General features: G+C 71.4%; 105 protein-coding genes, 3 tRNA genes and 3 pseudogenes (1 of these 111 only partly in view). 57 read left to right on the forward strand and 54 right to left on the reverse strand.

From position 1 onward, the window contains the following. Window positions 1-700, forward strand: a 700-nt coding sequence (locus tag ACFFIA_RS00415; RefSeq protein WP_377243491.1) for a transposase, incomplete at its 5' end; no start/stop codon positions are given. 234 nt (window positions 701-934) lie between these two features. Here the strand turns inward: ACFFIA_RS00415 and ACFFIA_RS00420 are convergent. The 3 genes from ACFFIA_RS00420 to ACFFIA_RS00430 form a co-directional block, all read right to left on the reverse strand. Further along, on the reverse strand, window positions 935-1,066 hold the full coding sequence (locus ACFFIA_RS00420; protein ID WP_377243493.1) for a hypothetical protein: 132 nt from the start codon (window positions 1,064-1,066) through the stop codon (window positions 935-937). Beyond that, window positions 1,063-1,434: a YciI family protein gene (locus ACFFIA_RS00425; RefSeq protein WP_377243495.1), complete on the reverse strand. Its 372-nt coding sequence runs from the start codon at window positions 1,432-1,434 to the stop codon at window positions 1,063-1,065. Before ACFFIA_RS00425 ends, ACFFIA_RS00420 begins: the two co-directional genes overlap by 4 nt. A gap of 71 nt (window positions 1,435-1,505) precedes the next feature. Further along, on the reverse strand, window positions 1,506-3,254 hold the full coding sequence (locus tag ACFFIA_RS00430; RefSeq protein ID WP_377243498.1) for a chromosome partitioning protein: 1,749 nt from the start codon (window positions 3,252-3,254) through the stop codon (window positions 1,506-1,508). Here ACFFIA_RS00430 and ACFFIA_RS00435 point away from each other — a divergent pair. Further along, entirely contained in the window at window positions 3,152-3,406 is a 255-nt protein-coding gene (locus ACFFIA_RS00435; protein WP_377243500.1) for a pentapeptide repeat-containing protein, read from the forward strand. The genes ACFFIA_RS00430 and ACFFIA_RS00435 overlap by 103 nt on opposite strands. On the opposite strand, the pseudogene ACFFIA_RS00440 reads toward ACFFIA_RS00435, so the two are convergent. After that, a pseudogene (locus tag ACFFIA_RS00440) lies at window positions 3,307-3,987 on the reverse strand (hypothetical protein); the annotation flags it as partial. The gene ACFFIA_RS00435 and the pseudogene ACFFIA_RS00440 overlap by 100 nt on opposite strands. A 456-nt stretch (window positions 3,988-4,443) precedes the next feature. After that, window positions 4,444-5,286 carry a diacylglycerol kinase family protein gene (locus ACFFIA_RS00445; RefSeq protein WP_377243831.1) on the reverse strand — a complete coding sequence of 281 codons (843 nt, stop codon included), beginning with the start codon at window positions 5,284-5,286 and terminating at the stop codon, window positions 4,444-4,446. A 129-nt stretch (window positions 5,287-5,415) separates the two neighbouring features. Between ACFFIA_RS00445 and ACFFIA_RS00450 the strand changes: the two genes are divergently transcribed. From ACFFIA_RS00450 to ACFFIA_RS00460, 3 genes are all read left to right on the forward strand, one after another. Beyond that, entirely contained in the window at window positions 5,416-6,702 is a 1,287-nt protein-coding gene (locus ACFFIA_RS00450; protein WP_377243503.1) for an adenylosuccinate synthase, read from the forward strand. 67 nt (window positions 6,703-6,769) lie between these two features. Next, a complete protein-coding gene (gene purD, locus ACFFIA_RS00455; RefSeq protein WP_377243506.1) occupies window positions 6,770-8,017 on the forward strand; it encodes a phosphoribosylamine--glycine ligase in 1,248 nt (415 codons plus the stop codon). A 52-nt stretch (window positions 8,018-8,069) separates the two neighbouring features. Next, on the forward strand, window positions 8,070-8,669 hold the full coding sequence (locus tag ACFFIA_RS00460; protein ID WP_377243509.1) for a hypothetical protein: 600 nt from the start codon (window positions 8,070-8,072) through the stop codon (window positions 8,667-8,669). Here the strand turns inward: ACFFIA_RS00460 and ACFFIA_RS00465 are convergent. Genes ACFFIA_RS00465 through ACFFIA_RS00475 form a run of 3 tightly spaced genes read right to left on the reverse strand, consistent with a single transcriptional unit; the run spans window position 8,656 to window position 11,877 of the window. Next, window positions 8,656-10,212 carry an AMP-binding protein gene (locus ACFFIA_RS00465; protein ID WP_377243512.1) on the reverse strand — a complete coding sequence of 519 codons (1,557 nt, stop codon included), beginning with the start codon at window positions 10,210-10,212 and terminating at the stop codon, window positions 8,656-8,658. The genes ACFFIA_RS00460 and ACFFIA_RS00465 overlap by 14 nt on opposite strands. Continuing rightward, window positions 10,209-11,423 (reverse strand): acyl-CoA dehydrogenase family protein, encoded by a 1,215-nt coding sequence (locus ACFFIA_RS00470; RefSeq protein WP_377243516.1) that lies wholly within the window; start codon window positions 11,421-11,423, stop codon window positions 10,209-10,211. The genes ACFFIA_RS00465 and ACFFIA_RS00470 overlap by 4 nt, the downstream gene beginning before the upstream one ends. A gap of 1 nt (window position 11,424) precedes the next feature. Next, a complete protein-coding gene (locus ACFFIA_RS00475) occupies window positions 11,425-11,877 on the reverse strand; it encodes an SCP2 sterol-binding domain-containing protein (protein WP_377243519.1) in 453 nt (150 codons plus the stop codon). 60 nt (window positions 11,878-11,937) lie between these two features. Here ACFFIA_RS00475 and ACFFIA_RS00480 point away from each other — a divergent pair, with 60 nt between their 5' ends. Beyond that, window positions 11,938-12,600 (forward strand): TetR/AcrR family transcriptional regulator, encoded by a 663-nt coding sequence (locus tag ACFFIA_RS00480; protein WP_377243522.1) that lies wholly within the window; start codon window positions 11,938-11,940, stop codon window positions 12,598-12,600. Here ACFFIA_RS00480 and ACFFIA_RS00485 read toward each other — a convergent pair. Together ACFFIA_RS00485 and ACFFIA_RS00490 are read right to left on the reverse strand one after the other, a co-directional pair. After that, entirely contained in the window at window positions 12,590-13,471 is an 882-nt protein-coding gene (locus tag ACFFIA_RS00485) for a MaoC/PaaZ C-terminal domain-containing protein (RefSeq protein WP_377243834.1), read from the reverse strand. The genes ACFFIA_RS00480 and ACFFIA_RS00485 overlap by 11 nt on opposite strands. Then, window positions 13,471-14,796 carry a 3-oxoacyl-ACP reductase gene (locus ACFFIA_RS00490; protein WP_377243525.1) on the reverse strand — a complete coding sequence of 442 codons (1,326 nt, stop codon included), beginning with the start codon at window positions 14,794-14,796 and terminating at the stop codon, window positions 13,471-13,473. Before ACFFIA_RS00490 ends, ACFFIA_RS00485 begins: the two co-directional genes overlap by 1 nt. A 107-nt stretch (window positions 14,797-14,903) precedes the next feature. Here ACFFIA_RS00490 and ACFFIA_RS00495 point away from each other — a divergent pair, with 107 nt between their 5' ends. Both ACFFIA_RS00495 and purB read left to right on the forward strand, forming a co-directional pair. Then, the gene (locus tag ACFFIA_RS00495; protein WP_377243837.1) at window positions 14,904-16,196 is read left to right on the forward strand and encodes an acetyl-CoA C-acetyltransferase; all 1,293 of its coding nucleotides are present in this window, start codon (window positions 14,904-14,906) and stop codon (window positions 16,194-16,196) included. A gap of 17 nt (window positions 16,197-16,213) precedes the next feature. Then, window positions 16,214-17,632, forward strand: coding sequence for an adenylosuccinate lyase (gene purB, locus ACFFIA_RS00500; RefSeq protein WP_377243528.1), 1,419 nt, complete (start codon window positions 16,214-16,216; stop codon window positions 17,630-17,632). 48 nt (window positions 17,633-17,680) lie between these two features. On the opposite strand, the gene ACFFIA_RS00505 is transcribed toward purB, so the two are convergent. Then, a complete protein-coding gene (locus ACFFIA_RS00505; protein WP_377243531.1) occupies window positions 17,681-18,142 on the reverse strand; it encodes a hypothetical protein in 462 nt (153 codons plus the stop codon). Window positions 18,143-18,220: 78 nt separating this feature from the next. Here ACFFIA_RS00505 and ACFFIA_RS00510 point away from each other — a divergent pair, with 78 nt between their 5' ends. Continuing rightward, the gene (locus ACFFIA_RS00510; RefSeq protein WP_377243534.1) at window positions 18,221-18,565 is read left to right on the forward strand and encodes a winged helix-turn-helix transcriptional regulator; all 345 of its coding nucleotides are present in this window, start codon (window positions 18,221-18,223) and stop codon (window positions 18,563-18,565) included. 110 nt (window positions 18,566-18,675) lie between these two features. Here the strand turns inward: ACFFIA_RS00510 and ACFFIA_RS00515 are convergent. Then, window positions 18,676-18,978 (reverse strand): annotated as a pseudogene (locus ACFFIA_RS00515) (heavy metal-binding domain-containing protein); the annotation flags it as partial. A gap of 119 nt (window positions 18,979-19,097) precedes the next feature. Beyond that, the gene (locus ACFFIA_RS00520) at window positions 19,098-19,778 is read right to left on the reverse strand and encodes a S1 family peptidase (protein ID WP_377243537.1); all 681 of its coding nucleotides are present in this window, start codon (window positions 19,776-19,778) and stop codon (window positions 19,098-19,100) included. 229 nt (window positions 19,779-20,007) lie between these two features. Between ACFFIA_RS00520 and ACFFIA_RS00525 the strand changes: the two genes are divergently transcribed. The 5 genes from ACFFIA_RS00525 (at window position 20,008) to ACFFIA_RS00545 (ending at window position 24,548) form a co-directional block, all read left to right on the forward strand. After that, window positions 20,008-20,301: a TMEM165/GDT1 family protein gene (locus ACFFIA_RS00525; protein WP_377243540.1), complete on the forward strand. Its 294-nt coding sequence runs from the start codon at window positions 20,008-20,010 to the stop codon at window positions 20,299-20,301. 156 nt (window positions 20,302-20,457) lie between these two features. After that, window positions 20,458-20,733 (forward strand): phosphoribosylformylglycinamidine synthase subunit PurS, encoded by a 276-nt coding sequence (gene purS / locus ACFFIA_RS00530; RefSeq protein ID WP_377243543.1) that lies wholly within the window; start codon window positions 20,458-20,460, stop codon window positions 20,731-20,733. Next, window positions 20,730-21,428, forward strand: a complete 699-nt coding sequence (gene purQ / locus ACFFIA_RS00535; RefSeq protein ID WP_377243546.1) for a phosphoribosylformylglycinamidine synthase subunit PurQ — start codon at window positions 20,730-20,732, stop codon at window positions 21,426-21,428. The genes purS and purQ overlap by 4 nt, the downstream gene beginning before the upstream one ends. Next, window positions 21,425-23,800, forward strand: a complete 2,376-nt coding sequence (gene purL / locus ACFFIA_RS00540; protein ID WP_377243549.1) for a phosphoribosylformylglycinamidine synthase subunit PurL — start codon at window positions 21,425-21,427, stop codon at window positions 23,798-23,800. The genes purQ and purL overlap by 4 nt, the downstream gene beginning before the upstream one ends. Next, complete coding sequence (locus ACFFIA_RS00545; protein ID WP_377243552.1) at window positions 23,793-24,548, forward strand: 2-phosphosulfolactate phosphatase; 756 nt, start codon at window positions 23,793-23,795, stop codon at window positions 24,546-24,548. The genes purL and ACFFIA_RS00545 overlap by 8 nt, the downstream gene beginning before the upstream one ends. A gap of 275 nt (window positions 24,549-24,823) precedes the next feature. Here the strand turns inward: ACFFIA_RS00545 and ACFFIA_RS00550 are convergent, their stop codons facing one another. Continuing rightward, window positions 24,824-27,136 (reverse strand): carboxypeptidase regulatory-like domain-containing protein, encoded by a 2,313-nt coding sequence (locus tag ACFFIA_RS00550; protein WP_377243555.1) that lies wholly within the window; start codon window positions 27,134-27,136, stop codon window positions 24,824-24,826. A gap of 184 nt (window positions 27,137-27,320) precedes the next feature. On the opposite strand from ACFFIA_RS00550, the gene ACFFIA_RS00555 reads away from it, so the two are divergent. From ACFFIA_RS00555 to amcA, 5 genes are all read left to right on the forward strand, one after another. Further along, window positions 27,321-27,674 carry a sterol carrier family protein gene (locus ACFFIA_RS00555; RefSeq protein ID WP_377243558.1) on the forward strand — a complete coding sequence of 118 codons (354 nt, stop codon included), beginning with the start codon at window positions 27,321-27,323 and terminating at the stop codon, window positions 27,672-27,674. Window positions 27,675-27,796: 122 nt separating this feature from the next. Further along, a complete protein-coding gene (purF, locus tag ACFFIA_RS00560; protein WP_377243561.1) occupies window positions 27,797-29,377 on the forward strand; it encodes an amidophosphoribosyltransferase in 1,581 nt (526 codons plus the stop codon). A 71-nt stretch (window positions 29,378-29,448) separates the two neighbouring features. After that, window positions 29,449-30,600, forward strand: coding sequence for a phosphoribosylformylglycinamidine cyclo-ligase (purM, locus tag ACFFIA_RS00565; RefSeq protein WP_377243564.1), 1,152 nt, complete (start codon window positions 29,449-29,451; stop codon window positions 30,598-30,600). Between the two features lie 125 nt (window positions 30,601-30,725). Further along, on the forward strand, window positions 30,726-31,832 hold the full coding sequence (gene amcB / locus ACFFIA_RS00570; RefSeq protein WP_377243840.1) for a cyclophane-forming radical SAM peptide maturase AmcB: 1,107 nt from the start codon (window positions 30,726-30,728) through the stop codon (window positions 31,830-31,832). Continuing rightward, the gene (gene amcA, locus ACFFIA_RS00575; protein WP_377243567.1) at window positions 31,801-32,040 is read left to right on the forward strand and encodes a multiple cyclophane-containing RiPP AmcA; all 240 of its coding nucleotides are present in this window, start codon (window positions 31,801-31,803) and stop codon (window positions 32,038-32,040) included. Before amcB ends, amcA begins: the two co-directional genes overlap by 32 nt. A 147-nt stretch (window positions 32,041-32,187) precedes the next feature. On the opposite strand, the gene ACFFIA_RS00580 is transcribed toward amcA, so the two are convergent. Beyond that, on the reverse strand, window positions 32,188-32,400 hold the full coding sequence (locus tag ACFFIA_RS00580; protein WP_377243570.1) for a DUF3073 domain-containing protein: 213 nt from the start codon (window positions 32,398-32,400) through the stop codon (window positions 32,188-32,190). Window positions 32,401-32,691: 291 nt separating this feature from the next. Next, the gene (locus ACFFIA_RS00585) at window positions 32,692-33,774 is read right to left on the reverse strand and encodes a Glu/Leu/Phe/Val family dehydrogenase (protein ID WP_377243572.1); all 1,083 of its coding nucleotides are present in this window, start codon (window positions 33,772-33,774) and stop codon (window positions 32,692-32,694) included. A gap of 217 nt (window positions 33,775-33,991) precedes the next feature. On the opposite strand from ACFFIA_RS00585, the gene ACFFIA_RS00590 reads away from it, so the two are divergent. After that, window positions 33,992-34,831: a DUF8083 family protein gene (locus tag ACFFIA_RS00590; protein ID WP_345069769.1), complete on the forward strand. Its 840-nt coding sequence runs from the start codon at window positions 33,992-33,994 to the stop codon at window positions 34,829-34,831. Window positions 34,832-35,088: 257 nt separating this feature from the next. Beyond that, window positions 35,089-35,298 (forward strand): BldC family transcriptional regulator, encoded by a 210-nt coding sequence (locus ACFFIA_RS00595; RefSeq protein WP_007073996.1) that lies wholly within the window; start codon window positions 35,089-35,091, stop codon window positions 35,296-35,298. Window positions 35,299-35,450: 152 nt separating this feature from the next. Here ACFFIA_RS00595 and ACFFIA_RS00600 read toward each other — a convergent pair whose 3' ends face one another. From ACFFIA_RS00600 to ACFFIA_RS00615, 4 genes are read right to left on the reverse strand one after another with little or no spacing between them, the layout of a single operon-like run. Further along, on the reverse strand, window positions 35,451-36,137 hold the full coding sequence (locus ACFFIA_RS00600; protein ID WP_377243584.1) for an ABC transporter ATP-binding protein: 687 nt from the start codon (window positions 36,135-36,137) through the stop codon (window positions 35,451-35,453). After that, entirely contained in the window at window positions 36,134-37,087 is a 954-nt protein-coding gene (locus ACFFIA_RS00605; protein WP_377243587.1) for an ABC transporter ATP-binding protein, read from the reverse strand. Before ACFFIA_RS00605 ends, ACFFIA_RS00600 begins: the two co-directional genes overlap by 4 nt. A 58-nt stretch (window positions 37,088-37,145) precedes the next feature. Further along, window positions 37,146-39,773 carry an ABC transporter permease gene (locus ACFFIA_RS00610; protein ID WP_377243590.1) on the reverse strand — a complete coding sequence of 876 codons (2,628 nt, stop codon included), beginning with the start codon at window positions 39,771-39,773 and terminating at the stop codon, window positions 37,146-37,148. Then, window positions 39,770-42,943, reverse strand: a complete 3,174-nt coding sequence (locus tag ACFFIA_RS00615) for an FtsX-like permease family protein (RefSeq protein ID WP_377243593.1) — start codon at window positions 42,941-42,943, stop codon at window positions 39,770-39,772. Before ACFFIA_RS00615 ends, ACFFIA_RS00610 begins: the two co-directional genes overlap by 4 nt. A 160-nt stretch (window positions 42,944-43,103) precedes the next feature. Here ACFFIA_RS00615 and ACFFIA_RS00620 point away from each other — a divergent pair, with 160 nt between their 5' ends. After that, complete coding sequence (locus ACFFIA_RS00620; protein ID WP_377243596.1) at window positions 43,104-43,661, forward strand: hypothetical protein; 558 nt, start codon at window positions 43,104-43,106, stop codon at window positions 43,659-43,661. Next, entirely contained in the window at window positions 43,658-44,989 is a 1,332-nt protein-coding gene (locus ACFFIA_RS00625) for a PrsW family intramembrane metalloprotease (protein WP_377243599.1), read from the forward strand. The genes ACFFIA_RS00620 and ACFFIA_RS00625 overlap by 4 nt, the downstream gene beginning before the upstream one ends. Before the next feature lie 57 nt (window positions 44,990-45,046). Here the strand turns inward: ACFFIA_RS00625 and ACFFIA_RS00630 are convergent, their stop codons facing one another. From ACFFIA_RS00630 to ACFFIA_RS00640, 3 genes are all read right to left on the reverse strand, one after another. Further along, a complete protein-coding gene (locus tag ACFFIA_RS00630) occupies window positions 45,047-45,295 on the reverse strand; it encodes a hypothetical protein (protein ID WP_377243601.1) in 249 nt (82 codons plus the stop codon). Between the two features lie 107 nt (window positions 45,296-45,402). Beyond that, window positions 45,403-46,023, reverse strand: coding sequence for a hypothetical protein (locus ACFFIA_RS00635; protein WP_377243604.1), 621 nt, complete (start codon window positions 46,021-46,023; stop codon window positions 45,403-45,405). Between the two features lie 259 nt (window positions 46,024-46,282). Continuing rightward, the gene (locus ACFFIA_RS00640) at window positions 46,283-47,623 is read right to left on the reverse strand and encodes an ABC transporter substrate-binding protein (protein WP_377243607.1); all 1,341 of its coding nucleotides are present in this window, start codon (window positions 47,621-47,623) and stop codon (window positions 46,283-46,285) included. Window positions 47,624-47,743: 120 nt separating this feature from the next. Between ACFFIA_RS00640 and ACFFIA_RS00645 the strand changes: the two genes are divergently transcribed. Both ACFFIA_RS00645 and ACFFIA_RS00650 read left to right on the forward strand, forming a co-directional pair. Then, a complete protein-coding gene (locus ACFFIA_RS00645; RefSeq protein ID WP_377243610.1) occupies window positions 47,744-48,160 on the forward strand; it encodes a PaaI family thioesterase in 417 nt (138 codons plus the stop codon). 69 nt (window positions 48,161-48,229) lie between these two features. Next, a complete protein-coding gene (locus ACFFIA_RS00650; RefSeq protein WP_377243613.1) occupies window positions 48,230-48,619 on the forward strand; it encodes a hypothetical protein in 390 nt (129 codons plus the stop codon). Window positions 48,620-48,644: 25 nt separating this feature from the next. Here the strand turns inward: ACFFIA_RS00650 and ACFFIA_RS00655 are convergent, their stop codons facing one another. Next, window positions 48,645-49,421, reverse strand: a complete 777-nt coding sequence (locus ACFFIA_RS00655; RefSeq protein ID WP_377243616.1) for an alpha/beta fold hydrolase — start codon at window positions 49,419-49,421, stop codon at window positions 48,645-48,647. Window positions 49,422-49,489: 68 nt separating this feature from the next. On the opposite strand from ACFFIA_RS00655, the gene ACFFIA_RS00660 reads away from it, so the two are divergent. Together ACFFIA_RS00660 and ACFFIA_RS00665 are read left to right on the forward strand one after the other, a co-directional pair. Next, window positions 49,490-49,852, forward strand: a complete 363-nt coding sequence (locus ACFFIA_RS00660) for a YciI family protein (RefSeq protein ID WP_377243619.1) — start codon at window positions 49,490-49,492, stop codon at window positions 49,850-49,852. Next, window positions 49,849-51,069, forward strand: a complete 1,221-nt coding sequence (locus tag ACFFIA_RS00665) for an RNA polymerase sigma factor (RefSeq protein WP_377243622.1) — start codon at window positions 49,849-49,851, stop codon at window positions 51,067-51,069. Before ACFFIA_RS00660 ends, ACFFIA_RS00665 begins: the two co-directional genes overlap by 4 nt. A gap of 77 nt (window positions 51,070-51,146) precedes the next feature. Here ACFFIA_RS00665 and ACFFIA_RS00670 read toward each other — a convergent pair. The 6 genes from ACFFIA_RS00670 to crtI all read right to left on the reverse strand — a co-directional run bounded on the left by ACFFIA_RS00670 (window position 51,147) and on the right by crtI (window position 54,464). Further along, window positions 51,147-51,220, reverse strand: a tRNA-Phe gene (locus tag ACFFIA_RS00670). 15 nt (window positions 51,221-51,235) lie between these two features. After that, window positions 51,236-51,309, reverse strand: a tRNA-Asp gene (locus ACFFIA_RS00675). A 24-nt stretch (window positions 51,310-51,333) separates the two neighbouring features. Continuing rightward, window positions 51,334-51,406 (reverse strand) — tRNA-Glu (locus ACFFIA_RS00680). Window positions 51,407-51,556: 150 nt separating this feature from the next. After that, window positions 51,557-52,387 (reverse strand): polysaccharide deacetylase family protein, encoded by an 831-nt coding sequence (locus tag ACFFIA_RS00685; protein ID WP_377243625.1) that lies wholly within the window; start codon window positions 52,385-52,387, stop codon window positions 51,557-51,559. Window positions 52,388-52,431: 44 nt separating this feature from the next. Further along, window positions 52,432-52,983 (reverse strand): isopentenyl-diphosphate Delta-isomerase, encoded by a 552-nt coding sequence (gene idi / locus ACFFIA_RS00690; protein WP_377243628.1) that lies wholly within the window; start codon window positions 52,981-52,983, stop codon window positions 52,432-52,434. Then, window positions 52,980-54,464 carry a phytoene desaturase family protein gene (crtI, locus tag ACFFIA_RS00695; protein ID WP_377243631.1) on the reverse strand — a complete coding sequence of 495 codons (1,485 nt, stop codon included), beginning with the start codon at window positions 54,462-54,464 and terminating at the stop codon, window positions 52,980-52,982. The genes idi and crtI overlap by 4 nt, the downstream gene beginning before the upstream one ends. Window positions 54,465-54,554: 90 nt before the next feature. On the opposite strand from crtI, the gene ACFFIA_RS00700 reads away from it, so the two are divergent. From ACFFIA_RS00700 to ACFFIA_RS00720, 5 genes are all read left to right on the forward strand, one after another. After that, complete coding sequence (locus tag ACFFIA_RS00700) at window positions 54,555-55,913, forward strand: dihydrolipoyl dehydrogenase family protein (protein WP_377243634.1); 1,359 nt, start codon at window positions 54,555-54,557, stop codon at window positions 55,911-55,913. Window positions 55,914-55,976: 63 nt separating this feature from the next. Beyond that, window positions 55,977-56,981 (forward strand): LacI family DNA-binding transcriptional regulator, encoded by a 1,005-nt coding sequence (locus tag ACFFIA_RS00705; RefSeq protein WP_377243637.1) that lies wholly within the window; start codon window positions 55,977-55,979, stop codon window positions 56,979-56,981. Between the two features lie 94 nt (window positions 56,982-57,075). Further along, window positions 57,076-57,471, forward strand: coding sequence for a DUF3459 domain-containing protein (locus tag ACFFIA_RS00710; RefSeq protein WP_377243639.1), 396 nt, complete (start codon window positions 57,076-57,078; stop codon window positions 57,469-57,471). Window positions 57,472-57,882: 411 nt separating this feature from the next. Continuing rightward, window positions 57,883-58,611, forward strand: a complete 729-nt coding sequence (locus ACFFIA_RS00715) for a phosphatase PAP2 family protein (protein ID WP_377243642.1) — start codon at window positions 57,883-57,885, stop codon at window positions 58,609-58,611. A gap of 361 nt (window positions 58,612-58,972) precedes the next feature. Continuing rightward, complete coding sequence (locus ACFFIA_RS00720; RefSeq protein ID WP_377243645.1) at window positions 58,973-59,413, forward strand: DUF1707 domain-containing protein; 441 nt, start codon at window positions 58,973-58,975, stop codon at window positions 59,411-59,413. Window positions 59,414-59,470: 57 nt separating this feature from the next. Here the strand turns inward: ACFFIA_RS00720 and ACFFIA_RS00725 are convergent, their stop codons facing one another. From ACFFIA_RS00725 to ACFFIA_RS00780, 12 genes are all read right to left on the reverse strand, one after another. After that, complete coding sequence (locus tag ACFFIA_RS00725) at window positions 59,471-60,586, reverse strand: LysM peptidoglycan-binding domain-containing protein (RefSeq protein WP_377243648.1); 1,116 nt, start codon at window positions 60,584-60,586, stop codon at window positions 59,471-59,473. A gap of 22 nt (window positions 60,587-60,608) precedes the next feature. Then, window positions 60,609-61,040, reverse strand: coding sequence for a pilus assembly protein TadG-related protein (locus ACFFIA_RS00730; protein ID WP_377243651.1), 432 nt, complete (start codon window positions 61,038-61,040; stop codon window positions 60,609-60,611). Further along, window positions 61,037-61,459 carry a TadE/TadG family type IV pilus assembly protein gene (locus tag ACFFIA_RS00735; RefSeq protein WP_377243654.1) on the reverse strand — a complete coding sequence of 141 codons (423 nt, stop codon included), beginning with the start codon at window positions 61,457-61,459 and terminating at the stop codon, window positions 61,037-61,039. Before ACFFIA_RS00735 ends, ACFFIA_RS00730 begins: the two co-directional genes overlap by 4 nt. Then, window positions 61,456-61,905: a TadE/TadG family type IV pilus assembly protein gene (locus ACFFIA_RS00740; RefSeq protein WP_377243657.1), complete on the reverse strand. Its 450-nt coding sequence runs from the start codon at window positions 61,903-61,905 to the stop codon at window positions 61,456-61,458. The genes ACFFIA_RS00735 and ACFFIA_RS00740 overlap by 4 nt, the downstream gene beginning before the upstream one ends. Window positions 61,906-61,909: 4 nt before the next feature. After that, the gene (locus tag ACFFIA_RS00745) at window positions 61,910-62,092 is read right to left on the reverse strand and encodes a hypothetical protein (protein WP_377243660.1); all 183 of its coding nucleotides are present in this window, start codon (window positions 62,090-62,092) and stop codon (window positions 61,910-61,912) included. A 28-nt stretch (window positions 62,093-62,120) separates the two neighbouring features. Continuing rightward, entirely contained in the window at window positions 62,121-62,984 is an 864-nt protein-coding gene (locus ACFFIA_RS00750) for a type II secretion system F family protein (RefSeq protein WP_377243662.1), read from the reverse strand. Further along, on the reverse strand, window positions 62,984-63,928 hold the full coding sequence (locus ACFFIA_RS00755) for a type II secretion system F family protein (protein ID WP_377243843.1): 945 nt from the start codon (window positions 63,926-63,928) through the stop codon (window positions 62,984-62,986). Before ACFFIA_RS00755 ends, ACFFIA_RS00750 begins: the two co-directional genes overlap by 1 nt. Beyond that, complete coding sequence (locus ACFFIA_RS00760; protein WP_377243665.1) at window positions 63,886-65,451, reverse strand: TadA family conjugal transfer-associated ATPase; 1,566 nt, start codon at window positions 65,449-65,451, stop codon at window positions 63,886-63,888. Before ACFFIA_RS00760 ends, ACFFIA_RS00755 begins: the two co-directional genes overlap by 43 nt. Further along, window positions 65,441-66,244 carry a CpaE/TadZ family protein gene (locus tag ACFFIA_RS00765; RefSeq protein WP_377243668.1) on the reverse strand — a complete coding sequence of 268 codons (804 nt, stop codon included), beginning with the start codon at window positions 66,242-66,244 and terminating at the stop codon, window positions 65,441-65,443. Before ACFFIA_RS00765 ends, ACFFIA_RS00760 begins: the two co-directional genes overlap by 11 nt. A gap of 2 nt (window positions 66,245-66,246) precedes the next feature. Next, a complete protein-coding gene (locus ACFFIA_RS00770; RefSeq protein WP_377243671.1) occupies window positions 66,247-66,933 on the reverse strand; it encodes an SAF domain-containing protein in 687 nt (228 codons plus the stop codon). A 67-nt stretch (window positions 66,934-67,000) separates the two neighbouring features. After that, entirely contained in the window at window positions 67,001-67,903 is a 903-nt protein-coding gene (locus ACFFIA_RS00775; RefSeq protein WP_377243674.1) for a hypothetical protein, read from the reverse strand. Then, on the reverse strand, window positions 67,897-68,442 hold the full coding sequence (locus ACFFIA_RS00780) for a hypothetical protein (protein WP_377243677.1): 546 nt from the start codon (window positions 68,440-68,442) through the stop codon (window positions 67,897-67,899). The genes ACFFIA_RS00775 and ACFFIA_RS00780 overlap by 7 nt, the downstream gene beginning before the upstream one ends. Window positions 68,443-68,807: 365 nt before the next feature. Here ACFFIA_RS00780 and ACFFIA_RS00785 point away from each other — a divergent pair, with 365 nt between their 5' ends. From ACFFIA_RS00785 to ACFFIA_RS00835, 11 genes are all read left to right on the forward strand, one after another. Next, complete coding sequence (locus ACFFIA_RS00785) at window positions 68,808-69,539, forward strand: prepilin peptidase (RefSeq protein WP_377243680.1); 732 nt, start codon at window positions 68,808-68,810, stop codon at window positions 69,537-69,539. Window positions 69,540-69,623: 84 nt separating this feature from the next. Then, window positions 69,624-71,138: a deoxyguanosinetriphosphate triphosphohydrolase family protein gene (locus tag ACFFIA_RS00790; protein WP_377243683.1), complete on the forward strand. Its 1,515-nt coding sequence runs from the start codon at window positions 69,624-69,626 to the stop codon at window positions 71,136-71,138. Between the two features lie 210 nt (window positions 71,139-71,348). Continuing rightward, window positions 71,349-72,545: a helix-turn-helix domain-containing protein gene (locus ACFFIA_RS00795; protein WP_377243686.1), complete on the forward strand. Its 1,197-nt coding sequence runs from the start codon at window positions 71,349-71,351 to the stop codon at window positions 72,543-72,545. 118 nt (window positions 72,546-72,663) lie between these two features. Further along, window positions 72,664-72,891 carry a flavin reductase gene (locus tag ACFFIA_RS00800; RefSeq protein WP_377243689.1) on the forward strand — a complete coding sequence of 76 codons (228 nt, stop codon included), beginning with the start codon at window positions 72,664-72,666 and terminating at the stop codon, window positions 72,889-72,891. A gap of 49 nt (window positions 72,892-72,940) precedes the next feature. Further along, window positions 72,941-73,912: an ABC transporter ATP-binding protein gene (locus ACFFIA_RS00805; RefSeq protein WP_446686951.1), complete on the forward strand. Its 972-nt coding sequence runs from the start codon at window positions 72,941-72,943 to the stop codon at window positions 73,910-73,912. Window positions 73,913-73,980: 68 nt separating this feature from the next. Further along, the gene (locus tag ACFFIA_RS00810) at window positions 73,981-74,823 is read left to right on the forward strand and encodes an ABC transporter permease (protein ID WP_377243849.1); all 843 of its coding nucleotides are present in this window, start codon (window positions 73,981-73,983) and stop codon (window positions 74,821-74,823) included. Between the two features lie 12 nt (window positions 74,824-74,835). Continuing rightward, window positions 74,836-75,090, forward strand: a complete 255-nt coding sequence (locus tag ACFFIA_RS00815) for a helix-turn-helix transcriptional regulator (protein ID WP_377243692.1) — start codon at window positions 74,836-74,838, stop codon at window positions 75,088-75,090. A gap of 173 nt (window positions 75,091-75,263) precedes the next feature. Next, window positions 75,264-77,615 (forward strand): Tex family protein, encoded by a 2,352-nt coding sequence (locus tag ACFFIA_RS00820; protein ID WP_377243695.1) that lies wholly within the window; start codon window positions 75,264-75,266, stop codon window positions 77,613-77,615. Between the two features lie 149 nt (window positions 77,616-77,764). Further along, a complete protein-coding gene (locus ACFFIA_RS00825; protein ID WP_377243698.1) occupies window positions 77,765-78,319 on the forward strand; it encodes a sigma-70 family RNA polymerase sigma factor in 555 nt (184 codons plus the stop codon). A 104-nt stretch (window positions 78,320-78,423) separates the two neighbouring features. Continuing rightward, window positions 78,424-79,068, forward strand: a complete 645-nt coding sequence (locus ACFFIA_RS00830; protein ID WP_377243701.1) for an adenylate kinase family protein — start codon at window positions 78,424-78,426, stop codon at window positions 79,066-79,068. Next, entirely contained in the window at window positions 79,068-80,090 is a 1,023-nt protein-coding gene (locus ACFFIA_RS00835; RefSeq protein ID WP_377243704.1) for a zinc-dependent alcohol dehydrogenase, read from the forward strand. Before ACFFIA_RS00830 ends, ACFFIA_RS00835 begins: the two co-directional genes overlap by 1 nt. Here the strand turns inward: ACFFIA_RS00835 and ACFFIA_RS00840 are convergent. After that, window positions 80,035-82,629 (reverse strand): hypothetical protein, encoded by a 2,595-nt coding sequence (locus ACFFIA_RS00840; protein WP_377243706.1) that lies wholly within the window; start codon window positions 82,627-82,629, stop codon window positions 80,035-80,037. The genes ACFFIA_RS00835 and ACFFIA_RS00840 overlap by 56 nt on opposite strands. 18 nt (window positions 82,630-82,647) lie before the next feature. Between ACFFIA_RS00840 and ACFFIA_RS00845 the strand changes: the two genes are divergently transcribed. From ACFFIA_RS00845 to ACFFIA_RS00855, 3 genes are read left to right on the forward strand one after another with little or no spacing between them, the layout of a single operon-like run. Continuing rightward, a complete protein-coding gene (locus tag ACFFIA_RS00845) occupies window positions 82,648-83,115 on the forward strand; it encodes an aminoacyl-tRNA deacylase (protein WP_377243709.1) in 468 nt (155 codons plus the stop codon). Window positions 83,116-83,168: 53 nt separating this feature from the next. Next, window positions 83,169-83,492: a DMT family transporter gene (locus tag ACFFIA_RS00850; RefSeq protein WP_377243712.1), complete on the forward strand. Its 324-nt coding sequence runs from the start codon at window positions 83,169-83,171 to the stop codon at window positions 83,490-83,492. Next, a complete protein-coding gene (locus ACFFIA_RS00855) occupies window positions 83,489-84,022 on the forward strand; it encodes a TetR/AcrR family transcriptional regulator (protein ID WP_377243715.1) in 534 nt (177 codons plus the stop codon). Before ACFFIA_RS00850 ends, ACFFIA_RS00855 begins: the two co-directional genes overlap by 4 nt. A 24-nt stretch (window positions 84,023-84,046) precedes the next feature. Here ACFFIA_RS00855 and fgd read toward each other — a convergent pair whose 3' ends face one another. After that, window positions 84,047-85,051: a glucose-6-phosphate dehydrogenase (coenzyme-F420) gene (gene fgd, locus ACFFIA_RS00860; protein WP_377243718.1), complete on the reverse strand. Its 1,005-nt coding sequence runs from the start codon at window positions 85,049-85,051 to the stop codon at window positions 84,047-84,049. A 140-nt stretch (window positions 85,052-85,191) separates the two neighbouring features. On the opposite strand from fgd, the gene ACFFIA_RS00865 reads away from it, so the two are divergent. From ACFFIA_RS00865 to ACFFIA_RS00875, 3 genes are read left to right on the forward strand one after another with little or no spacing between them, the layout of a single operon-like run. Further along, on the forward strand, window positions 85,192-85,719 hold the full coding sequence (locus ACFFIA_RS00865; RefSeq protein WP_377243721.1) for a PadR family transcriptional regulator: 528 nt from the start codon (window positions 85,192-85,194) through the stop codon (window positions 85,717-85,719). After that, window positions 85,716-86,429: an ABC transporter ATP-binding protein gene (locus ACFFIA_RS00870; RefSeq protein ID WP_377243724.1), complete on the forward strand. Its 714-nt coding sequence runs from the start codon at window positions 85,716-85,718 to the stop codon at window positions 86,427-86,429. The genes ACFFIA_RS00865 and ACFFIA_RS00870 overlap by 4 nt, the downstream gene beginning before the upstream one ends. Next, window positions 86,426-88,645 (forward strand): FtsX-like permease family protein, encoded by a 2,220-nt coding sequence (locus ACFFIA_RS00875; protein ID WP_377243727.1) that lies wholly within the window; start codon window positions 86,426-86,428, stop codon window positions 88,643-88,645. The genes ACFFIA_RS00870 and ACFFIA_RS00875 overlap by 4 nt, the downstream gene beginning before the upstream one ends. On the opposite strand, the gene ACFFIA_RS00880 is transcribed toward ACFFIA_RS00875, so the two are convergent. From ACFFIA_RS00880 to gadC, 4 genes are all read right to left on the reverse strand, one after another. Then, window positions 88,614-88,868 (reverse strand): hypothetical protein, encoded by a 255-nt coding sequence (locus ACFFIA_RS00880; protein ID WP_377243730.1) that lies wholly within the window; start codon window positions 88,866-88,868, stop codon window positions 88,614-88,616. The two genes, ACFFIA_RS00875 and ACFFIA_RS00880, sit on opposite strands and share 32 nt — an antisense overlap. A 79-nt stretch (window positions 88,869-88,947) precedes the next feature. Beyond that, on the reverse strand, window positions 88,948-90,300 hold the full coding sequence (locus ACFFIA_RS00885; protein ID WP_377243733.1) for a dipeptidase: 1,353 nt from the start codon (window positions 90,298-90,300) through the stop codon (window positions 88,948-88,950). A gap of 4 nt (window positions 90,301-90,304) precedes the next feature. Next, a complete protein-coding gene (locus ACFFIA_RS00890; RefSeq protein WP_377243736.1) occupies window positions 90,305-90,769 on the reverse strand; it encodes a hypothetical protein in 465 nt (154 codons plus the stop codon). A 13-nt stretch (window positions 90,770-90,782) separates the two neighbouring features. Beyond that, entirely contained in the window at window positions 90,783-92,282 is a 1,500-nt protein-coding gene (gene gadC / locus ACFFIA_RS00895; RefSeq protein ID WP_377243739.1) for a glutamate/gamma-aminobutyrate antiporter GadC, read from the reverse strand. Between the two features lie 98 nt (window positions 92,283-92,380). Here gadC and ACFFIA_RS00900 point away from each other — a divergent pair, with 98 nt between their 5' ends. Further along, on the forward strand, window positions 92,381-93,940 hold the full coding sequence (locus ACFFIA_RS00900; protein ID WP_377243742.1) for an MFS transporter: 1,560 nt from the start codon (window positions 92,381-92,383) through the stop codon (window positions 93,938-93,940). Between the two features lie 14 nt (window positions 93,941-93,954). Here ACFFIA_RS00900 and ACFFIA_RS00905 read toward each other — a convergent pair whose 3' ends face one another. Further along, window positions 93,955-94,176, reverse strand: a complete 222-nt coding sequence (locus ACFFIA_RS00905; RefSeq protein WP_377243855.1) for a hypothetical protein — start codon at window positions 94,174-94,176, stop codon at window positions 93,955-93,957. Between ACFFIA_RS00905 and ACFFIA_RS00910 the strand changes: the two are divergent. Next, a pseudogene (locus ACFFIA_RS00910) lies at window positions 94,136-94,466 on the forward strand (galactose-binding domain-containing protein). The gene ACFFIA_RS00905 and the pseudogene ACFFIA_RS00910 overlap by 41 nt on opposite strands. 16 nt (window positions 94,467-94,482) lie before the next feature. Further along, on the forward strand, window positions 94,483-94,902 hold the full coding sequence (locus tag ACFFIA_RS00915; protein ID WP_377243745.1) for a protein-tyrosine phosphatase family protein: 420 nt from the start codon (window positions 94,483-94,485) through the stop codon (window positions 94,900-94,902). A 12-nt stretch (window positions 94,903-94,914) separates the two neighbouring features. Here ACFFIA_RS00915 and ACFFIA_RS00920 read toward each other — a convergent pair whose 3' ends face one another. After that, window positions 94,915-95,526: a TetR/AcrR family transcriptional regulator gene (locus ACFFIA_RS00920; RefSeq protein ID WP_377243748.1), complete on the reverse strand. Its 612-nt coding sequence runs from the start codon at window positions 95,524-95,526 to the stop codon at window positions 94,915-94,917. A gap of 272 nt (window positions 95,527-95,798) precedes the next feature. Between ACFFIA_RS00920 and ACFFIA_RS00925 the strand changes: the two genes are divergently transcribed. Beyond that, a complete protein-coding gene (locus ACFFIA_RS00925; protein ID WP_377243751.1) occupies window positions 95,799-100,118 on the forward strand; it encodes a galactose-binding domain-containing protein in 4,320 nt (1,439 codons plus the stop codon). Here ACFFIA_RS00925 and ACFFIA_RS00930 read toward each other — a convergent pair. Then, window positions 100,115-100,957 carry a hypothetical protein gene (locus ACFFIA_RS00930; protein ID WP_377243754.1) on the reverse strand — a complete coding sequence of 281 codons (843 nt, stop codon included), beginning with the start codon at window positions 100,955-100,957 and terminating at the stop codon, window positions 100,115-100,117. The two genes, ACFFIA_RS00925 and ACFFIA_RS00930, sit on opposite strands and share 4 nt — an antisense overlap. 4 nt (window positions 100,958-100,961) lie before the next feature. Continuing rightward, complete coding sequence (locus ACFFIA_RS00935; RefSeq protein ID WP_377243757.1) at window positions 100,962-101,564, reverse strand: RNA polymerase sigma factor; 603 nt, start codon at window positions 101,562-101,564, stop codon at window positions 100,962-100,964. Between the two features lie 848 nt (window positions 101,565-102,412). Between ACFFIA_RS00935 and ACFFIA_RS00940 the strand changes: the two genes are divergently transcribed. Then, complete coding sequence (locus ACFFIA_RS00940; RefSeq protein WP_377243852.1) at window positions 102,413-103,726, forward strand: MFS transporter; 1,314 nt, start codon at window positions 102,413-102,415, stop codon at window positions 103,724-103,726. Between the two features lie 96 nt (window positions 103,727-103,822). Here ACFFIA_RS00940 and ACFFIA_RS00945 read toward each other — a convergent pair whose 3' ends face one another. Continuing rightward, window positions 103,823-104,758 carry an aldo/keto reductase gene (locus ACFFIA_RS00945; protein WP_377243760.1) on the reverse strand — a complete coding sequence of 312 codons (936 nt, stop codon included), beginning with the start codon at window positions 104,756-104,758 and terminating at the stop codon, window positions 103,823-103,825. 174 nt (window positions 104,759-104,932) lie between these two features. Here ACFFIA_RS00945 and ACFFIA_RS00950 point away from each other — a divergent pair, with 174 nt between their 5' ends. The 3 genes from ACFFIA_RS00950 (at window position 104,933) to ACFFIA_RS00960 (ending at window position 110,406) form a co-directional block, all read left to right on the forward strand. Further along, on the forward strand, window positions 104,933-105,937 hold the full coding sequence (locus tag ACFFIA_RS00950; protein WP_377243763.1) for an NAD(P)-dependent alcohol dehydrogenase: 1,005 nt from the start codon (window positions 104,933-104,935) through the stop codon (window positions 105,935-105,937). Between the two features lie 212 nt (window positions 105,938-106,149). Continuing rightward, on the forward strand, window positions 106,150-108,066 hold the full coding sequence (locus ACFFIA_RS00955; RefSeq protein WP_377243766.1) for a pectate lyase-like domain-containing protein: 1,917 nt from the start codon (window positions 106,150-106,152) through the stop codon (window positions 108,064-108,066). A 300-nt stretch (window positions 108,067-108,366) separates the two neighbouring features. Next, window positions 108,367-110,406: a glycosyl hydrolase family 28-related protein gene (locus ACFFIA_RS00960; RefSeq protein ID WP_377243769.1), complete on the forward strand. Its 2,040-nt coding sequence runs from the start codon at window positions 108,367-108,369 to the stop codon at window positions 110,404-110,406. A 66-nt stretch (window positions 110,407-110,472) separates the two neighbouring features. Here ACFFIA_RS00960 and ACFFIA_RS00965 read toward each other — a convergent pair whose 3' ends face one another. Next, window positions 110,473-111,918, reverse strand: partial view of a CotH kinase family protein gene (locus ACFFIA_RS00965; protein WP_377243772.1) — the 3' portion only. Its footprint extends 618 nt past the window's final position; the window shows 1,446 of its 2,064 coding nt (coding positions 619-2,064); its start codon lies beyond the right edge, outside the window; it ends in the stop codon at window positions 110,473-110,475.

Below are 111,918 nucleotides of genomic sequence, written 5' to 3' on the forward strand. Positions count from 1 at the left end.
GATCGCCGGGGAACGCGACCCGAAGACCCTCGCTCAACTGGCCCGCACACGCATGCGTACCAAACTGCCCCAACTGCAAGAGGCTTTCGTCGGCCGCTTCAGCGAGCACCACGCGTTCCTGCTGGCCCGGATGCTCGCCCAGATCGACGCCATCAACGCCGATATCACCACGGTCGAGCAGCGCATCGCGGAGCTGGTCGCCCCTTTCGCCGCGGCGGTGACCCGCCTGGATGAAATCCCCGGCGTCGCTACCACCGCCGCCCACGCCATCCTCGCCGAGATCGGGGTGGACATGACCCGATTCCCCACCCCCGGCCACCTGGCCTCCTGGGTCAAGTTCGCCCCCGGCGTCAAACAATCCGCTGGCAAGAACAAAGGCAACGGCGCCACCGGGCACGGCAACCCATACCTGGCCCGCACCCTGGGCGAAGCCGCCGTCGGCGCGTCAAAAACCAGCACCTTCCTCGGCGAGCGCTACCGCCGCATCGCCAGACGCCGGGGCAAAAAGAAAGCCGTCGTCGCCATCGGCCGATCCATCCTGACCATCATCTGGCACCTACTCAACGACGAGCAAGCCAGGTTCATCGACCTCGGACCCGACCACCACGACACCCGTACCGGCACCCAACACGCCATCCGCAACCACATCCGCAGCCTAAACGCCCTCGGCTACCAGGTCACCCTCCAACCCGCCACATAACCACACCAGCAACCCTCGACCCGGCTCCGCTGCGCTACACCGGGACGCTGCCGCACGCCCAGTAACGCTCATTTTCGGATTAGCGCGGTCCACTGACCCTTGCCGGCTTCGCCGGCCCGGCTGACCAGCGGCCGAAGGCCGCCGGTCAGCCGGTGAACGTTGGTGGCCACCGCACCAGTCCGCCTGGGCGTTGGCGGCCCTAGCCCGAGGGTTGGCCGGCACGCCCTCGACCGGTCACTGTGTGGCAGCCGCGAGCAACGCCTCCCGCACGGCGGCTTCGCAGGTCTCGAAGCCGCCGTGGCGCCGCACGAGCGCGGCGAGCACCTGCGGTGCGTGCTCCCGCAGCAGCGCCTCGACGCTGCTCACATGTCCGGGCCGTTCATCGAGAGGATCGGGCGCACCTCGACCAGGCCGAGATCGGCCTCCGGCACCTGGCCGGCGATCTCCATCGCCCGGTCGTAGCTCTCGCAGTCGACCAGGTAGAAGCCGGCCAGTTGCTCCTTGGCCTCCGGGAACGGCCCGTCGGTGGCGAGCGACTGCCCCTCCGCGGCCGGTACGCGCCGCCCCTGCGAGGGATCGGCCAGCGCCTCGGAGACGACCAGCTCGCCGGAGGCGGCGAGGCTCTCGTTCAGTGCGGCGTACGCCTGCCAGCCCTCCGCTCGTTCGGCGTCGGAGAAGCTCTCCCAGATCTCCCGCGACTTCGGGTTGTGCCAAATCATGATCAGGTACTTCATGCCTGCCTCCAGGTCTCGACGCCTTACTACCCCATAGGTCGAGACCGGCGGGAGGTTTTCGACATGGGCCGTCAGAGACCCTCGGAGACCGCCGCGGCCACCTTGAGCCAGGCGTCGAGCGTGGCGTTGGAGAGCTGGCCGTACTGAAGGGGCTCGCCGGTGTCGACTTGCCGGTCGTACGGCACGAGCAGCACCGCCCGCGTGCGCGCCTCGAAGTGCCGCTGGATCGGCGGCAGGTCGATTTCCTTGGACCGGGACGGCATCGACACGACGGTGACCGCCTGCCGCACCAGCCGAGTGCGCCCGCTCTGTTCGAGGTGGTCGAGCATGCGGGCGGCAGTCTCGGCCGAGTCGTTACGGGCCGACATGGTGAGCACGAGCTGGTCAGTGGCGTCGATGGCAGCCTGCCAGTTCTGCGCGCGTACGTTGTTGCCGGTGTCCACAAAGATCAACTTGTAGAACCGGCTCACCACCTCACGGATCTCCCCGAACGCGTGCGCCGTCAGCATCTCGCCCGCCGTCGCCGACTCGTCCGACGCGAGTACGTCGAACATGCCCTCGCCCTGCGACCGCACGTACTGCGACAGGTCACCGACCCGCCCGTGCGCCCCCTGGAAGCTGGAGAGGTCGCGGAGCATGTCGCGCACCGTACGGCTGTGGAAATCCTGCTGCGCCCGCATGCCGAGCGTGCCCTGGGTCTCGTTGTTGTCCCAGGCCAGCACGTAGCCGCCCCGCTTCTGCCCGAACGTCATCGCCAGCAGCAGCACCGCCACGGTCTTGCCGGCACCGCCCTTGGGGTTGACCACGGTCACCTGGCGCAGCCCGCCGAAGTTGCGCCGCACCTTCTCGACGTCCTGCCGGAACTCCTGCTCGTGGCGGCCCGGGGCCAGCCTGACCAGGCCCAGCGTGGTCTTGTTGACGGCCGCGCGCACGCCGGTGCGGGCCACCGGGTCGGGCGGCCGGACCGCGCGGCGCCGCGCGAACTCCTCCGCCGTCGGCACGCCCGCCTCCGCCGCGCGCGGGGGTTGCTCCTGGTACGGCATCTGCGGCGGACTGGCGACGGGCGGCGGCTGGCCGATGCCGGGCTGGGTCGCCGGCTCGCCCTGGCCCGGCCCGAAGGCGCCCCAGCCCTGCGCCGGCTGGCCGTTGTACCCTTGCTCGCCCGCATAGCCCGGCTGGCTGTAGCCCTGCTGGTCGGCGTAGCCCGGCTGACCGTTGTAGCCCTGCTGAGCGGCGTGGCTGTGTGTTGCGGCGTGCGCGTGGTGTGGTCCTGGCTGGCCGTGGTGCGGTGCTGGCTGGCCGTGAGCTGATGGCTGGCCTTGCGGCGCCGGCTGCTCGTGCTGCGGTGCCGCGAGATGGCCGTTGCCATCGGGACCGCCGGCGTGGGCGTGCTGTGCGTGTGGCGCGTAGCCAGGATGCGTGGCGCCGTGCTCGTTGCCCGCGTGCTGGCCCGGCGCGTAGCCCGGATGCCCGCCGGCGTGCTGGCTGCCCACGGCTCCGTGACCAGGCTGTCCGTGGTCGGTCGGCGGGGCGGCACCGTGCGCGGCGTGGCCCGGCGGGGTAGCCCACGGCGAGCCCGGCGGATGGTGCAGCGGCGCCGCGCCGGCCCAGGGGTCGGCGGGCGGCTGCAGAGACTGGTTGCCGACCGGCGAACCCCACACGCCCGGCCCGCCCTGCTGCGCGCCGTGTGCCACCGCGCCCTGCGCCGCGTTGCCGAATGCCACGGCGCCGTTGGGCGTCCCGGCGGCTGCGTTGCCCCCGGGCTGGTTGGCGGCGGGCGCCTGACCCGCGTATCCGGCCTCCGCCGTCGCCCAGGGCACAGGCTGACCTGAGACAGGCTGACCTGAGACAGGCTGACCTGAAATCGGCTGACCTGAGACGGGCTGACCTGAGACAGGCTGCCCTGAGATTGGTTGGGCTGAGACGGGCTGGCCGTAGGCAGGCTGCCCAGACACGGGCTGGCCGTAGGTAGATTGCGCCGGCGACCCGCCCTGGCCGTATGCGTCCGGAGCCGGCGCACCGTAGGCCCCTGGCGGCACCGAGGCCGGCGGCACGTAGCCCCCAGGCGGCGCGGATGCCATCGGCGGCGCCGAGGTCGCGGCCGGCGGCGCGGCGGCCACCGGCGGCCCAGAATGCGCGGGCGGCGCGGAGGTTGCCGGCGGGGCAGAGAACGGCGGCGCGGATGTCGGTGGGCCGGGCATCGGCGGGGCCGACGCGGGCGCCGCCGAGATGTGCGGCGGAGCTGAGGTGGCCGGTGACGCTGGCGAGACCGGTGAGAGCGGTGGGACTGGTGAGGCCGGAGGGGCCGAAGACGCTGGGGGGATCGGCGGGGCGTACTCGGCGGGCGGCGAAGACGTCACCGGCGGCGCCGAGGTCGGTGGCAGCGAGGGCAGTGGGATGCCGCCGGAGTGGCCCGACGCGACCGGAATCCCAGCCGGCGGCGTGGTGGCGATCGGCGGCCCGTTGTGCACCGGCGTAGGCGGCTCGGCGTGCGGGGAGGCGCCCGCCAGATGCCACACGCCTGGCGGAAGGTTGTCGCTGCCGTCGACCCATCCCTGCGGCTCGCCCGCTGCGGCGGAAGGCTGTCCACCGACCGCTGGCGCGCGCGAGTCGGCCGTGCCGAAGCCGGGGCCGACACCTGAGGCGGCCCCGTCGTAGCGGGGGCCGCTGGAGCCGGGGCCGCCGCCCGGGTGCGGCCCGCCGAAGGCAGGGCCTCCCGGTCCGGGCTGCTGGGCGCCGTCAAAGCCGGGCTGGCCAGCGCCAGGATGCCCGCCGCCGTCGGTGGCAGCGCTGCCCCAACCGGGCGCGCCGGCCGGTGGGAAGGGCTCGGCTACCGGCTGCGGAGGTGGCGCGACCGGCGCGGGCGCGAGGTCTTCCTCCGGCGTGTAGTCGGGCGTGGGCCACAGCGGCTTGACGCCGCGGTTGGGGCCAACTGGCACCTGACGCGACTTCGGCCGATCCTCGTCCACCGTGCAACCTCCTCTCCCATCCGGCAGCCTCGCACAGGAGTCAGCGGACGTACACCGCCCAGGCGCCCGGCTCGATCCACCACGAACGCTTGTGGCTCAGGGTGCCGCGGACGCCGTCGTCGACGTACTCGATCTCGGACTCACGGGGCGTGATGGCGACGGCGCGGCCGCGCGCGCGGCGGACCTCGATCCGCATGCGGGGGCGGCGCAGCAGGCGCTGGGCGACCACCGGGACCGCGACGGCGACCTCGACCACGCCGTCGGCCGGGTCGGGGGTGGTGAGCAGCGGCAGCCCGTCGAGGCGCGCGTAACCGCCGCCGTTGCCGACCGCACAGGCCAGGATGGGGTCAGCGCCATCGCTCAGCACCGCGTCGTCGACCTCCACGCGCCCGTGCCACAAGACCTCCCCGACGTCGGGCGAGGACCCGACCAGCGCACCGTCCAGCGTGACCGAGCCACCATCGTTGCGGAGCAGGTCAAGGCGGCGCACCTTGTCGCCAAGCACCGCCTTGGCCACCTCGGCCGGGTCGCGCGGGAGGTCGAGCTGGGACGCGAGGTCGTCGGCGGTGGGGTCGAGCGGGAGCAGGCCGATCGGCGGCAGGTCGGGCACGGTGCGGTTGGCGGGCAGGTCAGCGGGGCGCTTGCTGGGCGCGGGGGCGGCCCGGCGGACCATGCGACGGATGACCGCGCGCAACTGCCCGTCGGTGGCGCTCGCGACCACCAGTCGGCGGCCGTCGAGGGTTGCGTCGATGTCGGCGTCGGACTCGGCCGTGACCGTCTCCACGGTCGCGCCGGCGGCCGTCAGTGCGTCGGCGCAGGCGAGCACCGGCACGCGCGGTGCGCCACAGCCGCCGCCGAGCGTGAGCAACACCACGTCGTACACCGGCGGTGACCCCCTGCTGATCTCCATGGCCAGCGCTGAGCTGGACGAAACTTCTTGTTAGCCTGACACCTCGGGCTCGCCACGCGGTCGCCACACTGGCACCCGAGCCCCCAGTAAGGCGGGAAAGAGATGCCAGCGATCGTGCTCATCGGCGCTCAGTGGGGCGACGAGGGCAAGGGCAAGGTTACCGACCTGCTGGGTGAGCGGGTCCACTACGTCGTCCGTTACTCGGGCGGCAACAATGCGGGCCACACGGTGATCACGCCAGACGGCCAGAAGTACGCCCTGCACCTCATGCCGTCGGGCGCGCTCTCGCCCAGCGCGATGATCGTCATCGGCAACGGTGTGGTGGTCGACCCCAAGGTGCTGATCGGCGAGATCGACGGGCTCGCCGAGCGGGGGGTCGACGTGTCGCGCCTCCGCATCTCTGGCGACGCCCACCTGATCATGCCGCACCACCGCGCGCTCGACCGCGTGGTGGAGCGCTACCTCGGGTCGTCGCGAATCGGCACTACCGGCCGTGGCATCGGCCCGGCGTACGGCGACAAGGTCGCCCGCATGGGCATCCGCCTCCAGGATCTCCTCGACCCCGGCATCCTCCGCAAAAAATTGGAGCTTGTGCTGCGGGAGAAAAACCAGATCCTCTTCAAGGTGTACAACCGCAAGGCGCTCGACACCTCCGCGGTGGTGGATGAGTACCTCGCGTACGCGGAGCGGCTCCGGCCGTACATCGCGGAGACCCGCACGATCCTGTGGGACGCGCTCGACCGTGGCGACACGATCCTGCTTGAGGGTGCCCAGGCCACGATGCTCGACATGGACCACGGCACGTACCCCTTCGTGACCTCGTCCAACCCCTCGGCCGGCGGGGCGTGCGTGGGAGCCGGCATCCCGCCGACCGCCATCTCGAAGGTGATCGGGGTCAGCAAGGCGTACACGACGCGGGTCGGCTCCGGCCCCTTCCCGACCGAGCTTTTCGACGAAAACGGGGCACACCTCCGCAAGATCGGCGCTGAGTACGGCACGACGACCGGCCGTGAGCGCCGCTGCGGCTGGTTCGACGCGGTGGTGGCCCGGTACGCGACCCGCCTCAACGGCATCACCGACCTGGTGGTCACCAAGCTCGACGTGATGACCGGGCTGGAGAAGGTGCCGATCTGCGTGGCGTACGAGATCGACGGCGAGCGGGTCGACACGATGCCGATGACGCAGACCGCGTTCCATCACGCCAAGCCGATCTACGAGGAGCACGACGGCTGGTGGGAGGACATCACCAAGGCGCGCACGTTCAGCGACCTGCCGGCCAACGCCCGCGCGTACGTGGAGCGCATCGAGGAGCTGGTCGGCACGCGGGTCTCCATCATCGGTGTCGGCCCGGGCCGTGAGGAGAACGTGGTCCGCCACGAACTCCTCTAACCCGAGCATTTCGTCCGGATTGTCGCTGCTTGGACCATGATCAACCGGCGGGGCTAGGATCCGACGCGTGCGCGTACTACTCATCGGCGGCGGAGGGCGGGAGCATGCGCTCGCCGTCGGGCTCGCCAAGGATCCGGCCGTCGACCAGCTGATCGCGGCGCCTGGTAACCCGGGGATCGCCGACCTCGCGGAGATCCACACCGTCGCGGTGACCGACCCCGGGGCCGTCGCGGCGCTCGCCGTCGAGGTCGGCGCCGACCTGGTGGTCGTCGGGCCGGAGGCGCCGCTCGTCGCGGGCGTCGCCGATGCCGTGCGCGCCAAGGGGATCGCGTGCTTCGGGCCGTCCCAGGAGGCGGCGCAGCTCGAGGGCTCGAAGGCGTTCGCCAAAGACGTCATGGCGGCGGCCGCCGTGCCCACCGCGCGGGCGTTCACCTGCGAGACGCGGGCCGAGGCCGAGCGGGCGCTCGACGAGTTCGGCGCGCCGTACGTGGTGAAGAACGACGGCCTCGCCGCCGGCAAGGGCGTCGTGGTCACCGACGACCGCGAGGTGGCGCTCGCCCACGCGGAGGCGTGTGGGCGAGTGGTGATCGAGGAGTACCTCGACGGTCCCGAGGTCTCGCTCTTCGTGGTGACCGACGGCGAGGCGGCGGTGCCGCTGATGCCCGCGCAGGACTTCAAGCGGGTCGGCGACGGCGACAGCGGCCCCAACACCGGCGGCATGGGCGCGTACGCGCCGCTCGACTGGGCGCCCGCCGGCCTGGTCGACGAGGTCATGGGCGCGGTCGCCCACCCCACGCTCGCCGAGATGCGCCGCCGCGGCACGCCGTTCGCGGGGCTGCTCTACATCGGGCTGGCGCTGACCAAGGCGGGGCCGCGGGTGATCGAGTTCAACGCGCGCTTCGGCGACCCGGAGACGCAGGTGGTGCTCGCGCTGCTGGAGACGCCGCTCGCCGGGCTGCTGCACGCCGCCGCGACCGGCGCGCTCGCCGAGCACGCCCCACTGCGGTGGCAGCCGGGCGCGGCGGTCACCGTGGTGGTGGCCTCGCAGGGGTATCCGGCGTCGGCCCGTACCGGCGATGTCATCACCGGCGCCGATCGCGCCGGGATCATCCACGCCGGCACCGCCCGCCGGGCCACCGACGGTGCGCTCGTCTCCGCGGGCGGCCGTGTCCTCTGTGGTACGGCGACCGGCCCCGACCTGTCCGCCGCCCGTGCGGCCGCCTACGCGCTGGTCGACGGCGTGACCCTGGATGGCGCACACCACCGCTCCGACATCGCGCTCGCGGCGGTGGAGGGACGGGTCCAGCGCCCTTAACGGCACGAACACGGGATTACCACAACGCCACCGAGAACTTACCGTCTGTGTCATGAAGAACCGGACGGCAATGCTCGTGCTCGCGGGCGCTGTGGTGTTCGCCAGCTCGATCGGCGCGGTCGCTGGCTGCCTCTCCTTCGATCGTGGCGGGGAACGCGGTGGTGGTGGCTACGGTGCCGGCAGCACGCCGTCACCTGACAGCACCGCCGGGCTCGGCACGGCCGAGGCCACGCCCGAGGCGACGCCCAGCCCCACCGCGACGCGCGAGACGCCCAGGCACACGCAGACCACCAAGACGACGACCACGACCCGCCCGCCGGCGGAGGACAGCGGCCCGCGGATCGCCTGGTTCCGCGTCAAGCAGAAGCCTCAGTGTCCACAGGGGACCACCGAGTACCCGGTCGAGGGCGTACCGGTGATCGTGGAGTGGAAGGTGACCGGCGCCGACAACGTCACGATCTCCGTGGACGGGCCGGGCGTCTACGGCACGTTCCCGGCCGAGGGCTCGCAGGAGTTCGCCTTCTCGTGCGGTGGCGCGGCGCCGGGCGAGACCGTGCGCCACACGTACCTGCTCAAGACCGTCGGCGGCGGGCCGGTGAAGTCGAAGCAGATCAGCGCCACGGCCGAGGCCCACGAGATCAGCGAGGTCTAGGCAGGTCGCGTACGACCACTTTGCCGGTGGCGTTGCGCGGCAGGTACGGCACGAAGTACACGTCTCGCGGTATGCAGTAACGGGCCCGGTAGCGGCGCACGTACTCGCGTACCGCGTCGGCGTCGAGCGTCTCGCCCCAGTGCAGCGCGAGGTAGGCGGCGAGGCGCTGGCCGTACTCGGGATCCGGCACGCCGATCACCGCGACCTCGCGCACCTGAGGCAGGTCGGCGAGCAGGTGCTCCACTTCGGACGGAAAGACGTTTTCGCCGCCCGAGATGATCATGTCGTCTTCCCGGCCGACGACGAAGACCAGCCCCTCCCGGTCGACGCAGCCGAGGTCGCCGGTGGCGATCAGGCCGTCGTGCGTCTCCTTGTCGACGCCCGAGGTGTACCCCTCGAAGAGCATCTCGTTGCCCACGAAGATCCGTCCCACCTGTCCGGGCGGGACGGGCTGGCCGCTCGGGCCGAGGATCGCCAGCCGCGTGGCGTGTGGCGGCCGGCCGGCGGTCTGCGGGGCGGTACGCAGGTCACGCGGCGTGGCGATGGAGGCCCACGAGACCTCGGTCGAGCCGTACAGGTTGTAGAGCACGTCGCCGTAGGCGTCCATGAAGCGCGTGGCCAGCCCGCCGGGGAGCGCCGAGCCGCTCACCGCCACGACCCGCAGCGGGTTGGACGCCGGCGGCGCCACCTCCAGCAATCGCTGGAGCATCACCGGTACGGCGAAGAGTCCCCGTACCCGATGCTGTGCGGCCAGGGCGACGCAGCCGGCGGCCTCGAAGCGGCGCTGGAGCACGACGGTGGCCCGGAGTGCGAACGACACCTGGAGCGCCGCGTATCCCCAGGTGTGGAAGAGCGGCGCCGCGATCATGATGCGGTCTCGGGCGCGCAGCGGGATGCGATGGATGATCGATACCAGCGGGCCGAAGCCACTCGGCGTGCGGCGGCGGGCGCCCTTGGGCGTGCCGGTGGTGCCCGAGGTCAGCACGATCGTGCGGCCAGCTCGCTCGGGCGGGCGCAGCTCGCCGGGAGGCGCGGTGGCGACCAGTTCCGCCGCCCGCTCCTCGGTGATCCGCTCCACTGTGGCCGGTAGCGCGAACGCCTTTTCGGCGAACTCGGTGTCGTGGACCAGGACTCGCAGCCCTTGCTCCTCGGCCACAGTGGCGACCTGCGCCGGGGAGAGCCCTGTGTTGATCAGCACGGTGTCGGCGCCGAGCAGTGTGCCCGCCACCATCGCCTCGACCATGCCGGCGTGGTTGCGGCCGAGCAGGCCGATGCGGTCGCCGGCGCCTACGCCGGTGGTGCCGCGCAGCGTCCGGGCCAGCCGCTCGGCGTTGCCCAGCAGTTGGCCGTACGTCACCTCGCCGCGCCGCTCGTCGATCACCGCGGTGCGCTCCGGGTCGCGGGCGGCCGCCTGGCGCAGCTCGCCGGAGAGGCTGAAGCCCCACCGGCGCAACGCGTTGATCTGCGCGGCTATCCGCACCGGCGACCCGGGCGTGAGCAACCCTCGTCGGGTCAGGGTGGCCACGACGAAGGGGGTGATCATCGAATCTGGGTCCCGGAGATGGCGCGCGAGATGACCAGTCGCTGGATCTCGGACGTGCCCTCGAAGATGGTGTAGATCTTGGCGTCCCGGTACCACCGCTCGACGGGGTGCTCGCGCAGGTAGCCGGCGCCGCCGAGCAGCTGCACCGCCTTCTCGGTGACGGCGACCGCGACCTCGCCGGCCTTGAGCTTGGACATCGAGCCCTCGCCCGCCTCGAACACGCGGTTGTTGCGCCCCATCCAGGCGGCCCGCCACACGAGCAGCCGGGCGGCGTCGATCTCCATCTTCATGTCGGCGAGCGCGAACGCCACCGCCTGGTTTTGCACGATCGGGCGGCCGAACTGCACGCGGCCACGGGCGTACTCCAGCGCGTACTCGTACGCGGCGCGGGCCACGCCGATCGCCTGCGCGCCCACTGTCGGGCGGCTCAGCTCGAACGTGCGCATCGCCGCCTGCCCGGCCGCCCGCTGCCCGGAACGCGCCCGGTCGAGCCGCTCCAGCAGCGCCTCCCGCCCGCCGAGGAGGCACCGCCCCGGCACGCGTACGTCGTCGAGGAACACGTCGGCGGTGTGCGACGCGCGCAGCCCCAGCTTCTTGAGCTTGCCGGGCGAGGTGAGCCCGGCCGTGCCCGGCGGTACGACGAACGCCGCGTGCCCGCGCGAGCCGAGCTCCGGGTCGACCACGGCGGTCACCACGTGGATGGCCGCGATCCCGCCGTTGGTGGCGTACGCCTTCTGCCCGTTGAGGACCCACTCGTCGGTGGCCTCGTCGTATACCGCGCGAGTGCGGATCGCGCCCACGTCGGAGCCGGCCTCCGGCTCGGTGTTGCAGAACGCGGCCACCGCCGGCTCGTCGACGGTGCCGAAGCAGGGCGGGACCCACTCGACCATCTGGTCCGGCGTGCCCGAGCCGTAGATCGCGGCGACCGCGAGCGAGGTGCCGAGGAGTGCGAGGCCGATGCCCGCGTCGCCCCAGAACAGCTCCTCGTTGGCGATGGGCAGCGAGAGGCCGGTGGGGTCGGACCAGCAGTTGGCGAGGAACTCGAAGCCGTACAGCCCGATCTTGGCGGCCTCCTGGATCAGAGGCCAGGGCGTCTCCTCGCGCGCGTCCCACTCGGCGGCGGCTGGGCGCACGACCTCTCCGGCGAAGCCGTGCACCCAGTCGCGCAGGTCCCGCTGTTCCTCGTTGAGGTCAAGCGAGAACTCGGGCATGTCAGGCCTTGGGGATGTCGAACAGGTTGGCGATGTTGGCCGCGAGGCCGAGGTCGCCCTTTGCCTTCAGCTTGCCCGTCATGAACATCATCACCGGGTTGCCGGACCCGGAGACCACCTTGAGGAACTCGACCGGCCCCATCGTGAGGCTCAGCTTCGGGTCGCGCTCGGGCGACGGCGAGAGAGTGCAGACGCCGTTTTCGATGACGACCTCGTAGCTGTCCACGCTGCCGTCGGGTCCGCCGGTGATGTTCCAGTGGATGGCCGCGTTGGTCGCGCCGGCCCGGTCTGGACGGAAGAGCGTGGGCATGCGGGCGAACACCTCGTCAAGGACCTTCTTGCGCAGGTCGCTCGCCATCACCTCTTTGATCTGCGCGTCCGACGCGGACTTCACGATCTGGGCGAACTGCTTCGGGTCGACACTGGAGAAGTCAGACAGGTCGAAGTCGGTCATCGGTCGTTGCCTCCGGCTGAGTAGTAACTTACTCGTGCGTAACCCTACGCACGAGTAGGTATGCTGGCAAGGGTGACCGCGGTTCCAGACACCCCCACATTCAAACGACTACCGAGGGCGGTACGTGAGCAGCAAATGCTCGACTCCGCCGTGCGGGTTTTCTCCCGGCGAGGTTTCCACGCCGCGAGCATGGACGAGATCGCCGAAGACGCCGGCATCTCCAAGCCGATGGTGTACGCGTACCTCGGCACCAAGGAGGAGCTTTTCGTCGCCTGTCTGGAGCGCGAGGGCAACCGCCTGATGGAGGCGATCGCGGCCGAGGTGGTCGGCGCCGACACTCCGGATCAGCAGCTCTGGCGGGGGTTGCGGGCGTTCTTCGGCTTCGTCGGCGCGCACCGGGACGGTTGGGCGGTGCTCTACCGGCAGGCGCGCGGGCAGCAGCCGTTCGCGAGCGCGTCGGCGGAGATGCGCGAGCGGATGGTCGAGGTGGTCGCCGTGATGCTGGGGCGGGCGCTCGCCGCCGAGGGGCGCGAGGTCCGCGACATCGATCTGGAGGTCACGGCGCATGCGCTGGTCGGCGCCTCGGAGTCGCTTGCCGACTGGCTTGCCGACCATCCCGAGGCCGACCCGGAGAAGACCGCTACCCGGATGATGAACATCGTCTGGATGGGCGCCGCCCAGCTCCTGCGCGGCGAGACCTGGACGGCTCCGGTCACGCCGTGATCGTGCCGTCCAGGTGTGGCTTGCCCGATTTGGCACTGTGCAAGGCGAACGTCCACTCCGGAGCCGCGGCCGCGGCGACCCCAGCGGCCCCGCGGACCTCAGTGGCCTCAATGGCCTCGGCGACCTCAGCGGTCCCTGCGGCCCCGGTGGCGGAGAAGGCCACTGTGGACGGTAGGAGCACGGGCAGCTTGAACGAGACGTCCACTGTGTACGCCTCTGGCAGCCGCCCCTCCAGCGCGGCCAGGCAGCGCGCCTTGCTCCACATGCCGTGCGCGATCGGGCGGGCGAAGCCGAAGAGCCGCGCGCCGAGCCGCGAGGTGTGGATGGGGTTGTGGTCGCCGGATACGCGCGCGTAGTCGGTGCCGACCCGGGGCGTCAGGCGCCAGCGGGCCGACGCGGGCGGCGGCTCGGCCCGGTCGCCCCTGGCCCCGCCGGACGACCCTGTGCCCTCGCGGCGCAGGTACGTCGAGACGTCCCGCCACACCACCTCGCCGTCGACCATGGCTGTCGACACGACGTCGAGCTGCCGCCCGCGCGCGTGCTCGCGCAGGTCGGCCGCGTGTACCGCCAGGTCGAGCGGCTCGCCGGCGTCGATCGGGCGGCGCAGCTCGATGCGGTTGGCCACGTGTACCAGCCCGATCACGGGAAACGGGAAGTCGCGCCCCGACATCAGCCGGAACGCCAGCGGGAACGCGAGGACGTGCGGATAGGTCGCCGGCAGCCGGTCGGTGAGGCGGAAGCCGCAGACCCGGTTGTAGTCGGCCAGGTGGGCGCGATCGATCCGCACGCCCTGCCGCTGCGACATCGTGTCGGGCAGCCGGTCGGGCCGGGCGAAGCCGGGCACCAGGCCGATCGCGGCGCGCGCGTACATCACGCCCCCAGGAGGCTCTGGCCGCAGACGCGGACGACGTTTCCGGTGATGCCACCGGAGGCGGGGGAGGCGAACCAGCCGATGGTCTCCGCCACGTCGATCGGGAGGCCCCCCTGCGACATGCTGTTCATGCGGCGGCCCGCCTCGCGGAGCATCATCGGCATCTTGGCGGTCATGCGGGTCTCGATGAAGCCGGGCGCCACCGCGTTGATGGTGATGCCCCGCTCGGCGAGCACCGGCGCCATCGACCGCACCAGGCCGATCACGCCGGCCTTGCTGGTCGCGTAGTTGGTCTGGCCGCGGTTGCCGGCGATGCCCGCGATCGAGGCCACGCCGATCAGGCGCCCGCCGTCGGGGATCAGACCGCGATCGAGGAGTATCTCGTTGATCCGCTCCTGGCTGGAGAGGTTGACGTCGAGCACCGAGTCCCACCGGTCGGCGTCCATGCGGGCGATCGTCTTGTCGCGCGTGATGCCGGCGTTGTGCACCACGATGTCGACCCGCCCGTGCCGCCCGCCGATGTGGTCGGCCAGCCGGTCGGGCGCGCCGGCGGTGGTGAGGTCGAGCTGATAGGCCGTACCCCGGATGTCGTTGGCCACCGCGGCGAGTGCGTCGCCGGCGGCGGGCACGTCCAGGGCGATGACCTGCGCGCCGTCGCGGGCCAGCACGCGGGCGATGGCCGCGCCGATGCCCCGGGCCGCGCCGGTGACCAGCGCGATCTTGCCGTCGAGCGGACGCTCCCAGTCGGCCGGCGGATTGACCGCGGCCGCCGGGCCGATGCGGATGACCTGGCCGGAGACGTACGCCGAGCGACCGGAGAGCAGGAAGCGGACCGTCGACTCGATCGCGCTCTCCGCGCCGGGGGTCACGTAGACGAGCTGGGCGGTCGTGCCCCGGCCGAACTCCTTGCCGATGCTGCGGGTCAGCCCTTCGAGCGCCCGCTGGGCGGTGGCCTCGCGCGGCGAATCGCACGCCTCCGGCGGGGTGCCGAGCACGATCACGCGGCCGGAGGAGGTGAGCGAACGGGCGTGTGGATGGAAGAAGTCGTACAGCGCGCGGAGGCCGGTGGAGTCGGTGACGCCGCTCGCGTCGAAGATCAGCGCGCTGTATCGCTCGCCCCCGTCGCCGATCCCGGCGGCCTTGAGGATCTCGCGCACCGGCTCGTGCAGGCGCCCGCCGGGCGCCGAGTCGAGCAGCACGGGACCGGGGACCAGGGGGTCGCCGAGGTGGTAGCGGCGCAGGCGGGGCGGGGCGGGCAGGCCGAGGCGCTTGACGACCGCCCGGCCCGGGCCAGAGTTTGCGAAGCTCGCGTAGCGGTCACTCATGGCCGTGCTCGCTTCGCTGCGCGCGGCCACGAGGATCCAATCGCACTCTGCCCGATGATTCGCTCGCTTCGCTCGGTCATACGAGTATCCTACTGACGAGTAAGGTTATCTGGGAGGGGAAGTCCGTGCGGAGAGTCGCGATCCTCGGTGGCAACCGGATCCCGTTCGCCCGGTCCAACAGCAGGTATGCCACCGCGTCCAACCAGGACATGCTCACCGCCGCGCTCGACGGCCTGGTCGCCCGCCACGGGCTGGCCGGCCAGCGCCTGGGCGAGGTGGCGGCCGGCGCGGTGCTGAAGCACTCGCGCGACTTCAACTTGACCCGCGAGGTGGTGCTCGGCTCCCGGCTCGATCCGCACACGCCGGCGTACGACGTGCAGCAGGCGTGCGGCACCGGGCTGGAGGCGGCCATTCTCGTCGCCAACAAGATCGCCCTCGGCCAGATCGAGGCGGGCATCGCCGGTGGCGTCGACACCACATCGGACGCGCCGCTCCAGCTCAACGAAGACATGCGCCGGGCGCTCCTCCGGATCAACTCGGCCCGGTCGCTCGGTGGGCGGCTGCGGGCGGCGACCGGGCTGCGCCCGCTCCAGCCCTTCCGGCCCGACGTCCCGCGCAACGCCGAGCCGCGCACCGGGCTCTCGATGGGCGAGCACGCGGCGGTCACCGCACTGGAGTGGGGCATCACGCGCGAAGACCAGGACGGGCTCGCGCTGGAGTCGCACCAGCGGCTGGCGGCGGCGTACGAACGCGGCTTCTTCGACGACCTGCTCACGCCGTACCTGGGGCTGAGCCGCGACCAAAACCTGCGGCCGGACACCTCGCTGGAGAAGCTGGCCTCGCTCAAGCCGGCGTTCCGCGCGCCGGGCGGCGAGCCGACGATGACCGCGGGCAACTCCTCGCCGCTCACCGACGGCGCGGCGCTGGTGCTGCTCGCCTCGGAGGAGTGGGCCTCGGCGCACAGCCTGCCGGTGCGGGCCTGGTTCGTCGACGCGGAGACGGCGGCGGTCGACTTCGTACACGGCGGGGAAGGGCTGCTCATGGCCCCGGCGTACGCGGTGCCGAGGCTGCTCGCCCGGCGTGGGCTCACGCTGCGAGACTTCGACTTCTACGAGATCCACGAGGCGTTCGCGTCGCAGGTGCTCGCCACGCTTGCGGCCTGGGAGTCGCCCGAGTTCTGCAAGGAGAAGCTGGGCCTGGACGCCCCGCTCGGCTCGATCGACCGGTCCAAGCTCAACGTCAACGGTTCGTCGCTGGCGGCGGGTCACCCCTTCGCCGCGACCGGCGGCCGGATCGTCGCGACGCTCGCCAAGCTGCTCGAGGAGAAGGGCAGCGGGCGCGGGCTGATCTCCATCTGTGCGGCGGGCGGTCAGGGCGTGGTCGCAATCCTGGAACGCTGACCTGTGAGAATGGGCGGGTGATCCCCAATGTGCTCGCCGCCCGCTACGCGTCCACCGAGCTGACCGCGATCTGGGCGCCGGAGGAGAAGGTGCGGCTGGAGCGGCGACTCTGGGTCGCTGTCCTGCGCGCCCAGCGCGACCTGGGCATCGAGGCGCCTGAGGGGGTCGTCGAGGCGTACGAGCAGGTGCTCGACCAGGTCGACCTCGCGTCGATCGCCGCCCGCGAGCGGGTTACCCGCCACGACGTGAAGGCGCGGATCGAGGAGTTCAGCGCGCTCGCCGGCCACGAGCACGTGCACAAGGGCATGACGTCCCGTGACCTGACCGAAAACGTCGAGCAGTTGCAGGTGCGCCGGTCGCTGGAGCTGGTCCGCGACCGTGCCGTCGCCACCCTCGCGCGGCTGTCCCGCCTCGCCATCGAGCACTCCGACCTGGTGATGACCGGCCGCTCGCACAACGTCGCGGCGCAGGCCACCACGCTGGGCAAGCGGTTCGCGTCGGCGACGGAGGAGCTGCTGATCGCGTACGAGCGGCTGGAAGACCTGATCGAGTGGTACCCGCTGCGCGGCGTCAAAGGCCCGGTTGGCACGGCGGCCGACCAGCTCGACCTCTTCGACGGTGACGCCGAGCGGCTGGCCGAGCTGGAGCGGCGCGTGGCCCAGCACCTGGGTTTCAGTCGCGTGCTGGACAGCGTCGGCCAGGTGTACCCGCGGTCAATCGACTTCGCCACTGTGGCGGCGCTGGCGCAGCTCGTCGCCGCCCCTTCCTCGCTGGCCACGACGATCCGGCTGATGGTGGGGCAGGAGTTGGTCACCGAGGGGTTCCGGCCCGGGCAGGTGGGCTCGTCGGCGATGCCCCACAAGATGAACACGCGCTCCAGCGAGCGGGTCAACGGGCTCGCCGTGATCGTCCGCGGCTACCTGTCGATGGTCGGCGAGCTGGCCGGCGACCAGTGGAACGAGGGCGACGTCTCCTGCTCGGTGGTGCGCCGGGTCGCGCTGCCGGACTCGTTCTTCGCCACCGACGGGCTGTTCCAGACGTTCCTGACGGTGCTCGACGAGTTCGGGGCGTACCCGGCGGTGATCGCCCGGGAACTCGACCGCTACCTGCCCTTCCTCGCCACGACGAAGATCCTGGTGGCGGCGGTGCGGCGGGGCGTCGGGCGGGAGTCGGCCCACGAGGCGATCAAGGAGCACGCGGTCGCGGTGGCGCTGGCGATGCGCGAGAAGGGCGTCGCGGAAAACGACCTCTTCGACCGGCTCGCGCTCGACAGCCGGCTTGGGCTGACGCGTGCCGAGATCGACGCGTTGGTCGCCGATCGGGAGGCATTCGTGGGCGCCGCGCCGGCCCAGGTGCGCGCGGTGGTCGACCGCGTGGCGGCGGTGGTCGCCCGCCATCCGCAGGCGGCCGCGTACGCGCCCGCGCCGATCCTCTGAGGCGGCGGCCCTGCCCGCGTCGATCGGCAGAGCCCGGCGGATCCGGTCTCAGCGGAGCAGGCGTCCCTGGCCGTCCATCGGGCGGCCGGCGAGCACCACGATGCCGTCGATCGTGAACCACAGCCAGAGTCCGAAGTAGATGATGAACGGGAAGACCAGCAGGAACCCGCACCAGAACGAGATCCAGCCGACCAGCGTCAGCACGATCTGCGCGATGCCCAGCCCCATGTTGCCGGCGTACAGGCGACCGATGCCGCCGAGCCCGATGAGAAAGCCGGGCAGGAGTTGCAGCAGCCCGGCGGCGACTCGGCTCTTGTCCGAGTACGGCAGGCCGGTGAGCGGGTCGAAGCCGTACGAGCCGGCGTAGCCGTAGGGGCCGGGCGAGTACGGCGCCGGCGCGTACGGGCTGGGCGAGTAGTGCTGCGGCACACCGGAGGTCGGATAGCCGTACGGGTTGGGATCCTGGTACCGGTATTGGTACGGATCCTGACCCGGGGGTGGGGAGGTCATGGGCGCACGCTACCGGTGTGTCCGCTGGGAAAGTGGCCGATCATGGACTGTCCCGCGTCGCTGCGTACTCTTGATTTCATGTCCCCCAACCGAGCCGGTCACGACCCGCGCGCCTGCGACCAGCGGCTGACGCGGGCGTTCACCTTCCTCGGCAAGCGGTGGAACGGCGTGCTCATCGGCGTCCTCGCGAGCGGGCCGGCGGGCTTCGCCGAGCTGGCGCGGGCGATCGAGGGCATCAGCGAGTCGGTCCTCTCCGACCGGCTCAACGAGCTGGCCCGGCTCGGCCTCATCACGCGTACGGTCCGCGAAGGCCCACCGGTGGGAGTGAGCTACCAGCTCACCGAGCGCGGCGAGTCGCTGATGCCGGTGCTCGACGACCTCGCGCGCTGGGCCGGGGAGAACCTCCCCGACCCAGCGGCGTGACACGGCCCGCCAAGTAGCGGGCTGTGCGGCCCACCGGCCCCACATACGGCCGGCGCTTGGCCGGTGGCTCAAGGCAGTGAGATGCTCCACTGTTTTCACAGCACCTTCGTGACCACGACGGCGGTGCCGTATGCGCACAGCTCGACCCAGAGTGTCCCGGTGTCGCGGTGGTCGAAGCGCATCCCGAGCACCGCGTTCGCGCCCCGTTGGCGCGCGGCCTGGCCCAGTTGGGAGACGGCTTCGGTGCGCCAGCGCAGGAGGTGTTCGGGGGCGCGCGGGTCGTACGCGCCGCCGCGGAGTGACTTGACGCCCTCCGCGAACGCGTTTCTGGTACGGGCAAGCGAGACGATCACTTCGCCCAGTACCGCGTGTATGTGGTAGCCGGGCAGGTCGTCCGTTGTGACGACGAGCACTACGAGAAAGTAGGACTTTCCGGGCAGCGACGTGCCGGCAATCGCCACGCGTGCCCGCCCAGCGCAAAACCGCGCGGCGCGGACATGCGCCCGCGCCGCGCAGCTTGAGGCCGTAACCGTCACACACCAGACACAGAGCGAATCCAGGCACGGTTGTACGCGACGCTGCCGTAGTTCTGGATGCTCTGGCCGTCGGCGGTGGAGGCGACGCCGACCTGCTGGCCGTTGTAGAACTGCGGACCGCCCGAGTCGCCCCGCCACGCGTTCCCGTTGATCCGGGTCGTGCGGATCGCCTGGCCGCCGTACGCGTCCGTGGCGCTGTTGCTGGTCACGCGGACGCTGGCGGTCTTCAGTTGCGTGGAGGCGCTGCAACCGCTGTAGCAGGTCATGCCCCAGCCGTAGATCGAGTTGGTCGAGCTCAACGGCGGGTTGCTGCTGGCCAGCGTCACGTACGACGTGCTCACCGGGCTGTTGAGCTGCATCAGCGCCAGGTCGTAGCGGGCGTACGCCGCGGTGACGCTACGGGTCACGCCGCCGGAGGAGCGGTTGACGCTGCCGACCCGCACGGACATCGTGCCGCTGACGCAGTGGCGAGCGGTGAGCACCCAGTTGGCGGAAATGATCGTGCCGGAGCAGGTGAACGAACCGTTGCTGAACACGGCCGCGGCCCAGGGGGCGGAGGAGACGGTACCGCCACCAATGATCATCGGGGTGGCGTCGTCGGCGACGGCGACGCCGGGGAGGGTCAGGGCGCCGGTGACGGTAGCGGCGATGGCGGCCACGGTGAGGCGGATGCGCATTGAGGCACTCCTTCGTAGGGGGTGGCACCAAACGCTAAGGCCATTGACGATCGTCTAAAAGATCAGATCGAGGTCATACGATGCGTTGATGCCTGGTCGTCCCGCCCTGACCAGGGCCTTGTGACCCTCTGCCACGCCCTGGTCGAGGCATTCGCGGCTCGTGTCCGCCTCCGGCCGATAGAGTCCGGCCGGGAAGGAGTGGCAGCAGGAGAAGGAGTACTCCGAGAAGGTGACGCCTCCGTGCGGTGGCTGGCGGGCGGCCGGCACCAGCTTCGCCGTACTCTTCACCGCCGAGTGGGGCGATCTGTCCCAGCTCCTCACCGCCGGCCTGGTGGCGAGCGGCCAGCCGGCCATCCCGTTCTTCCTCGGCTCGTGGGCGGCGTTGGCGGTGGTCTCGGGGCTGGCGGTGCTGTTGGGGCGGTGGTTGCTTCGCCGCGTGCGACTGTCACTTGTGCGATACGTCGCAGCGGCCATCTGTGCCGTACTCTGTGTAGTCACGGTTGTCGGCGTGGTCACCGGATAAGTGGGTGTCAGCACCCCTGTGGACGAGGCAGCCGGTGCGTGCCGCTCGCTCTCTACCAGGTACGCTGGGCACCGCCCGTCTCCTTTCGCGAGGAGGCATACATCCGGCCCAGAGGCCGATAGCGGCAAAATCTGCGTGCACAGTCAGGAGTGTCCAGTGGCTCGCGTCGTTGTCGACGTCATGCTCAAGCCGGAGATCCTCGATCCGCAGGGCCAGGCGGTGGCCAGCGCGCTGCCCCGCCTCGGTGTCGACGATGTCACCTCCGTCCGGATCGGTCGGCGCATCGAGATCGAGTTTGCCGGCGAGCCCGATCTCGACCGGGCCCGTGAGATCGCCGACAAGCTGTTGGCCAACCCTGTGATCGAAGACTTCGCGTTGCATATCGCCGAAGGCGACTCCCAGGAGTCCCAGCCGGCGGAGGCGCCCGCATGAGTGCACGGGTTGGTGTGGTTACGTTCCCCGGGTCGCTCGACGACGGCGACGCGATGCGTGCCGTGCGCCTCGCCGGTGGCGACGCGGTGGGGCTCTGGCACGCCGACCCCGACCTGCACGGTGTCGACGCGGTGATCCTGCCCGGCGGCTTCTCCTACGGTGACTACCTGCGTGGTGGCGCGATCGCCCGGTTCGCCCCGGTGATGGAGTCGATCGCGGCCGCGGTGCGCGACGGGCTGCCGGTGCTCGGCATCTGCAACGGGTTCCAGATCCTCTGCGAGGCGCACATCCTGCCCGGCGCGCTCATCCGCAACCAGCACATGCACTTCCGCGCCCGCGACCAGCGGCTGCGCATCGAGGCGGTGCAGCCGGTGTGGACCAACGCGTTCAACGACAGCCAGGAAGTGGTCATCCCGATCAAGCACGGTGAGGGCCGCTACGTCGCCGACGAGCGCACGCTCGACGAGCTCGAGGCCAACGGGCAGGTCGTCGCGCGATACGTGGGCGGCAACCCCAATGGCGCGCAGCGCGACATCGCCGCGGTCAGCAACGCGGCTGGCAACGTCGTCGGCATGATGCCGCACCCCGAGCACGCGGTGGACGCCCTGACCGGCCCCTCCACCGACGGTCTCGGCTTCTTCACGTCGATGCTGAAGTTCCTCGCCGGTGTGCCGGCGGACCAGGGAGCGTCATGACCACTGAGCCCCAGGTGGCCGCCGAGGAAAACAGCGAGGCGGTCGCGAATGTCGTCGTGGGCGAGTTCGACGGCGGTCCCGACACCGTCCAGCGCGCCGCCGCGACGCCCGACGAGCTCCAGCCGTACGCCGAGCTGGGCCTGCGCACCGACGAGTACGAGCGGATCCGCGAGGTGCTCGGCCGCCGGCCCACGCAGTCCGAGCTGGCGATGTACTCGATCATGTGGAGCGAGCACTGCTCCTACAAGTCGAGCAAGGTGCACCTGCGGCAGTTCGGCGAGAAGGCGCCGCCCAGCGACCGGCTGCTCGCCGGCATCGGGGAAAACGCGGGCGTCATCCAGATCGCCGACGACATCGCGGTGACCTTCAAGGTCGAGTCGCACAACCACCCCAGTTACGTCGAGCCCTACCAGGGCGCGGCCACCGGGGTCGGCGGCATCGTCCGCGACATCCTCGCGATGGGCGCGCGCCCGGTCGCGGTCATGGACCCGCTGCGCTTCGGCGCCGCCGACCACGAAGACACCGCGCGCGTACTGCCCGGCGTGGTGGGCGGCATCGGTGGCTACGGCAACAGCCTCGGCCTGCCCAACATCGGCGGCGAGGTCGTCTTCGACCCCTGCTACCAGGGCAACCCGCTGGTCAACGCGCTCTGCGTCGGCGTGCTCCCGGTCGACCGCCTGCAAAACAAGGCGGCCGCCGGCCCGGGCAACATCGTGGTGCTCATGGGCGCCAAGACCGGCCGTGACGGCATCGGCGGTGTGTCGGTGCTGGCGAGCGCGACGTTCGACAGCGAGAGCGAGCAGCGCCGCCCGTCGGTGCAGGTCGGCGACCCGTTCATGGAAAAGCTCCTGATCGAGGCGTGCCTGGAGCTTTACGACGACCGCCGCGTGGTCGGCATCCAGGACCTCGGCGGCGCGGGCCTGACCTGCGCGCTCACCGAGACCGCCGCGGCGGCCGGCACCGGCATGACGGTCGAGCTCGACCACGTGCCGCTGCGCGAGCCGTCGATGGCACCGCACGAGATCCTGGCGAGCGAGTCGCAGGAGCGCATGCTCCTCATCGTCGAGCCGCACCAGCTCGAGTTCGTGCTCAAGACGGCCGCCCGGTGGGGCGTGCTGGCCACCGCGATCGGCGAGGTCACCCCGCCCGGCCCCGACGGGCTGCCGGGCCGCCTCACGATCACGTGGCAGGGGCACACGGTCGTCGACGTGCCGCCCGGCTCGCTCGCTGACGACGGCCCGGTGTACGCCCGGCCGGTCCGCGAGCCCGCCGACCTGATCCTGCTCCAGGCCGACCGCGCCGAGACGCTGCCGCGACCCTCCACACCGGAGGACGTACGCGCGACGCTGCTCCGCATGATCGCCTCGCCCAACCTCTGCGATAAGTCGTGGGTCACCGAGCAGTACGACCGGTACGTGCTCGGCAACACCGTGCTCGCCCAGCCGGAAGACGCCGGTGTGATCCGCATCGACGAGAGTTCCGGGCTCGGCGTGGCGCTCTCGGTCGACGGCAATGGGCGATACGCGCGCCTCGACCCGTACAGCGGGGCGAAGCTGGCACTCGCCGAGGCCTACCGCAACGTCGCCGTCACCGGCGCCAAGCCGCTCGCGGTCACCAACTGCCTCAACTTCGGCTCGCCCGAAGACCCGGCGGTGATGTGGCAGTTCGCCGAGGCGGTGCGGGGTCTGGCCGACGGCTGCGCCGAGCTGGGTATCCCGGTCACCGGCGGCAACGTCAGCTTCTACAACCAGACCGGCGCGGCGGCCATCCATCCGACCCCGATCGTGGGCGTGCTGGGCGTGCTCGACGACGTCGCGCAGCGGGTCCCAATGGGCTTCCCCAAGCCCGCCCACGCCGAGGGCGACATCATCTTCCTGCTCGGCGAGACCCGGCTGGAGCTCTCCGGCTCGGAGTGGGCGTGGGTCACCCACGAGCACCTCGGTGGCGTGCCGCCGAAGGTCGACCTGGCCCGCGAGCGGGCGCTGGCCGAGCTTCTCGCCGAGGCCGCTCGGGTCGGTCACCTCACCTCGGCGCACGACCTCTCCGACGGTGGCCTCGCGCAGGTGCTGGTGGAGGCGTGTCTGCGCCGCGGCGTGGGCGCCCGGATCGCGCTGCCCGACGACTTCACCGCCGGCTCGATGCCGTTCGTCTACCTCTTCAGCGAGTCGGCTGGGCGGGCGATGGTGTCGGTGCCGCACGGTCAGGAGAAGGCGTTCACCGCGCTCTGCACCGAGCGGGGCGTGCCGTGGTGCGCGCTGGGCGTCACCGACGAGAGCGGTGGGCAGCTCGAGGTCCGCGACCAGTTCACGATCGGGCTCGACGAGCTTCGGGAGGCGCACACCGCGACCCTGCCGCGCCTCTTCGGTGCCTGAGCCGCTCTTCGCGCAGCCCGGCACCGGCGTCCGCTTCGAGTGGGGTCTGGCGGGCGCGGCTGAGCTGGGCCGCGTCTGCGCGGTGCTGGTCGTGGTCGACGTGCTGTCGTTCACCACGTCGGTCGACGTCGCGGTGGGGCGGGGCATGCGGGTGCATCCTTTTCCGTGGGGTGCGCAGGCCGACGACTTCGCCCGCCGCATCGGCGCGGTCGCGGCGGTCGGTCGCCGCGCGGTGAACCGGGAGCGTCCGTGGTCGCTCTCGCCGGCCAGCCTCCGCTCCGCGCCGGTCGTGCCCGACCTGGTGCTGCCCTCGCCCAACGGCTCGGCCATCTCCGCCGCCGCGAGCGCGACCGGACATCCGGTGGTCGCCGGCTGCGTCCGCAACGCACGCGCCGTCGCGCGCTGGCTCCTTTCCGAGGGGTACGGCTCGCGTCAGTCCCCGATCGGTGTCGTCGCGGCTGGCGAACGGTGGCCCGACGGCGCGCTCCGCCCCGGCGTGGAAGACCTGCTCGGCGCGGCGGCGGTGCTCGACGGGCTGGCAGATGCGCCGGGCGGCCTTTCGGTCGAGGCGGCGGTGGCGCTGGCCGCGCTGACCAGCGTCCCCGACCTGCCGGGCGCGATCCGCGCCTGCGCGTCCGGGCGCGAGCTGACCGAGTCAGGGTTTGCCACGGACGTGGCGATCGCCGTCGAGGTGGGCGTCTCCGACGTCGTACCGGTGCTGCGAAACGGCGTCTTCACCTCCGCCTGATGCCCCTTTGGGCTCGCCAAGCAGCGTTGCGCGGGCGTCTTCGTCTCGCCGAGAGGCGCTGCGCGGGCGTCGTTGTTCGGGCTCGCCGAGCGTTGCTGCGCGTGGTCGTGTTCGGGCGAGGGGCGCTGTGCGGGCCGTCGTTGTTCGGGCTCGCCGAGCGTTGCTGCGCGTGGTCGTGTTCGGGCGCGCCGAGTGGTAGGGCACGGGCTGTCGTAAAGGGCTGAACAGCGAAGTGGCCGCACCGGGCTTCCGGTGCGGCCACTTCGAAGCTTGCCTCAGTCGTCGAGCCAGTCGAGCGAACGGCGCTCGCCCCGCCCGGCTGGCTGCTGCGGACCACCGCGGCCCGAATGCGGCCCGGCCTGGTCGTCGCCGTAGTAGCCGCCCTGGTCGTATCCGCCACGCGGGTCGTAGCCGGCGCCGCGCTGCTGAGGCACCTGCTCGTAGCCACCACCCTGGTCGTAGCCGCCCTGGTCATAGCCGCCGTTGCCGTAGCCGCCACCGGACTGGCCGCCGTAGCCGCCGCCCTGGTCGTAGCCGCCACCACCGCCACTACCGCCACCGCGCGGCTGGCCGTAGCCACCGTCAGCGGGGCCGTAGCCGCCGCCCTGGTCGTAGCCACCACCGGGGCCGTAGCCACCGCCACGGTCGGGCTCGGGCTCGCCCCGGTAGCCGCCGCCACCGCTGCCGTAGGTGCCGGACCCGTACGCCGAGGGCTGGGACTGGCCGTAGCCACCGCCCTGGCCGCCAGCGTTGTTGCCGTCCCAGCGGCCGGTGGGCTCGTCGTAGCGGTCGCTGCCGCCGCCGTAGCCACCGCCTGAGGGCTCGCCGTAGCCGCCGCCCTGGGGCTCGCGGTAGTCGCGACCGCCGCCGTAGCCGTCGTCACCGCGACCGCCGCCGCCCGCGTACGGGCCGGCCGGTGCGGCGGGGCTGCCGTAGCCACCAGGCGCGGCCGGGCCGCCGTAGCCGTTGGCACCGCCGCGGTCGTAGCCGCCAGGGCCACCGTAGCCACCGCCGCTGGTGGGGCCGCTCGGGGTGCCGTAGCCGCTGCCGCTGATCGGGCGACCGTACTCACCGCCGGCCGGTGCGCCGTTGGGCCCGCCGTAGCCACTGCCGCTGGTGGGGCCACCTGGGGCGCCGTAGCCGCTGCCGCTGGTGGGGCCGCTCGGTCCTCCGTAGCCGCTGCCGCTGGTCGGGCCGCTCGGGGCGCCGTAGCCGCTGCCGCTCGTGGGCCGGCCGTACTCACCGCCGCCGCCCGCCGACCCGCGACCGTAGGTGCCGCCGCCGCTGGGGCCACCGGCCGGACCACCGTAGCCGTTGCCCGAGGCGGGAGCCGCACCGTAGACGCTCGTCGCGCCCGCGCCACCGGGGCCGTAGCCACCGCCGGCCTGGGGCGGCGCGAACCCGCCCTGGCCGTTGTAGCTGGGGCTCTGCGGCGGGAGCGGCGCGCCGTACGGGTCGGGGAACTCGTCGGCCGGCGGCACCGGGCTATGCAGCATCGTGGGCGCGTCGGCCATCGAGGGGCGCCCGATCATGGTGGGGGCGGCACCCGCGCCGGCGCCGGCGATCCTGGTGGCGTCGTTGGCGGGGTGGTAGACGCCCTGCGCGCCGGGCACCGGCGTGCGGCCGCCGGGGCGCATCGGCTGCTCCGGGGCATCGTCGTCGACATCGTCCGCGCCATCCTGCTTGCGTCGCACGATGAGGAGCACGATCGCACCGACGCCGAGGGCGACGAGCAGGCCGCCGACGATGATCAGGAGCCACGAGCCCATGCCGCCGCCGGAGCTGTTGGCGACGGGCTGGGCGGCGAGGTCGGACTCCTCGGCTGCCGGCTCCTCGCTCGCGACCGGCTCTTCGGTCGGCGGAGCGGACGGGGCCGCGGAGGGCGTCGCCACCTTGGTGGACTTCAGCGCGAACGTGCCCACCGTCACGGACTGGCCGGCGCCGCCGGTGACCTTCTTCTCGTCGACGTCGCCGTAGTCTTCGTGCTGCACACCGACGAAGATGTCGCCGACCGCGATCGGCTGGCCATCGCAGCTGGTGAACCGGTAGTTGCCGCTGCTGGTCGTCGTGGTGTTGCAGCGGTGGTCCTTCGAGTCGAGCAGCGCGACCGAGACGCCCTCGATGCCCTCGCCGGTGGTGGTGTCCTTGACCTTGCCAGACACCTGCCTGACCGACTGCTCCTGTTGCTGCTGGGGGCCGCGCACTGTCATGTTTCGCTCGGCGTTGCCGCTGCCGTCGCTGCTCTCGACGCGGATGCGCAGCGTGCCCTGCCGGGTCTGCCCGGCCGGCACGTTGCCACCGACCAGAGTCGCGTTGAAGTTGGCCGTCTGTCCGGGGTTGATCTGCCGCTGCACGTCGCACTCGCCGCTGCAGGAGAGCCCGTCGAACGTGCTGACGCTGATCTGGAACGACGTCGGCGTCTGGTTGTTGTTGCGGACGCTGTACTGCAAGGTGGCCTGCTGGCCGGCGTTGATGGTGCCGGAGGAGAGGTTGGTGATCTGGACGTTCGGGTCTTCTGCGAAGGCGGGTGCGGGAACGGCGACGAGAGTGCCGACAACCAGCGCCCCGACCACACCGGCGCGAAGCATCCAGGCTCGTCGGTGCGTAGTCACGTCCACCGCCCTTCCGTTTCCTTCATCCCGCTCTCGGCCGCCGCAGCACAGCAACCAGCCCGTGACAAGTACACCGTCGGCAACTATGCCTTGTTCGGGGGTACCGGCGCGACCCAGGGGCGGGACCTTGTGTGGAAACTGAGGGTCGTATCGTCCCGACGTGTCCCCTGCGCACAATAAGTCCGTCGTCTTGGAAGCGGTCCTGGCGGCGCTCGACGCGGGCCAGGTGCCCGAGCGGTCGATGCTGCGTGATGCCGTGCGGGAGCTCCTCTCCGCCCTCGCGCGGCGCGCTCCCGGCCGGTCCGTGGAGGTGCGGGTCCCACCATACGGTGCGGTACAGGTCGGTGCCGGTCCACGACACACCCGAGGCACGCCGCCAAATGTCGTCGAGATGGATCCGGTCACCTGGGTCCAGTTGGCCACCGGCCGGGTCGGCTGGGACGAGGCGGTTACGCAGGGGCGCATCACGGCCAGCGGTACCCGGGCCGACATATCCGGCTACATACCTATGTAACACCGTAGTGATTTGACGATCTCGGTAACGAGAGGAAGCCAAAAGGTGGCTCTCTGTTATCAGCCTTGCCTCGCGTACACTGTGGCGACAGGAAGTCCCGGATCAGCACTGAGGAGCGGCAGGTGCCCCGAGGCGACGGCCGGTTGAGCCACGACCTCGACCCCCAACGGCCCGGCCCGCAAGATGCTTGCGGCGTGTTCGGTGTCTGGGCGCCGGGGGAAGAGGTGGCAAAGCTCACCTATTTCGGTCTGTACGCATTGCAGCACCGTGGCCAGGAGGCCGCGGGCATCGCGGTCAGCGACGGCTCGGGCGTGGTGGTCTACAAGGATCTTGGCCTCGTCGCCCAGGTCTTCGACGAGCCGACGCTCGCCAGCCTCCGCGGTCACCTCGCCATCGGGCACGCGCGCTACTCCACGACCGGCGGCTCGACGTGGGAAAACGCGCAGCCCACGATCCGCGCGACGCCGGCCGGCACCACGATCGCGCTCGCGCACAACGGCAACCTGGTCAACACCGCCCAGCTCGCGCGCGAGGCGACGGGCCGCGGTCTCAACTCCGACGGCGCCACCTCTGACACCGCTCTTGTCACCATGCTGCTCGCGAGTCGCCCCGACCTCTCTGTCGAGGCGGCCGCGATGGAGGTCCTGCCTACGCTGCGCGGCGCGTTCAGCTTCGTGTTCATGGATGAGACCACGCTTTACGCCGCACGTGACGCACACGGCGTGCGGCCCCTCGTGCTGGGCCGGCTGGAGCGTGGCTGGGTGGTCGCCAGCGAGACGGCGGCGCTGGACATCGTCGGGGCCAGCGTCGTGCGCGAGGTGGAGCCCGGAGAGCTCATCGCCATCGACGAGCACGGGCTGCGCTCGGCCCGCTTCGCCGCGCCCGAGCCCAAGGGCTGCCTCTTCGAGTACGTCTATATCGCCCGCCCGGACACCACGATCGCCGGCCGCAACATCCACGCCGCGCGCGTGCAGATCGGCCGCCAGCTCGCCAAGGAGCACCCGGTCGAGGCCGACCTGGTGATCCCGGTGCCCGAGTCGGGCACGCCCGCCGCGATCGGTTACGCGGAGGGCTCCGGCATCACATACGGCGCCGGCCTGATGAAAAACCCATATGTCGGGCGCACCTTCATCCAGCCGTCGCAGACCCTCCGCCAGCTCGGCATCCGGCTCAAGCTCAATCCGCTGCGGGAAAACGTCCGCGGCAAGCGCCTAGTGGTCGTCGACGACTCGATCGTCCGCGGCAACACTCAGCGCGCGATCGTCCGCATGTTGCGCGAGGCCGGCGCGCTCGAGGTGCACGTGCGGATCTCCTCTCCGCCGGTCACCTGGCCGTGTTTCTACGGCATCGACTTCGCCACCCGGGCCGAGCTGCTCGCCAATGGCCTGGATGTCGAGGGCATCCGCCGCTCGATCGGCGCCGACACGCTCGGCTACGTGTCGCTCGCCGGTCTCATCGCCGCCACCGAGCAGCCGAAGACGCGACTGTGCCGCGCCTGCTTCGATGGCGAATACCCGATCGATCTGCCGGCCGGCAACCTGATCGGAAAACACGTGCTAGAAGGCGTCGACAAGCGTGTCGTCGCCGACAGCGGCACCGCGGGGGCGCCGCATGACCACGAGGCCGGGGCGGATCGCTCCGCGCCTGGCGCACATCCGCTCGTCGCCAGTCCGGGCGGCGGCGACGCGCTGCACCGCCCGTAGCCAGTTCGTCGAGAGATCCTCGACCGCTACCCGACGCGGCCCGCCGCGAAATGCAAAAAAAGGGGAGAACCGTGACGCACGTGACCGAGCGCAGCAGCAGCGCGGGCACCAACGGTGCCGGATCCAGCCGCCAGCCGTGGAGCGCGGGGTCGAGTCGGTCCGGCCGCAAGCGCACCGTGACGTACGCGGACGCCGGTGTGTCGATCCACGCTGGTGAGCAGGCGGTCGAGCTGCTGAAGTCCAAGGTGCACCGGACGCTGCGGCCGGAGGTCATGGGCGATCTGGGGGGCTTCGCCGGTCTCTTCCGGCTCGACGTCAAGAAGTACCAGAACCCCATCCTCGCCTCGTCCACCGACGGCGTGGGCACCAAGCTGGTGATCGCGCAGCAGCTCGACATCCACGACACGGTCGGCATCGACCTGGTCGCGATGGTCGTCGACGACCTGGTGGCGTGCGGCGCGGAGCCGCTGTTCCTGCTCGACTACATCGCCTGCGGCGAGGTCGTGCCCGACAAGGTGGCCGAGATCGGCGCGGGCATCGCCGACGGCTGCCGCTACGCGGGCTGCGCGCTCCTGGGTGGCGAGACGGCCGAGCACCCCGGCGTGCTGCGCCCGGATGAGTACGACCTGTCCGCCACCGGTGTGGGCGTGGTCGAGGAGAGCGAGATCCTCAGCCGCGAGCGGGTCGAGGTCGGCGACGTCGTGATCGCGATGGGCTCCTCCGGCCTGCACTCCAACGGCTTCTCGCTGGTCCGCCATGTGCTGCTCGGCGCCGGCCGGATGCGCCTCGACACGGTGGTGGAAGACTTCGGCCGCCAGCGCACCCTGGGCGAGGAGTTGCTCACGCCGACCAAGATCTACGCCCGCGACTGCCTCAAGCTGATCGAGGAGTGCGACGTGCGCGCGCTGGCCCATGTGACCGGCGGCGGCATCCCCGGCAACCTGGTCCGCATCCTGCCCGAGCACGTCGACGCGGTGGTCAACCGCTCCACCTGGAAGCCGCAGCCGATCTTCGAGCTGGTGCAGGCCAAGGGGCGCATCGACGACGCCGAGATGGAGTCGACGTTCAACATGGGCGTCGGCATGTTCGCGATCGTCTCGGCCGCCGACGCCGACCGGGCGCTGGCCTTCCTCGCCGGTCGCGGCATCGCCGCCTGGCAGGCCGGCGAGGTGATCGAGGGCACCGGCATGGTGCAGATGATCGGCCAGCACACGCGCGGCTAGCGCATCGCGCCGCTGATCTGGAGCAATCGGCACGGGTGGATTCACCAGCGCGGATATATCCTAGATCGACGGGGCGGCGGCGGAGGAGTTGCGCGGTGGCGGGCCAGCAGCAGGCGTTCAGCGGCATGCGTGGCATCGCCCCGATACCGACGTACGTCGTCATGCAGCCCACGACCCTGTGCAACCTCGACTGCGCCTACTGCTACCTGCCTTTTCGTTCCGACGACCGCAAGATGCCGGCGGCGGTGTCGGCGGCGGTCGCCGGCTCGGTCAACGAGTGGGCTGCCGGCGGTCGCTTCTCGGTGGTGTGGCACGGGGGTGAGCCGCTCGCGGCCGGGCGGGAGCACCTCGCCGCCCTGCTGGCGCCGTTCGACCGCGGTGTCGAGCACCATGTGCAGACCAACGCCACGCTGATCGACGACCGGTGGTGCGACTTCTTCGCGGCGCACGAGATCCGGGTCAGCGTGAGCGTCGACGGGCCGCGCGAGCGCAACGCCGAGAGGGTCACCCGCGGCGGGCGACCCTCGTACGACCGGGTCATCGACGGCATCGAGGCGCTGCGCCGCCGCGGCATCGGCTTCTCGGCCCTCTGCGTGGTGGCGCGACCGGAGCCCGGGCTCGCCGCCGAGCTGTACGCATACTTCCTCGACCTCGGCTGCGACGTGCTCGGCATCAACATCGAGGAGCAGGAGGGCGTCAACGCCAGGTCCAACGCGCGCGACCCGGCGGCGGTCGCCGGCTTCTGGTCCGAGCTCGTCGGTGCCTGGCGCCGCGACCCCCGCATACACGTGCGCGAGGTCGAGTGGTCGCTGCGGTACGCCGCCGCGGTGCTCGACGGCACCGCCGACGAGGTGCTGCCCCGGCAGCTCGACCCCATCCCCACCATCGGGTACGACGGCTCGGTGGTCCTGCTCTCTCCCGAACTGGCCGGCTTCACCGATCCCCGGTACGCGGACTTCACCAGCGGCAACGTGTTGACCAGCCCGCTCCCTGAGATCATCGCGGGAGCGGCGACGGGTACGCCGTGGGTCGCCGAGTTTCTCAGTGGAGTGGAGGCGTGCCGGGCCAGCTGTCCGTACTTCGGCTTCTGTGGCGGTGCGCATGCCGCCAACCGGTACTTCGAGCATGGGCGTTTCGACGGTACGGAGACCGATCACTGCCGCAACAGCAAGATCCATCTACTAGAGGGAGTGTTGGACCATGCCCGAGACCACGAGCCGCCGGCAGCCTGACGGCGCTGTCGACCAGGCCGCCCCCCTCGATCCGGTGGCTCAGCGGGTGCACGCCGCCCAGGCCGGGCTGAACGCTTTGCTGTCCGAGGCGGAGGAGGCCCGCCGCCAGCGCGCCGAGGCCGCCTCGACGGACTCCGGCGCGGTCTGCGCCTGGAACCACTTCGAGAACATCCCGACGTTCTACAACTGGAACAACCGGCCTCGCTGATCCACCAACCAGCCTCGATCAGGGCGCCCCGACGAGAACGGGGTGCCCTGATCGCATTTGGCAGATGACCTTCGCGTCAGGCAGGTGACGTGGCGCGGGCACGCATGAGCACGCGGCTGTCACCGCGTGCTCAAGTGTGACTACCGGTCAGCGGGCGCGGCGCGCCCAGTCGTCCGGATCGTCTGCGTCGTCGTCCTCGTCATCGTCGACGTATTCCTTGTAGTCGTCGTCGAAGTCGTGGTCCGACTTGCCGCTGCCGGAGAGTTCTCGCTGCAAGGCGGCGAGGTCGGTGTTCGGGGAGTGGTACTTCAACTCCCGGGCCACCTTTGTCTGCTTGGCCTTAGCACGGCCGCGCCCCATGGCTCGACCCCCTCGCACAGAATTCGGGGCAGCCCGAAGGCGGGCCCCGATGACGTCAGGCATCTCTCGTGGCTCTTACGGTACATGGGGATGCGGCGGTTCGGCACCTCGGGTTACCCGCGCCACCCCCGCGCGTCGCGCGAGTTCGTCCGGATCCGGCCTCAGCGGCGGGTAAGGGTCGTTTCGGCGAAGCGGTCATGACTGAAAAATTCCCCAGCTGGACAGCACGGTCTCCATGGTCATGGCGGACCGTGGGGGGTGGTGGAGCGCTGCGTACCGGGATCCGGTCCATCAGTTGAGATGGATGGAACGCAGCCGGCCAACCTCCGCCATCCGCCGCTCAGCCAGGTGATCGGCGGCTACCGCGGGCGGTACACCGTCGGCGTCGGCGAGCCGGAGGATGTCGCGCGTCGTCTCGTAGATCCGGCTGGCGCGGAGCTTCGCCCGCTCGAAGTTGAAGCCCTCGATCTCGTCTGCGACCTGGATCACGCCGCCCGCGTTGACCACGTAGTCCGGCGCGTACAGCACGCCCCGGTCGGCGAGCAGCTTTTCGATGCCGGGGTGGGCGAGCTGGTTGTTGGCGGCCCCCACGACCACCTTGGCGCGCAGGGCGGGCACGGTGTCGTCGTCGAGCGCGCCGCCGAGTGCGCAGGGCGCGTACACGTCGATGTCGGACGTGATCAGCGTGGTCGTGTCCGGGACGATGTCGACCTGCGGGTACGCCTGCCGCACGAACTCCACGGCCTTCTCGCTGACGTCGGTGGCGACCACCTTGGCGCCGTCGTCGAGCAGGTGGCGCACGAGTACCCTGCCCACCTTGCCCAGCCCGGAGACGCCCACGCGACGCCCGGCCAGCGTCGGTGCGCCCCAGGTGTGCTCGGCGGCCGCGCGCATGCCCTGGAAGACGCCCCAGGCGGTGAGGATGGAGGAGTCGCCGGCGCCGCCGTGCTCCCGGCTGCGGCCGGTCACATAACGGGTCTCGCGGGCCACGACGTCCATGTCGGCCACATAGGTGCCGACGTCGCAGGCGGTGTAATAGCGGCCGCCGAGCGACTGCACGAAGCGGCCGTACGCGCGCAGGAGCGGCTCGGTCTTGATCCGCTCCGGGTCGCCCCAGATGACCGCCTTGCCGCCGCCGAGGTCGAGGCCGGCGACCGCGTTCTTGTAAGCCATCCCGCGGGAGAGGTCGAGCACGTCGCGCAGGGCATCCTCTTCGCTCGCGTACGGGAAGAAGCGGGTGCCGCCGAGTGCCGGGCCGAGCGCGGTCGAGTAGATGCCGATGATCGCCTTGAGGCCGGTCTGCCGGTCCTGGCAGAAGACGACCTGCTCGTGCGCTGTGGAGTCCTGGCTTTCGGCGCTGGTGAACACATGCATGGACAGCCTCCGGGCTGGGTCGGTGTGCACCCTTTTGAGGTGCGGCGACTCGAAGGGCCGGCAGCGGTGTCGCCGGCCGTGATCCGAGCGTAGTGCGGCCGCCGGTGTGCCTGTGTACCCCAGAAAGCGGCTGGCTCCGACACGCTGTCCGGTTGATGAAGAGGTTCATTGGTGACGCCGACGTCGTAGGCGTACTTTTTCGTGGGAGGATCGCGCCGTGCCGTCGCTGTTCGCTTCGTATTTGCGTGTCTATGAGCCCTTGACCGCCTTCGACCGCGACCGTCAGATGTTCTGGCGGCGGTACGTGCGGGAGGGTCGCGCGGTGGCGCCGCTCGAAGGGCCGGGCCGCCAGCGCACGGCTGTGCTGGAGGCGCTCGGTGCCGGCTGGACCCGGCTGCCCGACCTGCCCGACGAGGCGTACGTGCTGGAGGCCGACGACACTCTCCTGGTCTGTCCCTGGAACCTGCGCGTGCGGGTCGCTGAGGCCGCTCTGAGTGCCCGCGACGGGGTGCCCTCGGTGCTGGCCGACGCGTTCGTGCCGCCGATCCTGGCCGGCCAGGCGAAGGCGATCGTCGAAGACTGGCGCAGCGGTGCCCGAGTGCTCGAGCACGGGGTGCCGCGGGTGCACGAGCAGATCGCCACGTGGGGCGTACCGCTGCGGTGGTTCGTCTTCGTCGACGCCGAGGAGCGCGAGCTGGTCACGCGGCGGGGTCGGCGAGCGCTGCGCTACCGCACCGAGATCTCCAAGGCACGGCGGCGGGCCCACCGGGGCGTCTCGGTGCTCCGCAAGTCGGTGGGAGACGCGCCGATCACGGAGGCGGTCGAGGAGGGCGCGCGTTGGTTGGAAGAGTTCCATCCGCGCTCGGTGGTGGAGCTCGACTACGGAGGCTTGGTCGACCTGCTCTCCGACGAGGTGCTGGAAGCGGACGATTCGCCCAAATTGGTGGCCGCTGGGCTCGCCGGGCTCTCCCGTGGTGACGCCGACGCGGCGACCGAGGCGTACGAGAAGCTGGTGTCAAGGTGGCGCGCGGTGCAGTTGCTGGAACGATGCAATTAAGGGTGATTTCGGCGCACTGGGCGCGCTCCCAGAGAGTAGTCGGCAGGTAGTTGCCTAATCACGAAGCGTGACAGAGCGTCCAAAAAAGACGGTTTCTGGCGTATAAAATCAGCATAAATCGGTCATTGCTCATCCGTCCATCCAGGGACGTTAGGCCGTTCGGCCCATGTCGGACATCGGGGACTAGCCGGACCATGGGAGACGCGTCGGCCGGCGGGACCCCGGCCGATGTCTATAGGTATGTGGAGGAGTGACCGATGGCATCGCGTACGCATGAACCAGAGCCGCTACTCACGCCGGCCGAGGTGGCGTCGATGTTCCGTGTTGACCCGAAGACCGTGACCCGGTGGGCGAAGGCGGGCAAGCTCAGCGCAATCCGGACCCTGGGTGGCCACCGGCGTTACCGCGAGTCGGAGGTTCGCGCCCTGCTCCAGGGGCAGATTCCCCAGCAGCGCCAGGGGGACTGACGGACCGCTCTCCCAGTCGAAAGCCTTCGTGCGAGGGGCGGGACACCAGAAAAGGTGTCCCGCCCCTCGACTGTTTGCGGCCATTTACGAGAAACAAGATTTGGGCTGCGGACGTCGCGGTAGCTCGGATCTGTCTCTTTGAATAAGCCCGCCTAGGCCATGGCCGCTTCGGGGGTGACCAGGGCGCCGTCGCGGAGCATGAGCACGCGGTCGGCCATGTCGATGAGGCTGGCGTCGTGCGTGGCGACCAGGGCGGTCATGCCGCGCGCCCGCACCAGCGCCCGCAGCAAGTCCATGATGGAGCGTCCGGTCTCCGAGTCGAGCTGGCCGGTGGGCTCGTCGGCGATGAGCAGCTGGGGGTCGTTGGCCAGTGCCCGGGCGACCGCGACCCGCTGCTGCTGCCCGCCGGAGAGCTCGTACGGCCGCTGCGCCGCGTGCGCCCCCAGCCCCACCATCTCAAGCAGCATCGCCACGCGCTCCTCGCGCTCCGCCGCGGGCACCTTGGCCAGCCGCAGCGGTACGCCCACGTTTTCCGCGGCGGACAGGATCGGGATCAGCCCGAACGACTGGAAGACGAAGCCGATCGTGCCCCGCCGCAGCGCCAGCAGGTCGTGCTCACCGGCGGCGGTCACGTCGTGCCCCGCCACGTGCACAGTGCCGGCGGTGGGGCGGTCCAGCCCGCCGATGAGGTTGAGCAGCGTTGTCTTGCCGGCGCCCGAGCGGCCCCGGATCGCCACCAGCTCGCCCTTCTCGGCCGTGAAGCTCACGTCGCGTACGGCGTGCACGACCTGGCCGCCGCCGGTGAAATCGCGGCTGACGCCCTCGACCCGTACGATCATTTGTCACCATCCCCGCGGCGAACCTCGACATGGTCGGGCTCGAGGTTGAGCTTGACCCGCTCGCGTAGGGCCAGCGATTCGACGAATGCGGCCGGCAACTGCATGCGGCCGGCCCGGTCGAGCAGTGCGTACTCCTCGGTCACCAGCTCGTGCGAGCCGTCGTCGGCGACCCGGGCGGAGCGGCGTACCTCCGAGGCGGTCCGGCCGTCGCGGATCGCGACCGTGCGACGGACCTGGGACGAGACCTGGGCGTCGTGCGTGACCACGACGATCGTGACGCCCAGCTCCGCGTTGATGGTGCGGAGGGCGCCGAAGACCTCGCCGGCGGTGGCCTCGTCGAGTTCGCCGGTGGGCTCGTCGGCGAAGAGCACCTCGGGGTCGTTGGCGACCGCCACGGCCACCGCGCACCGCTGCTGCTCACCACCGCTCATCTGTGGCGGGCGGCGGTCGGCGCAGTGCGCGACGCCCACCATCTCCAGCAGCTCCTTCGCGCGGCTGCCGATCTTGCGGCGGGCGAGGCGCATCGGCAGCTCCACGTTTTCCGTGGCGGTGAGGTACGGGAGCAGGTTGCGTGCGGTCTGCTGCCACACGAAGCCGACCATGTGCCGCCGGTAGCGCAGGCGGCGCTTCGCCGACATCGTGAGCAGGTCGACGCCGGCCACGCGGGCGATCCCGGCGGTCGGCACGTCGAGGCCGGAGAGGATGTTGAGCAGCGTCGACTTGCCCGATCCGGAGGCGCCCACGATCGCCAGCAGCTCGCCGCGGTCGACCACCAGGTCGAGCCCCTGGAGCGCGACGACCTCGACGCCGTCGGTCTTGAAGATGCGTACGAGGCCGTCGCAGACGATGTGTCCGCGCAGCCGGTCGGTGCCGCCAGCGCGCGCGGCGGCCCGCTCGGCCGCCCGTCGCTGCAACTCCGCCAGGCTGGGCGTGTCGGTCGCGGCGGTCATCGCTCGTCCTCGATCGCTCGCTCGGCGCCGGCCCAGGCCAGCCGCCAACCCCGCTCGCTCACGAACCCTCCTCTCCGACCCGGAGCACCTCGCCGAGGCGCATCCGCCGGTTGATGACATTCTCAACGAGCACCGCGGCGGCCAGGGCGGCCACCACCAGCGCCAACACCGCACCGATCAGGAGCGGATCGAGGGCAGTGCGTACCGCCGTGCCGCTGCTGAAGTTGGAGAGCCCGAGCGCCGGCCCGAGCACGCGGGGCAGGAACACGCCGACGAGCCCGCCGGCCAGTACGGCGATGCCGACGAGGGGCACCAGCTCGTACACGAGCAGGCCCCGACCCTGACCGCCGGAGAGGCCGAGCGTGCGGAGGCGGGAGAGCACCTGCCCGCGTACGCGGGCGCCGGCCAGCACGGTGAAGCCGACCGCGAGCAGCGCCAGCGCCGTGGCGCCGACCGCTCCGGTGGTGAACGTGAAGGTCAGCACCTCGTTGGCGCCGGTCTGGTCGAGGCTGCGGCGGTGGTCGGACCAGGTGGTGACCGTGACGGTCTGCGTGGAGCCGGGCGCGCTCGCCTCGTGCAGTGCCTGCGGGCTCATCCCCTCGCCGGCGACGAGGAACGCGTCCGGCGCCACCACCGAGGGGTCGGGCAGCGCCTGGAGCGGCAGCACGATGAACCGCCCGGCCGTCGGACCCATGCCGGGGAACGTGTCGGCGACGGCGGCCACCGTGAAGCCGTACGTGTAACTGCCCATGGTCGCCTCGCCGCCATCGGCCACCGCGTCGGCCAGGTCCGGTGAGACCAGCGCCGGCATCGGACCGTCGCTGGGCCGGGCCTCGACGAGCGCCGCCGGCAGCGAGACCCCGGCACCACTCGCCGCGATCACCTCGGCCAGTGCCGTGGCATCGACGACCGCGACCTGCACCGAGCTCGTGGCCCCGTTGGACTGGGTCAACCGCGAGGCCGGGTCGAGGGCGAACGGCGCCACCGCGGTCACGCCCGGCACGGCGGTGAGCCGCTCGGCGGTCGCCGCGGCGAACGAGTATCCGGCGACCCGCACGTCCGCCGGGATCTCCAGATCGGTGGCGCGGTCGCGGGCGTCGCCGATCGACGACATGACCACACCGCTGAAGATGCCGGTGGCGATCGCCACCACGAGTACCGCGAGCGGCCCGATCGTGACCGGGGCGCCTCGGCCGGCACGCGCCAGACCGAGGAACGCGACCGCGCCACGGGCCCGGGCGGCGATCCGGCCGAGCTGGCCCAGCGGCCACGGGAAGATCCGCATCGCGATGATCGCGGCCCCGACCGCGAGCAGTACGGGCACCGAGGCGAGGTACGGGTCGACGCCGCCGTCCGCGCTCAGCCCGCGGCGGCGCAGCAGCACCGCGCCGAGGCCGGCGACCAACAGGAAGAACAGCTCCGCGGTGAGGCGGCGTATGGAGGGCCGGTGCCGCACGAGGTCCTGCCGGCGCGCGGTGAACGACAGCCGTCGCTGGCTCGCCGCCGCCAGCAGCGGGATCGCCAGCGTGGCGACCGCGCCCGCGGCCACGACCAGCCAACCGGTGGCCGCCGGGCGTCCCGGTACGTACGTGCCGAGCAGCCAGCCGACCGCCGCCGCGAGAGGGAGTACGACCAGCGACTCGGCCAGCGACCGCCCGCCGATCGCCGCGACCGTGCCGCCGCGGGCGCGAAGCAGCGCGAACTCCTCCCGCCGCCGCTCCACCGCCAGCGCCGCCGCGAGCGCGATCAGCCCGAGGAGCGTGGCGACAAGCCCGGCCTGTACGACCGCGAGCAGCGCCGACACCGCCCGGAGCTGGCCGTCGAACCGGACGAGCGTGGCGTCGAGGTTGGTCGAGGTGCTGAGCCCGGGGCCAGGCGGCGTGCGTTTGACCTCCGCCAGCGCGGTGGTGACCGCCTGGAGCCCGCCGCCGTCGAGGCGGCTCTCGTCGACCCGGTACCGCCAGGACAGTGACGGCGGCCCCAGCGAGAGCACCGCCCTGGCGAGGCCCGCGCCGTCGGTCATCGCGAGAGCCGCCGGCGGAGTGTCCGGCGGGAGGCCGGGGAACGGCTCCAGCGCCAGCCGCATCGACTCCCACGCGCTCTCGGCGCCGTCGAGCGGCTCGAAGACGCCGACGACCGTGACCGGCGCGGTGCCGCCGACCTGGTTGGGGGCCGGGTCGATCCGGAGGGATGTGCCCACCGGCGCGGCGAGCTGGTCGGCGACCCGCTGGGAGAGCGCCACCTCGATCGTGTCGGTGTCGGAGTCGTTGGCCGGCCAGCGGCCGGTCGTGAGGCGTACCCGCTCCGGCGCCCCGGCCTGCGTGCGCAGGCCGAACTGCGTACGCGGGCCGGACGGCGCGAGTGTCATGCCCTCCAGGCCCGCGGTGAACCACGCCTCGCCGACCAGCCCGGGCAGGGGCGCGGGCAGTCGGTCGCGGTAGGTCGTCAGCGCGTTTGCCGCACTGGCCAGCGTCGGATCGGTCGAGAGCGACTCCGGCCGCTCGAAAAGAGTGATGTCGCGGGCGGTGTACGGCAGCCGCCCCACGTCTTCCCGCAGCGCCTCGTCGCTGAGGTCGTTGGCGAGCCGGGGCGCGGCGGTGATCAGGAGGGCGGCGATCAGCGTGAGGGCGGCGAGGAGCCCGAACTGCCCGGCGAAGACCCGGACCCGCCAGAGTACGGCCCTCATGCGTCCGCTCCGATCCGTAGCTGGGCCGCGATCAGCCGTTGCCGGGCGGCGAGCGCCACCGAGGCGCTGAGGGCGAGCGTGAGCAGCAGCAGCCCGGCCGCCGTGGCGCCGACCGGCGACCACACCACGGTCAGCAGCGGCTCCGGCACCGGGCGACCGGCCGCGGGCGTGAGGATGACCAGTGGTGCCATGGTCGCCGCGACGCCGATGCCGACCACGAGCCCGACGAGTACCCCGACGCCGGCGAGGAACGTCTGCTCGGCGACCAGCGAGCGGCCGAGCAGCCGAGGGCTGGCACCGAGCGTGTGGAGTACGGCCAGTTCGCCGATCCGCCGGCGCGCGGTGGCCCGGATGTCGACGCCGATGCCCATCGCCGCGATCACCACCGCGCCGAGGGCGGCGGCGAAGAGGGCCGCGCGGGCGCCCACGCCGTACGGGTCGCGCCCCGCCTCCTCGGCCGCGGCCCGCCGGTCGAGCACCTGGATACCGGAGAGCGCGGCCGCCGCGGTGGCGGTGGCCTGCGGATCGTCCCCGGTCGCCAGCCACCACTCCTGCGGCTGGCGCACCTCGCCGTACCCGTAGAAAGCCTCCGCGGCCAGGGACGGAAGGTCGGCGAGCAGCGCGGCGGCGTCTTCGGTGCCGGGTACGGCCGCGACCGTACCGGCAATCCGCACGCCGACCTCGTCCTGCCCGAGCGACATGCGCGTCTCGTCGCCGTTGCCCAGGCGCAGCGCGGTGAGGGCGGCCGGCGTGGCGACCACCGGCACCGGCTTGGCCTGCCGGACCCGGGTCACCACGAGGTTGAGCGGCTGCTCGTAACCCCAGAGGCCGGCGTTCTCCTGCGTGTGCTGGGCCGTGGGGCCCTCGCCGCCGGTCGCCTCGGTGCCGGCCCGCGTACGCGCCTGCCACTGCCCGGTGGCGGCCAGGTCGACGGGCGAGTCACCGGCGACCAGCGACCGTACCCGCCAGCTCACCTGGAAGCCAGCCGGCCCGCTGCTGCCCACCGTGAACCCGGCGAGCCGTGCGGGCAGCAGGTGCTCGGGCAGGTCGACGGCGAAGCGGAGCGGCTGGGCGTTGGTGCTGACACCGAGCGGGACCCGCTGGTAGCCACCGGGCACCGCGAAGACGGCGTCCGTACGTACCTCCGGCTCCGGCGGCTGGTAGAAATCCGACGTCCAGTTTGCGACCTGGGTGACCACCTCGCCGGAGATCCGCCGGGTCTCCGCGGGCAGTTCGACCACGGGCGCCTCGGCCCGGCCCTCGCTCAGCTTCGCGAAGAGGGCCTGCGGGGAGCCGCCCGCGACGTCGTCCCGGATGCGCACCACACCGGCCGCCGCCGCCGCGTCGAGCGAGATCACCGACGCGCTGGTGCTCTCGGTGCCCAGCCGCAGGCTGTCGCGCCAGGCCGGCAGCGCGGTCTCGGCACCGGGCAGCGCGGTGATCTCGGCGGCCCGGCCCTCGGGCGCGTACCGGGTCGCCTCCACGAGCCGCAGGTCGGCGCCGACGCTGTGGTCGGCCTGGTCCACAAGGGAGCGTTCGGACGTGCCGGCCAGGCACCACGCGAGCGTGCTCACCGCGACCGCGAGCGCGAGCAGCAGCACCGGACCCGCCTGCGGCCGCCGCCCGGCCTGCCACATGCCGAAGATCGTGGCGGTCCACGGCTTGCGGTCGACGGCCCGCTCGGCGAGCCGGGTCAGCGGTGGCAGTGCCCGCAGCGCGATGGCCGCGCCGGCCAGCACACCGAGCGTCGGGCTCGCCGCGAGCAGCGGGTCGATGCCGAGGTTGCCGCCGGCGAGGGGGGAGGAGTACTGCCGGAGCTGGAACCAGCCGAGCACGGCCAGCCCCACCAGCGCGATGTCGAGGCTGGCCCGCTGGGCTGCGGCGCGCCGGGTCGGGCGCGAGCGGCTGGCCATCTCCGCCACGTACGTGTCGCCGCGGCGCAGCGCCGGGCCGAGCATCGCCACCGCACAACCGGCCGCGGCCAGCGCGGCGACCGCCCAGGTCAGCGTGTCGAAGCGGGGCGCCAGCCGGAGCGCGCCGGCGGCGAGCATCGGCACGCGGTCCACGTACTCGAGGATCTGGCTGGCCAGCAGCGGCGCGAGCACCGCCGCCGGGAGGACGACCAGCGCGGCCTCGCGGGCGGCCAGGCCGGCGAGCTGGAGCCGTGCGGCCCCGCGCGCCCGCAGCAGCGCCGTCTCACCACGGCGTTGCTCGTTCATGAGTACGGCGACCAGCACGAGCGCGTATCCGCCCAGCACCACCATCAGCAGCATCGGCGTGATGAGTGCCGAGCGGCCGACCATGTCCGCCCGTTCGAGGCGCTCGGTGAGCTGGTCCAGGCGGGAGGTGACCAGGCCGGAGGAGCCCAGCCCGATGTCTTCGGCGAGCGTGTCGACGGCCTCGGTCGCGGCCCGGGCCACGCCGTCGAGCTGGGCCAGCGATGCGCCGGCGAGGTCCGGCTCGACCAGCCACGCCGCCGAGGCGCTGGCCGAGAAGCCGCTCAGGAAGTCGGCCCGGTCGACGACGAAGGGCCCGTACGTGGACGACTGCGGCGCGGCGCCGTCGCCGACCCCGGGGGCGAGCCGCCAATACGGCGCGTTGGGGTCGCGCGGGCGCCAGATGCCGGACACCTCTATCTCTGAGGAGGTGCGGCTCAGCCGGTCGTGCACCGTGATCCGGTCGCCCACCTCAAGGTGCAGCGTCCGGGCGGCCGCCTCGGCGAGGGCGGTGCGCCTCGGCGTCGCGCCCGGCTCGGGCCAGGCGCCGCCGACCAGGTCGGCGTGCTCGGCGAGCCCGTCGAGGAAGGTGACCGAGGCGAAGACGACGCCGTCCTTGTCCGGGTTGGCGTCACCGACCTCGCCGGTGAGCTGGCGCCCCACCGCGTATCCGGCGGTCGAGACGCGTGCGTCCAGGCCGGCGAAGCCGTTGGCGTAACGGTCGTGGACCGCCGCGTCGCGCTCGGCGAACGCGGTGCCGCCCGCCGGGCCCTGGATCAGCACCGACCGTTCCTCGGGGGCCGCGGACGCCACGGCGCTGCGCGCGCCCGCGTCGACCACCTCTCGGCTGTAGTCGGCCAGGCCGGTGAGCAGTACGGTCGCGATCAATGTCGCACCTGTCGCCGCGAAGAGGAGATTCTTCACTCCACGGGCGCGACGAAACACCAGCCTCATGCGTCTCCGTCTCTTTACCGCCTACGCGTGATGGATGATCGAGGCTGCGGAGAAGGTTGGCATGGTTACCGGAACGTAATCTGGGACGGCCGCGCCTAAATGATCTCTGAGTAGTGAGAAACCCGCACTCTGATTCGCTCATGGCCGTTAGCGTCGTCACATGAGGGTCCAGCGGGGCCGGCTGCTTCGAAATGCCGCCGGCAGCCTCGGCATCCTGCTGATCCTTGTCGTCATCGCGGTGGGGCTGCCCGCGGTCGATCGCTCCTTTCCCGCCGAGCGTGCCGTCCCGCACCACCTGCCGTACGAGGTGGGCGGCGGCGTCTCGGTCGTACCTCCGGCGGGAGCCGTGCTCGACGTGACCCGCACCCGCCCCACCGCCCGCCAGGGCACGGCGCTGTTCGTCCTCGGGCCGGTGCGGTACGTCCTCGTGGTCGCCCCCTTCGACGGCGACCTCGACGGCGCGGTCGACCGCCTGCGGCGCAAGGTGACAAGTGCCGACGGGCAGCTCGACGCCGGCCTGCCCGCGCTCACCGGCACCGGGCTGGGCGGGCGCTCGGGCGCGTACACGACGCCGGACCGGGCCGGGCGGTACGCCGTCTTCCTCGCCCCCACCGTCTCCATCGAGGTGACCGTGAGCGGCACCGAGACCCAGCTCGAAGAGATCGAGCCGGTGATCGCCGCGAGCGTCGCCACCATCACGTACCAGGAGCGGATGTGACCGCCGCCGCGGGCTGCCCCGGTGGCCACGGTGTGCCCCCGCGCAGCGCCCGCACCGCGCCCGTACGCCCCACGCCGGCCTGGGCGGTGGCCCGCAAGTCGCTGCTGCTGCCCGCGTTCTGGCTGGTCGCGCTCCTGCTCGCGGTGGGCGCCGCCCGGATGGCGATGCTCATCCGGCAGGCGGTGGCCGAGTACCCGGTGGCGACCATCACCGCGCTCGCGCTCTTCGCGGTGTACGCGGTGCCGTTCTGGCTCTTCGTCGCCGCGCTCGACTATCTGGAACGGGAGCCGCCGCTCCTGCTCGCCACCGCCTTCGCCTGGGGCGGGCTGGTGGCCACCACCGTCTCCGCGCCGGGCAGCGTCGCGATCCAGAACATGCTCGCCAAGGGGCACTCCCCGGCCTTCGCGGCCGCGTGGGGCTCGGCGATCGCCGGGCCGACCGTCGAGGAGGTAGCCAAGACGCTCGGCATCGTCGTGATCGTGCTGATCGCGCGGGCACAGATAAACAGCGTGCTCGACGGGGTCATCTACGGCTCGCTGGTCGGGCTCGGCTTCCAGGTGGTCGAAGACATCGTGTACGCGGTGAGCGCGGTCAACGCCGCCGGGCGTGGCGACGAGGTGGGGCCGGTGCTCGCCACCTTCTTCGTCCGCGGCTTCCTCGCCGGCCTTTGGAGTCACACGCTCTTCAGCGCGCTCGCCGGCGCCGGCGTGGCTTCCGTGCTGGTCCGCACCGACCGCACCCTGCGCTTCCGGATCGGCGTGGCGGTCGCCTGCTTCCTCGGCGCGTGGGCCTGCCACTTCGTCTGGAACTCGCCGCTGCTCACCGTGGAGGCCGGCGACAACGGATACCTCCTGATCGCCGTGCTGCTGACGAAGGGCATCCCGCCGCTGCTGGCGATCCTGCTGCTGGTACGCACCGCCCGGCACCGCGAGGCGGACTACTACACGCAGCAGCTCGCCGCGCTGGACGACCCGGACATCGCCACGCCCGCCGAGCTGAACGTGCTGAGCATGGGACACCTGCGCGCCAATGCCCGCCGGCACGCGTACGCCCGGGCCGGCGTGCTCGGGCGGCGGGCGGTACGCCGGCTCCAGCGGGCCCAGGCGCGCCTGGCGCTGGAGCTGAGCCGGGCGCAGACCACGCACGACACCGCCTCGGTCGAGCAGTGGCGCGACGAGGTGCTGCGGCAGCGGGGGCGGTTGCGCCTGCTGGGGCATCCGGAGGCGGTCGCCCGCGACGTGCGGCGTGGCTCGATGCGCCGGCGGATGCTCACGCTCGCCATCGCGCTGCTGGTCCTGACGGCGGCGTGCGCCGCGCTCTCGCTGTAGACACACATCAGGGGCGCCCCTCGTGGGACGCCCCTGACTCTGCACCTCGTGCTGGCTCTACGGGGTCGGCGGGTGACCGCCGTCGCCCTCGACCACCTGCTCCGGCGTGCCGTCTTCGTCCAGGTCGCTCATCGTGACGTTGACCTTGCCGTCGCTGTCCGTGTCGAACTGGAAGAGATCGGGCTTGCCGTCGCCGTCGGTGTCGGCCGCCCAGAGGTCGGTCTTGCCGTCGCCGTCGGTGTCCATCTTCAACAGGTCGACGCGCTCGTCGCCCCTGGTCTCAACCGTTTCCTGCGGCTCGCTCATGCTCGTCCTTCGCTTGCGGTGTCTGCGGTCCCAGGTCCCTGGGGCCTGCCGACAGGCCCCAGGGCACCCTAAGCGGCGGTGACGATCCGTGCCAGCCGAAGCGAGAGTCAGCTAGCGGCGTACGGGTTGACCGGCTGCTGCTCGGGCCGGCCGTCGTGGTTGGTGTCGGTCACGGCCACGTCGGGCGTGCCGTCGTTGTTGGTGTCCACGAAGGCCACGTCGGGCTTGCCGTCGTAGTCGACGTCGGAAATCCAGGTGTCAGCCTTGCCGTTGTAGTCGGTGTCCAGCGTGACGTGGTCGATCTTGCCGTCGTCGTTGTGGTCGACGGCGACGTAGTCGATCCGGCCGTCGGCGTTGGTGTCGGCGAGCGCGGCGTCGAGGTCGCCGTCGTCGTCGTAGTCCTTCAGGATCGTGTCGAGGCGCCCGTCGTTGTTGCTGTCCACGTAGACCGTGTCGGCGTTTCCGTCACTGTCGCTGTCGTGCTGAACGAGGTCCGCGTATCCGTCCCCGTCGAGGTCGACCACCACGTCCGTGGAACCGTCCACATTGTGCTTCACGATCGAGTCCGGCTCGCCGTGCGGCTCGGTGTAGTGCTGGTCGTGGCCGTACGGCTGGTCCTGCACCGGCTGGTCGTAGCCGGTGTCGTGGCCGCTGTCGCCGCTGGCGCCGAAGCCCTCGTGACCGGTGCTCGGGTCGTCGGTCAGGGTCGGGTCGTCGAACTCGCTCATCGTGGGCTCCGTTTCGGTCTCGCTTCGTTGATGAGGGAACCGTACGGCGCGCACACCACCCCACGGATCCCGGAAACGTGCCAGGCAGACTGACTGGGCCTGTTTCATGAGGGTCGGTCGAGCCGAGGCGGAGTCCAGGCGGCGTCCGGTGGTGCCGGGCGGAAGGTCGCATACCGGTGTTGTATGTGGCCTTTCGTCCGGTGCCGCCGGTCGTCGTCTGGGCCCGCCGCAGGCCGGCCATGCCCTCATGAAACAGGCCCTATTGGCGCAACTCCACGCCCGCTGCGACGAGGGCCTTGATGACGTTCGCCGACTCGCCGTAGCCGATCACCAGTACGGCATCCGCCTTGAAGTCCCTGATCTGATTGGCGCCCTCGCCGAAGTCGAGCGGCGCGGCGGGGTCCTCCGGCGGGTCGTACGTCAGCAGCTTCAGGTTGCCGGCGTCGATACCGGCCTTCTCCAGCTCGGCGCGGACGTTGCCCTGCAGGCCCTCGCCGTACGAGTCCTTGCGGGCCACGATCGCGATCTGCTGCGAGCCGTCCCGCATGATCACATCGGCGAGCGCCTTGCCCTGCAACAGGTCCGAGGGGGCGGTGCGGAAGTAGAGCCCCTGGTCGTCGACCTCGCTCAGCCCGGCGTCGGTGTTGCACGGGGAGAAGAGGATCAGCCCGGCCTTGACCACGTCCGGCAGTACGGCTCGGGAGATGCCCGAGGCACCGGCCCCGATGATCACGTGTACGCCCGCCGCGACGTGCGACGCCACGGTCTCCTTGGCCTTCTCCGGGTTGGTGCCGTCGTCGCCGTCGACCCACTCGACCGGCTGGCCGAGCACGCCACCGGCGGCGTTGACATCGCGGATGGCGAGCGCGGAGCCGGCGGCCAGCGGTGGGTTGGCCAGCGCCAGGTCACCGGTCTGCGGCAGCAGGCCACCGATCTTGAGGGGCGCGCCGGTCTCGGCCTGGTCGCGCCCCTCGGTCGGGCGCGGGGCGGGGGCCTGCTTGGTGGTCGTGGTCGCCTCGTCGCCCGCGCCGACGAACTCGGTCTTGCCGTCGTCGAGGCGGTCGCTCGAGTCGAAGTGCATGGTCGCGTAGCTGGCGGTGGAGGGCTCGCCTGCGTCGGTGAAGCCGCCGCGCTTGAGCGAGACGCCCCGGTACTCGATGTCGCGACCGGCCCGCGCGAGGTCCAGGCAGGCCTTGGGAGTGTCGCAGCGCTCGCCCTCGGTGGTCACGCCGTTGATGTACTTTGCGATCTCGCCAGGGCTGGTGCTGCCGGCGAGCTCGGCGGCGAGGGAGCTGATCACCACGGCGTCATAACTCTCGCCCGCGTAGACGAAGTCGCCCAGATCCTGGTCGACCGAGCGCAGCCGCTTCTTGAAGTCGTCGCTGAGCGGGGTCATCGGCGTGGTGCCCTTCATGCCCGCCAGCAGGCCCGCCTGATCCTTGAATTGGTCACCGAACGAGTTGATCATGTTGCCGTCTGAACCGTAGAGACGGACCGGATTAGCGGTGTTCTCCTCCGGTGTATCCGATGTACCGCAGCCGGCGATAGCGAGCAGGAACGCGGTGCAGGCGGCGATGGCAGCGCTGCGCGAGCCGTGCATGAGGTTGTCCTCCCTCCCCGGGGGTCGGCGGGGGTCCGGTGGGGACACTAGCGTGCCTCCGGGTACGCAGTGTGACTGCGGTCGCAGGCCATTCTCGTACGGGCGAGTAACCTCCGCTGCGTGGAACCTGCGGCAGAGGTCTCGAAGGGTACGCACTCGCTCGATCCTGGCGCGCTGGCCGAGCGACTGGGGATCACCGTCGTCGAGGCGTCCCCCGAGCGCGTGGTCGGGACGATGCCGGTCGAGGGCAACACGCAGCCGATGGGCCTGCTGCACGGCGGCGCCTCGGCGGTGCTGGCCGAGACGCTCGGCTCGTTCGGCGCGGTCACGCACGGGAGTACGATCGGGCGCCCCTTCGCGGTTGGAGTTGATCTCAACGCGACGCATCACAAGGCGGTGCGCGCGGGCACGGTCACGGGCGTCGCGACGCCGGTGCACTGCGGCGGGACGATCGCCACGTACGAGATAGTCATCACGGACGAGAGCGGCGCTCGCGTCTGCACGGCCCGCCTGACCTGCCTGTTGCGAGCTGCCTGAGAAGAAGCTGTGTTGGCGTGAAGTCATTTCGTCGCGCACACCTTGACCACGCGGCATACCCTTCGCCTCGTGACCGAAGTTCCGTCAGAGGCGTTCGACGACGCCGCCCAGGTGCTCCGCAGCGCGCTGGCCGGCGACAGTGACGCCGTGGTCGGGGCGTTCGACGCGGTGGTCGACCGGTCCGGCGTCGCCGGTGCGTACGGCGTGGCGTGGTGCATAGCGGCCACGATGGTCGGTGACAACGTGCAGCGCGGGCGCTGGACGCTCGACTTTCCCGGGATCGACGAGGCTCGCTACGACGCACGCTGGGTCGCCCGCTTCGTGAGTGCGTACGCCAACGCCGACGCCTCCACCGGCGAGGCCCTCTTCGGCGCCGCCCTCGCCGACGGCCAGCTCCCCGAGTGCCTCCTGACGCTCGCCGGCTCGGCCGTGGCCACGCTGCGCCGCCGCGCCGCCTGACCCGCGTCGCCTGACTCGCGCCTCCTCAGCGCCCGTCGAGGAGGTATCCGGCCACGACCGGGGCGAGCGTCTCGTGCGGTACCCCGTGCCACTCCCCGGCCAGGCCGCGGTGCGTGCCGTTGGGCAGGGCCTCGACCACGGCGGCGGCCATGCCGGTCAGGTCGCCGGAGCTGCCGTGGCTGCCGATGACCAGCGTCGGCACCGTCACCGACCGGACCAGCGGGAGCGACATGGCGTCGGAGAGGCGGCAGTCGTACACCAGCGTGTGCGCCACCGCCTCCAGCGCCGCCCACACCTCCGGTGACATCTCCGCCATGATCTCGTCGGGCACGCCGATGCCCCGGTGGAACGCCTCCACCGCGTCCCGGCGGCGCCCCGCCTCGACCAGCGCCGCGATCTCGGCCGTGAACGCGCTCTCGCCCCCGGGCGCCTCGACCGGCTCGATCGGCGGCTCGAAGAGCGCCATCCGGGGTACCGGCAGCCCGGCCGAGGCCGCGTGGAGGGCGAGCAGGCCGCCGGAGGAGAGGGCGTATAGGTACGCCGAGCCGCCCGCCGCCGCGATGAGCGCGGCGATGTCGTCCACCTCCCGGTCGATCGCGTACGGCGGTGTGTCCGTGCTGGTGCCCCGCCCGCGCCGGTCGTACACGTACACGGTGAAGTCGGCCGCCAGCAGCTCCACCGGCGCCGGCAGGGGGCGGAAGTCCCGGTAGTTGCCGGCCGCGTCCACCACGATGAGCGCGGGACCGGTGCCCACGCGCTCGTACGCGATCGAGGTGCCGTCGCGCGAAACGACCTTGTCCATCTCTCGTCCCTCCGTCTGGTTAGCTGGGGCTTCGGGACGTAGTCGAACGGCGAAGGCGAGAATCGACAGTGAAGTACGTCTGCCTTTTCTACGCCGACGAGGCGCGCGTCCTGGCGATGTCGCAGGCCGAGGTCGACGCGCTGATCGACGAGACCACCGCCCTGGAGGAAGACCTGCGGGCGAGCGGCCAGCTTGTCGTCGGCCAGGCGCTGGAGCAGGTCGAGTCCGCCGTGACCGTACGCGTGCGCGACGGCCGCCTCTCCGCCACCGATGGCCCCTTCGCGGAGACGAACGAGCAGCTCGGCGGCTTCATGCTGATCGAGGCGCGCGACCTCGACGAGGCCATCCAGATCGCCGGGCGGATCCCGAGCGCCCGCCTCGGCAGCATCGAGGTGCGCCCGGCGTTCGACCTCATGCGCGAACACTCGTGACCGATGTCGACGCCGTCTACCGCGCCCACTCCCGGCGGGTCCTGGCCACGCTGATCCGCCTGCTGGGCGACTTCGACCTGGCCGAGGAGGCGGTGCAGGACGCGTTCGTGGCGGCGGTGGAGCAGTGGCCGCAGACCGGCCCGCCCGCCAACCCGTACACGTGGCTGGTCTCCGCCGGCCGCTTCAAGGCGATCGACCGCCTGCGCCGGCGCGCCCGCTTCGACGCGCTGCTCGGCGAGCTGGCCGCGCGGCTCGCGCCCGCCGCCGCGGAGCCGTTCGAGGAGTCGCCCGACCTCCCGGACGACCGGCTGCGCCTCATCTTCACCTGCTGCCATCCGGCCCTGCCCGCGGACGCCCAGGTGGCCATGACGCTGCGCGAGGTCTGCGGCCTCACCACCGAGGAGATCGCGAGGGCCTTTCTCACCGGGCCACCGACCGTCGCCCAACGCATCGTCCGGGCCAAGAACAAAATCAAGACCAACCGCATCGGGTACGCCGTGCCGCCGCCAGCCGAGCTTCCCAGCCGACTCGATCCGGTGCTCAGCACGGTGTACCTGATCTTCACCGAGGGATACGCTCCCGCCTCCGGCGAAGCCGTGGTCCGCGCCGACCTGACCGGTGAGGCGATCCGCCTGGGCCACCTGCTGGCCGAGCTGCTGCCCGACCCCGAGGTGCGGGGCCTGCTCGCGCTGATGCTGCTGCAAGACTCCCGCCGCGACGCCCGCACCACGCCCGGCGGCGACCTGGTGCTCCTGCCCGACCAGGACCGCTCCCGCTGGCACCGCGACCAGATCACCGCGGCGGCCGACCTGCTCGCCCGCGCAAGGGCCTCGGGACAGGTCGGCACGTACGCCCTACAGGCCCGGATCGCCCTCGTACACGCCGAGGCACCGACCGCCGAGGCGACCGACTGGCCCCGGATCGTCGACCTGTACGACCTGCTCACCCGCGCCGACCCCTCCCCGGTGGTCGCCCTCAACCGCGCGGTCGCGCTGGCGATGCGCGACGGCCCGGCGGCGGGCCTGGCCGAGCTGGACGCGGTGCTGGCCGGCGGCAGGCTCGACGGCTATCACCTGGCCCACTCCGCCCGCGCCGACCTGCTCCGCCGCCTGGGAAGGGTGACCGAGGCACGAGCCGCGTACGAGCGGGCCCTCGCCCTGGTCCGCCAGGAACCCCAGCGCCGCTTCCTGAAACGCCGCCTCGCCGACCTGCCCTGAGGCCCGCCCTCCGGCAAGCAAAACGCCCACCGGCGAAACCGCTGGTGAGCGCTGCTGTAGCCCGGCGAAAGGCTATGTGGCCAGGGGCGGGGTCGAACCGCCGACCTTCCGATTTTCAGTCGGACGCTCGTACCAACTGAGCTACCTGGCCGCGTCATGTTGACCGCGGTCCTGACGGGACTTGAACCCGCGACCTCCGCCTTGACAGGGCGGCGAGCACTCCGACTGCTCCACAGGACCTTGCTCTCCGGCTGGGCCGGACCGTGCCCCCAACGGGATTCGAACCCGTGCTACCGCCTTGAAAGGGCGGCGTCCTGGGCCACTAGACGATGAGGGCGGGCCCCGCCATCATTGCACATCACAAGTCAGGCAGCTTTGCTCCCATCCGGCCCCGCCGGAGGCTTCGAAAGCATACGCGACGTCCGACCTTCCTTCCAAACCGATACCGGGCGCGTCACATTCCCCGCAGAAGACCCAAGGCGGCGGCTCAGCGGAGCAGCACGATCCCGTACTTGCGCTTCAGCTCCTCCACCATCGCAGGGCAGGCGGCCAGCGTGCCGTTTCGGTCGCCGCCGCCGTCGTGGAGCAGCACGATCGAGCCGGGGCGGGCCTGGTTGATGACCCTGGTGCGGATCGCGTCGGCGCTCGGCTTCTTCCAGTCCTGCGGGTCGACGTCCCAGTCCAGTGAGGTCATGCCCAGTTCGCGGGAGACCTTGACGGCCGCGGGCGTCCACCTGCCGCCGGGGTGACGGAAGAACGCGATCTTCGCGCCTGGTACGGCCTTGCGGATCTCCCGGTTGGTCGCCTCAAGGTTGGCCCGGATCTCCGGCTCGGGCTTGGTACCCAGGTCGAGCTCGTGGTGCCAGGTGTGGTTGCACAGCGTGTGGCCCTCGCGGATCATGCGCGCGACCAGCGCCGGATACGCCCGCACCTCGGTGCCCACGACGCAGAACGTCGCCTTCACACCGGTCCTGCGCAGCAGGTCGAGCACCTTGGGGGTCCACACCGGGTGCGGGCCGTCGTCAAACGTCAGCGCGACCTTCCGGCTGCCGGTGAGCCGCCGCGTGTCGTGCGGGCCGATCCCACTGCGCGGCTTGGGCGTCTTCGGTGACACGGCGGTCGCGGTCGGGGTCGGGCTCGATGCGGCGGAGGGCGTGGGCTCCGGCGGCGAAGGTGAGGGGACCGTCGCCTCCGGCGGTGGGCCCAGACCCTGCTCGGTCGCGATGGCCTCGATCGGCTCGCGGGCCAGGACCCATCGCCCGCCGACCAGCAGCGCCAGTACGACCAGCGCGCTGATGACGGCGGCTCGGTGGGTCACGTCGCGTACTCCCGACGGTTCGGGAACAGAGCGACAAAACCCTACTAGAGTGACCCCTGAGAATCGAGATGTAGCTTTGAAAGCACGCCTGCCAACCACGGGGCGTAGTCGTCGGGTCGCGTATCGATGCCGCTCAGCGCCTCGCCGAGCGGCGTCCAGTGCAGCTCGGCCACTTCGGCGGGATCGGGGCGCAGCGAGTGGTCGGCGGCGATCCGCCCGAGCAGCACGTGGTCGTACTCCACCTCGACGCGGCCGGTCGCCGGGTCCTGCGCACGGTACACGTACACGCCGATCTCGGTTAGCGGCACTGGCGCCAGCCCCAGCTCCTCGCCAAGGCGGATGGTCGCCGCCTCCGTCACCGCCTGTCCCGGGGCGGGGTGGCCGCAGCAGGCGTTGCCCCAGCGCAGCGGGAAGCGGGTCTTGACGGCGGCCCGCCGCTGGAGCAGCACGCGCCCGCCAGGGGCGGTGAGCAGCACGGAGAACGCCCGGTGCAGCATGCCTGGTGAACGGTGCGCGGCGGCTACCGTCGCCTCACCGACCGGCCGCCCCTCTTCGTCGACCAGCTCGACCAGGTGGGCTTCCCGACCCGCGCTCACGCCGCGCGTCCCGTCACGCGACGGGCGGCGAGCTTGCCGGAGATGAGCACCATAGGTACGCCCACGCCGGGCTGCGTGCCGGAGCCGACGAAGACCACGTTGTCCAGTGTGGAGTGGAGGTTTCCCGGGCGGAAGGGGCCGGTCTGCCAGAAGGTGTGCGCCGCGGCGAACGGAGTGCCCGCCGCCATGCCGAGGTCCGCCCAGTCCGGCGGTGTGACCACATGGGACACTTCCACGCCCTCTCCGAAATCCTTGTAGCCCCGGGCTTCCAGCACTCCGATCAGCTCGGCGGCGTACCGCTCGCCGAGCCCGCCGCGCCAGTCGAGGTCGCGGCCACGGAGCAGGTTGGGCACCGGGGCGAGCACGTAGTACGCCTGGCGGCCGGGCGGCGCCAGCGAGTCGTCGGTGCGGCTGGGGTTGGTCACCAGCAGCGAGGGGTCGGACATCAGCGTGCCGCGCCGGATCACCTCGTCGAACGCCCCCTGCCAGTCGCGTCCGAAGTGGAGGTTGTGATGCGCGATCCGGCCGTACTCCATCCTGGATCCGATGTGGAGCACCACGCACGACGGTGAGTAGCGCAGCGGGCGGTGGCGGCGTGGCGGCAGCAGGTCGCGGCGGGCGACCGGCAGGTCGGGATTGAGCACGACGACATCGGCCGGGATCCGCTCACCAGCGGCGGTGTGCACCGCGACCGCCCGCCCGGCCGACGTCTCCACGCGCGTGACCGTGGTGCCGTAGCGGATCTGGACCCCGTGCTTCTCCGCGGCGCCAGCGAGCGCGCGCGGCACGGCGTGGATGCCGCCGCGCGGGAAGTACACGCCGGCCACCGAGTCGAGGTAGGCGATGACCGCGTAGATCGCGAGCGCGTCGCGCGGGGCGAGGCCGGCGTACATGGCCTGGAACGAGAAGACGCGCCGAGTGCGGGGGTCGGTGAAGAACTGGTCGATTTTGGACTGGAGCCGGCCGAACGCGCCCATCGCGAGCAGCTTCAACAGGTTGCCGGTAAGCAGGTCGGTGGGGGAGTCGAGGTTGCGTTCGACGAAATCGGCCCGCTCCAGCTCCCAGAGCCGCCTGGCGTACTCCACGAAGCGCAGGTAACCGTCTGCTTCGGACGGTCCGCAGACCCGCTCGACCTCGGCGGCCATGCGGGACGGCTCGGTGATGACGTCCAATGTGGAGCCATCGGGGTAGTGCGCGCGGTACGCCGGGTCGAGGCGGCTCAGCTCGATCCAGTCGGTCAGCCGCTCGCCCACCGCGTCGAGCGCCTCGGCGATGAGGTCGGGCATGGTGAGCACGGTCGGGCCGGTGTCGAACTCGTACCCGTCCACAGTCAACCGCCCGGCACGCCCGCCAGGCACCGCCTCGCGTTCGAGCACGGTCACCTGCCGCCCGGCACCGGCGAGGTGCAGGGCGCAGGCGAGACCACCGAGGCCGGCGCCAACCACCACGACGCGGTCCGTCCGCCCACCTACTCTCCGCACGCGATCGAGCGTAGCGACTACCTGCGGAAATGCCCTACGGGCTCCCGCTTCCCGGCCGTCCCGGTCACCCGTTGGTGGCATGCTGGCGGCATGGTGCGGCAGGTGGACGTCGTGGTCGTCGGGCTGGGCGTGGGCGGCGAGGAGGTGGCCGGCAAGCTGGCCGAGGCGGGCCTGTCGGTCGTCGGCATCGAGCACAACCTGGTCGGTGGCGAGTGTCCGTACTGGGGCTGCGTCCCGAGCAAGATGATGATCCGAGCGGCCAACGCGCTGGCCGAGGCGCGGCGGGTCGAGCTGCTCGCGGGGCAGGCGCGGGTCGAGCCCGATTGGGCGCCGGTCGCGCGGCGCATCCGCGAGGAGGCCACCGACACCTGGGACGACACGGTTGCCGTCGACCGGTTCACCGGCAAGGGCGGGCACTTCGTGCGGGGGTACGGCACGCTCACCGGCCCGGGGCGGGTCGAGGTCGGCGGCGAGGTCTACGAGGCGCGGCGGGGGATCGTGCTCGGCACCGGCACCTCGGCCGTGATCCCGCCGATCGAAGGGCTGGCCGGCACGCCGTACTGGACCAACCGCGAGGCGATCGAGGTGGAGGAGCTGCCCACCTCCCTCGCCGTACTCGGTGGCGGCGCGATCGGGCTGGAGCTGGCGCAGGCGTTCGCCCGCTTCGGCGTACGGGTCACGGTGATCGAGTCGCTCGACCACGTACTCGCGATGGCGGAGCCCGAGGCGTCGGAGCTGGCCGCCACCGTGCTCGCGCGGGACGGCGTCGAGTTCCGGACCGGGGCGCGGGCGGAGCGGGTCGGGTACGGCGGTGGCGAGTTCACCGTGCACCTCTCCACCGGGTCGCTGGTCGTCGCGGAGAAGCTGCTCGTGGCGATCGGCCGGCGAGCGCAGCTCGGCGACCTGGGCCTGGATTCGGTCGGCCTCGACTCGGACGCCGAGCACATCGAGGTGGACGACCGTATGCGGGCCGGCGACGGGGTGTGGGCGGTCGGCGACGTGACCGGGCGCGGCGAGTTCACGCACATGGCGATGTACCAGGCGGGCATCGCGATCCGGGACATCCTCGGGCAGGAGGGGCCGCCGGCGGACTACCGGGCGGTGCCGCGCGTGACGTTCACCGATCCGGAGATCGGCGCGGTGGGGCTGACCGAGGCGCAGGCGCGGGAGCGGGGCCTGCGGGTGAGCACCGCCCTGGCCCAGGTGCCAAGCTCGGCGCGGGGCTGGATCCACAAGGCGGGCAACGACGGTTTCGTCAAGCTCGTGGCCGACGCCGACCGGGGCGTGCTGGTGGGCGCGACGTCCGCGGGGCCGGCCGGCGGCGAGGTGCTCGCCCCGCTCACGCTTGCGGTGCACGCGGCGGTACCGGTGGAGACGTTGCGGAGCACAATCTACGCGTACCCGACTTTTCACCGCGCGATTGAAGATTCCTTGCGTGATCTGCGTTAAGAACCCACCAGCGGGCTGGTCTGAGATGTCAGTTCTTGCAGCCGCTTGCCGTACGATTTCGCCGTGACACGACGCCTTACCGAGGTCGCCAAGAAGGCGGGGGTCAGCGAGGCCACCGTGAGCCGCGTGCTCAACGGCCGCGAGGGCGTGTCCGAGGCGACCCGTGCCGCGGTGCTGACCGCACTCGACGTGCTCGGCTACGAGCGGCCGTCCAAGCTGCGCGGCGAGCGTGCCCGGCTGGTCGGCCTGGTGCTGCCCGAGCTGCAAAACCCGATCTTCCCGGCGCTCGCCGAGGCGGTGACCGGCGCGCTGGTGCAGCGCAGCCTCTCGCCGATCCTCTGCGCCCGCACGATCGGCGGTGTCTCCGAGACCGACTTTCTCGAGATGCTGCTGGAGCACCAGGTGTCCGGCGTGATCTTCGCCGGCGGCAACTACGCGATGGCCGACGCGCCGCACGACCACTACCGCACGTTGCGCGAGCGAGGGCTCCCGGCGGTGCTCGTCAACGCCGGCGTCGAAGGGCTGGGCTTCCCGAGCGTCTCCACCGACGACGCGGTCGCGGTCGAGCAGGCGTACGCCCACCTGGTCTCGCTCGGCCACCAGAAGGTCGGCGCGCTGCTCGGTCCGGAAGACCACGTGCCATCCCGGCGCAAGCTCGACGCGCTCCAGGCGGCGGTCAAGGGCAGTCCGGAGGTTACCTGCGACGTCGAGCGCGCCAGCTTCTCGATGGAGGGGGCCCGCTCGGCCGCCACGCGCCTCGCCGAGCGGGGCGTGACCGGCATCCTCTGCGCCAGCGACGTGCTCGCGCTCGGCGCCGTGCGCGCGGTCCGCCGGCTGGGCAAGCGCGTGCCACAGGACGTGTCGATCGTGGGCTACGACGACTCGGCGATCATGACTTGCACCGACCCGCCGCTGACCACCGTCCGCCAGCCGATCGAGGCTATGGGCCAGTCCGTCGTTGACCTCCTCGTGCAGCAGATGGAGGGGGTCGGCGTCCCGCCGGAGGAGCTGCTCTTCGAGCCGGAGCTCGTGGTCCGCGGCTCGACCGCCCCGGCGCCCAGGAGCTGATCACCCCAAACCCGACCTGATCAAGGCGTTCCCACCTCGCGGTGGGCGCCCTGACTGGTTCTGGTCTGCATCCCGGTTCTTTCAGATACTAGTCGTGTTCTTGCGTATTCAAGTTTGGCTTTGTATCGTCATCGCCACGAAACAGGGCAGTCGCGCCGTGGCGGCACCGTGGCTGCCGCAACCACCAGACTGGAAGGATCGGACCGTGGCGGCCCAGTCGGGTGATCCGTACTCGATGCTGGAGCTGTATAGGACGGCGTTGCGCATCCGGCGCGCGGAGCCTGCCCTCGGCGAGGGCGGTATGCGGTGGTTGCCCGTGTCCGACGGTGTCCTCGCCTTCGCGCGCGAGCCCGGCTTCGCGTGCGTGCTCAATCTCTCGGCGGTGGCCGTGCCGCTGCCCGCGCACGCCGAGGTGCTGCTCGCGAGCGGCCCGCTGGATGGCGACGCGCTTCCCGTCGATACGGCGGCCTGGCTGCGTACCAGGGGATGAGCGGTTTGTGGGCGGTGCCGCCGCCGGGACAGTGGCGCCGCTCACAAACCCTTTCTGCCGGTTTTCGTGCGCCACCGGTCCCGAGAGCCGGTCGGATCGATCAGGGCGCCCCGCGTACCGCGGGGCGCCCTGATGTCGTTGGTCTCACGTAACAATGTGGAACATCAGGGGCGTGCGTAGCCCGTCTACGATCAGTCGGATGACTTCGAGAGGTGTCGTTGTGCGTGGGGTCACACGGTTAATCGTTGTTCTGGTATAGAGATTTCACTTAGCGTTGAATTACGTAAACCGTGGATGAAATCTCGGTGGGGGACGGCGATGGCAGTCACGGAAGAGGCCGCGCGGCCCGCCGCGGGTCCACATACAGCACTACCTGTGCGGCCAGGGCCGGGGCGCCCTAAGGCCGCACACGTGCGCGAACTCGTCATCGAGGTGATCTTGATCGCCTCGATGATGGTTATTTACCAGGGCATACGCCATCTCGCAGACGGCCAATTGGGCGTTGCTTTCCGTCATGCGGACTGGGTTTGGGCAGTCGAACGGGCACTTCACCTGCCCAGTGAGGCCGCCATTCAGGATTGGGCGCTGTCGTGGGGGCCGACGGCGCGACTGGCAAACATCTATTACGTCGGCGTCCATTTCCCCGGCACGATCGCGGCGATGGTGTGGCTGTGGATCCGCCACCGCCCCGACTACCTGCGTATGCGCACCGAAATGGCGGTGCTCACCGGCGCCGCGCTGGCCGTGCACGTGGTCTTTCCGCTCGCGCCGCCGCGGCTGGTGCCCAGCTTCGGCATGGTCGACACGATGATCCTCACCGGCCCCTCGGCCTACCCGGACAACAGCACCGACGGTGTCGCCAACCAGTTTGCGGCGATGCCGTCACTGCACGTCGGCTGGGCCCTACTCGTGGCGATCGCGCTCATCCGCGTCACCAGCGGCCGGTGGCGGTGGCTGGCACTCGCCCATCCGATCCTGACCGTGACCGTCGTGGTGATCACCGCCAACCACTACTGGCTCGACGGCATCGTCGCCGGTTTGCTGCTGGTCGGGGCGATCCGGCTGGTGAGCTTCCGCACGAGATACGTCGGGCGGTTGCAAGGGCAGCCGCTGCCGAGTTTCTCCCGCGTGCTGCTCTAGCGGATCTGGTCCAACAAAAGCAGCTTTGGGCTGCCGCGATGACCGTCGTGGTCCCGGCCGCTGCTCCCGCGGCCTCGCCCGCCGTCGTTGGTCGGGCTTCTGTGGGCGGCCTCAGTCTGTGGCGCCGCCGCTGTTGTGGTTTGTGATGCGAGTGCGCCTGCGGCGGGAGCGCTCCGGCTCCGGCGTGCTTGTTGGTGCGCTGTCGCGCTCCAGGAGTAGACCGTGGACGTTGACGGCCTGCCGGAGGGCCGTCGATTACCAAGATCTGCCTGGGCGTCATTGAGCCACGCATGCGGCACCAATCTTGACAGTGACAAGACAACCTGGCACTGTGGGATGTGCGTTGAGTTGAGGAGGAGTCATGGCGAGCGAGTTGGAGCGTGTGGGCAACGCGGAGCGCGAGTCGGTGGCGGCGCTGCTGAGTGACGCTCTCGCGGCGGGCTACCTGGAGACGGAGGAGTTTGACGAGCGGTCGGCGGCCACCTACGCCGCACGTACCCGTGTCGAGCTCGACGCCCTGGTCGCCGACCTGCCGGCGGGCTGGGTGCGGGCCCGGGCCCGTGACCGTCGCCGCGAGCGGCACGCCGCCGGCGCCCGACTGGGGATGCAGGCGCACGTCGCGGCGTACGTCGCGGGCTCGATCCTCATGCTCGGCATCTGGGCGGCGGTCGGGATCAGCAGCGGCGCGTGGTACTTCTGGCCGGTCTGGCCGATCCTCGGCTGGGGCGTGGGGCTGCTCGGGCACGTGATCCCGGTGCGCGCCGTGCTGGAGGCGCAGGCGCGCCGTCCCGTCGGCCGCTGAGGCACGCACAAGCGGAAGCGGCGCGCGCCACAACGGCCGTGCCGCTAGCGCGAGGGATCAGGAGCGGCGGCTGCGCTGCCGCGCCTCCCTCCGCTTGTCGCGCAGGCCGAGCAGCACGCCGATCTGCGCGCCGACCAGGCTGGCGGCGGTGAGCACGGCGGTCACGGCGAGCGGCAGGTTGAGTCCTTCCTTCCCGCCGGGTCGGGCGGCGGCCGCTCCCGCGCCGACCGGCTGGCGCTCGGCATCTTCGCCGTCTTGCACGGTGGGCGGCGGCGGGACGTACGGCACGGCCGGCTCCTCGGTCACCGGGTTCGACGGCACCGGCGAGGGCTTGCCCTTCGCCTCCGTGCGATCGCCGGGGCGCGGGCTGGGCGAGCGGGGCGTGTCGCCCGGCTGCTCACCGCCACCGCTCGGCGGCTGCCCGGCGTCGGCCGGCGGGGGACCACTTTCGACCGGTGGTGGGGGATTTTCCGCCGAGGGCGGCACCGAGACCAGGCCGGTGGCGTGGCGGCGGATACCGCTGTCGGCCGCCTCCTCGGGCAGGTGCAGCATCTGGCCGGGCCGGATCACGTCGGGGTCGCGGATCTTGTTGAGCTTGGCCAGCTCCGGATAGCGGTCGAACTCGCCCAGGTAGCGGTCCGCGATGTGCCCCAGGTAGTCGCCCCGCTCCACGCGGTACACCGGAGCCTGCTCCTCGTCACTCGTGGCGGCGGCCGCGCGCTCCCAGGCCGCGGCGGCAGGTGCGGAGACGGCGGCGGGCGTGTAGGGCGCGGCGGCGTACGAGGTGTGGGGCGTGCTAGCCGCGGCGGAGGCGACCGCCGGGCTCGCCCCGATGATCAGTGCGACGCCGCCGATCAGTGCCGCCGCCATGCGCTGCTGGCGCCGCAGGCCGGGCAGCCGCGGCACGGGGATGCGCAGCGCCCGCGCCGGGATCTCCACCAGCACCGACAGGGCGAACGTGGCCCAGCCCAGCCAGCCCACCACCGCGAGCGCGCGCAGGAAGAGCTGCCCGTCGTCGCGCGTGGTGAGCGCGTCGCCGACCTCGGCCAGCGTGGGCACGTGATCGGGGAGGGGGTTGCCGGCGAACACGGCCAGCGCGATCGGCGCGCCCACCAGCAGTCCAATGAGGATGGCGAGCGCGCCCAAGCCCTTGACGACCTGTCGTAGACGCATGGCGCCGCCTCCTTCCTTGTCGCTACTCGTCGGGGGTGGTGAGCAGTACGGCCGTCGCCGTGCCGGTCACCGTGCTCGTGTCGGAGAACCCGAAGACGTCGAGAAACTTGTTGTCGTAGGTGACCGATACCTCGACCTGGATCAGCGGCACGCCATCAGGCCCGGTGGAGAACGTGGGGGGCGGCCCGCCCACGCCGGCGGCCGCCCGGTAGGCGTCGACGGCCGCCGCCGCCTCGGCCTCGTTGATCTGTGTGGGACCGCCCTCGATCGCCTGTGCCCGGTCGATCGCCTGGCCGCCCGCGCGTGCCGCCTCGGCGGCCAGGTTGTGCGCGCGCTGGAGGGCACCGAGCTGGCCGGCGCCGTCGTATGCCAGGCCGATCACCATCAGCATGCCGGCGAGCGCGATGGCCAGGAAGATGCTGACCCGCCCGTCGTCGCCCAGCCGCCGCCTCATCCGCGGCTCCGGTAGCGGTCGAGCGGTGACACGTACGTCGCCACCACCGTCTTGGCGCCCGGCACGCCCGGCATGACCAGGTCGGCGAAGGAGACGGTGCAGCTGACCGTGGCGGTGACGGTGGCCGGCTCGCCCAGCTCGGCGCCGAAGCCGCCGGTGTCGACCTGCACCTGCAAGCTGTCGCCGCAGTCGAGCCCTTGCGCGTCGAGTGTGGCGTTGGCCGCCGTCTCGCCGTCGACCTCGGCCGTCGCGGCGGTGCGGGCGAGCGACGCGGTGCGGGCCGCCTCGTGCGCGGCCAGATCGACCGCGTTCTGCGCGATGGCCGTGCGCCCCGCGACGGCGGCCAGCACGATCAGCATGAGGAACGCCGGCGCGAGGATGGCGATCTCCACCGACACGGAGCCCCGGTCGTCCATCATGGAGCGTCCTCCTCGACGAAGCGCTCCACCGGCCCGCGCGCGGTCTGGCTCACGGTCCAGCCGATGCCCGGGATCACCGACACGACGTTGCCGGTGACCGTGGCTGTCACCTGCTCGTCGTCGCGGGACACCTCGACGTCCCAGCCGACCAGCCATCCGCCCGTGCCGGCGATGAACTCGCCCGCCTGGCCCTCACCGGCCTCCGGCGAGACGCCATTGAGCGTGCGGGTCGAGCTGACCGCGACCTGGGCCGCGTTGAGCGCGACCGCCCGGGCCAGGAACCATGCGCCTACCTGGATAGAGGCGAAGGTGAGGATGAGGATCGCCGGGAAGGCGATCGCCAGCTCCACCGGGGTCGCCCCCCGATCCCGGACGCGGTCGTGGGTCAACCGCCGCCGGACCGCCACCATGGCCCGGCGGATGCGAACGACCGCGCGCTGACCCATCGGGCTACGGAGCGCCGCCGATGGAGCCCATGAACGAGTCGACCAAGCCACTCGCGGCGAGCACCACGGCGCCGGCCGCTGCCGCCAGGCCGGCGATGATGATGGCGGTCGGCACCGGGCTGTCACCCCGGTCACGCTCTCTCGGATCGCGCAGCAGCGCGATCCGCTCCCGCAGCATCTTGATCATCGGATTTCCTTTCCCTGGGGCGGTTGGCTCAGATTCGGGCCAGGAACGGGTACATGACGAAGCCGACGAGCACGAAGACCAGCAGCGCACCGGGCACGTCGAGCCGGCTGGTGATCGCCTCGGCACGGGCCAGGTTGTCGGTGCGGATCTGGTCGCGCAGCGAGTCGGCACGTACGCGCAGCGTCTCGTGCACCTGGGCGCCCTCGGTGCCGGACGCCTGCACGATCGCGCCGACGTCGCCGAGCTCGGGTACGCCGATCTTCTCGGCCAGCGTGCGCAGCTCGTCCCACGGGGACTGCATCTGCATCTGGGCGATCCGCAGCGACTCGCGCAGCCGCTCGAAGACCCAGCCGTCGCAGACCTCGGCGGCGCGTTCGAGCGACTGCACCGGGCCGTGCGCGGCGGAGAGCTGGAGCGCCACCAGGTCGAGGTAGGTGCAGATGGCCTGGGTGAACTCGCGCCGCGCCGCCTTCGCCTTGGCGAGCACGTCGGCGTGGGCGACCATCGCGAAGAGCACGGCCAGCCCCAGCCCCGCGGCCGTCGGGATGACGAACGGCAGTGACATGCCCGCCGTCCGCGCGGCCAGCGAGAGCAGCGCGGGGATGGCCAGGCCGACGAGCGCGGACAGGATGAGCGAGAGGGTGTACTGCTCGGGCGTCTTGCCGAGCAGCGCCAGCTCCTTCGCCGGCGGGCGGGTCCAGCGGGACAGCCCGGTCAGCCACTCCAGCCGCCGGCTCGGGCGGGTCTCGCGGAGCGCGGCGGGCGGATGAAGGCGGTGGAGCGCCGGGCCGAGTGCGGGAGTGGCCGGCAGCGCCTCGCGTACGACTAGGAAGATGCCGAGGCCCACCGCGGCGCCGCCGAGGATCGCGATCACGAGGTACGGGTTGCCCATCACGCCTCCCGCCGCTCGTCGGGGATCGCCAGGAAGCGCACCGGCGGGGGCGGCAGGCTCATCGCCCGGGTCCACGCCAGCAGGGCGATGAACGTGCCGCCGAGCACGACCAGCACGACCTGACCGGTGGCGGTGCCGTACGGCTCCATGTACTGCGGATTGACCAGCCCGTACGCCAGGGTCAGCATGGTCATGCCGGTGAGGAAGCGGACCGCGAACCTCGGCTGCGTGCGCTTGGCCTCCACCTCGCGCCGGGTCGCGACCTCGGCCGCGGCGGCGGTGGCGATCGAGGAGAGCACGTCGCCGAGGCGCTCGCCCCGGTCGCTCAGGTGCAGGATCAGCGCGGCGACCACCTGATCGCACATCGGGTCACCGAGCTGCCCGGCAAACGCGAGCAGCGCGTCGCGGGCGTGCCAGCCGGCCTGTAACCGGGCGGCGAGCAGGGCTACCTCGTCGCCGATCTCTTCGGGCGCGGTGGAGACGGTCGCGATGATCGCCTGCTGGAGCCCTTGGCCGGTGCTGGAGACGTCACGGAGCCGGCGGGTCCACTCGCCGACCGCCTCGATCCGGGTGATCGCCCGCCGCTCCGCCTGCCCGACGCCGAAGAGCCAGGGCGCGCCGGGCACGGCGATGCCGACCAGCAGCCCCACCATCGGCAGTCCGGTGATCATCCAGGCGAGCGCGCCGGCCACGATCGCCGATACGAGCAGTATCCGGTGGCGGCGGCGCTCGGCGGCGCTGAGGCCGGTGCCGTTCCACAGGCGGTGGAGGCGGCGGCTCGTGCGCGACGGCGGCTTGGTCGGCGCTCGTGTGCCCACAATGGACACCACGGCCAGCACCAGGCCGGCGACGCAGGCCGCGCCGGAGAGCAGCGCGATCAGCTCGATGTCTGCGGGGCCGGTCACGACCGCCTCCCGAGCTGGCTGTGCCGGGGGCGGCGCCAGGCGCCGGTGCGGGCCTCGATGTAGCGGCTGAGCACGCGCGCGTCGTATCCCACTCGCATGAGCTGGTCGCGCACGCGCTCGGGCAGGTGCAGCGGGACCGCCCGGCCGTCGGCGCCCGGGCCGAAGACGGTGGTGGTCGCGATCTTCGCGCCGTCGCCGACCCCGATGATCTCCTCGATGTGGGAGACGAAGCGGTGCTTGCGGCCGCCGATCGCGGTCTCGTCTTCGACGGTCACGTAGACGATCAGGTCGAGCGCGTTGCCGGCCATCCGTCGCGCCTGCTCGACGGTCATCTCCCGGCCGTGCGAGAGCGCCAGCTCGATGATGCGCTCGCTGACCCCGCCGGGCGTGCGCGCGTGGATCGTGCACATCGACCCGCGGCTGGTGGTCATCGCCTGGAGCATCGGCACGATCTCCCGGGACCGCACCTCACCGACGATGATCCGCAGCGCGCCCATCCGCAGCGACACCGGGATCAGGTCGGCGATCGTCACCTCGCCGGCCGGTCGCCCGTCGGCGCCCCGCTCGCCGTGCCCCTCCCGGGACTCGAAGCTCATCACCGCCCGGTGCCGCTGACTCCGGCGGGCGGGGAGCAGCTCGCGGCTCTCCTCCAGCAGCACGTACGGCTCGTCGGGCGGGATCTCCGACATCAGCGCGCGGATCACGGTGGTCTTACCGGCACCGGCCAGCCCGGCGACCATGACGTTGAGGCCGGCCCGCAGCGCCGCGCGCAGGAAGTCGCGGATCAGCGCGTCCATCATCTCGTCGAGGTCGGCCCGGCCGCCGGCGATGTCGTCGAGCGTGATATCGAGCGTGTTGTGCTTGCGGATCACCGCGTACGGCCGGTGGCTGACCAGGTAGACCGCGGCGAGCCGGCTGCCGTCGGGGAGCTGGAGGTCGAGCGTGGGCTTGGACGTGGAGAGCGAGCGCTCGGTCGCGCCGGCCCGCCGCGCGGCCGCCTGGAGGATCTCCACCAGCTCCTCGTCGCTGTCGGCGATCGGGGCGGCCCACTCGATACCACCGCCGTGGCGCGTGATGCGTACGTGGTCGCAGCCGAGGATGTGCACCTCTTCGATCGTGTCGTCGACCAGCAGCGTCTGGAGCCGCCCCAGCCCGACCAGCTCGGCCGTGACCTGGTCGAGCAGCATCCGCTCCTCGACCGCCTGCATCGGCGTGCCGGAGCGGCGGACCATGTCGGCGTACTCCGAGACGACCGCGACAGCCAGCCGCACGCGCTCGACGTCTTCTTCCTCGGGCGTGAAGTCGCGACCGCGCTGCCACTGGGTCAGCCGCTCGGTGAGCTGGCGGCGCAGCTCCCGTACGACCGAGAAGTCGGCCTGCCGCCGCGGCGGTGGAGGTGGCGGCGGCGCGGACGGGGCGGACGGGAGCGCGGGCATGGCGATGTGGCCGTTGGCGGCCTGGTGGCGGCCGACGTGCACCTGCGGTGGGCGGACCGGTGGGGCGGTGGAGGTCGCCTCCGGCTGCCGCGAGCGAGGGTCGTGAGTGACCGGCTCAAACCGCATCCGGCACCTCCGTCGGCAGGCTCCGCCAGCTCAACCGGGCGCGGCGGCGGTCGAGGATCGCGGTGATCGGCACCTCGAGCGCGTTGGCGGCGCGCATCAGCGGGCGGTTGGCCTTGACCGTGCCGCCGAGCGTGAGAGTCTCGGCGGTGCGCGGGTCGTGCGGTATCCGCGCGACGACCGGCAGCTCCAACGCCTTGCTGATCTCGCCCTGCGCGTGCCCGTCGCCGACCAACAGCAGGCGCAGTGAGCCGGCCGCCACGCGGTGCTCGCGGAAGTCGCGCTGGAGCGCGGCGATCGTGGCCCGCGCGCTGGAGAGGTCGGGCAGGCGCGCGCCGGTCACCACGAGCACCACCGCCGCCGCGCGCAGGATCGGCCACGCCGGGCTGGGCACGTGGAGGCGTCCACAGTCGACGATGACGTCGAATGCCGGCTCGCCCTTTTCCAACGCGAGGAAGAAGTCGGCGAACCGCTGCCACAGTGGACTGACGCTGCCGATCTGGGCCGGGTCGACGATGCCGGGCAGTAGCAGGCGCTCGCGGCGGGGCGCGTCGAGGTCGATCAGCTGCGACCAGAAGTCGTGGTCGAGCCGCCCATCGCGCAGCTCGGCGACGGCCAGCTCGCCGATGCCGCGCGGACCGGGGACGGCGCCGCCGAGGTAGCCCGCCATTATCGAACCGCCCGCCGGATCGCACTCGGCGAGGACGAGCCGGCGGTGCCAGGTGAGCGCACAGGCCAATGCCGTCGTAGTCACCCCGGGCGACCCCTTCGGCGAGACCAGCGCGACGATCGCCATGGTCAGGCAGCCCCGGTCAGGATGACGGCAAGCCGGTTTTGCGCGGCCAGCGTGACCACCGCGGGCGCGTCGCGGCTGGCCAGCGCCAGGTAGATCACGAACGTGGTGCGGTCGGGCCCCTTGTCGTCGGGCTCGGCGGCGTCGACGACGGTCGCCTCGTATCGCGTGGTCTGCGTCGCGCGCGGCTCGCCGGTGGTGGAGCTGTTTTGCGGCGGCGTGCTCACCAGCAGCACCTTGTCGCCTGGACGGAGGCTCTTGGCCGGCACCTGGTTGGGCTTGAGGCCGATCGCCACCTGCTGCTGGCCGGGGCCGAGCAGCGGCTTGTCGGTGAGCTGCTCCATCGTGATCAGCGTGTCGGGCACCAGCGTCACGGCCGCCCGCTTGCCGATCACTTCGTTGATCTTGTCGGCCGAGACGAGCGCCAGCCCGACGCCACCGGCCACCTGCACCGAGCGCACGTCGTCGGCGGTCAGCTCGGTGCCGACCGAGACCGGCCGGGCGACCGCGAGGTAGGTGCCCGTCGCGCGCACCGAGGTCACCGCGAACGCCGCGCCCAGGCCGCCGAGTGCGATCAGCAGCACGGCGAGGCCGAGCAGGCCGGGGCGCATGCGCCGCTGCCGCACGACCCGGGGCGGCTCGACCGGCGCCTCGACCGGGCCGCTTACGCGGTGGTTGGCTGCCAGGGTCATGGCCGTCCTCGCTTCACTGCCCGCGGCGACGAGGCTGCGAGCGGACCGCGCCTCATGTTTTGCTCGCTCAATCGGTCACCACCTGGAGCTCGTTGATGCGCACGCCGACGGTGGCCTCCCGGATCTGCGGCGCCTCGATCGTGCCGGTGTCGCCGGTGCTGGCGTACCAGTCGACGGTCCACGTCGTGGTCGCGGTGACGGTGAACTTCTGGCCCGGCTGCTGCCGGCTCGACTTGTCGAAGACGTGACCGCAGTCGGGCGACGGGCCCGTCGCCCCCTTCGGGTATGGCGTGCCGCCGCTCGGGCAGCTGATGGGAGGGCTGCCGTCGCCCAGGTCGAAGGTCAGGTTGGTGACTGTGGCGGTGATGTCCACGCGCAGCCCTCGCTCGATGTCGTAGCTGTCGATCGGCCCCCAAGTGTCTTCAGCCTTCTCGACCCAGAGCCACACCGGGAGTCCGACAAGTCCGGCGCCACTGGGATCGGGCTTGATCTGGAGGTCGGGCTCGCGCAGCGTGATCAGGGCGAGGGCCTGGAGGGCGACCGTCTCCGGGTCGGGCGGCGGCTCGGACCCGGCCGGCGGCGCGTCGAACCAATCCGGCTCGCCGACACCGGCGGCACAGGACGGCACGTACCAGCCGCCGTTGGGGTTGCCGTTGGGCGGCGGCGGGCGCTGCGGCTCGGCGAGCTTGTAATAGCACTCGTCGGACTGGTTGAACCAGCCGAAGACCGGGTCGTAGCAGGCGATCGGCTCGCCGCCCCGGGTGCAGACGCGATCGCCGCCGCCACCGTCACCGCCGCCGTTGTTACCGCCGCCGTTGTTGTTACCGCCACCTTCGCCGGGGTCGGTGCCGATCACGTGGCAGCTGTCGGAGCCGGGCGGGCACTCGCCCACCGGGTCGGCCACGGCGGCCGAGGGGACCGCCAGCACGACGAACGCGGCGGCCAGCGCGAGCAGGCGGCGGGTCAGCATGGCTGGTCCTGGTGCACGGCGCCGTCGCTGATCAACCAGCGGCCGCCGGGATAGAGGGTCGCGGTGGCGGTGGCCACGTATCGCCCCCCGGCGGCACCGGGCACGGGCTTTTTGCTTTTGGCGTAGACCATCTTGTATCCCGAGGAGTCAATACAGTCCTGAATGGACACCGTTGGCGGATCGGCGGTCAGGTCGAGGGCGCTCACTCGCGGATCGGAAACCATCTTTCCCGTGCGGACGGCACCGTGTGTCTTGAGGTCGCGAACGGTGTCTCTGACCCGAGTGAGCAACGGATCAGCGAGATATTTCGACAAGGCCGGATGAGTGGGATCGGGATCTGCCGACGCCTCGCGGGAGGCCGCGAGATAGCCGCTGTATGCCGCGAGTGCGGCCTTGGAGGCTGCTTCCGCATCCGGGCCGGCGGAGGCGGCCGGTGCCGGTGCGGTGGCCGGCGGCGTGGCCTCGCCGGATGAAGAACAGGCGCCGATCAGCAGCGCGACGAGGACCGTAGAGGCTCGGCCCAGGTGCTTTGCGGGCAACGGTGTTTCCTCTCCCCTTGGCCCACGCCCGGCGCCTCCGAACCGACCGTGTGCCGTCCTTGCTGTCTTGCCCCCCAGGCAATTTGTGCATTGAGAACCGTCGCCGCGCGGTCGGCGGACGGCTGGTGCTTTCACCCAAGTGGGCAGCATAGGCTGACTGCCGCCGATGCAACAGAGGTAATTCAAATGATCACGAGGAGTGATGATCGTCGGCGGCCGCATTCTGGGAAGGGTGAGATGAAGATCGATTGGCGGGATGCCGGTATCAGGCCCTATGTCCCCGCGCATCTCGGACAGTCGGCGTCGTTTGGGGTCGGATGTGCCAATCGCATTTTCCGCGAGCGGCAGTTCACCCTGCGTGGTCCATGGATCGTGGTCTGATGGCGTGGATCGTGGTCGCCGCGGTCGTCGGGCTGCTCCTCGGTCCGCTACTGCGCGCACAGGTTCTTGTACACGCCGTACCAGCCGGCGAGCCCTGGCGGCACACCTGCCCGCACTGTGCCGAGCCGCTGCCCGCCGCGTTCCTCCCGCCCACCGGGCGCTGCCCTCGGTGCCGAGCCCGCGTCGGACCGCCCCCGGCGCTGGTCGAGGGGGTGGCGGCCGCCGCGCTGGCGCTGGTCGCGTGGCGGATCCGCGAGCCGCTGCCGCTGCTCGCCGTCGCGTGGGTCGTGCTCCTCGGGGTCGTACTGGCGCATGTGGACTTTGCCGTGCGGCGCTTGCCCGACCGGCTGACGCTTTCCGCGGCCGGTGGCGCCCTCGTCCTCTTCGGACTGTCCGCAGTGGCCGACGGCGAGTGGGGCCGGCTCGCCTCCGCCGTGGCGTGCGCGCTCGCGGTGGCCGCCTTCTACCTCGTACTCGTGCTCATCTCACCAAACGGGATGGGGCTCGGCGACGCGAAGGCGGCGCTGTCGGTCGGTCTCGTGGCCGGCTGGTTCGGCTGGGGGATCGCGGTGGCGGCGGCGGTGGCCGGCTTCCTGCTCGCCGGGCTGTACGCCACCGGGCTGCTGCTGCTCCGCCGGGCCGGGCGCAAGGACCACATCGCCCACGGCCCGTTCCTGCTGCTCGGCGGCCTGGCGGCGCTCGCCGTGCTGCTCTGAGCGCCCGGCCCGCTCCACCGACCCGCCGATCCGAGTACGGCACGGCCGGCGCCTCCGCAGGCCCGTGTGGGCTAACGTCGGATCATGGATCCGCGGGCCCAGCGACTGTTCGGCGGCACCGCGATCGCACCCGGCGACCTCGCGGCGAGCCCGTTCCGGGTCGATCGTGACCGTATCGTCAGCTCACCGTTTTTCAGCCGCCTAGGCGGCGTGACCCAGGTGATCAGTCCGGGCGGCTCGGGGCTGCTGGTGCACAACCGGCTCACGCACAGCCTCAAGGTCGCCCAGGTGGCGCGCGCGATCGCGGAGCGGCTGGGCGCCAACGAGCGATACCGCGGCCTCCTCGACGAGCTGGGCGGATGCGATCCCGACGTGGTGGAGGCGGCCGCGCTCGCGCACGACCTGGGGCATCCGCCCTTCGGCCACCTCGGTGAGCAGGTGCTCGACCGGCTCGCCCGCCAGCGGCTCGGCCTGGCGGACGGCTTCGAGGGCAACGCGCAGTCGTACCGGATCGTGACCAGCACCGAGATCCGCCGCGCCACGACGATCGGGCTCGACCTGACCGCCGCCGTGCGGGCCGCGATGCTGAAATACCCGTGGACCCGCCACTCGTACCCGCATCCGCACCCGCGCCACCTCGACCCACCACCGCGCGGGGCCAGCCCGCCGCCCGGCGATCCGGAGAGCGGTTCGGTGAAGTTCGGCGCGTACACGACCGAGGTGGCCGACCTGCGGCACGCCCGGGAGCCGTTCGCCGGGCGGATCGCCGACTGGCAGCAGACCGTCGAGGCGTCCGTGATGGATACGGCGGACGACATCGCCTACGCGATCCACGATGTGGAAGACTTCCACCGCGTCGGCGTACTCCAGCAGGGCTCGGTGGCGACCGAGCTGATCGCCTGGCAGAACGAGGCGGCCGAGCTGAAGAAGCTGGCTGACGGCGAGCTGGACGCCGGTTCCCGCCGGCCCGGCCGGTCGGTGGAGCGCCTGCGCCGCCACCTGCACCGCAAGGACGCGTGGATCAGCGACGAGGAGGCATTCGCGGCGGCGGTCGAGCAGGTACGCCACGAGCTGGTCGACGGCCTGCTGGCGGCGCCCTTTGACGGCTCGGTGGAGGCGGAGCAGTACGTGGCCCGCTTCTCCGCCCGCTGGACCCGCCGCCTGATCGGCGCGATCACGGTGGTGCCCGACCCGCCGGTGCGGTCCGGGCACGTGCTGCTCGCGCCCGCGCAGTGGCACGAGGTGCAGGTGCTGAAGTTCGTCCACCAGGGCTTCGTGCTGGCCCGCCCCGACCTCGCGCTGCACCAGCGGGGCCAGGCGAGCCTGCTCACCACGCTGGTGGAGGCGCTGCACGCGTGGCTGCTCGACCCGGACGAGCAGGCCCGCCTGCCACGCCGCCTGCACGATCTGGTCGAGCTTGCCGACGCCGAGCTGGATGCGCTGGAGGGTAGCGCGCCAGGGCCGGAGCGGGCGATACAGGCCCGCGGCCGCGCGGTGATCGACTTCGTCGCGGCGCTCACCGACAGCCAGGCCGTGGCGCTGCTCGACGCGCTTTCCGGCCGCTCCCGCCAGCTTTGGACCGACGCCTTCGTCCTCTAGAAAACCTGTATCAAGAGACAGACCTGGGCTGCCGCGATGTCCGTCGCGGTCCAGGCCGCTGCTCCCGCAGCCTCGCCCTCCGCGGTCCACGACCCCCGGGTAGCGGCACGTGAATGAAAAGATCCAAGAGGCTTCCGTCACCTTTCGGGGTCTTCGCGGCGCCAGGCGTAGCGCGTACCGTCTATCTAAGACGGTCCCCGGGGAGCTGCGATGCGGTCGACGCTTGGCGCTCAACTGTCCGCCCTGCGCCGACGGCGGGCGATGTCACAGCGCGATCTGGCCGAGCGGGCGGGCGTCTCCGTCGACCTCGTCCGCAAGCTCGAGCAGGGGCAACGCCACGCCACACGGATCGCGAGCCTCACCGCGCTCGCCAACGCGCTCGACGTCACCCCCGCTGACCTGCTCGGCAAGCCGCGCGGGCTGCCGGCGGGGCGGGTCAGCGGCGAGGTGGGCGCGATCCGGCGCACCGTGCTCGGCGTGCGGCGGCCCGAGGTCACGCCGCCCGGGCCCGACGAGCTGCGTACTCAGGCCCGTGAGGTTTGGCGGCTGTACTGGGCGGGCCGATACGCCGAACTCGCCCGCGACCTGCCCCACCTCGTCGGCGCCGCGCGGGCCGCGGTCGAGACGGCGTCCTCCCGCGAGCGGCCGGCGGCCTCGGCGACGCTGGCCGAGTTGCTCCAGCTCACCGCCTCGCTGCTGGCCCACCTGGCGCACGAAGACCTGGCCCACCTGGCGCTGGCCGAGGCGGCGCGGGCGGCCGAAGACTCCGGCGACGAGCTGCTCTTCGCCGGCCAGCAGGCGACCCGATCGTGGGTCCTCTCCCGCCAAGGTCTGTGGTCCGAGGCGGAGCACGTCGCGGTGACCACGGCCGAGCAGGTGGAGCCGGCTCTCTCCCGCGCCTCGATCGACCAGGTCGCGGTCTGGGGTGAGCTGCTGCGGTACGGCACCACCGCGGTCGCCCGCTCCGGCCGGCAGTCCGAGGCGCAGGAGATGCTCGGGCTGGTCCGGGCCGCCGCCGCGCGGATGGCCGGCGACCGGCGCAGCACGTACGTCGGGATGGCTTTCGGCCCGACCGTCGCGGCGATGAAGGCGGTCGACGTGGCGATCGCCGGCGACCGGCCCCGGCAGGCGATCAAGCTGGCCGAGCGGGTCGAGCATCCGGAGGCGGCGCCCACCGCGATGCACGCCCGCTACCTGCTTAATGTCGCCTGGGCGCAGATGACCGACTGGCGCTCGCAGGATGCCGTCGACACGCTGCGCACGGTCGAGGTGCTAGCGGCCGAGATGCTGCCGCACCAGACGATCGTCCACACGATCATCGCCGAGCTGTTGCCCCGCCGCCGCAAGCAGCGCCTCCCCGGGCTCGTCGGGCTCGCCGAGCGGATCGGCGTCACGGCCACGGGGTAGGACGTGGCGTCCCCGTTTCGGCACCGCCGGAGCGACAGGGTCGCCCAGTGCGCCACACCGGCCCGGCCCGGCGCCGCCGTACGTTCCCTCACATCGATCCGACGATGGGGGTGAGAGCATGGCCGCCGGCGAACATACGCCGACCCGGCCGTCGTGGACATGCTCCGACTGCGGCGAGGACTGGCCATGTGACAAGGCCCGGGGGCAGCTCGGTCAGGAGTACGGCGAGCACCGCGTCAACCTCGCCGTCTACATGGCCACGCAGCTTGGCCACGCGGCCGGTGAGCTGTCGGGAGTGTCCACCACAGAGCTGTACCAGCGCTTTATCGCCTGGACCCGCCCGTAGTACATATACTACAGTTTGGAGGAGATTTTAGACGAGACGGGGGATGTATATGGCCGTCGTGAGGCAGTTGCGGGCACCGGCGGTCGTGACGGAGCAGCCCGACGACCTCGCCGCGATCGAGGTTCGTGACCTCCGCATGCGCTATGGGGACAACGACGTGCTCAAGGGCGTCTCGTTCACCGCCCAGCGTGGCGAGGTGCTCGCGTTGCTCGGGCCAAACGGGGCGGGAAAGACCACCACGATCGAGATCCTGGAGGGCTTCCGGATCCGTTCGGCTGGTGAGGTGCGAGTGCTGGGCGTCGATCCGGGGCGCGGCGATGAGCAGTGGCGGGCCCGGCTTGGCGTGGTGTTGCAGTCCTGGCGTGACCACTCCAAGTGGCAGGTGCGCGAGCTGCTGGCCCACCTGGGCCGCTACTACGCGGCATACTCCACGCCCCGGATCATCCGCCCGTGGGATGCCGATGATCTGATCGACGCGGTCGGCCTGACGCCGCACGCGGCCAAGCGGGTCGGCCAGCTCTCCGGTGGCCAGCGGCGCCGCCTCGACGTGGCCATCGGCATCGTCGGCCGGCCCGAGCTGCTTTTCCTCGATGAGCCGACGGCCAGCTTCGACCCGGAGGCCCGCCGCGAGTTTCACGACCTCGTGCACAGGCTCGCCGACATCGATGACACCACGATCCTGCTCACCACGCACGACCTCGACGAGGCGGAAAAGCTCGCCGACCGCATCCTGATCCTGGCCGGCGGCACGATCATCGCGGATGGCTCGCCCGACCAGCTGTCCCGCCGCATCTCCGCCGACGCCGAGGTGCGCTGGAGCCGTGACGGTGCGCGTTTCGTGCACGCCACCGGCGACGCCACCGCGTTCGTGCGGCAGCTCTTCGCGGAGCACGGCGACGCCATCGCCGATCTCGAGGTCCGCCGCGCCAGCCTGGAGGACACCTACATGGCCTTCGTCCGGGAGTACGAGTCGGGTCGCGGCGCCGCCGCTCTGCGCGCGTTCGAGGAGGTCACGCGATGAGTGAGCGGGGCGGGGCGGTAACGCTCGGCGGCACCGCCGCGCAGTCGAGCCGGCCGGCGGTGCGCCGGATGACGCTCGCGGCGCGGGCGGGGCTGGCCCGGGGGCGGATCGAGCTGCGGCAGACGTTCACCAATGGGCAGGATCTGTGGAATTATCTGTTTCCCGCCATCATCCTGCTGGTCGTCATCTTCTTCATGCGCAACGCGACCGTGCCGGGCACCGACTTCTCGCTCGGCGCGCGCACCATGCCGAGCGCGTTGGGCATGGGCATCGCCTTCAGCGGGCTCGTAACGATGGCGATGGCGCTCACGATCGACCGGGAGGACGGCACGCTGCTGCGCGCCAAAGCGATTCCCAACGGGATGCTCGGCTACCTCATCGGAAAGATCACGCTCGTGTCCGGGATGGGCCTGATCAGCCTCACCCTCCAGCTCGTGCCCGGTCTCTTCGTGCTGGACGGTCTCTCCGTGCGCGGCGCTTCGGGCTGGCTCACCCTGGCCTGGGTCGTGCTCCTGGGCATGGTGGCCACGATGCCGATCGGCGCCATCTGCGGTGCGCTGATCTCCAATGCCCGCAACATGGGCATCATCATGTTGCCGATGATGGGTCTGATCGCCATCTCGGGCATCTTCTACCCGATCACCAACTACCCCGTGTGGTTGCAGTGGATCGCCCAGGTCTTCCCGATCTACTGGCTGGGGCTGGGCACGCGGTCGGCACTGCTCCCCGGCGAGCTGGCCGCCGTCGAGATCGGCGCGTCCTGGCGTCACCTGGAGACGGTCGGCGTGTTGGGCGTGTGGGCCGTCCTCGGGCTGGTCGTCGCGCCGATAGTGTTGCGCCGCATGGCCCGGCGCGAGTCTGGTTCGCGCGTGGCCGCCCGCCGTCAGAAGGCCATGGAGCGGATCATATGAGGGGCGAGGCGGATGAGTGAGGTCATCTACAACCGCATCGCCATGCTGCGCGCCGAGCGGGGCATCTCGCGGCGGCAGCTCGCCGAGGCGCTGGGCGTGCACTACCAGACGGTGGGCTACCTGGAGCGCGGCGAGTTCAGCCCCAGCCTGCACCTGGCGCTGCGGATCTCGCGCTACTTCGAGGTGTCGGTCGAGGTGATCTTCTCTATCGACCCGTTCCCCCGCATCGGCACCGCGAGTTCTTCAGACGCGCAACGCACGGCGTAACCGCATCGCCGGTCGTCATTGTCGAATGCCATCCGCGGTGGCTGGCCGGAGAGCGCGCCGATCACCCCTGACCAGCGGCTCGTCATCGATGCCGCCACCGGTCGACCAGGAACGCGGAATCGCCGGACACCGTGTCGGTCGTCGCCGGCGAGCGAAACACCTAGGATCGCTCCGTGACGACGGAACGGATCTCGACTACCCAGCGGATCGCCGACGAGCTCGGTGTGCGAGAACGGCAGGTGGCGGCCGCTGTCGACCTGCTGGACGGCGGGGCGACGGTGCCGTTCATCGCCCGCTACCGCAAGGAAGTGACCGGCGCGCTCGACGACGCGCAGCTGCGCACGCTGGAGGAGCGGCTGCGCTACCTGCGCGAGATGGAGGAGCGGCGCACCGCGATCCTGGAGTCGATCCGCAGCCAGGGCAAGCTCGACGAGGCGCTCGAGGCGCAGATCATGGCCGCCGACTCGAAGGCGCGCCTGGAAGATATCTACCTGCCGTACAAGCCGAAGCGCCGCACGAAGGCGATGATCGCGCGCGAGGCGGGGCTGGAGCCGCTGGCTGAGCTGCTGCTCAGCGACCCGACGCAGGAGCCGCTGACCGCCGCCGCGGGATACGTCGATGCGGAGAAGGGCGTGGCCGACGCGGCCGCCGCCCTCGAAGGTGCCCGCCACATCCTGATCGAGCGCTTCGCCGAAGACGCCGACCTCATCGGGGCCCTCCGCGAGCAGATGTGGACGCGTGGTCGGCTGGTCTCGCGGGTACGCGAGGGGAAGCAGGACGACGGCGCCAAGTTCGCCGACTACTTCGACTTCGCCGAGCCGTTCACCAAGCTTCCGTCGCACCGGATCCTCGCGATGTTCCGGGGCGAGAAGGAGGAGGTCCTCGACCTCACGCCGGAGCCCGAGGACCCTGAGGGCCCCAACTCGTACGAGCCGCGGATCGCCGGCCACTTCGGCATCACCGACAAGGGGCGGCCGGCCGACCGGTGGCTGCTCGACACGGTGCGCTCCGCGTGGCGCGTTCGCATCCTGATCCACCTCGACGCCAACATCCGTAGCCGGCTGTGGCAGGCGGCCGAGGAGGAGGCCGTGCGCGTCTTCGCCGCCAACCTGCGTGACCTGCTGCTCGCCGCGCCCGCTGGCACTCGGCCCACGATGGGGCTCGACCCGGGCTTCCGCACCGGCGTGAAGGTGGCGGTGGTCGACGCGACCGGCAAGGTGGTCGCGACGGAGACGATCTACCCGCACGTGCCGACCCACCGGTGGGACGAGTCGATCGCCACGCTGGCCAAGCTGGCGGCGGCACACAAGGTCGAGTTGGTCGCGATCGGCAACGGCACAGCGTCGCGAGAGACCGACAAGCTGGCCGGCGACCTGATGGCCCGGCATCCCGAGCTCAAGCTCACCAAGATCGTGGTGTCCGAGGCGGGCGCCTCGGTCTACTCCGCGTCCGCGTACGCCTCGCAGGAGCTTCCCGAACTCAACGTCTCGCTGCGCGGCGCGGTCTCCATCGCCCGCCGCCTCCAGGATCCGCTCGCCGAGCTGGTCAAGATCGACCCGAAGTCGATCGGCGTGGGGCAGTACCAGCACGACCTCTCCGAGGTGAAGCTCTCCCGCTCGCTCGACGCCGTTGTCGAAGACTGTGTGAACGCGGTCGGCGTCGATGTCAACACCGCCTCCGCGCCGCTGCTGACCAGGGTCTCCGGCATCGGTGAAGGGCTCGCCGCGAGCATCGTGATGCACCGCGACACCAACGGGCCGTTCCGCTCCCGGAAGGCGCTCAAGGACGTGTCGCGGCTCGGACCGAAGGCGTTCGAGCAGTGTGCTGGCTTCCTGCGCATCCCCGGCGGCGAAGATCCGCTCGACGCGTCCAGCGTGCACCCCGAGGCGTACCCGGTGGTCCGGCGCATCCTGACCGCGACGAAGAGTGACCTTCCGACGCTGATCGGCAACGGCTCGGTGCTCCGGAGCCTCAAGCCGGTGGACTTCGTCGACGACACGTTCGGCCTGCCCACCGTCACCGACATCCTCAAGGAGTTGGAAAAGCCGGGGCGTGACCCGCGGCCGGCGTTCAAGACGGCATCCTTCGCCGAGGGCGTGGAGACGCTGGCCGACCTGAAGCCGGGGATGGTGCTGGAGGGCGTGGTCACCAACGTGGCCGCGTTCGGCGCGTTCGTCGACGTGGGCGTACACCAGGACGGCCTGGTGCACGTGTCGGCGATGTCGAAGACCTTCGTCAAAGACCCGCGTGACGTGGCCAAGCCGGGCGACATCGTCCGTGTGAAGGTGCTCGACGTCGACGTGCCGCGCAAGCGGATCTCGCTGACGCTCCGCCTCGACGACGAGGGCGGCGCGGACAGAGCGAAGGCCGGGGGCAACGACGCCGCCGGCGGCCAGGGGCGCCGCGACCGGCCAGCCAGGCAGGGCGGCAAACGCCCAGCTCAGCCGGCCCGGCCGCCGCAGGGTGCGATGGCCGACGCGCTGCGTCGCGCCGGGCTCGACAAGGGATTCGGCAACCCGCGCTGAACTGGCCAGTAGACACGAGATAGTTTCTGTTATCGCATCGCGCGCACCGCGCCTCCTACTACCAGGGGGGTCGGGCGTGCCCGGCCCGGTCAGGCCGACGACCGTGAGGTGAGTGTGTCTGTGACCGTGTTCGCGTCGGGCGGCCCTGCATGACGTCGGGGCTGACCGCGGGACGGCACCACCGGGGCGAGGGCGACAACGAAGACGCCCTGGTCCGCGAGCTGTACGAGCAGCATGCGGCGCCGCTGCTGAGGTTCGTCCTCCAGCTCGTCGCGGGCGACCGCCAGCGCGCGGAGGACATCGTGCAGGAGACGCTCCTGCGCGGCTGGCGCAACGCGCACCGGCTCGGGGCGCAGGGGCAGGTCTCCCTGCGCCCGTGGCTGGTGACGGTGGCCCGGCGGATCGCGATCGACGAGCACCGCAGCCAGAGCGCGCGCCCCGCCGAGGCGTACGGCGTGGACCTGGAAAACGTCTCCGAGCCGGACGAGAGCGAGCACGTGCTGCGCCGCATGGCGGTCACCGACGCGCTGCGCACGCTCAGCCAGCCGCACCAGGAGATGCTGCTGGAGACGTACTTCAAGGGGCGCACCGTCGCCGAGGCGGCGGAGGCACTGGGCCTTCCGCTCGGCACGGCGAAGTCTCGCGTCTACTACGCGCTCCGCGCCCTGCGCAGCGCCTTGGAGAAGCGCGGCGTAACCGACTGAAGCCAAGATCAAGGCGTGAGCTGCCGGGATGCCAGCGACGCACGCGACGCCAGGGCGAGGGCTCTGTTGCTGGAGTGTGCGGGCGCAGCGGGCGAAGGTGTGCGATGGTGCACCTCATGCGCAAGTACGTCGTGATGGGCGTGCAGGGCAGCGGTAAAGGTACCCAGGCCGCGCTGCTCTGCCGGGAGTACGACCTCGTGCACATAAACGTCGGCGACATCTTCCGCTGGCACGTGCAGCACCACACCAAGATCGGTGCCCAGGTGCGGCGCACGATGTCGGCGGGCGACCTGATCGGCGACGACCTGGTCGAGTCGGTGGTCAGAGACCGCCTCCAGCAGCACGACTGGAACTACGGCTTCGTCGTCGACGGCTTCCCGCGCAACGGGCGGCAGGCGGAGTTCTTCCTGGAGAGCTTCGACATCGACGGTGTGATCCACCTCGACCTGCCCGACGACGAGGTGCACCGCCGCGTGCTCAACCGGCGGCTCTGCTCCCTCTGCGGCATGGACTACAACCTCATCGCCGACCGCCCCGAGGAAGAGGGGAAGTGCGACGTCTGCGGTGGCGAGCTGATCACGCGAGCCGACGACACGCCCGAGGCGCTCGCCGCCCGGCTGCGTGACTACCACACCAAGACCAAGCCGGTGCTCGACATCTTCCGCCGTAAGGAGTACGTGGTGACGATCGACGCCCGCCCCGAACCGGAGGCCGTGCAGCGGGAGATCCGGCAGAGGCTCGGCCTCTGATGCGCGTCGCGCGGCTGCACGGCGTCGGGGACATCCGCGTCTCCGACGAGCCGATGCCGGCGGTGGGTCCGGACGAGAGCCTGGTCAGAGTGACCGCCGTCGGCCTCTGCGGCTCCGACCTGCACTGGTACACCGAAGGCGGCATCGGCGACGCGCGCCTGGCCCAGCCGCTCGTCGTCGGGCACGAGATGGCCGGCGTGGTCGAGGACGGGCCGAGGCAGGGCGAGCGGGTCGCGATCGACCCGGCCATCCCCTGCGAGCGGTGCGACCCGTGCGGTCGTGGCCACCGCAACCTCTGCCTCGCCATCCGCTTCGCCGGCCACGGCACGCTCGACGGCGGCCTGCGGGAGTACCTGGCCTGGCCGAGCGCGCGCCTGCACACGCTCCCGGACGAGCTGTCCGACGCCGACGGCGCGATGCTCGAGCCACTCGGTGTCGCGCTGCACTCGCTCGACCTGGCGCATCTGCGGCTGGGCATGACCGTCGGCGTCTTCGGCTGCGGCCCGATCGGGCTGTTGCTCGTGCAGCTCGCCCAGCTGATGGGCGCTCGCGCGGTGTACGCCACCGAGCCGCTGCCGCACCGCCAGCGCGCCGCCGAGGCGTTTGGAGCGTCGCTTGTGGACAATCCTGACGGGCTCGACGTCGACGTGGCGTTCGAGGTGGCGGGCACCGACCCCGCGGTCGAGGCGGCGATGGTGGCCGCCGCTCCGGCCGCGCGCGTGGTGCTGGTTGGCATCCCGGACGGCGACACCACCACGTTTCCCGCCTCGGTGGCGCGCCGGAAAGGACTCACCATCGCGATGGTACGGCGGATGAAGGAGACGTATCCTCGCGCGATCGACCTCGTCCGCCGCGGGCTTGTCGACGTATCCACTGTGGTCAGTGCCCGTCATCCCCTCGACGAGACCGGTGACGCCTTCGAGGCCGCGGTCGCCCGCCACGGCCTCAAGGTGGTGGTGGAGCCGACTACTCCGGTGGCACCTGGCGAAGGTCCGGCCGCGGGCTCGGCGTCCCCCGCGTGAGCACGTCGCCGGGGCCGCCCTCGGCGAGGTTTCGCAGCAGCTCGTCGGCGGCCGGCCAGAACGTCGCGTCGCCCGGCTCGAACCAACCGGCCTCCGCGTCGCCCGGCGGGTCGTACGGGTAGTCGGCGCCGGCCCGCCGCAGAAAATCGTCGCGCCCGGCGAGGATGTCGGCGTAGTACGGCGCGCTCTCCCGCACCGCGCCGCGCAGCTCGTCCAGGTTGTCCAGTGTGGAGCGCAGGCGCAGCCACCGGTGCCGGTCCCACTGCTTCGTGTGCCCGAAGCGGCGGGTCAGCCGCGCCCCGGCGAGCGCGCCGCGCAGCGCCATCGAGGCGATGATCTCGCGAGGCATGTACAGGTTGGTGCCGCCCTCGTCGGCGCGCTGGCGTACCCAGGCGACCCGGCCGCGGTAGCCGGGCATCGCGGTCTGCATCGAGTCGCGCCACGACCGGGCGGTGTCCACGATGGACCCGACGAACGTGGTGCCGGCCGTCCCCAGGTCGGTCGCCGGCACCACCGCCTGCTCCCAGTCCTGCGGCAGCCACACGTCCTGGTGCGGGAACTGGTAGGGATGCTGCCCGAGGTTGAGCCCGAACGTGGGCCACCGGGGCAGCGGCGAGTCGAAGAGGTGCACCGGGAAGTTGGAGGTGATGCCACCGTCGGAGAACCACAGCGCCTGCGCCCGTCGCCGGCCGTCCTCCGGCCACATGAGACGGTTGCGGGCGTGGTCGAGGATGCCCCGGCCGAACTCGTCACCGATCTCCGTCGCGGGCACCAGCCGGTACAGGCGGATGCCCTTGAAGAGCGCGGGCAGCGCGAGGCTGAGCCGTACCGCGAAGATGACCGGGAGATTCCAGGGGTCGGGCAGCCGGTGCAGCGTGACCGCCTCGGCGTTGGGATCGGTCTGCGGCACCGTCACCGGCGCGGGGTCGCGCATGGCCGCGATCACCTCCGGCGGGAAGACCGCGTCGTCGCCGTCGGCCAGGTCTTCCATCCGGAAGTAGAGCGTGCCGGCCTCCGGGTCGCCGGGCTCCACCGCGGTCAGCGGAAAGCGGTACGGGCGCTGGCGGGACAGGTCGGTCGTGATCAGTTCGAGGTTGACCAGCCGCCGTTCGGGATGGCGGGCGAGCTGGACGATCTCCGGCGTGGCCAAGGCGAGCGGCTTGAACGAGCGGCCCTGCCACAGGTGCCCGAAGCGGAGCACCTCGCCCTTCTCCAGCGCGGCCACCTCGCTGAGGCAGTCGCTCAGCCACGGGATCACCGCGCGCGACACGGTGGGCCGGGCGGCGCCGGCCAGAAACTCCGAGGGGCGGCGCGAGGTCTGCGGCGCCGCGCCGGCGAGCAGCCCGAAGTGCCGGCGGCCGACCCCCACGACGTACCGCCACGCGCTGGTCGCGACCACCGCGCCCATCGCCAGGCTGAGCGCCGCGCCGGCGAGCGCGCCGGCGACCCAGTCCCACCAGCGCAGCCAGGTGAGGACCGCGGTGACGGCGAGCACGACTGCCGCGCTCAGCGGGCGCCACAAGGAGTACGACAGCAGGCGCTTTTCGGTCTGGTGACGGCTGGAGACGCTGGTCAGCAACGTGAGCCAGCGCGGTGGCGAGGGCTTGGGGGAGCGGCTCGCGAGCGTGGGCACCAGCACGAGCACCGCGCCGACGCTGGCGAAGAAGAGGTAGAGGTCGAGGGCGGCCCAGCCGTACCGCCCCCAGCCGTGGTCACCGCCGGGCCGGTCGACCGCCGGCCAGGAGGGCAGCCGCGCGCCGACCCACACCGCGAGCCAGAGCCCCATCGCGGCCAGCGCGGCGACCATGAGCTTGGACCACTTGCCGAACGCGAGCAGCAGCGCGAGCGCGCCGGCCCACACCTGCCGGCGCATGAACGCGGTGACCAGGGCGAAGAGGCGGCGGTCGCGCGGGCCGGGGCGGAAGAGCTGCGCCAGCCGGTACGCGTCGCGCTCGCCGCCCAGCTCCTCCGGCGACACCTCGGCCAGCCACGCGATCGTGTCGGACAGGCCCACGAATCCCGGCCGGACGTGGCCATCCCGCCGCTCCTCCTCGGACAGTGGCGCGTACGCCTCCGCCGGGAGTCGGCTGCTCCGCCCCACCTCGGCGGCGGCGGTCACGGCGGCGGCGATCGCCCCCGCCGAGGCGCCGCCCACGTTGCGTACGCGGAAGCGGCTCGCCACCTCGCAGACCGCGAGCGGATACACCACGCCGGACGTCGTGCCACCGCGCATGGTGAGGTCGACGCTGTGCCGCATGTACGAGCGGCGCACCTCCTCGGCCGCACCGTCCACCGTGTGCGGTGGCGCCCACACCTCGGGCGGCGCGTCGGGCAGCGCGTACGTCTCCGGGTTGCCGTATCCGCCGACGAGCCCGGGCGGCGGCTCGTCCCACAGCCACTGCCGCCCGGCGGCCGGATCCGAGACGGAGAGTCCGGCGGGCAGGTCGTCGGCGCGCAGCAGGGTCGGGTACGGCACGCGCTCCTGGCCGATGAGCCGCTGGAGTGCGAGGCGTGCTTCACCGGAGCTTCGGACAGCCATGCGGATAGTCTGCGGGGCATGGCAAGTGCCGCGCTGCAAGCGCTCGACAGATCCGGTGTCGCCTATCGGATCATCCGCCACGGCCCGGTGCACAGCCTGCCCGAGGCCGCCGAGGCGCGCGGCGTGGAGATCCCCGACGTGGTCAAGACCATCGTGGTACGCCGGGGCGACGACGACTTCCTCTTCGTGCTCGTCCCCGGCGACCGGGTCATCTCCTGGCCCAAGCTGCGCACACTCCTCGGCGTCAGCCGGCTGTCCATGCCGGATGCCGCGTCGGCCAAGGAGGCGACCGGCTACGAGCGGGGCACGATCACCCCCTTCGGCTCGACCCGGAGCTGGCCGGTCGTCGCCGACGAGCGCCTGCGCGGGCGGGAGATCACGCTGGGCGCGGGCGAGCACGGGGTGGCGGTCGCGGTCGCCGCGGGGGAGGCCCTGGCCGCGCTCGACGCCACGTACGCCGACGTCACCGACCCCGAGACGACCTAGTCGCAGCTCCTGTACGCTTGTACATGTACAGGTGTACCAGATGGAGGCGACCCATGGCGTACGTGTTTCTCGGGCTGGCCATCGCGGCCGAGGTGCTCGGCACCAGCCTGCTCAAGAGCACCGAGGGGTTCACCCGGCTCTGGCCGACGGTGGCGACGCTGAGTGCCTACGGGATGGCGTTCTTCACGCTCTCCATGGCGATCCAGAAAGGGCTCCAGGTCGGCGTCGGCTACGCGATCTGGTCCGGGCTCGGCACCACGCTGATCGTCGTGATCGGCGCGCTCTTCCTGAGCGAGCCGGTGACCGCGACCAAGGTGATCGGCGTCGTGCTCGTGGTCGCGGGCGTCGTCGTCCTCAACCTCGGTGGTGCCCATTGACCAAGCGTGACCCCGAGGGGCGCCGCCGCCGGATCGTGGAGGCGGCGAGCCAGCTCGTCGCCGAGGTGGGCGTCGCCGGGCTGACGCACCGGCTTGTCGCCGCTCGTGCGGAGGTGCCGCTCGGCGCGACCACGTACTACTTCGCGAGCCTCGACGACCTCTCCGCCGCCGCGCTCCAGCACCTGACCGACGAGACGGTGCGGGAGCTGGAGGGCTGGGCGGCGGCGCTGGCGGCCAGCGACCGTCTGCCGGCGACGCTGGCCGCGCTCACCGCCGACTACCTCGCCGACCGGAGCCGGGCGCTGCTGGAGACCGAGCTGTACGTGGCGGCCGCACGCCGGCCGGAGCTGCGACCGCTCGCCCTGGCCTGGGCGGACGGGCTGACCCGGGTCCTCGGCGCCCACGCCCCACCGGCGGCGGCGCGGGCGGCGGCGACCTTCCTCGACGGCGTACTGGTGCAGGCGCTGGTCCGGGACGAGCCGCTCGACCTGCCCGCGCTCGAAGCGTCCCTCACGAAGCTGCTGACCTGATCCGCTCCGGCGCGGCCCGGCCCGTCAGCCGATGGCGCGCAGCCGCGGCAGGAGGTCTTCGGCAAACTGGGTCAGGAAGCGCTCCTGGTCGTGCCCTGGCCCGTGGAAGACCAGGTGGTTGAGGCCGGCGTCGACGTAGGGCTTGATCTGCGCCAGCGCCTCGTCCGGGTCGGAGGCGACGATCCACCGCTTCGCGACCTGCTCGATGGGGAGTTCGTCGGCGAGGCGTTCCATCTCCTCGGCGCTGTCGACGGTGTGCTTCTGCTCGGCGGTCAGCGACAGCGGCGCCCAGAAGCGCGTGTTCTCCAGCGCGGCGGCCGGGTCGCGGTCGTACGACAGCTTGATCTCGATCATCTTGTCGATGCCGCCGGCGTCCCGCTCGGCCGCCGCCGCGCCCTCGGCCACCGCTGGCATCAGCTTCTCCGTGTACAGGTCCATGCCCTTGCCGGACGTGCAGATGAAACCGTCGCCCGCGCGGCCGGCGTACTTCGCGACCAGCGGACCGCCCGCGGCCACGTAGATCGGGACCGGGCGCTCGGGACGGTCGTAGATCCGGGCGTTGACCAGCTTGAAGTGCTCGCCCTCGAAGGTGACCTCGTCCTTCGTCCACAGGGCGCGGATCAGGCGCACCGCCTCGCGCAGCCGGGCGTAGCGCTCCTTGAACTCGGGCCACCGCATGCCGGAGACAGCGATCTCGTTGAGCGCCTCGCCGGTGCCGACGCCGAGGATGACGCGGTTGTCGTGGAGCAGCGCCATCGTCGCGAACGCCTGCGCGATGACCGCCGGGTTGTACCGGAACGTGGGCGTGAGCACGCTCGTGCCGATCCGTACCCGTCGGGTCCGCTCGCCCACCGCCGTCATCCAGGAGAGGGCGAACGGGGCGTGGCCGCCCTCGTGCCGCCACGGCAGGAAGTGGTCCGAGCTGAAGACGCTGTCCAGGCCGACCTCTTCGGCGCGCACCGCGTACTCGACGAGTTGCCGCGGCCCGAACTGCTCCGCCGATGCCTTGTAACCGATCGTGAGGCCCATGACCCGTCCCCTTTCGCCCGCCCGGGGTCAACACCTGAACCGTACGGCGATCTTGTCAGCCGTGTCGCGGGAGGGGCGAGCCACGTCGATATACGCCGGGGGTATATACGCGAGGTATACGCTCAGGTTATGCTTCCGGCATGAGTGTTCCGTTGACCCTCCTCGGCCTGCTCGAGCGGGAGCCCAGCCATGGCTACGACCTCAAGCGCGACTACGACGCCTTCTTCGGGCGTGGCCGTCCACTGCCGTTCGGGCAGGTCTACGCGACCCTCGGCCGCCTGGCCCGCGACGGCAAGGTGGTGATCAGCGAGGTGCAGCCCGGCGTCGGCCCGGAGCGCAAGCGTTACGTCATCACCGAGCAGGGCGCGACCGAGTTCGACGCCTGGCTGACCGAGCCGCTCGAGGCCGAGCCTCACCTCCAGTCGGTGCTCTTCACCAAGGTGGTGCTCGCCCTCATGCTCGGGCGGCCCGCGCAGGATTACCTCGATCGCCAGCGCGGTGCCCACCTGGAGCGCATGCGCGAGCTGACCGAGATCCGGCGCAGCGGCAGCCTGGTCGACGCGCTCCTCGCCGACCACGGCCTCTTCCACCTGGAGGCCGATCTGCGCTGGATCGACACGACCGCGGCGCGCCTCGACGCCCTGGCCGCCGAGGTGGTGAAGCGATGAGCGGCGGCGCGCGGACGGCGGAGGGCGGCGTGATCATCGAGGCGCGTGACATCGTGCTGTCGTTCGGGCAGACCCCGGCACTGCGCGGCGCCAGCGTGGCGGTCGCGCCCGGCGAGATCCTGGCAATCATGGGCCCCAGCGGCTCGGGCAAGTCGACGCTGCTGCACTGCCTGGCCGGCATCCTCGTGCCCGACTCCGGCGAGGTCCACTTCGACGGCCGCCGGGTCGACAGCATGGACGAGACCGGCCGCAGCACGCTGCGTCGCGACAGCTTCGGTTTCGTGTTCCAGTTCGGCCAGCTCGTGCCGGAGCTGACCGCCGAGGAAAACGTCGCGCTGCCACTGCTGCTCGCCGGTGCCCGGCGCGACGCCGCGCTGCGGCAGGCCCGGCCGTGGTTCGGCCGGCTGGGGCTCGACGGGCTGGAGCAGCGCCGCTCCGGTGAGCTGTCCGGTGGGCAGGCGCAGCGGGTCGCACTCGCCCGCGGCCTGGTCGCCAGCCCCAAGGTGCTCTTCGCCGACGAGCCGACCGGTTCGCTCGACTCGCTCACCGGCGAGCAGGTGATGGACCAGATGGTCGGTGCCGCGCGGGAGCACGGCACGACGGTCGTCGTGGTCACGCACGAGGCGCGCGTCGCGGCGTACGCGGACCGTCACGTCATGGTCCGCGACGGCAAGGTGGCCGCGCTCGCGCCGGAGCGAGTGCTCTCGTGATCCGCCTCGGTTTGCGTCTCGCGTTGGCCAGCGGCCGGGAGGCGGTGGTCCGGCTCGCCGTCATCGCGGTCGCGGTGGCGCTCGGGGTCGGCCTGCTGCTGGCCGCGCTCGCCGGCATCAACGCGGTCAATGCGCAAAACTCGCGGTACGCGTGGCTCAACAGCGGTCTCGTGGAGCAGCCGACCGGGCCGCGGGCGGCCGACCCGATCTGGTGGGCGCTGCGCGACGACGTGTTCCACGGCGACCGGATCGGCCGGCTCGACGTGGCCACCACCGGGCCCGACGCACCGGCGCTGCCCGGCATCACGCACGTGCCCGGCCCGGGGGAGTACTTCGCCTCGCCGGCGCTCAGCGAGCTGCTCCGCACGCATCCGGCCGTGGAGCTGGCCGACCGGTTTCCCGGTCGGGAGGTCGGCACGATCGGCGACGCCGCTCTCCCGTCGCCCGACTCGTTGCTCATCGTCGTCGGCCGCACTCCCGACGAGGTCTCGCAGGTGCGGGGCGCGACCCAGGTCGCCAGCGTGCTGACCACCGACCCGAGCGAGTGCGACCGCTGCGTGATCGGCATCGGCACCGAGGGCATCAGCGTGGTCCTGGGGGTCGTCGCGGGCGCTCTGATAGTGCCGGTGCTGATCCTGATCGGCACCGCGACCCGCCTCGCCGCGGCCCGCCGCGAGCAGCGTTTCGCCGCGATGCGCCTGGTCGGTGCGACACCGCGCCAGATCTCGGTGATTTCCGCGGTGGAGTCGACGGTCGCCGCCGTCACCGGCGCGGTCGCCGGCATCGGCCTGTTCTTCGCGTTCCGCTCCGCGCTCGCCATGATCCCGTTCACCGGTGAGCGCTTCTATCCCGGCGACCTGTCGCTCGGCCTGGTCGAGGTGCTGCTGGTCGTCCTCGGCGTGCCGCTGGGCGCGGCGGTGGTGGCGCGGTTCGCGCTGCGCCGGGTGCAGATCTCCCCGCTGGGCGTGACCCGGCGCGTCACGCCACGCCCGCCACAGGCCTGGCGGCTGATCCTGCTCGTGGCTGGCGTCGCCGAGCTGCTCTACTTCGTCGGCCGGCGACCTGGCACCACCAACGGCCAGATCATGGCGTACATGTCCGGCTTTGTGCTGATCATGATCGGGCTGGTGGTCGCCGGGCCGTGGCTGACGCTCGTCGGTTCGCGGATCCTGGCCCGGCGGGCCCGGCACGCCGCCGCGATCATCGCCGGCCGGCGGCTGGCGGACAATCCGCAGGCCGGCTTCCGCGCGGTCAGCGGGCTGATGCTGGCGCTCTTCGTCACCAGCGTCGCCACCGGCGTGATGACCACGATGGTGGCGGAGCGGGGCGCCCCGCGCAGCGGTTCCGTGATGGGCAGCGTGCTCTCTCACACGTTCTGGCCGGAGGACGGGGATGCGCCGAGCGTGGCGCAGATCCCGGCCGGGCTCGCCTCGGTGCCCGGCGTCGTCGCGATCCAACCGGTCTACGCCAATCCCCAGCAGCGGTCCACGCCGGACAATCCGGACTGGCTTCCCGGGCTGATCCGCTGCGCCGACCTCGCCCGCTCGCCCGAGCTGGGCCGGTGCGCGCCGGGCGCCGACGTGGCGTACGTCTACACCGACCTGGTCGGCCTGCGCCGCGCCTCCGACGATCCGCCGGTCTGGTCGGCCGCACCGGTGGAGGCCGCGAGCGTACAGGCGCTGCCGCTGCTCTCGGTCGTCGTGGAGACGGATGGTTCGACAGCGGCGATCGAGCGCTCGCGTACCTTGCTCGAAGCCGCCTTCCCCAACACTCGTTTCCCCAGCACGGTCGCAGAGCTGGAAGGCGACTTCCGGCGGACGCTGGTGCAATGGCAGCAGCTCGCCAACGTGGTGATCGTCGCCAGCCTTGCCATCGCGGGATGCAGCCTCGCGGTGAGCGTGGTCGGCGGGCTCACCGAGCGCAAACGCCCGTTCAGCATGCTGCGGCTCACCGGTGTGCGGATCGGGCTGCTGCGCCGCGTGGTCGTGCTGGAGAGCGCGGTGCCGATGCTCTTCGTGGCCGTGCTCGCGATCGGCATGGGCTTCCTCGCCGCGCAGCTCTTCCTCACCTCGCAGCTGGACTACACGCTGCGGGCTCCCGGGGTCGGCTACTACGCGGCGGTGTCGGCCGGGCTGGTCGCCTCGCTCGCCATCATCGCCTCGACCCTCCCGCTCCTGCGGCGGATCACCGGCCCGGAGACGGCTCGGAACGAGTAGGGGGTGACGCGGGCGCCGGTTGCAGGCGGCTGATCGCCAGCCACACGGTGGCGGAGGCAAGTGCCGCAGCCGGCACCGCGTCCTTCCCCGCCGTACCGACGAGCAGCGCGGCGAAGATGAGCGGGGAGAAGAGGAGGCGGGTCTGCGCGGCCATGCCGACCGCAGCGCCGAGCCCGACCAGCCGCAGGTACGCCGCACCGCTCGGCCGCTCCCCCTCGGGCACTACGCGGCCGTGCCGAGTGCGCGGTCGGTGCGAGCGGCCCGTTCCATGCGACCGGAGTGGCCGCCGGCGGTTGACGTGATCACGAGGCCCGCCCCGCGTACCGCTGGAAGAAGAGCGCCTCGGCCAGCGCCATGTGCTCGATCTCGCGCGGGTCGACGCTCTCGTTGGGCGCGTGCATGAGCGTCAGCGGCTCCTCCACGCCCATGAGGATGATCTCGGCGTCCGGGTACGTGTCGGCGAAGACGTTGCACAGCGGGATCGAGCCGCCCTGCCCGAGCGTGGTGAGGTCGCGCCCGTACGACTCTTTCATCGCGGCGGCGAGCGCGTCGTACGCCGGGCCGCCGGTCGACGCGCGGAAGGGCGCACCGGACGCCTCCCGCTCCACGCTCACCTTGACGTGCCACGGCGCGACCGACTCCAGGTGTGCGATCAGCGCGTCTTGGGCCGCCTTCGGGTCCATCCCGGGCGGTACGCGCAGGTTGATCCGGGCCCGCGCGTGCGGCTGGATCGCTGCCGCCGACCCCACCACCGGCGGGCAGTCGATGCCGAGCACGGTCGCCGCCGGGCGGGCCCACAGCATGTCCGAGACCGTGCCGTCACCGACCAGGTCGACTCCATCGAGGACATTGGCGTCGTTGCGGAACCGCTCCGGGTCGTACACCTCGCCTTGCCAGGTCTGCGTGTTGTCCAGACCCGTGACGGTCGTGTTGCCCCGCTCGTCGCGGAGCGTGGCGAGCATGTGGATGAGCGCGGCGAGCGCGTCCGGCGCGGCACCGCCGAACATGCCGGAGTGCATCTCCGAGGAGAGCGACTCCACAGTCACCACACAGTTGGCGAGCCCGCGCAGGCTGATCGTCGCGGCGGGCGCGCCCACCGCCGCGTTGCCGGTGTCGCAGACCAGGATCGCGTCGGCGGCGAGCAGGTCGGCGTGGCCGGGTACGAACTCCTCCAGCCCGCCGGTGCCCTGCTCCTCCGAGCCCTCGACGATGAGCTTGAGGTTGACCGGTACGTCGTCGCCGAGCGCGCGCAACGCGGTCAGGTGCATGAGGATGTTGCCCTTGCAGTCGGCGGTGCCCCGGCCGTACCACCGTCCATTGTGCTCGGTGAGCTGGAACGGGGGCGTGCGCCAGGCCGCGTCGTCGAGCGGCGGCTGCACGTCGTAGTGGGCGTAGAGCAGCACGGTCGGCGCGCCGTCCGGCCCTTCCCGCTCGCCGTACACCGCGCGCGAGCCGTCCGGTGTCTCCTCCAGCCGCAGGTCGGTGAAGCCCACCTCGCCGAAGGCGTCGAGTATCCAGTTGGCCGCCTTCGTGCACTCCTCCGGCGGATACTGCCGGGGGTCGGCGACCGACCGGTACGAGACCAGCTCGGTCAAATCGGTGCGGGCGCGGTCCATGAGGTCGTGTACGCGCCCGTGCAGGCCGTTGCCGTCCATCGCGTCACTCCTTGACGACGTCGTCGAGGTTGAGCCCGTTGGTGTAGGTCTGGAACTCGGGCAGCTGGTCCGGGCAGTACACGCTCAGCGCGAGCTTCTCGCCCTTGATCGTGCGCTCGGCGATGAAGACCGGCCGCTGGCCCGGCCCGGCGGCGCCGTTCGAGCCGAGCCCGTCGCGGATCGCCTTTTTTAGTGCGTTGCCAGGGTCGGCGCACATCGCCCCGCCGTCGTCGCCGAGGGTCCGGATGATCTGGTCGCGGTCCGGCACCGGCAGCTCCTCCGCCTGGAAGAGCGCGATCAACTGGTCGGCCTTGGCCTCGGCGGCGGCGTTGTGCTCGGCCCGGTTGTACATCGCCAGCCCCAGAACCAGCAGCACGACGATCACGGCACCGGCGACGATGTACGTGATCCGGCGGTGTTTGTGCGGGTCGTGGAAGGAGACCGGCTCGTGCGGTGCTGTCGTGGTCATCGCTAACTCCCGCTCACTCGACCGCGGTGGTGGCCGCGGGGTCTGCGGTCCGCCAGTGCGGCTTGCGCAGCCGGTAGAAGAGGTACGGCACGAGCAGGCCGATGATCGCCAGGCCGCCGCCGACGATGCTCACGTACAGGACAACGCTGCCGCCGCCGAACTGTGACGAGGGCACGAAGCCGATCAGCAGCGCGGCGATCGAGGCGAGGAAACCGACCACGCAGAGGGCCAGCAGCGCCGGCGCCCGGAAGCCCCGCGGATGGTCCGGCTGCGTGCGGCGCAACCGAACCGCGGCGACGAACATCAGCAGGTACACGATGAGGTACACCTGCGTGGTGATCACCGAGAAGATCCAGTACGCGCTGGAGACGTCCGGGATGAACGCGTACATCAGCGCGATGACCGTGGTGACCGCGCCCTGCGCCACGAGGATGTTCTGCTGCACGCCGTGCTTGTTGAGCCGTTGCAGGAACGGCGGCAGGTAGCCGTACTGGCGGGAGACCAGCAACAGGCCCTTCGACGGTCCGGCGAGCCAGGTGAGCATGCCGCCGAGCGCGGCGACCACCAGCATGACGCCGAGGATCGGGGTCATCCACGTGACGCCGAACTGCCCGAACACCGCGTCGAACGCCTGCATCACGCCGGACGTTAGGCTGATCTGCTGCGCCGGTACGACCCACGAGATCGCCAGCGCCGGCAGCACGAAGATGAGCAGCACCAGCCCCATCGCCATGAACATCGAGCGGGGGAACTCGCGCCCCGGATTGCGCAGCGAGGAGACGTGCACGGCGTTCATCTCCATGCCGGAGTACGACAGGAAGTTGTTGACGATGAGCACGAGGCTGGCGAGGCCGGCCCAGGCGGGAAGCATGTGTCCGGCGTCCATCGGGGCGGCCGAGGGGTTGCCCTGCCCCAGGAAGACCACGCCGAGCGTGACGAGCAGGACGCCGGGGACGAGCGTGCCGATGATCAGGCCCATGCTGGAGAGGCCCGCGATCGACTTGGTGCCCTGCGAGGAGATGTAGACGCCGGCCCAGAAGCAGATCATGATGACCGCCGCGGTCCAGAGACCGCTGGTGGCGAGGGCCGGATTGATCACGTACGCGAGCGTGCTCGCCACGAACGCGAGCAGGCTGGGGTAGTAGAAGATAGTCATGGCGAACTGGCACCAGACGGCTAGGAAGCCCATCGGCGCGGAGATGCCCTCGCTGACCCAGCGGTAGACGCCGCCGTTCCAGCCGGAGGCGAGTTCGGCCGAGACCAGCGAGGTCGGCAGCAGGAAGACGATCGCCGGCAGCAGGTACAGGAAGACGGCGGCCAGGCCGTACACCGCCATCGACGGCGCGGCCCGGAGGCTGGCGACCGAACTCGTGGTCATCAGGGCCAGGGCGATCCAGGAGATGTACGCGACCGCCGGTGCCTTCGTCCTGGTCGCCGCGGCGGGCGCCGATTTCGTAGCGGGAGATGCCTGTGCTCCTCGGGCCTTCGCACCCGGCAGATCCATGGCGGTCATCGGTGCCTCCCGTTCGCTCGATCGGTCCACACCCAAACGCGAGACTAATTGCATAAATAGGGGCATGCTGGGAAAACCGGGGAAGTCGGGAGGGGTCCATGGTCGGCGAGGCACGGACCGTTTCCGCCGTCGGTGGCGCGGTGCGCCACCGGTGGATCGCACTGGCCGGACTCTGCTCGGCCGCCGGGCTCGTGTGGCTCGCGTTCGCCGATCTGGGCGTCGCGCTGCCGACCATCTCCACTCAGCAGGAGATCGGCCTCACCGATCTACAGTGGACGAACAACGCGTTCAGCCTCGCTTGCGGCGCGCTCGTACTCGCCGCCGGCCGGTGCGGCGACCTCTACGGGCGGCGCCGCGTGCTGCTGCTCGGCGTCGCGGTGTTCGGCGGTTTCTCGCTGCTGACCGCGTTCCTCTCCGGCCTGCCCGGGCTGGTCACCGGCCGCGCGCTCATGGGCGTCGGCGCGGCGATGATCCTGCCCGCGACGCTCGCGCTGATCCCGCCGCTGTTTCCCCGCGCGGAGCAGCCGAAGGCGTTCGGCGCCTGGATGGCGGTCGCCTGGGTCGGGCAGGCTGCCGGCCCGGCGGTGGGCGGTGCGCTCACCAGCGCCCTGGGGTGGCGGTCGCTCTTCTGGATCGCCGCGCCGCTCGCCGCCGCCGCGTTCGTGGTGATCCTCCGGTACACGCCCGAGTCGCGGGACGAGGGCGCCACCGGCGGGGTCGACCTGATCGGGCTGCTGACCAGTGCCGGCGCGGCGTTCTGCCTGCTTTACGCGTTCACCGAGGGGCAGTCGGCCGGTTTCGGCGACCCCCTCATCATCGGGCTGCTGGTCGGGGCGGCGGTACTCGCGGTGGCGTTCGTCTTCGTCGAGCGGCGGGTCCGTGAGCCGCTGGTCGACCTGCGCCTCTTCCGCGCCCGCGACTTCGACGGCGCGCTCACCGCCAACCTGGTGATGAACGTCGTCTTCGCCGGGCTCAGTTTCCTGCTCGCGCTCTACCTCCAGACGGTACGCGGATACAGCGCGCTGGAGGCGGGGCTGCTGCTCTTCCCCTCGACGCTCACGATTCTCGCGCTCAACCCGGTCGGCTCCCGGATGGCGGCGCGCCTCGGTCCGCGTACCCCGGTCGCCTGGGGTCTGGTGCTGCTCGGCGTCGGTACGCTCCTCGCCGGCGTGGTGAGCACCGACTCGCCGTACTGGCTGCTGCTCGCCGGGCTGCTCGTGCTCGGCGCGGGACTCGGCCTGCTCTCGGTGCCGATCTCCGACACCGCCGTCGCCGGCCCACCGCCCGAGCTCGCCGGCACCGCCTCCGGGCTGTTCAAGATGAGCAGCATGCTCGGCGGCGCGATTGGCGTCGCGCTTTTCGCCGCCGTGGCCAAGAGCACCGGGGCGCATCGTGCGCGGGACGAGGCGGAGGCCGCCGGGCTCACCGACGACGAGATCGCCCAACTCGCCAACGCGCTGAGCGGGTCGGACGCCGCAGCCGCCGTCCTCGACAAGCTCCCCGCCGGCGAACGGCAGACGGTGATGGCCGCGTACCAGGAGGCGTACGCCGCGGGCGTGGCCGGCTCGATGAAGATCGCTGGCCTGTTTGCCCTGGTGGCGGTGGTGCTCCTGCTCCTGCTCTGGCCGCGTCGCTCTCCTCTTTCAATGCACCGCTAGGAACTTGCATGGACTCATTTCCGCCCGACCGCCGAGGGAAACCGCACCGGCACGGTCACGATCACCAGCAACGCCAGCAACAGCCCGACCTCGGTCGGCCTCTCCGGCAGCGGTACCGGCGCCAACACCAACATCGCGGCCGGCAAGCCGGCGTCAGCGAGCAGCCAGGCTAACGGCTCGACCGGGGCCGCTCTGGTGACCGACGGCAACGCCAACACGTACTGGGAGAGCGCCAACGGCTCCTTCCCGCAGTGGATACAGGTGGACCTCGGCTCGGCGCAGAGCGCGAGCCGGATCGTGCTCCAGCTCCCCGCATCGTGGGGCGCGCAGCCAGACGCTCTCCGTACAGGGCAGCACCAACGGGAGTACGTGGACGGCGGTGGCGGCCTCGGCGGCGTACAACTTCACGCCCACGGCCACGATCACCTTCCCGGCGACGACCCAGCGGTACTTCCGGCTGAACATCACCGCCAACACCGGCTGGCCCGCCGGTCAGATCTCCTCGTTCCAGGTCTGGAACACCTGACAGGTACCGTGGGCCGATGAGTTGGGAGGTGGGTGAGCCCGGAGTGGTCCGTTTGCCGTCCGGACGGATCGTGCGAGGGCGCGGGCTGCGGCGACCACTGCCGCCCGGGCCCTCGCCGACGTTCGGTGTCTACCTGCTCGGCCGCCCGCCGCCCCCGGTGAGCTGGGCGAGCCGGTGGATCAGGTGGCCCGACTTCTGGCTGCCCAGCGACCGGGCGAAGGCCCGCGCCACGCTCCGGGAGGCGTGGGAGCGGGCGGCGGACGAGCGGGTCGAGGTCGCCTGCGGCGGCGGTCGCGGGCGCACCGGCACAGCGCTCGCCTGCATCGCCGTGCTCGACGGCGTGCCGCCCGAGGAGGCGGTCGCCTGGATCCGCGCCCGGTACGACCGGCACGCGGTCGAGACGCCCTGGCAGAAGCGCTTCGTGCGGTCGCGCTGAGCCGGGCCGCCGTCAGGCGCGCAGGCCGGCGCGGACCACGGTGACGGTGCGGTCGAGCGCGGCCAGGTCAGTGCCCCCCGCGGGGTGCGCCTGGCAGCCCATCATCAGCGCCTTGACGTCGGCGAACTCCACATCGGACCGCACCGCACCAGCCTCCTGCGCCATCGCGAGCAGCGTGCGGAGCCGCCCCGAAACGTCGTGTCCCGCCTCGGTGCCGGCGGCGTCCAGGTCGTAGCCGGCACCGGCGAGCGCCTCGGCGAGCCCTCGGTTGGTCGCGCCCTCGTGCACAAGCGTGGCGAAGAACCGGAAGAACGCCTCGCCCGGCGTCTTGCTCGCGGCGAGCGCGTCGGCCTCGGCGGTGAGCCGCTCCATCCGCTCCAGCAGGATGGCCGCGTAGAGCGCCTCCTTGGTCGGGAAATGGCGGCTGACCGTGCCGGTGCCCACGCCCGCGCGGCGGGCGATCTCGTGGATCGGCACCCCGAGCCCTTCGGCGGCGAAGACCTCGGCTGCGACCGCCAGCACTCGGGCCCGGTTTCGCCGGGCGTCGGCACGGAGCTCTCTGGCCACGCACTCCTCCAGCACTGACGGGATCACCGTCCCGTAGCGCAAAAGCGGGACGTTCATCCCGGATTCTAACTCAGGAAGGGCGTGATGGCACAGGGCCGGAACGAGTTGCCTGCGTCGCACCACCGACACAAGGGATCGATCGGCGTGACTCGAAGGGCGAGAACTGTTGACGAACCAGTGACATATCTGAAACCTTAGACACCTGGCTCGCAAGAAGTAGATGCTTGCGTGCAAGAAGCTGGCAGAAGTACGCGTTAAACAACACCGCCATGCCGCACGGCTGTCCCGGACCAGCGGCGCTCCACTCTGTTCACCAGCAAGGGGACACCATGAGACGGAAACAGCTCAGCTGGCGGCTGATCAGCGGCATCCTCGCCGCGGGTCTCGTCGGCGCCGGGCTCGCCCCCACCCCCGCGTCCGCGGCCGGTGGGCCCAACCTGGCGGCGGGCAGACCCGCGTCGGCCAGCGGGTCCAGCGCGCTGTATGGCCCGGGCAACGTCACCGACGGCAACTCGGCCTCCTACTGGGAGAGCCCCAACAACGCGCTGCCCCAGTGGGTCCAGGTCGACCTCGGCAGCAGTGTCAGCATCGACCAGGTCGTGCTCCGCCTGCCGAGCCACTGGGAGGCCCGCACGCAGACGCTGAGCGTGCAGGGCAGCACCAACGGCACCAACTTCAACACGCTCTCCGCGTCCGCCGGCCGCGTGTTCGACCCGGCGAGTGGCAACGCGGTCACCGTCAACTTCACCGCCGCGAGCACCCGGTACGTGCGGATCCACGTCACCGCCAACAGCGGCTGGCCGGCGGCACAGCTCTCCGAGATCGAGGTCTACGGCGCCAGCGGCGGGAGCGGCAACCTCGCCACCGGCAAGGTGTTCTCGGCGAGCAGCGCGCAGAGTGGCTTCGGCGCCAACCTCGCCAACGACGGCAACCAGGGCAGCTACTGGGAGAGCGCCAACAACGCGTTCCCGCAGTGGATCCAGGTCGACCTCGGCGCGGCGGCGAGCGTGAGCCGGGTCGTGCTCAAGCTGCCCACCGGCTGGGGCGCCCGTACACAGACGCTGGCGGTGCAGGGCAGCACGAACGGAAGCGCGTTCAGCGCCCTCTCCGCCGCGGCGGGACGCGTCTTCGACCCCGCGTCAGCCAACACGGTCACCATCGACTTCCCGGCGACGACCGCCCGGTACGTGCGCGTGCACATCACCGCCAACACCGGCTGGCCGGCGGGCCAGATCAGCGAGGTCGAGGTGTACGGCACGACCACCGGCGACACGCAGCCGCCCTCCGCGCCCGGCAACCTGACCCTGACCCAGCCGGCGGCCGGGCAGATCCGGCTCGCCTGGACCGCCTCGACCGACAACGTCGGCGTGACGGCGTACGTGGTCTACCGCGACAACACCCCGATCGCAACGCTGGCCGGCAACGTCCTGTCGTACACCGAGAACCAGCCGGCCACGGCGACGGTGGAGTACTTCGTGCGGGCCCGGGACGCGGCCGGCAACGAGTCGGCGGACAGCAGCCACGTCACCCGGCCGGGCACCGGTCCCGGTGACAACCAGGCGCCGACCGCGCCGGGCAACCTCGCCTTCACTCAGCCGGCCACCGGGCAGATCCGCCTGACCTGGACCGCGTCGACCGACAACGTGGGCGTCACCGGATACACGATCTTCGCGAACGGCGCCGAGCGGGCGAGCGTGGCGGGCAACGTGCTCACGTACACGGACACGCAGCCGGCCACCGCCACAGTGGAGTACTTCGTGCGGGCCCGGGACGCCGCGGGCAACGTGTCGGCCGACAGCAACCACGTCACGCGCGTCGGCGACAATCCGCCGGGCGGCACCAACCTCGCCGCCGGCAAGCCGATCGAGGAGTCGTCGCACGTGCACACGTACGTCGCGACCAACGCCAACGACGGCAACCTCGCCACCTACTGGGAGTCCGCCGGCTTCCCGTCGACGCTGACGGTCAAGCTCGGCGCCAACGCCGACATCTCCTCGGTGACGGTCAAGCTCAACCCGGACCAGTCGTGGGGGCCGCGTACCCAGACCTTCGAGATCCTCGGACGGGATCAGGGCGCGAGCGCGTACACCTCGCTGAAGGCCAGCGGGACGTACAGCTTCAGCCCGTCGGTCAACCAGAACTCGGTGACGATCCCGGTCACCGCCCGCACCGCGGACGTCCGGCTGCGCTTCACCGCCAACAGCGGGGCGCCTGGCGGGCAGGTCGCGGAGGTGCAGGTCATCGGCACCCCGGCGCCCAACCCCGACCTGGTGGTGACCGCGGCAAGCTGGAGCCCGGCGTCGCCGAACGAGGCGACCGCGATCACCCTCTCGGCCACGGTCCGCAACTCGGGCTCGGCGGCCGCCGGGGCGACCACGCTCAACTTCAACCTCGGCGGCGCGGTGGCCGGTACGGTGCCGGTCGCGGGCCTCGCCGCCGGCGCGTCGGCAACCGTCACGTTCAACGCCGGTGTACGTCCGATGGGCAGCTACAGCCTCACCGCGACGGTCGACCCGGCCAACCAGGTCGTCGAGCAGAGCGACGCCAACAACAGCTTCACCGCGCCTTCGCCGCTGGTGGTGGCACAGGCTCCCGGCCCGGACCTCCAGGTCACCAGCATCACCGCCAACCCGCCGAACCCGGCGGTCGGCGCGCCTGTCACCTTCACGGTGGCGGTCAACAACCGCGGCACCACCGCGACCGGCGCGACCACGGTGACTCGCGTGACGGTCGGCGGTACGACGCTCAACACCAACACCGCCTCGATCGCCGCGGGCGCGACGGTCAACGTGGCGATCAGCGGGAGCTGGACGGCGACCAGCGGGGGCGCCACCATCACGGCCACCGCCGACGCGACCAACGTGGTGACCGAGACGAACGAGAACAACAACTCGCTCGCCCGGTCGATCGTGGTCGGTCGGGGCGCCGCGGTGCCGTACACCGAGTTCGAGGCGGAGGCCGCCGACTACCAGGGCACGCTGCTGGTGGCCGACCCGCTGCGCACGTTCGGGCACACCAACTTCGCCACCGAGTCCTCCGGGCGGCAGTCGGTGCGGCTGAACAGCACGGGCCAGTACGTGGAGTTCACCTCCACCAGCCCGTCGAACTCGATCGTGGTGCGCAACTCCATCCCGGACGCGCCGGGCGGCGGTGGCATCGAGGCCACCATCAGCCTCTACATCAACGGCACGTTCTCCCGGAAGCTGACGCTGTCGTCCCGCAACAGTTGGTTGTACGGCACCACGGACGACACCGAAGGGCTCTCGAACTCGCCCCAGGCGAACGCCCGGCGCCTGTTCGACGAGTCGCACGCGCTCCTGTCGCAGAGCTACCCGGCGGGTACGAAGTTCAAGCTCCAGCGGGACGCGAACGACACGGCGCAGTACTACATCATCGACCTGATCAACCTGGAGCAGGTGGCGCCGGCGCTGCCCCAGCCCGCCGGTTGCACGTCGATCACGCAGTACGGCGCGGTGCCCAACGACGGCATCGACGACAGTGCCGCCATCCAGCGGGCCGTGACGGACGACGAGAACGGCGTCATCAGCTGCGTCTGGATCCCGGCCGGTGAGTGGCGCCAGGAGCAGAAGATCCTGTCGCCGGACCCGACCCGGGGCAACTACAACCAGAAGGGCATCCGCAACGCCGTCATCCGCGGCGCCGGCATGTGGCACACCAAGCTCTACACCAACACCGAGCCGCAGAACGTGCAGGGCAACATCAACCATCCGCACGAGGGCAACGTCGGCTTCGACATCGACGACAACACGCAGATCTCCGACCTGGCCATCTTCGGTATGACCACCAACCGGGCCAACCGGGGGCACGGGATCAACGGGCGGCTCGGCAAGAACACGAAGATCAGCAACGTGTGGATCGAGCACGTCAACGTCGGCGCCTGGGTCGGCCGCGACTACTCGGACACGCCCGCGTACTGGAACCCCGGTGACGGCATCGAGTTCAGCGGGATGCGGATCCGCAACACGTACGCCGACGGCATCAACTTCGCCAACAGCACGCGCAACTCGCGGGTCTTCAACTCGTCGTTCCGGACGACCGGTGACGACTCGCTGGCGGTGTGGTCGAGCACGTACGTCCGTGACCAGGCGACGGACATCGGGCACGACAACCACTTCACCAACAACACGATCCAGTTGCCGTGGCGGGCGAACGGTATCGCCATCTACGGCGGCTACGGCAACACGGCCGAGAACAATCTCATCTACGACACGATGAACTACCCGGGCATCATGCTGGCGACCGACCACAGCCCGCAGCCGTTCTCCGGCACGACGTTACTCGCCAACAACGGGCTCTACCGGTGTGGTGGCGTCTTCTGGGGCGAGCAGCAGGAGTTTGGCGCCATCACGATATTCGCCCCGGGTCGGGACATCCCCGGCGTCGTCATCCGCGACACCGACATCATTGATTCCACGTACGACGGCATCCAGTTCAAGGGTGGCGGCGGCAACATTCCAGGCGTGGCGATCACAAATGTGCGGATCGACAAGTCCAACAACGGCGCCGGCATCCTGGCGCAGGGCAGTGCGCGTGGCAGTGCGACGCTGACCAATGTGACCATCACCAACTCGGCGACCGGAAACATCGTCGTCGAGCCCGGCTCACAGTTTCAGATAACCGGCGGCTAGCGACCCACCTGGGCGGTGGCCCGGCCTATCTGGCCGGGCCACTGTCTTTGTCGTCGTTGCCGTTCTTGTTCTTGCCGGGAGTTGCCCTGCGAGTCGCCGTCCTCGTCCCCCTGGTCGAAATCGCCCTCGCCCGACGAGAGTGTGGGGGAGGGCGAGACGGTCGCGGAGGGGCGGGCCGTCGAGGACGGTGGCCGCGAGGCCGGACCGCCGCCTCGCGGCCGGATTAGCGGTGCGCAGAACGTCGGTATCCGCTCCTCGCCGCCGGCCACGCGCGACAGGTCGTGCAGCTCCTCGGGCTTCATCGGCTTGTTCTTGCGGCGCCGGTCATCCCACGTGCGGCAGAGCTTCTCCACTCGCTTGTCGATCGGGATGGAGCCCTGGGCGCTGGGGGAGGGCGGCGTGGTCGAATGAGTCGGGCCGCTCGCGTGTCCGCGCGACGTGTGCGTCGGCGACGGCGGTACCTCGCGCGGGGAGAGCTGTTCGTGCGGCGGCGGCCGATTGTCGCCGGGGAGGTAACCGGTCTCGGCGGCCACCGCCACGCCTCCCACCAGCACCGCCGCCGTCGCTGCCGCCGCGGCGAGCGGTCGGAGTGCGCGCCACCGTTGCCGTGCCGCTACCGGTGGCGTGGTCCGGCCGGCCCCCTCGAACGCGGCGAGGGCCGCCTCCAGCCCGTCGAGCTCGTGCCGTCGGGGCGGGGCGGTGGCCGCGCGGAGCAGGCGGCTCAGCTCAGGGCGTGCGGGGTCGTGACCGGTGGCGAGCAATCGCTCGGCATCCTCCGGCCCGATCCGGCGCCTCCGTGACGTACGCATGGCGTTGGAGAAGGCGTCCCAGAGCCGCACGGCGTTACACCCCCTCCGTACGCGGCGAGTGCAGGTCGAGCGACGGTCTCGACTCCTGCCGGCGGGCCTGCACCTCGGCGTGCTGGGCGAGCCGGCGCAGGCCGCGCATCGCCGCGATCCGCACCGCGCCGGGGCGCTTGCCGAGCACCTGCGCGGTCTGCGCGACGTCCAGACCGGCCACGACCCGCAGCGTAACCGCCTCGGCCTGGTCCTTCGGCAGCGAAGCGATCACGCTCAGTGCCCAGTCGGTCTCGGATCGCTGGATCACCTCGTTGGCGACGTCCGGCAGTGTGGCGACCACCTCGCGCTCGGACAGGTCACGGGGCTCCTCCGGCCGGCGCCGGGCCCGCCGCCGCTCGTCGATCGCACGGTTGCGGGCGATCGTGAACAGCCAGACCCGGAAGCCAGATGGCGTGCCTGCGAAGTCGCGTAGCGCCCGCGCGGTCTGGAGCCACGTCTCGGACGCCACGTCTTCGGCGGCGTCGCCTACGATCACCCGCAGGTAGCGAAGCAGCCCCGGCTGTTGCGCTCGCCACAGGATGGCGAAGGCCGCGGAGTCTCCCCGCACCGCGGCGGCGAGGGCACTCGCGAGTTCCTCGTCGTCCAAAGCCTCGATCCCTGTCGCACCGGTCCCGTCGCGTCTTCCATCCGTCGTCGAAACCCTGCCGAAGCAGCACGTTACACCGGTACCCGACGATCGTGATCAGGAGCGTGGGCCGCGTTCTTGAGCCGGGTACGCGCAAGATCGCCGGCGGGACGTTACCCGAATCAGGTGCCACACGGGAAATGTGTACGGACGTCGTCACTCGTTACCTTTTCGCGTACTGCCTCGGCCCGATCGCCCGGTCGCGCCACCTGTACCAGGTCTGTTGCCATCGTCCTTCGGAAGCGCCTTGGTGGGCACGTGGGAGGAATCCACAATGGGGGCACATTGGCCGGGGCGGCTATCGGCCGTGGTCGGAGCGGTGGCGCCCGCCCGGCCGGCACGACGGCCGGCACCAACCCTGGCAGCGTGCCCACCACGGCGTCCGGACTTCAGCCCCAGCAGCTCGGCCGGAGGCGGTGGTGCGCCCCCCAACGCCCACCGTCTTCGGCGTGGGCACGCTGGTACCGCCCGTCTCGCCCGACATGCCGCTCACCGGTATGACCGGCGCGGGCTCGACGGCGGGCGGGGTCGCTCTTTCCGTGGCATGCCGGCGGTCGGGGGCCCCCTCCTCCGCCGCCGGCTCCTCCTCCCGGGAACGGCGACCGGGGCGACCGGCGGCGGGCGTGGCATTGCGTCCGCCGCCGGCGCCCGTCTCAGCGGCAGCTCCTCGCGCTGAAAAGGCCGCCGGCGACCACCTCCCGGTGACCGATGAGTTTTGTCGGACCGCTCCGTCATAGTCGCCAGAAGGTGCACGCCACACGAGGGGCAGGACGATGAGCGACGTCACCGTGGAGACCGGATCACGATGGATGCGGGGGCCGCTGCGCCCGTTCCGCTGGGGGCAGTACCGGCTGCTGGCCGGCTCGGTCACGATGTCGCTCTTCGCGGCCGGCGCGTGGCTGATCGCGCTGGTGTGGCAGGTGATCGCGCTCGGCGGCGGGCCCACCGAGCTGTCGCTGGTGTCGGCCGCGGCGGCCCTCGGCATGGTGGCGACGACGCTGCTCGGCGGCGTGCTCGCCGACCGCGTGCCGCAGCGGCGGATCCTGCTCACGGTCGCCGCCGCGCGGACGGTGGCGATCGCCGTGGTCGCCGCGCTGGCGGTCGCCGGCGTGCTGCACCTGTGGCACCTCGTGGTGGTGGCCGGGCTGATCGGCCTCGGCAACGGGTTCACCTATCCGGCATACTCCGCGATGCTCCCGTCGATCCTGCCGGCCGAAGACCTCATGGCGGCCAACGGCGTCGAGGGCATGCTGCGGCCGACCATCATGCAGGCCGCCGGCCCGGCGCTGGCGAGCGCGCTGATCGCGGCCTCCTCGCCCGGCGCGGCGATCGTGATGGTGGCGGTGCTGGAGGCGATCGGCGTCGCGCTCCTGCTGCTCGTGCGCCCGGTGCCGCTGCGCCGCGACAGGTCCGCCGAGACCGCCCATCCGGTCCGTGCCGTGGTGGTCGACCTCAAGGATGGCTTCGTCTACATGGCCCGCACGCCATGGCTGCTGGCCACGCTGCTCTCCGCCTCGGCGCTGATCCTGCTGATCATGGGCCCGGTCGAGGTGCTGATCCCGTTCGTCATCAAGGACCGGGCCGGTGGCGGCCCTGGTGACCACGCGATCGTCATGGCCGCGTTCGGCATCGGTGGCGCGATCGGCTCGCTCGGCATGGCGTCGTTCAAGATGCCCCGGCGCTACCTCACGGTCATGAACCTCTTCTGGGGCGCCGGCTGCCTCCCGCTGGTCCTGGTCGGCACGGTCGCCAACATCTGGGTGATCGCCGCGGCGGTCTTCGTGGTGGGCATGTGCTTCTCGGCGCCGATGGTGATCTGGGGCACGCTGCTCCAGCGCCGGGTCCCGCCGCACATGCTCGGCCGGGTCTCCAGCCTCGACTTCTTCGTGTCGCTGGTGTTCATGCCGGTGTCGATGGCGATCGCCGGCCCGGTCAGCGGCGGCATCGGGCTGGGCGCCACGTTCGCCCTCGCCGGTCTGGTGCCGACGGCCATCGCCGTGCTCGCGATCGTGCTGGCGAAGATGCCGAAGGACGAGCTGGCGCATCCGCTGGACACGCCGCCGGCGCAGGAGCCGGCCGGCGAGGTGGCGAAGGACCGCGAGCTGGTGTGCCAAGACGCGTAGCGCGGCGACCACACGGGGTTCACGCGGTGCCCGGCGGCCAAAGACCGCCGGGCACCGCCGCGTCTCGGAGCGGAGATCGGCCCGCCCAGCGGACGCCTACGCGGGCTGGGCGGGCTCCTCGACGACGGGCGCGTCCAGCCTGGCCAGCTCCTCGGGCGTGAGGCGCAGAGCACCGGCGGCGATGTTTTCGACGAGGTGGTCCGGGTCGCCCGTGCCCGGGATGGCCAGCACGTGTGCCCCCTGGTGCAGCGTCCAGGCCAGCCGCACCTGGTGTGGTGTCACGCCGTGGGCACGGGCCACCGCGCGCACAGCCTCGTCGTGGCGGGCCTCGGCGCCCGCCTCGCGCCGGGCGCCGGCGATCGCGAAGTACGGGACGAAGGCGACGCCTCGCTCGCCGCAGGTCCGCAGCAGCCCGTCGTCCGTGCGGTTGTCGAGCGCGTAGCTGTTCTGCACGCACACGACCGGCGCGATCGGCTCCGCCTCGTCGAGGTGGTCCACGCGCACGTTCGACAGGCCGAGGTGGCGGATCAGCCCGGCGTCCCGCAGGTCGGCCAGCGCGCCGAACCGTTCCGCCACCGAGTCGTGCCCCGGCCGCTTCAGGATTCGCAGGTTGACCACGTCGAGGTGGTCCCGGCCGAGCCGGCGCAGATTCTCCTCGACCTGTGCGCGCAGCGCCGCCGGCGAGGTCGCCTGCGGGGTCGAGCCGGCCACCGGGTCGTAGCTGGGCCCGACCTTGGTGGCGATGACCAGGTCATCCGGGTACGGCCAGAGCGCCTCCCGGATCAGCTCGGTGGCCCACCGGGTCGGGCCGCTGCCCACCTTGAGCGTGCCGCCCGGCGAGAAGTAGAACGCGGCCGTGTCGATGTGGTTGACGCCGAGGTCGACCGCTCGCCGCAGCACGGCGATGGCGAGGTCGCGGTCGGGGTTCGCGGTGATCCGCATCGACCCGAAGCCCATCCGGTGGACGGTGCGGTCGCCGAGCGTCCAGGTCCCCGCGTCGCCGGCGGTGGAGGCGTGGGAGGTCGTGGGCATCCGCCGACCGTACCCGGGGACGCGTACAGGAAGGGCCACGAGCGGTGCCAGGGCCGCGTCCGGGGGCGGCCCTGGCAGTCGTCCTAAAGTACGGCCGGCGGGCCCGACCTTGGGCCGCCCGGTCGCGGCCCATGTACCGATGAGCCGGCGCCCCGCGCCCGCGACCATCGATGTATGAAGGCGATTGTCCAAGACCGGTACGGCTCTCCCGATCAGCTCACATTGCGCGAGGTGGCGAAGCCGGCGCCCGCCGACGACGAGGTCCTCGTCCGCGTGCACGCGGCGGCGATCAACGCGCGCGACTGGCACGTGCTCCGCGGTGACCCCCTCATGGCCCGGTTGGCGCTGCGGGTCACCTTCGGCCCCAGCGGACCCAGGCGGCCGATCCGCGGCAGCGACGTCGCCGGTCGCGTGGAGGCGGTCGGCGGGCGAGTGACCCGGTTCAGTCCGGGCGACGAGGTCTACGGCGACGTACGCGAGATGGACGGTGCCTTCGCCGAGTACGTGTGCGTGCCGGAGGACCAGCTGGAGCGGAAGCCGGCCAACCTGACCTTCGAGCAGGCGGCCGCCGTGCCGCTGGCCGGCAGCACCGCGCTGGTGGGGCTGCGCGATGTCGGCCGGGTCGAGCCGGGGCAGCAAGTGCTCATCAATGGTGCCTCGGGCGGCGTGGGGACGTTCGCGGTGCAGATCGCCAAGGCACTCGGCGCGAAGGTGACCGCCGTGTGCAGCACGCGCAATGTCGAGCTGGTGCGGTCGCTCGGCGCGGACCGCGTCATCGACTACACGCGCGAGGACTTCAGCCGGGACACGCAGCGGTACGACATGATCTTCGACCTTGTCGCCAACCGCTCGCTCGGCGACCTCCGCCGCGTGCTGGCACCGAACGGTGTGCTCCTGCTCTCCGGCGGCGGCGTGTCGAGCAACGGCCGCCCGCACGTCGTCGGCCCGATGGGTCTGATCATCAAGGCGGGGCTGGTCGCGCGCTTCGTGCGGCACCAGTTGCGCACCCTGAACAATGTGGCCCCGAGCGCGGAGGTCCTCGCCGACCTGCGCCAACTCATCGAGTCGGGCATGGTCCTCCCGGCCATCGACCGGACGTTTCCGCTCGCCGAGGTCGCGGAGGCGATCCGGTACGTCGAGGTCGAGCACGCCCGCGCGAAGGTCGTCATCACGGTCTGAGGCAGCCTTACGGTTTTCCGCCAGCGTCCCGTGTCGAAATCAAGACCCGTCTGGGCATGGCGCGGAGTCGATTCATTGAGGTAAAAACATCCCGTCCCCTTCTTCCACGACTTGAACGAAGTCGGGCATAGCGGGAGAGCGCTCTCACCAGCGCGCGAAATGCCTCCTGTCCACCGGACGCTGCCCCCACGCAGCGGAGAGGACGAACCGCAATGACGCACATCCGCGGCATCCCGCGAGTGATCGGCCGGGCCCTCGCGCTCGGCCTGGTGCTGGCGACGGTCACCGCGGCGACCGGCACCGCCGCCGTCGCCGGGCCACCGCCGACCAGTACGACGTCGCTCCTCGGGCCGAACGTCACGGTCTTCGATCCGAGCACACCGCTCAGCGAGATCCAGGCGAAGCTCGACGCCACGCACGCCGCCCAGGTCAACGCCGAGATGGGCACCAACCGGTACACGTTCCTGTTCAAGCCGGGCACGTACGGCACGGCAGAGCAGCCGTTGCAGATCAAGGTCGGCTACTACACCGAGGTCGCCGGGCTTGGCGCCTCGCCCACCGATGTCGTGATCAACGGGAAGGTCGAGGTCTACAACCGCTGCCTCGAAGGCGGGGGCACGAGCAACTGCCTCGCCCTCGTCAACTTCTGGCGCACGCTCTCCAACCTGACGCTCAACATCAACGCGACCGGCCAGGAGGGCTGCTACGCGTCGGCGAACTTCTGGGCCGTCTCCCAGGCGGTCTCACTGCGCCGGATGAACATCACCGGCGGCGGCCTGTCGCTGATGGACTACTGCACCGCCGGCCCGCAGTACGCCAGCGGCGGCTTCATCGCCGACTCGCGCCTGCCCGCCACCACCAACGGCTCGCAGCAGCAGTGGTTGACCCGCAACAGCGAGATCGCCGGCTGGTCCAACGCCGTGTGGAACCAGGTCTTCGCGGGCGTGATCGGCGCGCCGGACGACTCCGCGTTCCCCAACCCGCCGTACACCACGCTGGAGACCACGCCGCTGAGCCGGGAGAAGCCGTACCTCTTCGTCGACGCGAAGGGCAGGTACCAGGTCCGCGTGCCCTCGGCGCACCGCAACACCAGCGGCGTCTCCTGGGCGAACGGGCTGACGCCGGGCCGCACGATCCCGCTTTCCGACTTCTACGTGGCGAAGCCGGGCGACTCGGTCCTGAAGATCAACCTGGCGCTGGCGCTCGGCAAGCACCTGCTGCTCACCCCGGGCGTGTACGACATCGCGCGCAGCATCGAGGTCTGGCGCCCCAACACGGTCGTGCTCGGCTTGGGGCACGCCACGCTGACCGCGGTGAACGGCTCGATCCCGCTGGACGTCGCCGACGTGCCCGGCGTGATCGTCGCCGGCGTCACGATCGACGCGGGGCTCAAGGAGTCGCCGGTACTGCTGCGGGTCGGCAAGAAGCACGGCTTCGGGCGGCATGAGCGCGGAGCGAAGCGGAGCGCGAATGTTCCGCCGGTCTTGGCGGGACGCTTCAGTTCGCCGAGCAATCCGACCACGCTCAACGACGTGTACTTCCGGATCGGCGGCCCGCACGTCGGCAAGACCAACATCGCGCTGGAGGTCAACAGCGACAACGTGCTCATCGACCACACCTGGGTCTGGCGCGGTGACCACGGCGTCGAGGGCTTCACCGACACCGAGCGGTGGAACACCAACACCGGCCGGTACGGCGCCATCATCAACGGCGACGACGTGACCGCGACCGGCCTCTTCGTCGAGCACTTCCAGCGGTACAACACGATCTGGAACGGCGAGCGCGGCACGGTGGTCCTCTACCAGAACGAGCTTCCGTACGACCCACCGACGCAGGCCGACTGGATGAACGGCAGCGTCGAGGGCTACGCCGGCTACAAGGTCGGCGACAAGGTGAAGAACCACACGCTGTACGGCGCGGGCGTCTACGTCTTCAACCAGAACAACCCGTCCATCCACACCGAGAACGGCTTCGAGGTGCCGGAGCGGCCGGGCGTCAAGCTGCACCACATCATGACCGTCAACCTGAGCGCCGGCACGATCGACCACGTGGTCAACGGCGTCGGCGAGGCGGCCGACACCACGAAGATCGGTGCCCCGGTCTACATCGCGGAGTACCCGATCCCGTAAGAACCGCACCAACATGGGCGGGGCCGGAGCGATGCGCGCTCCGGCCCCGCCGGCCTGTGCGGGCCGGATGACGACCTGACCGCCGATCGGCGGTCACCGTCCGTCGGCCACCGCCAAGTGAGGGATGTACGGTTCTTGCGACATCTGCACGACTTCTTTCGTCATCCAATCGGCTCTTGTCTCCCTTGGCGTCGGGATTTAACGTCATGGCGGGGTCCCCAGGGAAATCCGGAGCGAAGCGGAGGGTTTCCCTGAGGTGCTTCACCACACTCCCGAACTCGCAGAATCGAGCCCGTGCTGATGACCCACAGACGTAAGCGCAGTGCCTTGGCAGGGTCCCTCGTGTTGACATTGTCTGCGGCCGCGGCTCTCGGTGGAGCGGTCCCCGCCGCCGCGGGCCCCAAGGCCGCCCCCGTGGTGACGCGCGCCGCCCTCGACCCGTCGCTTGTCGCGGGGCGCGGCGCCAGCGTCGACTTCCTCGAGCAGGAGGCCGAAAACGCCGTGACCAACGGCGTGGTCATCGGTCCGGACCGCACGGCGTACACGCTGCCGGCCGAGGCATCCGGCCGCAAGGCGGTGAAGCTGACCCCCGGGCAGTACGTGGAGTTCGTCCTGCCGGCCGCCGCCAACGCGATCAACGTGCGCTACAGCATCCCCGACGCGCCCAACGGCGGTGGCATCAGAGCGCCGCTCGACGTCACGGTCAACGGCAAGGGTACGGGTCGGGGTGGGCGAATACAGACCATGACGCTGACGTCGGAGTACGCCTGGCTCTACAACCAGTACCCGTTCACCAACGACCCCAACGCGGACCTGCTCCACCCCGACTGGTGGATCACCGAGTGCGCGTGCGTGCCGGCGCAGACCACGCCCACGCCGACCATCACCAAGCCGTTCCGCCCCATGCACTTCTACGACGAGCAGCGCCTCCTGCTCGGCAAGACGTACCGCGCCGGCGACCGCGTGCGCCTCACCGTCCCGGCCCGCAGCAACGCCGCCTGGACGGTCATCGACCTGCTCGACTCGCAGCTCGTCGGGCCGCCGCACGTACGCCTCATCGCGGCCAACGTGCTGCTCTTCGGTGCCGACCCGACCGGCCGCCGGGAGTCGTCCGACGCGTTCGACCGGGCCATCGCCTTCGCCAAGAAGGCCAAGCTCAAGGTCTACATCCCGCCGGGCACGTACCAGGTCAACCGCCACATCATCGTCGACAACGTGACGATCGAGGGGGCCGGCAACTGGTACACGATCATCAAGGGCAAGGAGGTCGCGCTTCCCGAGCCGGCCCCGGACAACTCGGTGCACACCGGCGTGGGCTTCTACGGCAGGTACGCCAAGGACGGCGGCAGCAGCAACGTGCACCTGTCCGGCTTCGCGATCGAGGGCGACGTGCGCGAGCGCATCGACACCGACCAGGTCAACGGCATCGGCGGCGCGCTCAGCAACTCCACCATCGACGGCCTCTACATCCGCCACACCAAGGTCGGCATGTGGTTTGACGGGCCGATGACCAACACGCGCATCACCAACAACGTGATCGTCGACCAGATCGCGGACGCGCTCAACTTCCACACCGGCGTCACCAACTCGGTGGTGGGCAACAACTTCATCCGCACCACCGGCGACGACGGGCTCGCCATGTGGTCGGAGGCGACCGCCAACGCCAACAACACCTTCGACCGCAACACCGTGCAGACGCCCACGCTGGCCAACGGCATCGCCATCTACGGCGGCACGGACAACACCGTCTCCAACAACCTGATCGCCGACCCGATCCGCGAGGGCAGCGGCATCCACGCCGGCTCGCGCTTCGGCGCCGAGCCGTTCACCGGCAAGCTCTCGATCACCAACAACACGGTGGTACGGGCCGGCACGTACGAGCTGAACTGGAGGATCGGGCTCGGCGCCATCTGGCTGTACGCGCTCGACAAGTCGATCGAGGCGGACATCCAGGTGACCGGCGACCACTACCTCGACAGCACGTACAACGCCATCATGCTGGTGAGCGAGTGGGCCGTGAAGGACCTGTACTCGATCAGCGGCGTGAAGTTCAAGAACATCAGGGTCGACGGCACGGGTACCTCCGTCGTGAGCGCCCGGGTCGCCGGCGGCGCCTCGTTCGAAAACGTGGACGCCCGCAACGTCGGCGCGGTCGGCGTCAACAACTGCGGCTCGTTCCACTTCACGCCGGCCGGCTCGGAGTTCGCCGTGACCGACCGGGGCGGCAACGACGGCGGCGGCGTCACCGGGCCGTGGCTCGCGCCGTGGATGCTGCCCAACACCATCACCTGCGACGACCGCCCGCCGGTCGTGCCGCCGGCACCACCATCCCCCTGGTGACGCGCGGTTGGCGACGGATCAGCCACGGAGCGGCGCGGCGCCTCTCGGCGCCGCGCCGCGCTGTCGTCAGGTGGCGGTGCAGGTGAGCGACGGTACGGGGTTGGTGCTGTTCCACGAGCCGAGGAAGCCGAACGCCGTACTGGCGCCGGCGCCGAGCGACCCGTTGTAGGAGACGTTCCGGGCTGTCACGCTCGTGCCGCTGGCGGTGACCGTGGCGTTCCACGACTGGCTGACGCTCTGCCCGTTGCCGAACGTCCAGGTGACCGTCCAGCCGCTGATCGGCGCCGAGCCGGCGGTGACCCGCACGTCGGCCTGGAAGCCACCGGTCCACTGGCTCGTCACCGAGTACGTGGCCGTGCAGGACCGGCCGGCCGGTGGCGGGGTGGACGGCGGCGGCGTCGTGGGCGGCGGTGCGGTGGTCGGCGGCGGGGACGTGGGCGGGGTCGTACCGCCGCCCCAGCCGCTCGTGCTGTCCAGCCAGGACACGCGCTGGGCGAGCCAGTCCCGCATCACCTGCACCTGCCCCTGCCACGTGGGCGCGGTCGGCGTGTTGAAGAAGCCGATCGTGGGCGAGGTGAGGTTGGGCCAGCGCTGGAAGTTTCGTTGCGCGGCGTTGGTGAGCGGCGTGGCGAGCCCGTCGATCCGGGCGTTGAGCGAGGCGTTGGAGAGCAGCCCTTGTCGCAGCTCACGCCACCGGTTGCGGACCTGGTTGACGAAGGCCGGGTCGCGGAGCAGGGTCTGGAACCAGTCGTTCGCCATCGGCTGCCGGGTCTGCTGGTGCTGCCAGCCCGAGGTCTGCGTGTTGTTGAAGAAGCCGCCGACGCCGAAGCTCAGGTCGTAGTCCCACAGCGGCCCCGCCACGATCTTGCCTTCGCGGTCCTTGTGGAAGTAGGCGCTGCGCACGTACGCGTCCATCTCGCGGCTCAGCTCGTAGATGATGAGCTGGTTGATGAACGAGGGCACGTCGATCCAGGCCGGATAGCCGGTGTTCGGATCGGCGTAGCCGGGACTGTCCAGCAGGTTGTGAAACTGTTGCAGGTGCTGGGTGAGCCACGCCTCCTGCTGTGCGTTCAGCGGCGAGGGGTCCTCGACCTCCAGGTAGTTCCAGCAGCTCGACGCGGCGCCGGTGCACTCCAGGATCGGCTCCTCGGCGGCCATCCACTCAAACTTGAAGATGTAGCCGCCCTGAATCCTCGGCAGCGTCGTGTCCTCCTCGTCGAGCTGCTTGAGATCGAGGCGGTCCTTGGAGTTCTTGATCGTCTCGACGATCATGTAGACGCCCATGTAGTCGTTGGCCGCGAGCGGGCTGGCGTCGGTGTTGAGGTAGAACTCCACGAAGGCGAACCGGGGCGCGTGGATGCCCATGTCCCGGCCGAGCCCGTAGACGAAGGCGTCGCGGATCAGCGCCTTGTCGGTGAAGGGCCCGCGCATGACCCAGTCGGAGTCGGCGGGCATGCCGAGCACCGGCCAGTCCAGGTCGTCGTTCTCGTTGTCCCAGAATTCCAGCCGGTA

It is taken from the genome of Phytohabitans kaempferiae (assembly GCF_042433955.1).
Classification (GTDB): Bacteria; Actinomycetota; Actinomycetes; order Mycobacteriales; family Micromonosporaceae; genus Phytohabitans; species Phytohabitans kaempferiae.

Excerpts from the sequence above, each read along its gene's own strand:
- ACFFIA_RS00425 (WP_377243495.1), bottom strand. The coding sequence starts at position 1,434 with ATGAAGTACCTGATCATGATTTGGCACAACCCGAAGTCGCGGGAGATC.
- ACFFIA_RS00435 (WP_377243500.1), top strand. The coding sequence starts at position 3,152 with ATGCCACGGCGCCGTTGGGCGTCCCGGCGGCTGCGTTGCCCCCGGGCT.
- ACFFIA_RS00450 (WP_377243503.1), top strand. The coding sequence starts at position 5,416 with ATGCCAGCGATCGTGCTCATCGGCGCTCAGTGGGGCGACGAGGGCAAG.
- ACFFIA_RS00460 (WP_377243509.1), top strand. The coding sequence starts at position 8,070 with ATGAAGAACCGGACGGCAATGCTCGTGCTCGCGGGCGCTGTGGTGTTC.
- ACFFIA_RS00465 (WP_377243512.1), bottom strand. The coding sequence starts at position 10,212 with ATGATCACCCCCTTCGTCGTGGCCACCCTGACCCGACGAGGGTTGCTC.
- ACFFIA_RS00470 (WP_377243516.1), bottom strand. The coding sequence starts at position 11,423 with ATGCCCGAGTTCTCGCTTGACCTCAACGAGGAACAGCGGGACCTGCGC.
- ACFFIA_RS00475 (WP_377243519.1), bottom strand. The coding sequence starts at position 11,877 with ATGACCGACTTCGACCTGTCTGACTTCTCCAGTGTCGACCCGAAGCAG.
- ACFFIA_RS00480 (WP_377243522.1), top strand. The coding sequence starts at position 11,938 with ATGCTGGCAAGGGTGACCGCGGTTCCAGACACCCCCACATTCAAACGA.
- ACFFIA_RS00485 (WP_377243834.1), bottom strand. The coding sequence starts at position 13,471 with ATGTACGCGCGCGCCGCGATCGGCCTGGTGCCCGGCTTCGCCCGGCCC.
- ACFFIA_RS00490 (WP_377243525.1), bottom strand. The coding sequence starts at position 14,796 with ATGAGTGACCGCTACGCGAGCTTCGCAAACTCTGGCCCGGGCCGGGCG.
- ACFFIA_RS00505 (WP_377243531.1), bottom strand. The coding sequence starts at position 18,142 with ATGACCTCCCCACCCCCGGGTCAGGATCCGTACCAATACCGGTACCAG.
- ACFFIA_RS00510 (WP_377243534.1), top strand. The coding sequence starts at position 18,221 with ATGTCCCCCAACCGAGCCGGTCACGACCCGCGCGCCTGCGACCAGCGG.
- ACFFIA_RS00520 (WP_377243537.1), bottom strand. The coding sequence starts at position 19,778 with ATGCGCATCCGCCTCACCGTGGCCGCCATCGCCGCTACCGTCACCGGC.
- purQ (WP_377243546.1), top strand. The coding sequence starts at position 20,730 with ATGAGTGCACGGGTTGGTGTGGTTACGTTCCCCGGGTCGCTCGACGAC.
- purL (WP_377243549.1), top strand. The coding sequence starts at position 21,425 with ATGACCACTGAGCCCCAGGTGGCCGCCGAGGAAAACAGCGAGGCGGTC.
- ACFFIA_RS00550 (WP_377243555.1), bottom strand. The coding sequence starts at position 27,136 with ATGCTTCGCGCCGGTGTGGTCGGGGCGCTGGTTGTCGGCACTCTCGTC.
- amcB (WP_377243840.1), top strand. The coding sequence starts at position 30,726 with ATGCGTGGCATCGCCCCGATACCGACGTACGTCGTCATGCAGCCCACG.
- amcA (WP_377243567.1), top strand. The coding sequence starts at position 31,801 with ATGCCCGAGACCACGAGCCGCCGGCAGCCTGACGGCGCTGTCGACCAG.
- ACFFIA_RS00580 (WP_377243570.1), bottom strand. The coding sequence starts at position 32,400 with ATGGGGCGCGGCCGTGCTAAGGCCAAGCAGACAAAGGTGGCCCGGGAG.
- ACFFIA_RS00585 (WP_377243572.1), bottom strand. The coding sequence starts at position 33,774 with ATGCATGTGTTCACCAGCGCCGAAAGCCAGGACTCCACAGCGCACGAG.
- ACFFIA_RS00595 (WP_007073996.1), top strand. The coding sequence starts at position 35,089 with ATGGCATCGCGTACGCATGAACCAGAGCCGCTACTCACGCCGGCCGAG.
- ACFFIA_RS00600 (WP_377243584.1), bottom strand. The coding sequence starts at position 36,137 with ATGATCGTACGGGTCGAGGGCGTCAGCCGCGATTTCACCGGCGGCGGC.
- ACFFIA_RS00605 (WP_377243587.1), bottom strand. The coding sequence starts at position 37,087 with ATGACCGCCGCGACCGACACGCCCAGCCTGGCGGAGTTGCAGCGACGG.
- ACFFIA_RS00610 (WP_377243590.1), bottom strand. The coding sequence starts at position 39,773 with ATGAGGGCCGTACTCTGGCGGGTCCGGGTCTTCGCCGGGCAGTTCGGG.
- ACFFIA_RS00615 (WP_377243593.1), bottom strand. The coding sequence starts at position 42,943 with ATGAGGCTGGTGTTTCGTCGCGCCCGTGGAGTGAAGAATCTCCTCTTC.
- ACFFIA_RS00620 (WP_377243596.1), top strand. The coding sequence starts at position 43,104 with ATGAGGGTCCAGCGGGGCCGGCTGCTTCGAAATGCCGCCGGCAGCCTC.
- ACFFIA_RS00630 (WP_377243601.1), bottom strand. The coding sequence starts at position 45,295 with ATGAGCGAGCCGCAGGAAACGGTTGAGACCAGGGGCGACGAGCGCGTC.
- ACFFIA_RS00635 (WP_377243604.1), bottom strand. The coding sequence starts at position 46,023 with ATGAGCGAGTTCGACGACCCGACCCTGACCGACGACCCGAGCACCGGT.
- ACFFIA_RS00640 (WP_377243607.1), bottom strand. The coding sequence starts at position 47,623 with ATGCACGGCTCGCGCAGCGCTGCCATCGCCGCCTGCACCGCGTTCCTG.
- ACFFIA_RS00655 (WP_377243616.1), bottom strand. The coding sequence starts at position 49,421 with ATGGACAAGGTCGTTTCGCGCGACGGCACCTCGATCGCGTACGAGCGC.
- ACFFIA_RS00700 (WP_377243634.1), top strand. The coding sequence starts at position 54,555 with ATGGTGCGGCAGGTGGACGTCGTGGTCGTCGGGCTGGGCGTGGGCGGC.
- ACFFIA_RS00720 (WP_377243645.1), top strand. The coding sequence starts at position 58,973 with ATGGCGAGCGAGTTGGAGCGTGTGGGCAACGCGGAGCGCGAGTCGGTG.
- ACFFIA_RS00725 (WP_377243648.1), bottom strand. The coding sequence starts at position 60,586 with ATGCGTCTACGACAGGTCGTCAAGGGCTTGGGCGCGCTCGCCATCCTC.
- ACFFIA_RS00730 (WP_377243651.1), bottom strand. The coding sequence starts at position 61,040 with ATGAGGCGGCGGCTGGGCGACGACGGGCGGGTCAGCATCTTCCTGGCC.
- ACFFIA_RS00735 (WP_377243654.1), bottom strand. The coding sequence starts at position 61,459 with ATGATGGACGACCGGGGCTCCGTGTCGGTGGAGATCGCCATCCTCGCG.
- ACFFIA_RS00740 (WP_377243657.1), bottom strand. The coding sequence starts at position 61,905 with ATGGGTCAGCGCGCGGTCGTTCGCATCCGCCGGGCCATGGTGGCGGTC.
- ACFFIA_RS00745 (WP_377243660.1), bottom strand. The coding sequence starts at position 62,092 with ATGATCAAGATGCTGCGGGAGCGGATCGCGCTGCTGCGCGATCCGAGA.
- ACFFIA_RS00750 (WP_377243662.1), bottom strand. The coding sequence starts at position 62,984 with ATGGGCAACCCGTACCTCGTGATCGCGATCCTCGGCGGCGCCGCGGTG.
- ACFFIA_RS00760 (WP_377243665.1), bottom strand. The coding sequence starts at position 65,451 with ATGCGGTTTGAGCCGGTCACTCACGACCCTCGCTCGCGGCAGCCGGAG.
- ACFFIA_RS00765 (WP_377243668.1), bottom strand. The coding sequence starts at position 66,244 with ATGGCGATCGTCGCGCTGGTCTCGCCGAAGGGGTCGCCCGGGGTGACT.
- ACFFIA_RS00770 (WP_377243671.1), bottom strand. The coding sequence starts at position 66,933 with ATGACCCTGGCAGCCAACCACCGCGTAAGCGGCCCGGTCGAGGCGCCG.
- ACFFIA_RS00775 (WP_377243674.1), bottom strand. The coding sequence starts at position 67,903 with ATGCTGACCCGCCGCCTGCTCGCGCTGGCCGCCGCGTTCGTCGTGCTG.
- ACFFIA_RS00785 (WP_377243680.1), top strand. The coding sequence starts at position 68,808 with ATGGATCGTGGTCTGATGGCGTGGATCGTGGTCGCCGCGGTCGTCGGG.
- ACFFIA_RS00790 (WP_377243683.1), top strand. The coding sequence starts at position 69,624 with ATGGATCCGCGGGCCCAGCGACTGTTCGGCGGCACCGCGATCGCACCC.
- ACFFIA_RS00795 (WP_377243686.1), top strand. The coding sequence starts at position 71,349 with ATGCGGTCGACGCTTGGCGCTCAACTGTCCGCCCTGCGCCGACGGCGG.
- ACFFIA_RS00800 (WP_377243689.1), top strand. The coding sequence starts at position 72,664 with ATGGCCGCCGGCGAACATACGCCGACCCGGCCGTCGTGGACATGCTCC.
- ACFFIA_RS00805 (WP_446686951.1), top strand. The coding sequence starts at position 72,941 with ATGGCCGTCGTGAGGCAGTTGCGGGCACCGGCGGTCGTGACGGAGCAG.
- ACFFIA_RS00810 (WP_377243849.1), top strand. The coding sequence starts at position 73,981 with ATGACGCTCGCGGCGCGGGCGGGGCTGGCCCGGGGGCGGATCGAGCTG.
- ACFFIA_RS00815 (WP_377243692.1), top strand. The coding sequence starts at position 74,836 with ATGAGTGAGGTCATCTACAACCGCATCGCCATGCTGCGCGCCGAGCGG.
- ACFFIA_RS00825 (WP_377243698.1), top strand. The coding sequence starts at position 77,765 with ATGACGTCGGGGCTGACCGCGGGACGGCACCACCGGGGCGAGGGCGAC.
- ACFFIA_RS00830 (WP_377243701.1), top strand. The coding sequence starts at position 78,424 with ATGGTGCACCTCATGCGCAAGTACGTCGTGATGGGCGTGCAGGGCAGC.
- ACFFIA_RS00835 (WP_377243704.1), top strand. The coding sequence starts at position 79,068 with ATGCGCGTCGCGCGGCTGCACGGCGTCGGGGACATCCGCGTCTCCGAC.
- ACFFIA_RS00840 (WP_377243706.1), bottom strand. The coding sequence starts at position 82,629 with ATGGCTGTCCGAAGCTCCGGTGAAGCACGCCTCGCACTCCAGCGGCTC.
- ACFFIA_RS00845 (WP_377243709.1), top strand. The coding sequence starts at position 82,648 with ATGGCAAGTGCCGCGCTGCAAGCGCTCGACAGATCCGGTGTCGCCTAT.
- ACFFIA_RS00850 (WP_377243712.1), top strand. The coding sequence starts at position 83,169 with ATGGCGTACGTGTTTCTCGGGCTGGCCATCGCGGCCGAGGTGCTCGGC.
- fgd (WP_377243718.1), bottom strand. The coding sequence starts at position 85,051 with ATGGGCCTCACGATCGGTTACAAGGCATCGGCGGAGCAGTTCGGGCCG.
- ACFFIA_RS00865 (WP_377243721.1), top strand. The coding sequence starts at position 85,192 with ATGAGTGTTCCGTTGACCCTCCTCGGCCTGCTCGAGCGGGAGCCCAGC.
- ACFFIA_RS00870 (WP_377243724.1), top strand. The coding sequence starts at position 85,716 with ATGAGCGGCGGCGCGCGGACGGCGGAGGGCGGCGTGATCATCGAGGCG.
- ACFFIA_RS00885 (WP_377243733.1), bottom strand. The coding sequence starts at position 90,300 with ATGGACGGCAACGGCCTGCACGGGCGCGTACACGACCTCATGGACCGC.
- ACFFIA_RS00890 (WP_377243736.1), bottom strand. The coding sequence starts at position 90,769 with ATGACCACGACAGCACCGCACGAGCCGGTCTCCTTCCACGACCCGCAC.
- gadC (WP_377243739.1), bottom strand. The coding sequence starts at position 92,282 with ATGACCGCCATGGATCTGCCGGGTGCGAAGGCCCGAGGAGCACAGGCA.
- ACFFIA_RS00900 (WP_377243742.1), top strand. The coding sequence starts at position 92,381 with ATGGTCGGCGAGGCACGGACCGTTTCCGCCGTCGGTGGCGCGGTGCGC.
- ACFFIA_RS00915 (WP_377243745.1), top strand. The coding sequence starts at position 94,483 with ATGAGTTGGGAGGTGGGTGAGCCCGGAGTGGTCCGTTTGCCGTCCGGA.
- ACFFIA_RS00920 (WP_377243748.1), bottom strand. The coding sequence starts at position 95,526 with ATGAACGTCCCGCTTTTGCGCTACGGGACGGTGATCCCGTCAGTGCTG.
- ACFFIA_RS00925 (WP_377243751.1), top strand. The coding sequence starts at position 95,799 with ATGAGACGGAAACAGCTCAGCTGGCGGCTGATCAGCGGCATCCTCGCC.
- ACFFIA_RS00940 (WP_377243852.1), top strand. The coding sequence starts at position 102,413 with ATGCGGGGGCCGCTGCGCCCGTTCCGCTGGGGGCAGTACCGGCTGCTG.
- ACFFIA_RS00945 (WP_377243760.1), bottom strand. The coding sequence starts at position 104,758 with ATGCCCACGACCTCCCACGCCTCCACCGCCGGCGACGCGGGGACCTGG.
- ACFFIA_RS00950 (WP_377243763.1), top strand. The coding sequence starts at position 104,933 with ATGAAGGCGATTGTCCAAGACCGGTACGGCTCTCCCGATCAGCTCACA.
- ACFFIA_RS00955 (WP_377243766.1), top strand. The coding sequence starts at position 106,150 with ATGACGCACATCCGCGGCATCCCGCGAGTGATCGGCCGGGCCCTCGCG.
- ACFFIA_RS00960 (WP_377243769.1), top strand. The coding sequence starts at position 108,367 with ATGACCCACAGACGTAAGCGCAGTGCCTTGGCAGGGTCCCTCGTGTTG.